This window comes from Sporosarcina sp. NCCP-2331, assembly GCF_023707945.1.
In the GTDB taxonomy this organism is placed as follows: Bacteria; Bacillota; Bacilli; order Bacillales_A; family Planococcaceae; genus Sporosarcina; species Sporosarcina cascadiensis.
This window is the reverse complement of sequence record NZ_BRCD01000017.1, coordinates 1-88,731: the sequence shown is the minus strand read 5'-3', so window position 1 is coordinate 88,731 and position 88,731 is coordinate 1. Positions and strand designations below refer to the sequence as shown.

Annotated in this window: 71 protein-coding genes, 1 pseudogene and 1 riboswitch; of the genes and pseudogenes, 50 read left to right on the top strand and 22 right to left on the bottom strand. The window is 45.3% G+C overall.

The window, feature by feature from the left end; genetic code table 11:
• The first annotated feature begins 23 nt into the window (after positions 1-23).
• Together NCCP2331_RS11300 and NCCP2331_RS11295 are read left to right on the top strand one after the other, a co-directional pair.
• Positions 24-770, top strand: a complete 747-nt coding sequence (locus NCCP2331_RS11300) for a 2-phosphosulfolactate phosphatase (RefSeq protein WP_251670752.1) — start codon at positions 24-26, stop codon at positions 768-770.
• Between the two features lie 12 nt (positions 771-782).
• Positions 783-2,432: a long-chain-fatty-acid--CoA ligase gene (locus tag NCCP2331_RS11295; protein WP_251670750.1), complete on the top strand. Its 1,650-nt coding sequence runs from the start codon at positions 783-785 to the stop codon at positions 2,430-2,432.
• Positions 2,433-2,489: 57 nt separating this feature from the next.
• Here NCCP2331_RS11295 and NCCP2331_RS11290 read toward each other — a convergent pair whose 3' ends face one another.
• Positions 2,490-4,175, bottom strand: coding sequence for a methyl-accepting chemotaxis protein (locus NCCP2331_RS11290; protein WP_251670748.1), 1,686 nt, complete (start codon positions 4,173-4,175; stop codon positions 2,490-2,492).
• A 290-nt stretch (positions 4,176-4,465) separates the two neighbouring features.
• Between NCCP2331_RS11290 and NCCP2331_RS11285 the strand changes: the two genes are divergently transcribed.
• On the top strand, positions 4,466-4,906 hold the full coding sequence (locus NCCP2331_RS11285) for an SRPBCC family protein (RefSeq protein WP_153721977.1): 441 nt from the start codon (positions 4,466-4,468) through the stop codon (positions 4,904-4,906).
• Between the two features lie 342 nt (positions 4,907-5,248).
• Positions 5,249-5,455: pseudogene (locus NCCP2331_RS11280) on the top strand (2Fe-2S iron-sulfur cluster-binding protein); the annotation flags it as partial.
• An 88-nt stretch (positions 5,456-5,543) separates the two neighbouring features.
• Here the strand turns inward: NCCP2331_RS11280 and NCCP2331_RS11275 are convergent.
• The 5 genes from NCCP2331_RS11275 to NCCP2331_RS11255 are packed head-to-tail and all read right to left on the bottom strand — an operon-like array spanning position 5,544 to position 10,507.
• On the bottom strand, positions 5,544-6,299 hold the full coding sequence (locus NCCP2331_RS11275; protein WP_153721979.1) for a glycerophosphodiester phosphodiesterase: 756 nt from the start codon (positions 6,297-6,299) through the stop codon (positions 5,544-5,546).
• Between the two features lie 25 nt (positions 6,300-6,324).
• The gene (locus NCCP2331_RS11270) at positions 6,325-7,662 is read right to left on the bottom strand and encodes an ABC transporter substrate-binding protein (RefSeq protein ID WP_153721980.1); all 1,338 of its coding nucleotides are present in this window, start codon (positions 7,660-7,662) and stop codon (positions 6,325-6,327) included.
• Between the two features lie 21 nt (positions 7,663-7,683).
• Entirely contained in the window at positions 7,684-8,496 is an 813-nt protein-coding gene (locus NCCP2331_RS11265) for a carbohydrate ABC transporter permease (RefSeq protein WP_153721981.1), read from the bottom strand.
• Positions 8,493-9,410, bottom strand: a complete 918-nt coding sequence (locus NCCP2331_RS11260) for a carbohydrate ABC transporter permease (protein WP_153721982.1) — start codon at positions 9,408-9,410, stop codon at positions 8,493-8,495. Before NCCP2331_RS11260 ends, NCCP2331_RS11265 begins: the two co-directional genes overlap by 4 nt.
• Positions 9,407-10,507 (bottom strand): ABC transporter ATP-binding protein, encoded by a 1,101-nt coding sequence (locus tag NCCP2331_RS11255; protein ID WP_251670746.1) that lies wholly within the window; start codon positions 10,505-10,507, stop codon positions 9,407-9,409. Before NCCP2331_RS11255 ends, NCCP2331_RS11260 begins: the two co-directional genes overlap by 4 nt.
• 299 nt (positions 10,508-10,806) lie before the next feature.
• On the opposite strand from NCCP2331_RS11255, the gene NCCP2331_RS11250 reads away from it, so the two are divergent.
• The 3 genes from NCCP2331_RS11250 to NCCP2331_RS11240 are packed head-to-tail and all read left to right on the top strand — an operon-like array spanning position 10,807 to position 14,361.
• Complete coding sequence (locus tag NCCP2331_RS11250) at positions 10,807-11,184, top strand: MerR family transcriptional regulator (RefSeq protein ID WP_228551061.1); 378 nt, start codon at positions 10,807-10,809, stop codon at positions 11,182-11,184.
• Between the two features lie 4 nt (positions 11,185-11,188).
• Positions 11,189-12,694: a class I adenylate-forming enzyme family protein gene (locus tag NCCP2331_RS11245; protein ID WP_251670744.1), complete on the top strand. Its 1,506-nt coding sequence runs from the start codon at positions 11,189-11,191 to the stop codon at positions 12,692-12,694.
• Positions 12,691-14,361: an acyl-CoA dehydrogenase family protein gene (locus tag NCCP2331_RS11240; protein ID WP_251670742.1), complete on the top strand. Its 1,671-nt coding sequence runs from the start codon at positions 12,691-12,693 to the stop codon at positions 14,359-14,361. The genes NCCP2331_RS11245 and NCCP2331_RS11240 overlap by 4 nt, the downstream gene beginning before the upstream one ends.
• A 58-nt stretch (positions 14,362-14,419) precedes the next feature.
• Here NCCP2331_RS11240 and NCCP2331_RS11235 read toward each other — a convergent pair whose 3' ends face one another.
• The 5 genes from NCCP2331_RS11235 to NCCP2331_RS11215 all read right to left on the bottom strand — a co-directional run bounded on the left by NCCP2331_RS11235 (position 14,420) and on the right by NCCP2331_RS11215 (position 20,094).
• Positions 14,420-14,704 (bottom strand): hypothetical protein, encoded by a 285-nt coding sequence (locus NCCP2331_RS11235; protein ID WP_153721986.1) that lies wholly within the window; start codon positions 14,702-14,704, stop codon positions 14,420-14,422.
• Positions 14,705-15,249: 545 nt separating this feature from the next.
• The gene (locus NCCP2331_RS11230; RefSeq protein WP_251670756.1) at positions 15,250-16,014 is read right to left on the bottom strand and encodes a 3-oxoacyl-ACP reductase; all 765 of its coding nucleotides are present in this window, start codon (positions 16,012-16,014) and stop codon (positions 15,250-15,252) included.
• 58 nt (positions 16,015-16,072) lie between these two features.
• Positions 16,073-16,171, bottom strand: a riboswitch (TPP riboswitch).
• A 59-nt stretch (positions 16,172-16,230) separates the two neighbouring features.
• Positions 16,231-17,547 carry a CitMHS family transporter gene (locus tag NCCP2331_RS11225; RefSeq protein WP_251670740.1) on the bottom strand — a complete coding sequence of 439 codons (1,317 nt, stop codon included), beginning with the start codon at positions 17,545-17,547 and terminating at the stop codon, positions 16,231-16,233.
• A 188-nt stretch (positions 17,548-17,735) separates the two neighbouring features.
• Entirely contained in the window at positions 17,736-18,437 is a 702-nt protein-coding gene (locus NCCP2331_RS11220; protein WP_251670738.1) for a response regulator, read from the bottom strand.
• Positions 18,438-18,450: 13 nt separating this feature from the next.
• Positions 18,451-20,094 (bottom strand): ATP-binding protein, encoded by a 1,644-nt coding sequence (locus NCCP2331_RS11215; RefSeq protein ID WP_251670736.1) that lies wholly within the window; start codon positions 20,092-20,094, stop codon positions 18,451-18,453.
• 130 nt (positions 20,095-20,224) lie between these two features.
• Here NCCP2331_RS11215 and NCCP2331_RS11210 point away from each other — a divergent pair, with 130 nt between their 5' ends.
• From NCCP2331_RS11210 to NCCP2331_RS11125, 18 genes are all read left to right on the top strand, one after another.
• The gene (locus NCCP2331_RS11210) at positions 20,225-20,929 is read left to right on the top strand and encodes a CoA transferase subunit A (RefSeq protein WP_251670734.1); all 705 of its coding nucleotides are present in this window, start codon (positions 20,225-20,227) and stop codon (positions 20,927-20,929) included.
• Positions 20,926-21,585, top strand: coding sequence for a 3-oxoacid CoA-transferase subunit B (locus NCCP2331_RS11205; protein WP_251670732.1), 660 nt, complete (start codon positions 20,926-20,928; stop codon positions 21,583-21,585). Before NCCP2331_RS11210 ends, NCCP2331_RS11205 begins: the two co-directional genes overlap by 4 nt.
• Before the next feature lie 280 nt (positions 21,586-21,865).
• Positions 21,866-23,236: a trypsin-like peptidase domain-containing protein gene (locus tag NCCP2331_RS11200; protein ID WP_251670730.1), complete on the top strand. Its 1,371-nt coding sequence runs from the start codon at positions 21,866-21,868 to the stop codon at positions 23,234-23,236.
• Positions 23,237-23,351: 115 nt separating this feature from the next.
• Positions 23,352-24,782, top strand: coding sequence for a helix-turn-helix transcriptional regulator (locus tag NCCP2331_RS11195; protein WP_153721992.1), 1,431 nt, complete (start codon positions 23,352-23,354; stop codon positions 24,780-24,782).
• 169 nt (positions 24,783-24,951) lie between these two features.
• Entirely contained in the window at positions 24,952-26,634 is a 1,683-nt protein-coding gene (gene hutU / locus NCCP2331_RS11190) for a urocanate hydratase (protein ID WP_153721993.1), read from the top strand.
• A complete protein-coding gene (gene hutI, locus NCCP2331_RS11185) occupies positions 26,635-27,888 on the top strand; it encodes an imidazolonepropionase (RefSeq protein ID WP_251670727.1) in 1,254 nt (417 codons plus the stop codon).
• A gap of 91 nt (positions 27,889-27,979) precedes the next feature.
• Positions 27,980-29,299, top strand: coding sequence for a YjiH family protein (locus NCCP2331_RS11180; protein ID WP_153721995.1), 1,320 nt, complete (start codon positions 27,980-27,982; stop codon positions 29,297-29,299).
• A gap of 310 nt (positions 29,300-29,609) precedes the next feature.
• On the top strand, positions 29,610-31,292 hold the full coding sequence (locus tag NCCP2331_RS11175) for a hypothetical protein (RefSeq protein WP_251670725.1): 1,683 nt from the start codon (positions 29,610-29,612) through the stop codon (positions 31,290-31,292).
• A gap of 24 nt (positions 31,293-31,316) precedes the next feature.
• Positions 31,317-33,995 carry a hypothetical protein gene (locus NCCP2331_RS11170; RefSeq protein ID WP_251670724.1) on the top strand — a complete coding sequence of 893 codons (2,679 nt, stop codon included), beginning with the start codon at positions 31,317-31,319 and terminating at the stop codon, positions 33,993-33,995.
• Positions 33,988-34,608, top strand: a complete 621-nt coding sequence (locus NCCP2331_RS11165) for a class D sortase (protein WP_251670722.1) — start codon at positions 33,988-33,990, stop codon at positions 34,606-34,608. Before NCCP2331_RS11170 ends, NCCP2331_RS11165 begins: the two co-directional genes overlap by 8 nt.
• 147 nt (positions 34,609-34,755) lie before the next feature.
• A complete protein-coding gene (locus NCCP2331_RS11160; protein ID WP_251670721.1) occupies positions 34,756-35,457 on the top strand; it encodes a CBS domain-containing protein in 702 nt (233 codons plus the stop codon).
• 19 nt (positions 35,458-35,476) lie between these two features.
• Positions 35,477-36,220: an ABC transporter ATP-binding protein gene (locus tag NCCP2331_RS11155; protein WP_251670709.1), complete on the top strand. Its 744-nt coding sequence runs from the start codon at positions 35,477-35,479 to the stop codon at positions 36,218-36,220.
• A complete protein-coding gene (locus NCCP2331_RS11150; protein ID WP_153722001.1) occupies positions 36,220-36,984 on the top strand; it encodes an ABC transporter permease in 765 nt (254 codons plus the stop codon). Before NCCP2331_RS11155 ends, NCCP2331_RS11150 begins: the two co-directional genes overlap by 1 nt.
• A 364-nt stretch (positions 36,985-37,348) precedes the next feature.
• Positions 37,349-38,320 carry an ABC transporter substrate-binding protein gene (locus NCCP2331_RS11145; RefSeq protein WP_251670707.1) on the top strand — a complete coding sequence of 324 codons (972 nt, stop codon included), beginning with the start codon at positions 37,349-37,351 and terminating at the stop codon, positions 38,318-38,320.
• 1 nt (position 38,321) lies between these two features.
• Complete coding sequence (locus tag NCCP2331_RS11140; RefSeq protein ID WP_251670705.1) at positions 38,322-39,356, top strand: FecCD family ABC transporter permease; 1,035 nt, start codon at positions 38,322-38,324, stop codon at positions 39,354-39,356.
• Positions 39,343-40,134, top strand: coding sequence for an ABC transporter ATP-binding protein (locus tag NCCP2331_RS11135; protein WP_153722004.1), 792 nt, complete (start codon positions 39,343-39,345; stop codon positions 40,132-40,134). The genes NCCP2331_RS11140 and NCCP2331_RS11135 overlap by 14 nt, the downstream gene beginning before the upstream one ends.
• Positions 40,124-40,543: an ankyrin repeat domain-containing protein gene (locus NCCP2331_RS11130; protein WP_153722005.1), complete on the top strand. Its 420-nt coding sequence runs from the start codon at positions 40,124-40,126 to the stop codon at positions 40,541-40,543. The genes NCCP2331_RS11135 and NCCP2331_RS11130 overlap by 11 nt, the downstream gene beginning before the upstream one ends.
• Positions 40,543-40,884 carry an antibiotic biosynthesis monooxygenase gene (locus NCCP2331_RS11125; protein WP_228551062.1) on the top strand — a complete coding sequence of 114 codons (342 nt, stop codon included), beginning with the start codon at positions 40,543-40,545 and terminating at the stop codon, positions 40,882-40,884. Before NCCP2331_RS11130 ends, NCCP2331_RS11125 begins: the two co-directional genes overlap by 1 nt.
• A 277-nt stretch (positions 40,885-41,161) precedes the next feature.
• Here the strand turns inward: NCCP2331_RS11125 and NCCP2331_RS11120 are convergent, their stop codons facing one another.
• Positions 41,162-42,532 (bottom strand): YjiH family protein, encoded by a 1,371-nt coding sequence (locus NCCP2331_RS11120; RefSeq protein WP_153722007.1) that lies wholly within the window; start codon positions 42,530-42,532, stop codon positions 41,162-41,164.
• 178 nt (positions 42,533-42,710) lie between these two features.
• On the opposite strand from NCCP2331_RS11120, the gene rbsK reads away from it, so the two are divergent.
• The 5 genes from rbsK (at position 42,711) to NCCP2331_RS11095 (ending at position 49,793) form a co-directional block, all read left to right on the top strand.
• Positions 42,711-43,607: a ribokinase gene (gene rbsK / locus NCCP2331_RS11115; RefSeq protein ID WP_153722008.1), complete on the top strand. Its 897-nt coding sequence runs from the start codon at positions 42,711-42,713 to the stop codon at positions 43,605-43,607.
• Between the two features lie 287 nt (positions 43,608-43,894).
• Positions 43,895-45,505, top strand: coding sequence for an MFS transporter (locus tag NCCP2331_RS11110; protein ID WP_153722009.1), 1,611 nt, complete (start codon positions 43,895-43,897; stop codon positions 45,503-45,505).
• Positions 45,506-45,696: 191 nt separating this feature from the next.
• Positions 45,697-46,227: a DinB family protein gene (locus NCCP2331_RS11105; protein WP_228551063.1), complete on the top strand. Its 531-nt coding sequence runs from the start codon at positions 45,697-45,699 to the stop codon at positions 46,225-46,227.
• Between the two features lie 553 nt (positions 46,228-46,780).
• A complete protein-coding gene (locus tag NCCP2331_RS11100) occupies positions 46,781-48,655 on the top strand; it encodes an ABC-F family ATP-binding cassette domain-containing protein (protein ID WP_251670703.1) in 1,875 nt (624 codons plus the stop codon).
• A 19-nt stretch (positions 48,656-48,674) separates the two neighbouring features.
• Positions 48,675-49,793 carry a virulence factor gene (locus tag NCCP2331_RS11095; protein WP_251670702.1) on the top strand — a complete coding sequence of 373 codons (1,119 nt, stop codon included), beginning with the start codon at positions 48,675-48,677 and terminating at the stop codon, positions 49,791-49,793.
• Positions 49,794-49,838: 45 nt separating this feature from the next.
• Here the strand turns inward: NCCP2331_RS11095 and NCCP2331_RS11090 are convergent, their stop codons facing one another.
• Positions 49,839-50,198, bottom strand: a complete 360-nt coding sequence (locus NCCP2331_RS11090; RefSeq protein WP_251670700.1) for a hypothetical protein — start codon at positions 50,196-50,198, stop codon at positions 49,839-49,841.
• Between the two features lie 111 nt (positions 50,199-50,309).
• Here NCCP2331_RS11090 and NCCP2331_RS11085 point away from each other — a divergent pair, with 111 nt between their 5' ends.
• The 3 genes from NCCP2331_RS11085 to NCCP2331_RS11075 all read left to right on the top strand — a co-directional run bounded on the left by NCCP2331_RS11085 (position 50,310) and on the right by NCCP2331_RS11075 (position 55,833).
• Positions 50,310-52,412, top strand: coding sequence for a methyl-accepting chemotaxis protein (locus tag NCCP2331_RS11085; protein ID WP_251670698.1), 2,103 nt, complete (start codon positions 50,310-50,312; stop codon positions 52,410-52,412).
• 140 nt (positions 52,413-52,552) lie between these two features.
• Positions 52,553-53,860 (top strand): globin-coupled sensor protein, encoded by a 1,308-nt coding sequence (locus tag NCCP2331_RS11080; protein WP_194841115.1) that lies wholly within the window; start codon positions 52,553-52,555, stop codon positions 53,858-53,860.
• A gap of 155 nt (positions 53,861-54,015) precedes the next feature.
• Complete coding sequence (locus NCCP2331_RS11075) at positions 54,016-55,833, top strand: cation:proton antiporter (protein ID WP_153722016.1); 1,818 nt, start codon at positions 54,016-54,018, stop codon at positions 55,831-55,833.
• Between the two features lie 15 nt (positions 55,834-55,848).
• Here NCCP2331_RS11075 and NCCP2331_RS11070 read toward each other — a convergent pair whose 3' ends face one another.
• On the bottom strand, positions 55,849-56,772 hold the full coding sequence (locus tag NCCP2331_RS11070) for a LysR family transcriptional regulator (RefSeq protein WP_251670754.1): 924 nt from the start codon (positions 56,770-56,772) through the stop codon (positions 55,849-55,851).
• Positions 56,773-56,882: 110 nt separating this feature from the next.
• Here NCCP2331_RS11070 and NCCP2331_RS11065 point away from each other — a divergent pair, with 110 nt between their 5' ends.
• The 3 genes from NCCP2331_RS11065 to NCCP2331_RS11055 all read left to right on the top strand — a co-directional run bounded on the left by NCCP2331_RS11065 (position 56,883) and on the right by NCCP2331_RS11055 (position 62,000).
• Entirely contained in the window at positions 56,883-57,920 is a 1,038-nt protein-coding gene (locus tag NCCP2331_RS11065; protein ID WP_251670696.1) for a YeiH family protein, read from the top strand.
• A gap of 984 nt (positions 57,921-58,904) precedes the next feature.
• Positions 58,905-59,351: a MarR family winged helix-turn-helix transcriptional regulator gene (locus NCCP2331_RS11060; protein WP_251670694.1), complete on the top strand. Its 447-nt coding sequence runs from the start codon at positions 58,905-58,907 to the stop codon at positions 59,349-59,351.
• Between the two features lie 3 nt (positions 59,352-59,354).
• Complete coding sequence (locus NCCP2331_RS11055; RefSeq protein WP_251670692.1) at positions 59,355-62,000, top strand: MMPL family transporter; 2,646 nt, start codon at positions 59,355-59,357, stop codon at positions 61,998-62,000.
• A gap of 52 nt (positions 62,001-62,052) precedes the next feature.
• Here NCCP2331_RS11055 and ku read toward each other — a convergent pair whose 3' ends face one another.
• Positions 62,053-62,874: a non-homologous end joining protein Ku gene (ku, locus tag NCCP2331_RS11050; protein ID WP_251670690.1), complete on the bottom strand. Its 822-nt coding sequence runs from the start codon at positions 62,872-62,874 to the stop codon at positions 62,053-62,055.
• A 91-nt stretch (positions 62,875-62,965) separates the two neighbouring features.
• On the opposite strand from ku, the gene NCCP2331_RS11045 reads away from it, so the two are divergent.
• The 9 genes from NCCP2331_RS11045 (at position 62,966) to NCCP2331_RS11005 (ending at position 73,575) form a co-directional block, all read left to right on the top strand.
• The gene (locus NCCP2331_RS11045; protein ID WP_309296370.1) at positions 62,966-64,795 is read left to right on the top strand and encodes a DNA ligase D; all 1,830 of its coding nucleotides are present in this window, start codon (positions 62,966-62,968) and stop codon (positions 64,793-64,795) included.
• 177 nt (positions 64,796-64,972) lie between these two features.
• Positions 64,973-66,172 carry an NAD(P)/FAD-dependent oxidoreductase gene (locus tag NCCP2331_RS11040; RefSeq protein WP_251670686.1) on the top strand — a complete coding sequence of 400 codons (1,200 nt, stop codon included), beginning with the start codon at positions 64,973-64,975 and terminating at the stop codon, positions 66,170-66,172.
• Positions 66,173-66,464: 292 nt separating this feature from the next.
• Positions 66,465-68,042, top strand: coding sequence for an ATP-binding protein (locus tag NCCP2331_RS11035; protein ID WP_251670684.1), 1,578 nt, complete (start codon positions 66,465-66,467; stop codon positions 68,040-68,042).
• Positions 68,035-68,703 (top strand): response regulator, encoded by a 669-nt coding sequence (locus NCCP2331_RS11030; RefSeq protein WP_251670682.1) that lies wholly within the window; start codon positions 68,035-68,037, stop codon positions 68,701-68,703. Before NCCP2331_RS11035 ends, NCCP2331_RS11030 begins: the two co-directional genes overlap by 8 nt.
• A 134-nt stretch (positions 68,704-68,837) precedes the next feature.
• Entirely contained in the window at positions 68,838-69,887 is a 1,050-nt protein-coding gene (locus NCCP2331_RS11025) for a DctP family TRAP transporter solute-binding subunit (RefSeq protein ID WP_251670680.1), read from the top strand.
• Positions 69,884-70,927, top strand: a complete 1,044-nt coding sequence (locus NCCP2331_RS11020; RefSeq protein WP_251670678.1) for a DctP family TRAP transporter solute-binding subunit — start codon at positions 69,884-69,886, stop codon at positions 70,925-70,927. Before NCCP2331_RS11025 ends, NCCP2331_RS11020 begins: the two co-directional genes overlap by 4 nt.
• Before the next feature lie 221 nt (positions 70,928-71,148).
• Entirely contained in the window at positions 71,149-71,646 is a 498-nt protein-coding gene (locus NCCP2331_RS11015) for a TRAP transporter small permease (RefSeq protein ID WP_251670676.1), read from the top strand.
• Positions 71,627-72,898: a TRAP transporter large permease gene (locus NCCP2331_RS11010; RefSeq protein WP_251670662.1), complete on the top strand. Its 1,272-nt coding sequence runs from the start codon at positions 71,627-71,629 to the stop codon at positions 72,896-72,898. Before NCCP2331_RS11015 ends, NCCP2331_RS11010 begins: the two co-directional genes overlap by 20 nt.
• 107 nt (positions 72,899-73,005) lie before the next feature.
• Positions 73,006-73,575 (top strand): DUF488 domain-containing protein, encoded by a 570-nt coding sequence (locus NCCP2331_RS11005; RefSeq protein ID WP_251670660.1) that lies wholly within the window; start codon positions 73,006-73,008, stop codon positions 73,573-73,575.
• A 455-nt stretch (positions 73,576-74,030) separates the two neighbouring features.
• Here NCCP2331_RS11005 and NCCP2331_RS11000 read toward each other — a convergent pair whose 3' ends face one another.
• On the bottom strand, positions 74,031-75,716 hold the full coding sequence (locus NCCP2331_RS11000) for a M14 family metallopeptidase (RefSeq protein ID WP_251670658.1): 1,686 nt from the start codon (positions 75,714-75,716) through the stop codon (positions 74,031-74,033).
• Between the two features lie 563 nt (positions 75,717-76,279).
• Between NCCP2331_RS11000 and NCCP2331_RS10995 the strand changes: the two genes are divergently transcribed.
• Complete coding sequence (locus tag NCCP2331_RS10995) at positions 76,280-76,489, top strand: hypothetical protein (protein WP_251670656.1); 210 nt, start codon at positions 76,280-76,282, stop codon at positions 76,487-76,489.
• Between the two features lie 23 nt (positions 76,490-76,512).
• Here the strand turns inward: NCCP2331_RS10995 and NCCP2331_RS10990 are convergent, their stop codons facing one another.
• The gene (locus NCCP2331_RS10990) at positions 76,513-76,878 is read right to left on the bottom strand and encodes a DUF2188 domain-containing protein (protein ID WP_153722049.1); all 366 of its coding nucleotides are present in this window, start codon (positions 76,876-76,878) and stop codon (positions 76,513-76,515) included.
• Between the two features lie 218 nt (positions 76,879-77,096).
• Here NCCP2331_RS10990 and NCCP2331_RS10985 point away from each other — a divergent pair, with 218 nt between their 5' ends.
• Entirely contained in the window at positions 77,097-77,312 is a 216-nt protein-coding gene (locus tag NCCP2331_RS10985) for a hypothetical protein (protein ID WP_228551067.1), read from the top strand.
• Positions 77,305-78,723: an amidase gene (locus tag NCCP2331_RS10980; RefSeq protein WP_251670654.1), complete on the top strand. Its 1,419-nt coding sequence runs from the start codon at positions 77,305-77,307 to the stop codon at positions 78,721-78,723. The genes NCCP2331_RS10985 and NCCP2331_RS10980 overlap by 8 nt, the downstream gene beginning before the upstream one ends.
• Before the next feature lie 389 nt (positions 78,724-79,112).
• On the opposite strand, the gene mgtE is transcribed toward NCCP2331_RS10980, so the two are convergent.
• Together mgtE and NCCP2331_RS10970 are read right to left on the bottom strand one after the other, a co-directional pair.
• The gene (mgtE, locus tag NCCP2331_RS10975; RefSeq protein WP_251670652.1) at positions 79,113-80,471 is read right to left on the bottom strand and encodes a magnesium transporter; all 1,359 of its coding nucleotides are present in this window, start codon (positions 80,469-80,471) and stop codon (positions 79,113-79,115) included.
• 145 nt (positions 80,472-80,616) lie between these two features.
• Positions 80,617-81,201 (bottom strand): general stress protein, encoded by a 585-nt coding sequence (locus tag NCCP2331_RS10970; RefSeq protein ID WP_251670650.1) that lies wholly within the window; start codon positions 81,199-81,201, stop codon positions 80,617-80,619.
• Between the two features lie 284 nt (positions 81,202-81,485).
• Here NCCP2331_RS10970 and NCCP2331_RS10965 point away from each other — a divergent pair, with 284 nt between their 5' ends.
• Positions 81,486-82,061 (top strand): 3D domain-containing protein, encoded by a 576-nt coding sequence (locus tag NCCP2331_RS10965; protein ID WP_153722053.1) that lies wholly within the window; start codon positions 81,486-81,488, stop codon positions 82,059-82,061.
• A gap of 936 nt (positions 82,062-82,997) precedes the next feature.
• Here the strand turns inward: NCCP2331_RS10965 and NCCP2331_RS10960 are convergent.
• From NCCP2331_RS10960 to NCCP2331_RS10950, 3 genes are all read right to left on the bottom strand, one after another.
• Entirely contained in the window at positions 82,998-84,410 is a 1,413-nt protein-coding gene (locus NCCP2331_RS10960) for a GGDEF domain-containing protein (protein ID WP_153722054.1), read from the bottom strand.
• A gap of 239 nt (positions 84,411-84,649) precedes the next feature.
• A complete protein-coding gene (locus NCCP2331_RS10955) occupies positions 84,650-84,949 on the bottom strand; it encodes a hypothetical protein (RefSeq protein WP_251670648.1) in 300 nt (99 codons plus the stop codon).
• 68 nt (positions 84,950-85,017) lie between these two features.
• Positions 85,018-85,494, bottom strand: a complete 477-nt coding sequence (locus NCCP2331_RS10950; protein ID WP_251670645.1) for a VanZ family protein — start codon at positions 85,492-85,494, stop codon at positions 85,018-85,020.
• Between the two features lie 570 nt (positions 85,495-86,064).
• On the opposite strand from NCCP2331_RS10950, the gene NCCP2331_RS10945 reads away from it, so the two are divergent.
• Complete coding sequence (locus NCCP2331_RS10945) at positions 86,065-88,590, top strand: S-layer homology domain-containing protein (protein WP_251670643.1); 2,526 nt, start codon at positions 86,065-86,067, stop codon at positions 88,588-88,590.
• The last annotated feature ends 141 nt before the right edge of the window (positions 88,591-88,731 follow it).

Here is an 88,731-nt window from a genome sequence, read left to right as displayed (position 1 = left end):
CCAGGAAGTAGAGGGGTGTCAGGATGAAAATTCACTTGCTTTTCAAGAAAGAAGAGCTGGATGAGACGAAGCTCGATGATTCCAAAACCGTCGTGATCTTTGATATTTTATTGGCCACTTCCACGATTTCCGCCTGTCTTTCTTTCGGAGCGCGTGCAGTGATTCCGACGGCGAATGAAGACGAAGCACGCGAGGCAGCGAAGAGCTGGCCGGCAGAAGAAATTTGTGTGGCAGGTGAATGGAACGGTCTGCCGATTGATGACTTTTCCTATCCGCTTCCTCTTTCACTTAAACAGGAAGTTGCGAATAAAACACTGATACTCTCGACGACAAACGGCACCGTGGCGATTCGTAAAGCCGCGGCAGCCCGTAAAGTTTGGATTGCTTCATTGCTAAACGGTCCCGCAGTTGCCGGGAAAGTGCATGCAGAATATGAAGATGAGACGATTTTGCTCGTCTGTGCCGGGTCGGCGAATCAATTCTGTCTGGAAGATTTTTATGGCGCCGGCTATTTCCTTTCCGAGCTGATCCGGCAGGCGGGGAAGGTTCAATTAACGGACAGTGCACTCAGCGCCAAGCTGTTCTACGAGAGTCAGGCAGACCGCAGCGAAATTTTATTGGCGGGCACAAAAGTGGGCGGTTCTCTGCTGGAGTTTGGCCTTGGTGAAGATCTTTATTTCGTCAGTCAGAAAAATCAGCTGGAAACAGCCCCGTATCTGTCGGGAAATCAAATCATCTGCGATAGAAATGTAAGCGTATACAACACGTGAGGAGTGAATCGAATGAAACATACGGCACATTTTGAATTTTGGCCGCCGCGGATTGCAAAAACGCTGAAGGTGCCTGAAACAACAATCTATGATAATTTAGCGATTACTGTGAAGAAATATCCGAATAAAACGGCGTATGAATTTTACGGTGGATCGGCAACGTACGCTGAATTGCTGAATGAAACGGAAAAAATGGCAGGCTATCTCGAGCAGGAAGGCCGGGTGGAAAAAGGGGATCGTGTATTGCTGCTCATGCAGAACTCTCCGCAATTCCTCGTCAGTTTATTTGCCATCTTACGGGTCCGTGCGGTTGCTGTTGCGATCAATCCAATGAGCACAATGGATGATCTGCAATTTTTTCTGGAAGACGGCGATATTAAAATGGCATTTACCGGGCAGGAATTGTATCCAAAACTGGAGCCGCTGATCGGCACGACGACATTGGAAACAGTGATTGCCGCAGCCTATTCCGATTGCATTGATGAAGGAAAAGCGCTGGGTGCGATACCTGAAGAAGTGAAGGCTCTGGCGCAAGTACTGCCGAAGACGGTTTCCTGGTCAAAAGCATTGAATGCGAATAAAACTCCATCCGTCTACACAGGGGAAAGTGATGATATGGCAATGATTCCCTATACATCCGGGACAACCGGCGCGCCGAAGGGATGCATCCATACAAACCGGACCATTCAGGCAAATACGACAGGCTCATACCACTGGATGTCAATGAGCCCGGATACTGTGACGCTGACAAGTCTGCCGTTATTTCATGTGACGGGACTGACGCACAGCGCGCTGAATCCGGTTTTGGCCGGCAGTACGATGATTATCCTGACGAGATGGGACCGCGACTACGCAATTAAAGCGATCGAGCATTTTAGAGTCAGTCACTGGATCAATATCAGCACGATGCTGATTGATTTTCTGGCCAATCCGAAGCTCGCGGATTACGACATTTCTTCTCTTGTAGTCGTCGGCGGCGGAGGAGCTACACTTCCTGTTGCTGTCGGTGAGAAGCTGCGTCAGTGGACAGGACTTGATTATGTGGAAGGATACGGCTTATCTGAGACGATGTCACATACCCACTTTAATCCGCCGAACCGTCCGAAACTGCAGTGTCTGGGCATTCCGGCGTTTAACGTCGATGCACGCATTATTGATCCGGCGACCGGCGAGGAACTAGGTGCGGATGAAGAAGGAGAGCTGGTCGTCGACGCGCCACAGATGTTCAAAGAGTATTATAATCAGGAAGAAGAGACGAAAGCGAGCAAGATTAGGATTGACGGCAAGGAGTTTTTTCGCACAGGCGATATCGTACGTATGGATAATGAAGGCTACTTCTTTATCGTGGACCGCGTGAAGCGGATGATCAATGCCGCGGGCTATAAAGTGTGGCCGACGGAAGTGGAGTCGATTCTCTATAAGCATCCGGCAATTCAGCAGGCGTGTGTTGTCCGGCATCCTGATGAAGTGCGCGGGGAGACAGTGAAGGCGCTCATTATTCTGAATGACGACTATAAAGGAAAAGTAACCGGCGATGAGATTATCGAATGGTCGAAGGATCAGATGGCGAGTTATAAGTATCCGAGGATTGTAGAGTTTCGCGACAGTTTCCCTGTCACGAGCAGCGGCAAGATTTTGTGGCGGCAGCTGCAGGATGGCTAAATATTTGAGAAATAAAAAAAGAGGATGCGGGCAATATCCCGAATCCTCTTTTTGCTGTTATATCTTAAATTCCTGAATAACTTGCTGCAGCTCAATTGCCTGATCGCTTAGATTACGAGCGACTGTATCGATTTCTTCGATCGTGGCCATTTGTTCTTGCACAGCACCGGAGTTCTGCTCGGTTTGGGCAGAGGCCTCGTCCGCTTGGGAAGCAATCTCCTGAACGGAAGCAGACACTTCTTCTGCACTTGCGGAAATTTGCTCCGTAGCGGCAGAAATATCTTCAATCTGACCGCCCATTGCCTGTATAGCTGTAACAATTGCCGAGAACGCTTTGCCGGCGTCATCAATGACATGCACGCCCTGCTCGGCATTTTTCAAGCTGTCTGCTACAGAAGCTTCGACGTTCTTCGTATCCGACTGAATATCCGCAGTCAATTTGACGATCTGGCTGGCGGAGTTTTTGGATTGCTCTGCGAGATTTCGCACTTCATTCGCAACAACAGCGAAGCCTTTACCTTGCTCGCCGGCTCTTGCTGCTTCGATGGCAGCGTTGAGTGCGAGGAGATTCGTCTGCTCGGTAATATCTGTGATAACTTTTGTGATGTTCTCAATTTCGATAGTTTGCTTGCTGAGACGCTGTATCAATTCGCTTGTCAGATGAGAGGAATCGTAAATGATGCCCATCTGATCTTTTGCAAGCTGTACGGACTGTTCGCTGTCGCCGGCCAGTTTTGCTGTTTCATCTGCGCTTGTGTTCAGACGCAATGCAGATTCTGCGATACGCTGCACACCGATTGCTGTTTCTTCCATTGCCAATGAACTTTCTTTGGCAGATGCAGCAGATGTTTGAGCGCCGGATGAAATCAGATCCATATTGCGGCTCACTTCCTGCGATGCTTTCGTAACTTCCTGCGTACTTGCAGATAATTCTTCTGCGGAGGCAGTGACGTGCAAGGTATTGTCATTGATTGTGCTAATAACATTCCGCAGATTATGCTTCATCGTATTGAAGGAATTCGCCAGGTCGCGAAGTTCGTCTTTCGCTTTTACGTGGACATCTTCCTGTGTTAAATCACCGCTTGCTAGGACTGCGGAAGCAGCGGACAGACGATTGATCGGTCTTGAGATTGTCCGATGAATGAAAAAGGCAATTAAGATTGCGAGAATTGTATCGGAAATCGTAGAAGTCGTAAGGGCACGTTTTGATTTGGCGGCGCCTGCCTGTGCTTCGGAACGTTTTTTGTCGAGTTCTTCGTTCTGATAAGCAGCCATTTCTTCAGCAGCGGCTTCAATACCCATGCTTGCCTGGCTGCCTTCTTCCACCATGATCTTTTCAGCTAAATCATAATTTTTTGCTTGGACGGCAGCAACGATTTTATTGGCGCTTGCATCGAAAATCGCAATGTTATCGTTTGCCTGCTGAACAAGTCCTTTCATTTGTTCTGACTGTACGACATCAGCTAAATGGCTGACTTCATCTTTCAGTGTCTGCTGGTGTTCCCGCAGCAGCTCCAGCGCAATATCCGAACGCTCGCTCATATAAGCACGGATATAAAGTCCTTGCATGGCCATTTCCTTCAAAATATTATTTGCTGTATCTGCACGGTCAACTTGTGTGTCCAGCATGCCTTCATAGTCCTCTGTAACCTTCGCCAGCTGTGAAATACTGAAGAAAGCAAACATCAGCAGGACAGCGAGCATAACACCAAACCCTCCGAAAATCTTTTTTCCAATGGTCATAAGATAACCCCTTTCGTGACTAAAAACCTATTTCAAACTCTCTTTACTGAAACTTGATAATAATTTTCTCGAAACTTATCAAAAAAATCTTTTGCTCATACTAAAGTATGACACAATATACCTGTATATCGGTAGTATTTTTGAAAAATTAATAAATTAGTCACATAAAATAATATGCGCATTTTAAATTAAATAGGCCGGCAGTGTTTTATTCAGAATAGTTTGTTCGTGTTCTGTTTCTATGGTACTATAATGAATAGATTACTGATAATAGAAACGGAGGAATTATGATGCCGAACGGTACGCAGGAAATACATATTTCAAAGCGGAAAGAAGAGGTCTGGAAATTTTTGCAGGATATTAATAACTGGGCGCCTCTCATCACGGGATACATTGAACATGAAGTCATCAGCGAAGAGCAGTTTACTTGGAAGTTTCGTGCTGATTTAGGAATGCTGCAGAAGAATATCGTATTGCAGGTAGATATAACAGAGAGAACAGAACCTTCCAAGATTACGTTTAATTTAGAAGGACTGAATGAAAGTTTAGACGGCAATGGATTTTTTGAAATGCATGAGGCAGCTGATCAGACAACCGATCTGACGGGCTATCTCGATATTAAAGGGAAGGGCATGATGGGTTCCATGATCAACACGATGATGAAAAACTATGTGCCGCAGACAGTTGAGGAATTGACGAAGAAAGTTGGAGAGCAATCTGAATATTACTAGAGATTGTTTGAGTAACTGATTAATAATTTGTAGGTAAAATTATTAATCAGTTTATTAAATCGTGTAATTGGGCCCGTATTTACTATAAAGTCGTAGATTGGCGCTTCAAATTGAGGAGCTTTCTGCGGGCGGTCTCAGCTGTTTCCCTCGCTTCGTTCGGTTCAGGTTTTTCGGCTCATGCTGTTCTCGCAGGAGAAGGTCTTATTCCGCTCCAATTCTACCGATAACCCTTAGTAAATTAATGATTCTTTTAATCAGCGTCATCGGGATGGTCAAAAAGAACAAAACCCGTTATTTCGTAGATCATTTTGGGATGGATATAGTTTCTAGTGCGGGTACTGTCTTCCAGGCATGCTGTTTTCATCAATCGATTTAATAGAGAATAACGCAGAACCGAATGAACATGAAATTCGTCAAGCGCTTAACGGGAATCTATGCAGATGTACGGGATATCAGAAAACGGTCAAAGCAGTGGCAGCCGTCGCAAAAGAAATGTCTGGCGCACCTGTAGAGAAACTACTCAATAAAGAATTGGTTAAAGAGAGCTGACTGTGTAACAGTGGCAAAAGAAAAGCCTATGAGTCGAGTAGTACAAAAAGCCTTCTGACCCGAGTCAGAAGGCTTCTCTACTTATACATCACCGAATCAGAGACCGAGCACCTGTATTATAGGAATAACTAAAACTCCCCGGCTCATCCGTCATAACAGTATCAATTCCGACTTCCATCAAGCCTTCCAGTTCTTCCATACGATTGACGGTATAGACACGCAGCGGGAAACCTGCTTTTTTTGCTTCATCCGCATAGGAGGACAGTGCGTATACCGGTTGGCAGTGAATAGCGTTGGCGCCTATTTCATTTGCGATCCATACAGCATTATCAGGTTTGCCCGCTATTAAGTAACCTGTTTCAATTGTCGGATGCAGCATGCGTACACGCTGCAGACTGAGGGCATTGAAAGAGGAAAGGATGATCCGTTCTTCTAAATGGTAAGCTTCTATAAGAGCCAGCACTTTTTCTTCCAGTCCTTTGTAATGGATTACGTTATTTTTCAATTCGATGTTGACCTGAAGGCTGTTGCCGTCTTTCTTCATCCATTGAAACACTTCTTCCAAAGTAGGAATCGATTCATGTTGAAAGGAAGGGGAGAACCAGCTCCCTGCATCCAGTTTCTTGATTTGCTGTAAAGTGAGATCTTGGACATAACCTGTTCCGTCGGTAGTGCGCTGCAGTGTTTCATCATGGATGATGACCACTTGGCCGTCTTTTGTCAATTGGACATCCAATTCAATGCCTGCCGCTCCGACTTTCCGCGCTTCCTCGAATGCAGGCAGTGTATTTTCAGGGAATTGCCCGCTGGCTCCCCGATGTGCAAAGATCATTGGCTGTTTCATTTCTTTTACTTCCTTTCCTGAACGGCTATTTTTTCCGATTGGCCATTTTAAGTGCCTCATTCGTTTCTTCAGCAGCTTGGTTCAATGCTTCGATTGGATCGGTCCCCTGGTACAGGCTTTCCATCGCGTTGACCACTTTTTGACGTGCTTCCGGGAATACCGAAATCAATGCTCCTTGCGTGGCAAGAGAAGTTTTCGTGTCACCTAACTGATCGACCGTGACTTTTAATTGAGGGTATTTTTCCCACTCGGATTGTACGATCTGTTGCTCATAAGCCTCAGTATTAATTGCAAAATAGCCGGTATTTACATGCCATTTCGCCTGTATTTCGGGTGAAGTCAAATACTTCATGAACTCCCATGCCGCCTGCTGCTGTGACTCTTCGATCCCGTTCGCCATCCACAAAGATGCGCCGCCGATGATTACGCCTTCCCGATCGGCAGCTTCCGGCACCGGCAAGTAGCCCGCACCCACTTCAAATGAAGATTGCTCCACGATATCCCGGACTCCTGCGGATGAATCTAAATACATGGCGATTTTCCCTGACTGAAATGCGGCCCGGATATCATCCCAATTTTGTCCCGTATTATAGAACGTCCCGTCTTCGTACATGTCGCTGATTAATTGGAAGACTTTTTGTCCTTCTTCACCGTTGAATACTGCTTCAGTTGCATCGCCTTTACGCCCGTTGTCTTCATTGACGAATAAACCACCTTGTGCAGCGATCAACTCTTCTATGAACCAGCCATAGTTTAATATGGAAAATCCATACTGTTCTCCGGTTGTCAGTGCTTTTGCCGCTTCTTCCAGCTCTTCATACGTAGTTGGCGGATTTTCGGGATCTAGTCCCGCTTCCTTGAAAGCATCTTTGTTATACATGAGGATTGGGGTGGAAGAGTTGAAAGGCATCGAATACTGTTCGCCGTCCACCGCATAATAATTCGTGATATTTTGCTCCCATTTACTCGTATCGTAGTTTTCTGCATCAATGAATTTCTGGACCGGCTCTATTTTTCCTGAATCCATCATATATTTCGTACCGACTTCAAACACCTGCATGATGGTCGGGGCATCTTTCGTTCCGGCTACTGTATTGAATTTGGTGATGGATTCTTCATAGGTACCCTGAAATACAGCCTTCACATTAATATCATCCTGCTGTTCATTGAAATCAGCGACAAGCTGGTCGACGACTTCTTCCAGCTTACCGCTCATCGCATGCCAGAATACGACTTCTGTTTTCTCTTTTGGTTGATCCGCCTGCACGGCACCTCCGTTAGTTGGCTCTTCTTCTCCAGTGCAGGCAGCCAATAATAAAGCCATCAATGTCAGCAGCGTAACAAGAATATTGGATTTTTTCATTTGTCAATTCCCCCGGTTCGATTATTTAATAGCGCCTCGTGTAAGGCCTTCCTGCAATCGTTTCTGTCCCAGAAATAATAGGATGAGTGTTGGTAAAATAACGAGCACAGCTCCAGCCATCACAACGCCCCATTCTGTGGAAACTTCCTGGGACTGCATTTGCTTCAGGCCGATTTGTACAGTACGCATCTGTTCATCATTCGTTACCAGCAATGGCCATAAATACATATTCCAAGCAGTAAGAAAACTGTAAATTGCCAGTGTCACTAATGTCGTCTTGGAAACAGGCAAGACCACTTTCCATAAAAACTGAAATCTGCTGACGCCTGCCACTTGGGTTGCTTCGTACATTTCATGCGGTATCGTCTTGAATTGCTGACGAAGCAAAAATGTTCCGAATGCCATGGCGAAGAACGGAACGGACAGGCCGAAATACGTATCGGTCAGGCCGAGGGAACGTATCGTCTGAAAGTTCGGCACCATGGTGGCTTCCCAGGGGATCATCATGGTGGAAATGAAAATCAGGAAGAGTATATTACGTCCTTTGAAAGGAATGAACGTAAACGAAAAGGCGGCGAGACAGCAAAATATGACTTGTCCGGCCATGATCAGTGATGCGACGACGAAACTATTGAATAAATACCGCAGCAGCGGCACTTTTTGCATAGCCGCACTGTAGTTGGTGAAGGAAAAATCACTCGGTATAATGCGGCCCTTCAGCACTTCTCCACCTTGCATGAAGCTGATCAAAAAAGCATACAGAATAGGGAAGAACATCAGAAACGCTGAAACGGTCAACAGTGTATACAAAATGACTTTCTTTTTCATCGTCATTGGTAATGCACCTTCTTTTCGCCCCATTTGAATTGTAAAATCGTGACGGCTAAAATAAAGGTGAATAAAATCACTGCCTGCGCACTGGCCGAGCCGATATTGAAATTGACGAATGCGTCTTTAAAAATGGAATAGACAATGACGTTCGTTGATTCCATCGGTCCGCCTTTTGTTAAAATATCAATTTGTCCGAATGTCTGGAAAGAATTGATCAATGAGACGGTAACGATGAATAATAACGTCGGCGACAACAATGGCAGGGTGATCTTACGCAAGGAATAAAAATCACCGACACCTGCAATCTTTCCGCTTTCATACAAACTAGAATCGATATTGTGCAAGCCGCCAAGCAAAATCAGGAAGCTGAATCCCGTATTCATCCATATAGTCGGAAGTGCCACAGACAAGAGGGCGGTATCCGGGTTGAGCAGCCATTGCATTTCTGTCATTCCAAATGTTTTGATGATCGTATTGGCGATTCCTATCGTCGGGTTATAGATGAATAACCAGATAACGGAGGAAGCGGCGACGCTCATTCCCATCGTGGAAGAAAAAATGGTGCGGAAAAATCCGATGCCCTTCAACTTTTGATTCGCCAGCAATGCCAGGCCGAGTGCCAATAACACACCAGCGGGCACAGTATATAGGACGAATAAAACAGTCGCTTTCAAACTGGATAGAAAAGAAGTCGACTGAAATAATTGAATGTAATGCTCCAGACCGACAAAAGTTTGGGTATTGCCCTGTGCATCTGTCAAAAATAAGCTTAAATAAATCGTTTTGAACATCGGATAAAACAAGAACACTGCGAAAAGTAAAATGGACGGCAGCAAATAGAGCAGCCCTTCTAATAAGGTGGAAAAACGTCTTTTACTTTTTGGTCTGACGCGGATCTGGTCTTTCACCGCAATCATAATGCGGCCTCCATATACATTTCGTCCGCCGGCAGCACTCTTTTGTCGATACGACGGCCGGTGCCGGGTTGGAAGAAATGAATATGCTCTTCGTCTACTTTCAGTGGAATCTCCTCGCCTTCCTGAAAATCCCATTGTCCCGGCCACTTTGCGATCCACAGCTCTCCGTTCATCCGGAACATCAGCAATGTTTCTGTCCCAAGGATTTCAATATGCTCGACGGCAGCAGTGAATGTAGGCGGCTCCTCTGCTGCATATGTAAGATGTTCCGGGCGTACACCTGCGCATACATCACCTTCTTCCCAGCCCGAAGCAGCCACTTGCCACCCGTCGGTCAGTTGTATATGCTGGCCGTTCAGTGTGGCCTTCGTCATATTCATAGGAGGCGAGCCAATGAATGTCGCGACGAATTGATTTTGTGGATAGTTGTACACATCGAGCGGCCGGCCGATTTGCTGGATGCTTCCTTCGTTCAGCACCATGATCCGATCCGCCATCGTCATCGCTTCCACCTGATCATGTGTCACGTAAATCATCGACATCCCCAGCCGTCGCTGAATTTGACGAACTTCTGCGCGCATTTTCGACCGAAGTTTCGCATCTAAGTTGGATAGAGGTTCATCCATCAGACAAATCGGAGCTTCAGAAGCAATTGCACGTCCCAATGCAACACGCTGCCTTTGACCGCCGGACAGCTCACGCGGTTTGCGATCCAGCAACTGTTCTAAACCTAATAATCGAGCCGCTTCCAAACAGCGCTGTTTCTGCTGTTGTTTTGAAATCTTCTTGACATGCAGACCGAACACGATATTTTCGGCGACGGTCATATGAGGAAAGAGTGCATAGTTTTGAAAGACCATTGAAATTTGCCGTTCATTCGGCCGGCTATTGACCACATCCTCGCCGTTCATGTAAAGTGTGCCGGCTGATACATTTTCTAAACCGGCAATGATCCGCAGAAGAGTACTTTTGCCGCACCCTGACGGACCAACGATGGCGAAAAACTCACCCTCCTGTACTTCAAAACTAACGTCTTCAAGTACCATGGCTTCTCCATGATAGGCTTTGTTTATGTTCCTGACGTCGATTGCCTTCATTTATATCAACCTCCTATGGATATGATATTGATCATACTAGGTTCATATTGAGAGGCTATAAATTGGCTGTGAGGATATTGTAAAGAAACGGTAAATATAAAAAAATATACTGACCAAGAATGTTACTCGTTTGTCTTGGACAGGAGATTATCAATACAGTAGTTGTTTGAATTTACATAGTTTGAAGTTTAAGAGGAATTTTTCAAACTGGCAGCAGAAAGGAAATCTAAATTACCGGCTTGACCTTTACGTTAACGTCAATGCTATCATTATGGAAAGAGAAGAAAGGAGAATGCGAGGTGAAAACGATTCGGGAGACTGCGGAATTGTTCGAAGTGTCAACTAGGACAATCCGCTATTATGAGGAAATTGGTTTGTTATCACCTGTCCGTACAGAAGGCAATCAAAGACTTTACACTTCATCTGAATTGGCCAAATTAAAACTGATTGTACGCGGCAAGAAATATGGGTTTTCATTGGATGAGATTAAAGAAATGATTCTGCTGTTCGATAAGGATCGCACGGGGCGAAAACAGCTTGAGCGAACGATTGAATACGGCGAACGGCGGATTGAAGAAATCGATCTGAAAATTAGTGAGCTGCAGCAAATGAAGTCTGAAATGCGGCAGCTGCAAAGGATGTTCCAGCAAAAGCTTGAGAATTCGAAGGGGGAATGAATAGATGAACAGTTCAAAGTTATTGTCTCGTAATGCCAGGAAGTATCCAAACACTGAAGCAGTGATCAGTATGGGAAAACGGACTACGTATAAAGAGCTGGATCAGCAGGTGAATCAATTTGGCAATGCGCTTCGAAGCCAAGGTGTCAAAGCGGGAGCAAAAGTCGCGTTATTCTTACCGAATGTTGACGAGTTTGTCATCTCCTATTTTGCTGCGCAGCGAATTGGTGCGATTGTTGTACCGATCAATGTGAAGCTGACTGCAAAAGAGCTGGAATTTATTTTGGAGCATACGGACGCTGAGGTGCTGATCGCGCATGAATTGGTGTTCGAAGCGGCTCAAAAAATGAAAGCGCCTTCATTAAAAATTAAGACGGGGCAAGTGGCTGACGGCTGGCTGGATTTCCATGAATTATTGAAGCAGGGCGACAAGACGCCGATAGTTTGTGAGTTGAAAGAAGATGATGAATCTACTATTTTATATACGTCCGGGACGACAGGGAGCCCTAAAGGAGTGCTCTTCAGCTATCGTAATATCCTGACAGTCGCTTCCATGATTTCTGTGGAAATGGAGATGAAGCCGGAAAGCCGCATTTTGCTGATGATGCCGCTCAGCCATTCGGCGCCGCTTCATTTGTTTCTGATGGCGGGGGTGTATGTGGGCGCGACGCTGGTGCTGACACCAACTTTTACGCCGGATTTGTTCATCGATACAGTCGAGAAGGAGAAGACGACACATTTCTTCGGCGCGCCGGTTGCCTATCTGCTGTCTGCAGGAAATCCGAGACTGCAGGAAGCAGATCTATCCTCGATGAAATGGTGGGTTTATGGTGGAGCGCCGTTGTCTGCTGATGAGGTGAAGAAGGTGAAAGCTGCGTTCCGTACGGATCATTTGGTTTGTGTGTATGGACTAACGGAAGCAGGTCCGAGCGGTTCGCTGTTGATGGCAGATGAGCATGAGACGAAAGCGGGAAGTATCGGAAGGCGTGCACCTCTGCACACGGAACTTCGTATTGTTGATGAAACGGGACAAGACGCTGCAGCGGGAGAAGTTGGGGAGATCGTGTTGCTGGGTGAAGGAAATATGCTAGGCTACTATAAAAATGAAGAAGCGACGAAAGAAGCTTATTACGGCGGCTGGCTGCGTACCGGCGATCTGGCACTGGAAGATGAAGACGGGTTTTATTGGATTGTCGGCCGCAAGAAAGATGTGATTGTATCCGGAGGCGTCAATATTTATCCACAGGAAATCGAAGAGTTGATTGTGCAGTTCCCGGGCGTGACGGAAGTTGCCGTCGTCGGTGTGCCGCATACCGAATGGGGAGAGACGGTGAAGGCGGTCTTTGCGGCTTCGGGTGAAATCGATGCAGGTAATCTGCAGGCTTATCTGAAGGAGAATTTGGCTTCATTCAAAATACCGCGCATTTATGAGCAAGTGGAAGCACTGCCGCGAAATGCTTCGGGGAAAATTCTCAAACAGCCATTGCGGGAAGGAGAATTTGCACGATGAAAGTGTTACAGAATACTGATCATTATGAAACGGGAAACTTTTTCAGGGGCGCCGAAACGCTGGAATTGATTTTGCGGGAGCGGCTGCAAGGGCCGTTTCTTGATTATGCATTACGGGAACTTGACGAGTTTGGAAGGGCTTGCGCCAATGAAATTGACGAGCGTGCAGCGTATACCGACCGGGAAGGTGAGCCGCGTTTGCTTCGCTATAATAAATTCGGTGAAGAGGTTTCTGAAGTATGGGTCAATGAAGGCTATAAGAAAACCGTACAGGAAACGTACGATACAGGAATTGTCGGCTATGTCCATAAAGAGATTCCAGGCCTCGGCCATAAGGGGAATTACACATATAGCTTTGCACAGGGGTATCTCCTGTCGCATGCGGAACCGGGTTTTTACTGTCCGGTCACGCTGACGATGGCGACAGCGTATTTGCTGGATCATTTTGCTGATGATGAAGTGAAAGAGCGCTTCCTGCCGCATGTCTGCGCGACGGGTGATATGCCTTTATTCGAAGGGGCGACGTTTTTGACAGAGCGCCAGGGCGGATCAGATGTCGGCGCAAATATTGTGCGCGCGGTGGAAGAAGACGGCGGATATCGTCTGTACGGAGAAAAATATTTTGCTTCGAATGCGGGGATGGCGGGCGTGGCAATGGTGCTGGCGAGGATGGAAGGTGCCCCGGAAGGATCGAGGGGTCTGACGTTGTTCGCGGTTCCGTGGCGCAATGAAGACGGGGAGCTGAACCATCTTCGTGTACGCCGTCTGAAAGATAAGCTTGGCGTGCGCGCAGTGCCTTCGGGCGAGGTGGAGTTTGAGGGAGCTGTCGCGTACGTCGTGGGAGATCCGGCAAGAGGGCTTGCTTATATGCTCGAAGCACTGAATCTGTCGCGTATTTGCAATGCCGTCGCTTCACTGGGCATCATGCGCAGAGCTTTACTTGAGTCCAATGCATATGCCAGCCGCAGAAACGCATTCGGACGGCGATTGACGGATTATCCGATGGTGCGCGATTCGCTTGGCAGGCTCCGTGCGAAACTGCATGCAGAAACGGTAACGGTATTTGATTTTATTAAGCTGTATGAGAATGTCACGAATGGCAAGGCGAGTGAGCGCGAACAGGTGCTGAACCGGCTTTTCATTGCGCTGATTAAGAAAGAAACGGCTGAGCAGTCGATTCATTTTTCGCATGAAGCGATTGAGATGCATGGAGGCAATGGTTATATCGAAGACTTTGTGACACCGCGTCTGTTGCGGGATGCACAGGTATTGACGGTATGGGAAGGCACGGCGAATATTCTGGCGCTGGAGCTGATTCGTTTAGTTTCGAAATATAACGTGCATGAATTATTTATTGAAGAAATGAAATCCCGTATTACGACGCTTGCCGACAATGAATGGAAGCAGGTGCTGGCGGCAGAGCTCGCTGATCAGCAAGAAGGACTCACGGCATTTGCAGGTTATGATCAGGCACTGCAGACGTTCGAAGCGAAAAATTGGATGAAACGGATGTCTGATCTGTATGAAAGTGTTGTGACGCTGGAGTGGGCGGATAAATACGGCGGGAAGTATGAAAAGCTGGCGGAAATATTTATGGAAAATACATGGAACTTGCGGAAGTCTGGCGGACCGATGAAAACGGTGGAGTATTTTGATGAAATGATGTGAAAAAAGACAGCAGGGCAGTCTGATGCTCTGCTGTCTTTTCCTGTATTCATCACGAGGGTCAGGTCCGATATTTCATCGTACAAATTTCGGACAACGGGATTTCATTAACAGTGGTATCTCCGGCGGGCTGGAAATGAACGGTTCGTGTGCTGCGGTTGAAATCTAAATAATAGCCGGTTCGTTTCGTATCTTTTGAATCAATCAGTGTGAGTATTACAGGCGTGCCCATCAGGAAATCGGTGATGATATGGACCAAATGCCGTTCTTCGTAACATTTCTTTTCTGGCCGGGAAACAGAGGGAGAGTCACAGCCGCTGCAAGGTCTGAATTTTCTGGATGCCATAAAAGTATGCACCTCCTTCATTTCTAGCTTATGTTGATATTTGAAGGAGAGCTGTGCCGTTTTGGCAGGGAAATTGCGTGCTATGAGCATTTGCGGAGGCTTCATGATCACTTGGCAGGGGAATATGATCACGTGCGGGGGCGCTATGAGCGCTTGGCGCATTGCTATGATCACGCGGCCGGATCCATGAGCGTTTGAAGGGTGTCCATGAGCATCGCTGAACTATTCGGGTTAAAATGACGGCAGTTTTATTTACGCATCGTGTGTGCTGAGGAAATTAGATATTTGCCTTGCACGCAGCATAACCAACCGCACCAAAAAAGCCGTTTGCCGCACCAAAACGCTCCTGAAGCGCGCCAAAAACAGTGACTGCCGCACATTTACGCCTTTGCGCCGCTCCAAACCGCCGTCCGAACGCGCCAAACAGGCCGACCACCGCACCATTGCCAAAAAGTCACTCCAAAAATTCCGCCAATGAAAAAGGCTGTCCTGGAAGAGCCAGACGATCATGACTCTTCCGGAACAGCCGGGTAATACTTTTACTTTTAATCCATCACCAATCCTCCATCGACCACAAGGTTCTGTCCTGTGATCGCACGGCTTGCGGGGGAAGCGAAGAATACTACGACGTCCGCCACTTCTTCGGGAGTCACAACGCGGTCGATCGGTGTGCTGGCTTTAATGATGTCGAAAACCGCATCCGGCGTGGCGGCGCTTGCGTCTGTTTTCAATAATAACCCGCCGGATACCATGTTGACCGTGATGCCGTCCGGTCCGAGTTCTTTTGCCATACTTCGTGTCATACCGAGGAGTGCTGCTTTGCTTGTGTTGTAATCGTGATAGGGAACTACCGGGTTTTGTACGAGATTTGTTCCGATGTTGATGATGCGTCCGAATTTCTGCTCATTCATTCCGTCCCTGACCGCCTGAAGCGTATGTAATGTTGCGCCGACAGAGCCTTCGAGCTGCTTCAAGTAATCCTGCCAGTCGATTGTATCGAGCTTTTCACGGTCATCTCCGTTGAATGAAAAGTCGATCAATGCATTGTTGACAACTGTTGTAATCGGCTTTCCGAAATGCGCCTTTGCCTCTTCGGCGAGCGACTGCAGTTCCTCTGGATTCCGTACATCCGCTTTCAGTGCGATCGCGCGGTCTGCACCGATTTCATTGACGACCTTCTGAGCTTTCTCTTCACTTTGGAAATAGTTCACTACAACTTTGGCTCCCGCTGCGCCGAATGCTTTCACGGTGGCCGCGCCCAAACCTCTGCTTGCTCCTGTTACTAATACGACCTGATCTTTTAATTCCAATGAATACAGCTCCCTTTTACATAACTTCATAGAAAAAGACCCCTGGGAGTCAGAGGCCGTTTAGAAAACGCCACTTCCCTCCGCCGGTGTTAACCGAATCAGGTTCAAAGGGTCGGAATAAATTCCTCTCAGCCAATCGGCGCCCCTAGTGATCTTTATATATATGTGTCTAGTAAGTATAGCATAATGGTAATATTCTGTGTTTAGCCGACTCTCTTAAAATGTAATTACACCAAGAGCCATCGTGATGAGGAACAAAACAATGCTGAATCCCCACATAATCAGGAATGAGTAACGAATATGTTTCCCCATCTCAAGACCCGCCAGCCCAAGTGCAAGCCAAAGGGCCGGAGAGAACGGGCTGACGAATGTTCCGATGATGTTTCCGACGATCAGCGCATAAGCAGCGGAAATCGAAGGGACACCAAATCCGGAAACAACTTGTTCCACGATTGGCAATAAAGCGAAATAATAAGCATCGGTACTCAACAATAAATCGAATGGAACGCCGAAGAATCCGATGATGATGTGTAAATAGGGCACGATGAATGCCGGTAGAATTTTTACTAGATCAGTAGCGATGGAATCCAGCATGTTGGCGCCGTTCAAGATACCTAAGAATGATCCGGCAGCCAAGATGATTGCAGCCATCAGCAAGGCATTCGGCGCATGTGCTTTGATCCGCTCCATCTGCTCAGTTACAGACCGGTAGTTCAAAGGCAGTGCAATACTGAAACCTATCATGAAGATAAAGCCGGCGGGAACTTTCCCCCAGACGAGCAGTCCGATGACTGTTACGGCAATAATGACGTTCAGCCACAGCATTTTCGGACGCTGCAGAGAATTAACAGTTTGTAGGGATTCCTCCTCGACATCGTCTTCTGTGAAATCCTCTTCTGCTCCATTGGCGAGGCGTTTCGCGATTCGGCGGTTTTCGCGCATACCTAGGACAAAAGCAACCGCGACTAACAGCAATAGACCGATGACCTGAATTTTAATCAGCGGGCGCCAGAGCTCCGTTACATCGACACCCAGTACAGCTGCCGCACGGCCAAGCGGACCGCCCCATGGCACCATATTGACAATACTTGCGGATGTACCCACGAGCAGCAGAAGTAAATAGGGACTCATTTTCAAACGTTTATAAAGTGGGAGCAATGCCGGAATCGTAATCAAGAACGTTGAGGCGCCTGAACCGTCCAGCTGCGCGATTGCTGCGATCACAACAGTTGCCATTGAAACTGCAATAACATTTCCTCGCGAAATAAAGATCATTGTATTGATTAGCGGATCGAAAACGCCGGCATCCTGCATGATTCCAAAAAACAGAATAGCGAAGATGAACATAATGACGACACTAGTGACCGAGTCGATTCCGCTTCCGAAGAACTCTCCAATTTCTTTAAAGTTATATCCGGCAAAGAAAGCACCGAAGATCGGCACGATGACCAGTCCGACAATCGGTGTGATCCGGCCGCTGATTAGCAAAGCGACAATAATAAAGATGGTTAATAATCCAATAATACTTAACATAGCGTTTCCTCCTTATAAGAACAAGTTTATAAAAGAAGTATGTAAGCGGATACATTAAGCGTATCCAATGATTCCTTCTTAAGTTGTTCATACTGTAACACGGAAGAAAGGGGCTAAAAAGATTATGATTATAAGACCAATAGAGTTTATTCTATGCATTTTGTTCATTCTGCTCACGGCTGGAGCAGTCAGATTTTCAAATAGGTGCGCTCAGGTCTTCCGACGTCGCCGTAATGAAGCTGCGCTTTTGCCTTTTCGGCAGAAACCAGAAATTCCAAATAGCGTCTGGCGGTGGAACGGCTGACCCCGGCTGCCTGTCCGACGTCAATCGCATTCATGCCGTCTGCTGAACTGCTCGTCAGAACATCTTCAATTCGTTCCAAAGTTAACTGATCAATCCCTTTAGGCAAACCATCAGGTGCGGCGGCTGTTGAAGGACTGACATCGATTCCGTATAACAGGCGGTCCAGATCTTCCTGATTGACCTCCTCTTTTGAAGCCAATAAAATTTTGCGTGCCCGGTAGCGTGTAAATGTTTTATGAAATCGGTCAAAGTCGACAGGTTTCAGTAAATAATCGACCACGCCGCCATGCAGAGCTTCTTCCACAGTCGCTGTCTCTTTTGCCGCAGTCACAAATACGATATCAATAGCAGGGAAGTCGCTGCGGAGACGCCGAAATAATTCAAGCCCCGGACTGTCCGGAATATACACATCCAATAAAATCAGATCAGGCAACTGCTCTGTCTGCTGTAAAAAAGTGAGGCTTTCTTCTGCAGTTTTCATTTCCGCGAGTACTTGAAAACCGGTGATCTGTTCAATAAGCTGCCGATTAATTTGCGCCACCCGAAAATCATCCTCAACAATCAGTACTCGAATTGTCTTTATCATATCAAACCATCCTTTATTCAGTAATTTTTGGAATAGTCACGACAAAACAAGTGCCTCCAAGTTCGCTCGGTTCAATAGACAGCTGACCGTTTACTGCATCGACAGCCTGTTTTGTCAGTGCGAGGCCGAAACCTCTGCCAGAGCCAGTTTTTGTTGAAGTTCCTTTTTTGAAAACATCATCCAGCAACGAACTTGCAATACCGGGTCCGGCATCGTCTATTTCGAACAGTATATCCTGTCCAATATCCGTAAAAAAGACAGATATTTCCCGGGAAATTGCTTTTTCATCATATACCGCGTCAAACGCATTATCCAGTAAATTTCCGACAGCAGTCAGCAAGGCCTGCCGGGTGCGGTCGGATAAAGGGGAATGCAAGCGGCTGCCAGGCTGTATCGTTACGTGAATTTGTATTTCGCTTGCCTGGTTTAATTTCCCGACAAGCAAACCGCTGACATAGGGGTCTTCCACTTCATTCAGCAAGGCATCCATCCATTCCTGCTGAATATTCATTTCCTCCTGAATGAAATCCAACACTTCTTCTTTCTTGCCTAAGCGCGTCAGTCCCATGATCGTATAGAGCTTGTTGGAGAACTCGTGAGTCTGTGAACGAAGCGCATCCGCATACTGCTGGATATGCGTCAGTTTCTTTGTCAGATTTTCGATTTCAGTTTTATTCCGGAAAGTGGCAACCGCACCCCAAACGTTGTTTTCATAGAAAATTGGCACACTGTTGACATAGACGCTGTGTGTACCCAGGATTTTTTCCTGATCAAAAATAGCCTGTTCGGTTTCGAGAACATAAGGCAAATCTGAAGTGGGAAAACTATCTTGAATCGACTTGCCAATCCACTTTTCTGTCCGAAGTTCATCGTTTGTCAGCAGCTTTAAAGCGGCAGAGTTGATCATAGTAATCTGTCCTTCTTTATTGATCGCGATGATTCCTTCGTGAATGGAATGAAGGATCGTTTCTTTCTGGAATAATAAATGAGAGATTTCCTCAGGTTCGAGGCCGAATAAAGATTTTTTAATATAGTTTGCGATAAATACAGCGCCTATAATGGCAGCGATACTGATCGCGAGCAGAACAAACCATATTTCTTTACTGTAATCCCAAATTACTGTATTAATGGCCTCTGCCAAAAAGCCGACTGATACGACACCGACAATTTCCCCTTCTGCATAAATTGGAACTTTCGCGCGCAGGGAACTGCCGAGAGTTCCTGTTGATTTGGAGATATATGATTCTCCTGAAATAAGTGCGCGCTCATTGTCTTCTCCGACCATCTTTTCCCCAATGCGTTCAGGGTCCGGATGGGCATAACGAACTTCATTGCGATTACCGACAACGATAAACTCTGCATCTGTGCGGTCCTGTATACTCTGTACAATCGGCTGGATAATAGAGGAAGGATCGTCCGAATTGAATGCGCGGGAAACTTCCGGAATCAAAGAAACGCTCGTTGCCACGCTGAGCGCCCGTTCCCCTATCTGTGTCTCCAGCGTATCCGTTACAAAAAAACTCATGAATCCGCCGATTAATAAAGTAATTGTCAGGACAAGTGCTCCAATCAAACCGACCATTTTCATATGCAGGTTGAGGAAGGGTTTTGCTTTTATATAATGGACTGGCAAATCTTGTTTTTTAATACGAATCATGAGATGACATCTCCTTCACTAGCGCTGTGTTCAGCATACCATGTGCATGGAAAGAAAACTTTTTTGCATACATTGATAGGGAAGGTTATGATTATTGTAAGTATTCAAAATAGACGAGGAGGAGATACGTATGAAAACGATCTACTCAACAGGTGCAGAAGCAATCGCCGATATTCAAGACGGTGCCACATTGATGGTCGGCGGCTTCGGTCTGGTCGGCATACCCGAGCAGCTGATTATGGCGCTTGCTGAAAAAGGTGTGAAAGAGTTGACGGTCATTTCGAATAACTGCGGAGTGGATGACTGGGGACTCGGGTTATTATTGAAGGAAAAACAAATCAAAAAGATGATTGGTTCGTATGTCGGGGAGAATAAAGAGTTTGAACGGCAAGTATTGTCAGGTGAATTGGAAGTTGAACTGACGCCTCAAGGTACACTGGCTGAAAAGATCCGTGCCGGAGGGGCAGGGATTCCGGCTTTTTATACACCTGCAGGAGTAGGAACACAGATTGCGGAAGGCAAAGAAACACGTATTTTTGACGGCAAAGAATATTTATTGGAGCATGCTCTGCGTGCGGACTTTGCGCTGATCAGAGCATACAAAGCAGATCAGTTTGGAAATGTAATTTATAATAAAACAGCGCAAAACTTTAATCCGATGATGGCGGCGGCCGCTTCTGTGACAATTGTGGAAGCAGAAGAAATCGTCGAAGCTGGCATGTTGGACCCTGCGATAATTCATACACCAAGTATTTATGTACAGGGGCTGCTGCAGGCAAAGCAGGAAAAACGAATTGAGCGCCTGACTGTGCGTACGAAGGAGGATGCTCAATGAAACCGAACCAATACAGAGAACAGATAGCTAAACGGGCTGAGCGGGAAATCCGGGACGGCGATTACGTCAATTTGGGAATCGGCATGCCGACACTGGTGGCGAATTATATTTCACCGGACAAAACAGTGATTCTGCAGTCGGAGAATGGTTTATTGGGAATTGGTCCTTATCCTTTGGAAGAGGAAGTTGATCCGGACCTAATTAATGCGGGGAAAGAAACCGTAACGACCATTCCGGGATCGTCGTTTTTCTCAAGTGCGGAGTCATTCGCCATGATCCGCGGAGGACATATTGACGTGGCCATTCTCGGTGCGATGGAAGTGTCGGAAACAGGTGACTTGGCGAACTGGATGATTCCTGGAAAGGTCATTAAGGGCATGGGCGGGGCGATGGATTTGGTTCACGGCGCGAAAAAAGTCATTGTCATCATGGATCATGTTTCGAAAAATGGGGAGCCGAAAATTAAAAAACAATGCACGCTGCCGTTGACGGGCATGGGTGTAGTGAATAAAATTATTACAGAACGTGCATTGATTGAAGTCACACCGCAGGGTCTGGTGCTGATGGAAGTGTTTGACGGTTTTACAGCAGAAGATGTGATCGGTTCTACGGAAGCGGATTTGGCTATTTCTGCTGAAATGAAGAGTAGTAAATGAGTGAAACCATCTAAAAAGTCATGTTCATCTGACTTTTTGGATGGTTTTTTACTTGTTTGAATTTGCCGGATGTATGGAAAGGTGCGGTAAGGGGACGTTTTGGTTCGCTGTCAAGACACTTTGGCGTGGCAAAGCGTTTCTGCAAAACCAGATTTCACGAGAAACGAAGACTTTTTAAAATAATTCATGTCTTTTGTAATGGTTCATATGGTATAATTCCCGGTATATAGTTTCATGAAATTAACAGTATCAGCCACTTGGATGAAAAGGAGTGAAGGCGATGTTTTGTTCGAAATGCGGTCATGAAAATAGCAAAGACGCCAAGTTCTGTGCCGGTTGCGGTGCTGAAATGGGACAGCCTGTCAAAAGTAAATGGATTCCGGCTATTTTTCTCACATGCCTCATTGTCTTAGCAGGGACAGGGGCAGGATACGGTTATGCTACGGACTGGAGTTTTAAATTTCCAAAGAAAACAATCGCTTCTCCTGAAACCGAAGAATTGGCAGTTAATGATGAAGATAATATTAAAATTAAAACAACCCCAGCTGTCGCGAAGCAGTCTGAGCAACAAACAAAAGATAAAACTGTGCTGATTAAAGAATCACTGCCCAGCGTTTTCACGATTGTCACGAGTTCAGGCACGGGATCTGGTTTTCTGTATAAAACAGGCGGTTATATTGTCACAAACGCTCATGTGGTAGCAGGCTTCACCGACGTCATCGTCCGAAATTTCAAAGGAGAAGATATGGCCGGCAGAGTGGTCGGAATATCCGATAAGTATGATGTGGCGCTGATTCAATCCGAGGCAAATAAAAATGTCCGCGCATTCGTGACGGAGCAGAAAGAAACGCCTATCGGTACGGAAGTCATTGCAATTGGAAGTCCGAAAGGTTTTGAAAACACGGCTTCCATCGGTTATCTGACTGGATTGAACCGCGATGTCCAAAAAGACTTTACCTACGAAAAGATTTATCAGATTGATGCACAAATTGACCATGGCAGCAGCGGGGGACCGCTTTTGGATGCGAATACCGGAAAAGTCATTGGCATCAACTCCCTTCTATATAAGCAAAATACCGTATTCGGTTTTTCCATTCCGATGTACAGCATGCAGGCCCTGGTCGACAAATGGATCAATCAGCCGATGAGCGGCAAGCAGGTTGCTTCGTTATTCCGGGTCTACGAAGATTACGTTCCGGAACGCTATTATAGTAATGAAGAAGATTATAACTACGATGATTATGACAGTTATTATGATGACGGCGAAGAAGAATATTATTCCGATGAAACAGAAGTTTACGATGACGATGTTGCGAACTTCATTCAGGAGTTTAGAAGTCAGTATGAAGCAGCGCTTGCCAATGAAGACTATGCCTATATTGAAGATTATGTAGCAGGCGGCAGTTCGGCGTCCAATGAATTATGGAGTTATTTAGAGGAGATGGCTGGCCAGAATGTCTATTTTGATTTCGTAGAGAACACCTTAACCGACGTGGTGTACTATGATTCTTCACTTGAAGCGTATACGTACGAAACATTCAACTTCACAGATATCAGCGGGAATCATGATTTTATCGAGAAAAGAAAGATTTACACCATTGTTATTGATGAAAATGGAAACTACCAAATCACGAAAATAATAAATCAATAATGAAAGAAGCTGCCAGGAAAATGACTTTCCGTGCAGCTTCTTTTCGTTACGTGGTTTCAAGTTATCGGGTCAAGTGCTACAATACAGTACAACTACAGCGCGAGGTGAATGAACCGTGAATATACTGCTCCTTATCAAAGACCCGCTCGAAGCGCAAGGTTTAAAATGGCTGCTGACTTCCCAGTGGAACGACATCACAGTCGAAGTCAGGGACCGTCCCGAAACGCTTCGGACCATTCAAGATGCCTATCTGTACATTGTCGATATGGATTTCATTATGAAGGAAGAAGTGGAGCTTCCTTCGCACGCAGTCTGGTTGGGTGTTTCTTCTGAACGGACGTTTCAGACAGTTTACAAAGCGCTTTCTCTTAAAGCGGAGGACGTATTGTTCCGGCCTTTTCCACCAGAGCGTCTGCTGAAACAAGTACAGCAGATCCGTTTTCATTGGCGCAACGAGAACCCGGCCTTGGCTGAACCTTCCTCGCAGCAAAAGAATCCGATTTCTTATGAGGATCTGCTCATTCGGGAGACAATACCAGAGCGGCCTGTGGTCATGAGTCTTCTGGCGATTTCTGATCTGGAAGTGCTGGATGTTCTTGTGGAAAAACTGAAAAGTTACGATTTTCCGGGAGTGTTTCAGGTGTTCCCGTTTTCAGACCATGTGCTCGTCATTCATCAGCTAGAAGATATGCAGCTGCTGAACGAAGCCTATCGTATGTTTTTTTCGCAGTGGAAGCTGCATTATGAGACGCTGCTGACGATTTATCTTTATGCGGCGGAAGAACAATTGAGCTTCCGCGAGTTCTATAAAAAAATGAGATTGTTCCATGAACGGATTTTTTATGATGGGTATGATATTCTCACACAAGTGGAAGAAGACTTTCAATGGAAGGAACTTGATCCGTTTCTGTCGCCGATCGATCAGCAAAAGTGGATTGAAATGCTCGAGAAACAGCAGTTGGTCAAGATTCGTGAATGGCTGGAGTACGACTTCTTGACGCTTGAGCCGCCATTTCCGAATCCCGAGATGGTGCGTGTCAGACTGACGAGTATACTGGCGCAGATCCGGCGTTATATGACGGCGAACTCATTGCAGTCAAATAAACTGGAGCAGGCCTACCATGCGCTGTTCTATAAAACAGTCCGGGAACCTGTGGTCTATGACATTGTTCAGTCATTCATTGCATTCAGCGGCGAATTAATCCGTACTTCGAAAGATTTATCCACTTCTCAGTACTTTGCAGAAAAAGTGAAGGAACGCATGCTGATGAATTATTGGGACTCTGCCTGGAATCTGGCGGACTGTGCAGATGAAATGAAGCTACATAAGAGTACACTGAGCCGTAAGTATGCAAAAGAAGCAGGAGAACCTTTCAGTGAGACATTGCTTGGAATCCGCATTGAACAGGCCAAACGTTTATTGAAGGAAACCGATTTATCTATAGCGGAAGTGGCGGAGACATCTGGATTCTCGCATCCTGCCTATTTCAGCAAACGTTTTAAAGAAACAACTGAGCGGACTCCATATGAATATAGGCAATCGTAAGAATAGACATATTTGATTGATAATACACATAAATTGGTGGCAACATAGTATAATTGAAAACGTTTTCCTTTAATTAATGTAAATATAATATAAAACAAACAATAAATTATAAAGATGCAAGCGGTTTCTTCATAGTATACTAAGACTAACTTATGAGGAGGTTTTTTATATGACAAATACATCGACTAATATTGCAGCGGAAAAAGTAATCCACTATACAGGTACAGAGCTTCATACAAAAGGCTGGCAGCAGGAAGCAGCACTTCGTATGCTCATGAATAACTTACACCCTGACGTTGCAGAGCATCCGGATAAATTGGTTGTATACGGAGGAATCGGTAAAGCAGCTCGTAACTGGGAAAGCTTTGATGCGATTGTCCGTTCATTGAAAGAATTAGAAAATGACGAGACATTGCTTGTACAGTCAGGGAAACCTGTTGTTGTATTCAAAACTCATGAAAATGCACCTCGCGTATTGATCGCTAACTCAAATATCGTGCCGGCGTATGCAAACTGGGATACGTTCCACGAGCTGGATAAAAAAGGTTTGATGATGTACGGTCAGATGACAGCAGGAAGCTGGATCTACATCGGTTCTCAAGGGATCGTGCAAGGAACTTATGAAACATTTGCAGAGCTTGCAAACCAGCACTTCGGCGGCTCATTAAAAGGAACTATCACAGTAACAGCAGGCCTCGGCGGAATGGGCGGCGCTCAGCCACTATCCGTAACAATGGCTGGCGGTGTTTGTATCGGAATCGACGTAGATGAGACACGTATCGACCGTCGTATAGAAACTCGCTATACAGACGTTAAGACTAATTCATTGGACGAAGCAATTCGTATTGCAGAAGAAGCAAAAGCAGAAGGCAAAGCGTTGTCTATCGGTCTAGTAGGAAATGCGGCTGATATTCTTCCTGAAATGATCGAAAAAGGATTTATCCCGGATGTATTGACTGACCAGACATCTGCCCACGATCCATTAAACGGCTACCTACCGTCTAAGATGACAATGGAAGAAGGAGCGAAACTTCGCGAATCAAATCCTGAAGAATATGTTGCTCTGGCTAAGAAATCTATGGCGCAGCACGTATCGGCAATGGTGGAAATGATGGATAAAGGCGCAATTACATTCGACTACGGAAACAATATTCGTCAAGTTGCATTGGATGAAGGCGTAAAGCGTGCATTTGATTTCCCTGGATTTGTTCCTGCATATATCCGTCCTCAGTTCTGTGAAGGTAAAGGACCTTTCCGCTGGGTAGCTCTTTCAGGAGATCCGGAAGATATCCGCAAAACTGATGAAGTGATCCTTCGTGAATTCAGCTATAACACACATCTTTGCAACTGGATCAAAATGGCGCAAGAAAAAATTCAATTCCAAGGCCTGCCTGCCCGTATTTGCTGGTTAGGCTATGGCGAACGCGCACGTTTCGGTAAAATCATCAATGATATGGTAGCAAGCGGCGAATTGAGCGCACCGATTGTCATCGGACGCGACCACTTGGATTCAGGATCTGTTTCTTCACCAAACCGTGAAACAGAATCCATGAAAGACGGTTCAGACGTAGTATCTGACTGGCCGATCCTGAACGCAATGATCAACGCAGTCGGCGGAGCAACTTGGGTTTCTCTTCACCACGGCGGCGGCGTAGGCATGGGGTATTCCCAGCACGCAGGTATGGTTATTGTCGCAGACGGAACGAAAGAAGCAGAAGCACGCCTGGAGCGCGTATTGACAACAGATCCGGGTATGGGTGTTGTCCGTCACGCGGATGCAGGCTATGATATTGCAATTCAAACAGCAAAGGAAAAAGGAATTAAAATGCCGATGTTGGAAGGTGGAAAATAATTGAAACCTGTATGGATTAAACACGCAAAAGAACTGGCAACGATTGCCGGAGTAAATGGACCGCGTAAAGGCAAGGACATGTCGGACTTGGCAATTATTGAGGACGGCAGTGTCTGGATCGAAGACGGTAAAATTGCTGCGGTAGGCACTACGGCAGAATTGGAAGCGCAATATGCCGACCGTGCAAATGAAGCAGATGTAGTGGACGCGACAGGACGCCTGGTAACACCGGGCCTTGTCGATCCTCACACGCATATTGTCTACGGGGGCAGCCGCGAGCGCGAGTTTGAAATGCGCCTCGAAGGTTCCACGTATATGGACATCATGAATGCGGGCGGCGGAATTCACGCAACGTCCCGCATGACACGTGAAGCAACGGAAGACGAATTGGTGGAGCAGGCCGGACGACGTTTGGATTCATTTGCAAAACACGGTGTCACGACAGTAGAAGGCAAGAGTGGCTACGGTCTTGATTTGGAGACGGAGCTGAAGCAATTGCGTGCTGCAAAGCGTTTGAATGAACAGCATGCTGTTGAAATTGTCCCTACATTCATGGGAGCTCATGCAGTACCGATGGATTATAAAGGTAAAGAAGATGAATTCGTTGACCTGGTAGTAAACGAAATGCTGCCGGTAGTAGCAAAAGAAAAACTGGCCATCTTCAATGATGTGTTCTGTGAACTGGATGTATTCACACCTGAACAGTCTGAGCGCATTTTGGAAGCGGGGAAAAAGCTTGGCTTGATACCGAAAATCCATGCGGATGAAATTGCTTCATACGGTGGTGCTGAGCTGGCTGCTAAAGTGGGCGCCATTTCAGCAGAACACTTATTGAAAGCATCTGAACAAGGCATTAAAGATATGGCGGAAGCCGGCGTAATTGCCTGCCTATTGCCTGCAACTGCACTGTATTTACGTGAAGAAGCAGCAAAAGGACGTCATATGATTGATTCAGGTATGGCAGTGGCAATTTCCACTGACTGTAACCCGGGTTCTTCTCCGACAACTTCCATGCCGCTTGTAATGAATTTGGCTTGCATTTCGATGCGCATGACGCCTGCAGAAGCGTTAGTTGCCGCAACGATCAACGCAGCCAGCGCGATTAAAGTAGAAGACCGCGCAGGTTCATTGGAAGTAGGCAAGCAAGGAGATGTCGTGATGTGGGACATCGGCAGCTATCAGGAATTGCAGTATCTGTTCGGTGTCAATCATGTAGACAAGGTTTGGAAAGAAGGCCGCAAGATTGTAGGCTGATTCAGAAAATACTGTGGAGACATGCCGCGTCATGTCTTCACAGTATTTTTCCCAATTAGTTAATAGTTAATAGATCAGAGGGGGAATAGATATGCAACAGGTGAAAGAGAAGACAACGAGTAAGACGACCCCGGGCATGTGGAAGTTTTTCTTATACAGCGCAATTGGCGGATTTATGTTTTTTGTTCCGGTGACTATCGGAGGGAAGAATTCAATTATGCTGGATCATATAGTCAGCTTTATTCAAGAGAATGTAAGCGCTGTCCTGCCGTACTATGCGTTAGTGCTTTTATTGGCGGGGGCAGTTTATCCATTTGTTTCAGGAACATGGAAAAAATCTTCGGTGGATATAATCTTCTCGTTCTTTAAAGTAATTGGACTGGGTGTCGGTATACTTCTCATTTTCAACATCGGACCCGCGTGGCTGTTCGATCCCGATATGGGACCGTTTTTGCTCAATAAGTTAGTAATTCCAGTCGGCCTTCTGGTTCCGATCGGTGCGATATTCTTGGCGCTGCTCGTCAGCTACGGTTTATTGGAATTCATCGGTGTGCTGATGCAGCCCGTTATGCGTCCGTTGTGGAAGACTCCGGGACGTTCAGCGGTTGATGCCGTTGCTTCATTTGTCGGCTCCTATTCTTTAGGACTCCTGATCACAAATCGCGTCTATAAAGAAGGGAAATATACAGCGAAAGAAGCAGCGATCATTGCAACAGGCTTCTCCACTGTGTCTGCAACATTCATGGTAGTCGTTGCAAAAACATTGGATATCATGAGCATGTGGAATCTGTACTTCTGGATTACATTGGTGGTTACGTTCATTGTAACGGGTATTACAGTACGCATCTGGCCGCTGGCTTCTATGAAAGATGAGTATTATGAAGGGTCTACACCCCAGCCAGAAATGAAACCGGAGGGCAGCCGTTTTGCTGCTGCATGGAGTGAAGCGATGGAAACGGTTTCAGGAGCTCCGGGGATTGCGAAAAATATTTGGATTAACCTGAAAGACGGATTGTTGATGACGATGGCTATTTTGCCGTCGATTCTGTCTATTGGCTTACTTGGACTGGTGCTGGCAGAATTTACGCCGGTATTTGATTGGATTGGTTATATCTTCTATCCGTTCACGTATTTAATGCAGGTGCCTGAACCGATGCTGGTAGCGAAAGCAAGTGCACTCGGCATCGCTGAAATGTTCTTGCCTGCTTTGCTTGTTGCTAAATCTGCATTGATTTCGAAGTTCATCGTTGCAGTGGTTTCAGTATCGGGTATCATTTTCTTCTCTGCGCTCGTTCCTTGTATCGTCGCGACAGAGATTCCGGTTTCTATCCCTAAGTTAATCGTCATTTGGGTCCAACGTGTGATTTTGACAATTATTATTGTGACACCGATTGCGTTTTTGGTGCTGTAAAATAGATAAGTTCTTGCGAAAGCTCATTAAACTTTCGCAAGGGCTTTTTTTGTCTGTAATTCAATATACCTATCGTTTGCTGTCTACTATACTGTTATTAAATAAATAGCAAGCAGTATTTTACTGCATTTCAAAAGACGAATGAAGTTTCCTGTATGAATACCGAAAATTTCTTTTACTCTATTAATACTATTGCTGCAAAGTTGTTGGATATACAGGTTAAATTACGTGTTTACTATTTTGTCTAATGGGTAGTTCGAAGTTAAGGGGCATAATTCCCTTCTATTTTACGTAGGAAGGAGGTGTAGGTTTGAGGAATGGAAAAATAATCTTTTGGACTATACTATTTGTCTGTGCTTTACCTGCTGTTATGCATGGTCAGGAGACAGAGGAAGTAGAGCAGAAGGCAGATCAAAGACATACCGGGATCATCTCAGGACTTGTCAACACGGTAACAAAAACGGTTGACAATACTGGAGAAGTAGTCAAACAAACAGTAGAAGCGACAAGCAAGACACTTCAGCAGACTGCAGACTTTGCAGGGGAAACTGTTAAAACGATTGCCGGGCCGCCTTCGGAGAAGCCAGTAACCGAGGCGGTTGGGCGAACAGCAGACTTTGTCCGGGAAACCGTTGAAGCGGTTCAGCCGGCTGTCAACAAGACCACTGAAACTGTTCAGCAGACTGTGAAAGACACAGCAGGAGTTACAAAAGAACTGCCTGAAATTCCAGTTGTCACGCCTGTGGTAGAAGAAACGGTACAAGCCGTAAGTGAAACGGTGGGGAATACTGCTGATTATGTGGATCAAACAACAGATGTAGTGAATTCATTTGATGAAAAAACCGTGCAGCAAGTGCTGAAAAATACAGGCGGGCTGGTGAGTGACACGGTGGAGACTGCGGTTCCTGTAGTTGAAACGACTACAAATACTGTAGAATCTGTATCAAATACAGTGACAGAAGCGGTCAATGAAGTTCCTGTCGTTTCAAATACTGCGCCAGTCATCGAAGAAACTGTTTCGTTTACAGCAGACACGCTGAACCGCACAGCTGCGACGGTCAATAAGGCGGTGCAGAATGTGACGATACCGACTGAAGAGCCGATTCGGCAGACGGTGAAGGATGCGGCAGTTTTTATTAGTGAAACCCTAAGCGGTACGGTGCCTGTTGTCGAGAAAACGACAGATCTGGTGAAAGACACGCTGCTCGAAGTTACACAGACAACAGAGAGGTTACCGGAAATCCCTGTAGTCACTCCTGTTGTCGGCCAAGTGACTGAACACCTGAACGGCCGGGGCGAACAAGTGAAAGATGTCACGGATCAAATAGTTACGGAGACAGTTGGGCAAACGAATGAAATCATTCAGCCGGCAGTCGGTAATCCGCAGTATAAACCATCAGAAAAACCGTCATCAGCAATTCAGCCCGTTAAGCCTGCAGATCAGGTGAAGCCAGCTGAAAAAGCTGAACAGATACCAATGGTTCCTTTACAACAATCAACTGTTCATTCACAACAGGATACGGAGAAACTTGTAAATGAATCATCTGAAAAACTGGTGAAGGAAGAAATTGAAAAGAAAGCGGCCGGTAAAAATGTATTGCAGCGGCTAGAAGCATTCGAGCTGTTCACAGAACAACAGGAACGCGCGCCTGTTTTTTCTGGCTCTTCATTTGGAGTGGAACTGCCTGAAACGAATGCGGAAGACCGTCAAAATCAAGTTACCGGTCAGCTGATTCCGCCGATGAAAGAAAACCAAGCGTCAGCAGCTGAAACACCGGCAATTGTTGTCACGTCGAGTTCATCGACTGCGGTATCTGCAGCAAACGGCTCACATATCGATGTGAGTGCCGGATTGTGGAGTGAACAATTGCAGGCGGTTCGGACAATCAGTACACGATGGTATGCAGAACACATACTGGGCAAGCTCCAGTGGACTCATCCGCCTCCTGGACAGCCGCCCAAGGCAACTCCTTTTTTATACGTTAGTATCTAACTAATAAAAAAGGAGAGAACAAACATGAAAATAAACTGGATGAAAAAAGTCGGAATCACATTTGCTGCAGGAGTCTCGATTTATGCGCTCCCGGCAATCGCTCAAGCCAATGAGGAAGCTGAAACTATTTCAGATGTCAATGAAGTTCAGGAAGCAAAGCCAATTGTCGATATACAGTTGAAAGATCTTCCTGTAGTAGGTGATGTCAATGTTCAAGTGCCTTCCCCTGAGAGAAAGAATCAGGAGACCGGCAAGAAGGGAAAGTCTGCAGTCAAGGTGCAAGTGAGCGAGGGTATCATTGACAATTTGGAAGTGGATGTGGCACCTGTTGAAAAGACTGAACAGCAGGAAAAGAAAGCAATCGCGAATGTAAAAATGTCTTCACAGATTACGAATGATGTCGAAGTGAACGCAGTGGCGAAGGAGACGAAACAGCATGGAACTGCAGCTGAAACATCTTCAAGCCTGGCGAAAGTGAATGCAGAAGATTTGCCTGTTGTCGGTCAGACGGAAGCAGGTGTTGCAGAGCAGAAGCAGACAACTTCTGAAGACGGCGCTTCATATGACGGCGGTGTGGTGGAAGTAAATATCGAGAAAGTGCCGGTTGCGGAAGAAACGCATGTCGGCGTACTCGACAAGCATGTGAAGAAGACCAATGATTCCTATACAGCAAAAGGAGGAGCATTGCAAGCAGATCTGGAAGCTCCAAGTCTGCTGGATGACACGCATATCGGCGTCTTGGATTCCACTGTCAAAGAAGATGAAACAGGTTCTTCATATGACGGCGGTGTAGTAGAGGCAACGATTGAAAAAGCGCCGATATTGAATGAGACGCATGTCGGAGTCTTGGATTCCACTGTCAAAGAAGACGAAACAGGCTCTTCATATGACGGTGGAGTAGTAGAGGCGACGATTGAAAAAGTACCGATCTTGGATGAGACGCATGTCGGTGTTCTTGATCGGCATGTGAGCGAGACAGATGACAGCTATACGAGCAACGGCGGTGTTGTGCAAGCAGATGCAGCAGCTCCCGGTTTGCTTGACGATACGCATGTCGGCGTCTTGGATTCCACTGTCAAAGAAGATGAAACAGGTTCTTCATATGACGGCGGTGTAGTAGAGGCAACGATTGAAAAAGCACCGATATTGGATGAGACGCATGTCGGAGTTCTTGACCGGCATGTGAGCGAGACAGATGACAGCTATACGAGCAACAGCGGTGTTGTGCAAGCAGATGCAGCAGCTCCCGGTTTGCTTGACGATACGCATATCGGAGTCTTGGATTCCACTGTCGAAGAAGACGAAACAGGCTCTTCATATGACGGCGGAGTAGTAGAGGCGACGATTGAAAAAGCACCGATCTTGGATGAGACACATGTCGGTGTTCTTGACCGGCATGTGAGCGAGACGAAGGGCAGCTATACTAGCAACGGCGGTGTTGTGCAGGTCGATGCAGCAGCTCCCGGTTTGCTTGACGATACGCATGTCGGCGTCTTGGATTCGACTGTCAAAGAAGACGAAACAGGCTCTTCATATGACGGCGGAGTAGTAGAGGCAACGATTGAAAAAGCGCCGATATTGGATGAGACGCATGTCGGTATTCTTGACCGACATGTGAAGGAGACAGACGACAGCTATACGAGCAACGGCGGAGTAGTGGAAGTGGATACGGCAGCTCCCGGTTTACTCGATGATGCACATGTCGGAGTGCTGGATTCTCACGTGAAAAAGGATGAGAATTCATTTGCGCTTGATGAAGGCGTTGTGAATTCAATGATCAAAAATTTACCGGTCATCGGCGACTTATCACTCGGCGTGCTGGACCGCCATGAAAGAGAAAACGGAAACGATTCATCTCTTTCAACCGGTGTCGCTCAAATTCTTTTAAACGGAACACTTCTTGAAGACGGTACAATAAACATTTTACGGAAAACTGAACAAACGACTGATGAAGGAACTCACATCAAGCAAGGCGTTGCAATTGTGGATTTGACGCTGCCTGTCATTGGCGATATAAAGGCAGATATTCTGACCAATGAAACATTCAAACCGACAGCAGCTTTTCCACCGGTAACACCGCCGGTAACGCCACCGGTAATTGTGCCTGGCGGGCCGTCTGTTCCTGATACAGATGTTGAAGAAGAACCCGGCAATAATGGGAACAATCCCAATGTGCCAGATGCAAACGATGGAACTACGGAAATTCCCGGAATTGAAATCAATCCCATTCCAACAGTTCCAAATGAGGAAGACAGCGGCACTCCCTCTGAAGATGGAGATGGCAACACTTCAAATCCAAATGATCAGTCTGAAGGGAATGAAAATTCCGGAGATGCGAATGTAGTTCCAGGCATACCGAATGACAACGGAGACTCTGATTCGAATGTGGAAACAGGGAACCCAGGGCAAGATGGAACCGATGGATTACCCGGCGCATCAGACGATAACTCGTCAGACAGTCAGCGAGTGCAGGGGAATTCAAATGAATGGATTGCGCTGTCACCGGATCAATCAGGCAATAACTCTGCAATGAAAAACAGTTTGTCTGACCGTTCGACAGGGCAGCCGTTCGCCGCGGATTCGGCAGATAGATTACCGACTACTGGAGGATTTCTGGATCCGATGCTGATGTCGATCCTTGCTGCATTGTTCTTACTCGGCGGAATTACTGCACGAAAATGGGCGCTGAGTAAATATGCTTAAAAAACACATCGTCGGCAAATGGATCGGCAATGTCTTGATGGCGACAGGAGCAGCAGTACTGCTGCTTCTCGCCTTCGGATTTAATTCGAATCAGTCAAAGCAGTCTGAGCATCTGGATGCGTTTGCTGCCATGAAGGCGGATGCGGCTGATCAGGATAAAGAATCAGTAAAAGCGACACAAAATCCCGAGAAAACAGGAAAGAATTCTTCATTTGATCAAATAGAAGGGGTACTCGATATGCCCGAAATCGATCTCCATTCACCCGTGCTGCTCGGAGCAGATGACCAAACGCTTGCAGCAGGCCTCGGAGCAATTGAAAATATGGATTCACCGGGCGAAACAGGTGGCAGTTACGCCATTGCCGGTCACCAGTCTTATGTATTCGGCCACTATTTTAACCGTCTGCATGAAGTGGAGACAGGACAGGAATTCACGTTTGAAACTGTGGAAGGTATTCAGCAGTATGAAGTGTTTGATATTCAAATTGTGAAACCGGAGCAAGTAGAAGTTCTGAACCGTCAGGATGGACTTGCCTTACTGTCGTTAATCACCTGTTATCCCGAACGTTCAAATGAATTCCGGCTGGTTGTGCAGGCCAAACGGATAAATTGATTTAGAAAGAGGCTGTCATTGAAAGTTGAATCTGACTTTCAGGACAGCCTCTTTTTTATGAAATAATATAGATAACAGACTATCGATAGACTTAGAATAATGCTGAATTATGATATACTCTGCCTATATAAGAAGGGTGGAATGAAAATGGCACCGAAAAATTCAGATCGTTTTATCGTGGCTTATAATCGAATTGATAAAATACTGGCAAAGATGACGGATTTGCCGCCTCACTTTTCATTCTCGAGACGAGTAGATAAAGCAAAAGATAAAAATGCGCTGATCAGTCATTATGAAGAGGAACTGCGGGAATTCGGCAGTTTGAGAAATGCGATTGTACATAATAAAACGGGATTGGATTATGCCATTGCAGAACCCCATGATATCATCGTCGAAATGATTGAATCGATCGAGGAGAAATTATCGAATCCTCAGACGGTAAAAGATCTCTTTCAAGGAAAAGTGCATACATTGCAGGCGAATGAATCTTTGGCAACAGGTTTGAAATTGATCAGGGAAAAGAAGTTTAATCAGCTGCCGATTTATCATAAGAAGAGATTCATAGGATTAATCACGGCAAACGGTATTATGAACTGGCTGGCGGATCAGAATAAAGACGACATTTCCCGGGAAATACCGACATTATTTGACGTTTATAATCATGAAAAACGTAAAAATACCTACCGTTTTATCAAAAGCACATTATCTGTTTATGAAGCAGAAGAATATTACAAGAGGTCCATTCTGAAGGGGAACCGACTGGAAGCTTTGCTCATAACAGAGCAGGGAGGGAAGGACGAAAAACTGATTGGCATCGTAACACCACTGGATTTATTGAAAATTGATTGAGAAAGAAAAGGTGAACAGAATGAATGGGGAGATACATACTTCAATATATGAACCGGCAATTCATCTGCAGCGGGTTTCATTTGAAACAGCAAATATGAAAATTATTGATGAAGTGACGGGTTCGTTTCCGAAACAGCAGATTACCGTTTTGGTCGGTCCTTCGGGGGCGGGAAAAACGACATTGCTGAAGATGTGCAATGGCTTGCTGAATCCGACGGGAGGAGAAATATATTTGGACGGCAAACCGATTAAGGAGATGGTGCCTACCGAATTGCGCCGGCGGGCAGGGATGGTTTTGCAGCAGACACCAATGATTGAGGGAACTGTCTATGACAACTTAGCCCTTACTCTGCGTCTGCAGGGGAAAGAACTCCATCAGGAAGAAGCGTGTGAAGTACTGGATCAAGTAGGGCTTGAACATCACTATCTGCAGCACGACAGCAACAGTCTTTCGGGAGGTCAGCGTCAAAAGGTGTCGATTGCACGGACACTGCTGAATAAATCCGATATTTTATTGCTGGATGAAATCACTTCAGCTCTAGATCCTTCTTCATTGCATGAAGTGGAAGAATTAATTCGGAGTTTGCATGAAATCCATGGGATCACTGTTGTTTGGATTACACATAATCTGGAACAAGCGAAGCGGATGGGGCATTATGTCTGGATTATGATGAATGGAAAAGTGAAGGAGACGGGAGAAATCTCCGTCCTGAATCATTCTGAAAACCCCGAAGTCCAAAGCTTTTTGAGAGGGGATTTCTGATGACGGCCACTGCTTTGCTTTTGACGCTTGTTTTTGTCTTTATCCCGATTATGTTGTCGAAAACGCTGGGGCTGCAGCTTGAAAAGGATACGATCGTGGCGGCTGTCCGTTCCACTGTCCAGCTTCTGCTCGTAGGCTTCGTACTCAAATTTGTCTTTGATTCGGAAAGTTATCTGTTCATCTTTCTGATGGTCGCTCTGATGATTGCGGCCGCTGTTCAGAATGCCCGAAAAAAAGGTCAGCAGATCAGAGGAATCACATGGAAACTGGCTGTGACCTTCATTTTCCTGGAAGTGTTGACGCAGGGGATTTTACTCGGCTTTGCTATTGTTCCTGCAACGGCGCAGTACATCATTTCATTGACAGGTATGGTGATTGGGAACTCCATGGTATTGGCCATTCTGTTTCTCAACCGTTTTATTGCCGAAGTGGAAACACACCGTCCTGAAAGTGAGCTGATTCTGTCTTTAGGAGGCACACCGAAACAAGCTATTCACCGTCAGCTGATCCGTTCCATACAGGCAAGCATGATTCCTACGATAGAAAGTCAAAAAACGATTGGTCTTGTCCAGCTGCCCGGAATGATGAGTGGACAGATTATTGCAGGCGCAGATCCCTTGGAAGCCGTACAGTTTCAGCTGCTGGTGGTATTTCTTTTATTGACTACCGCCGCTTTAACAAGTGTGTGTTTAGGTTTGCTGTCGTATCCGGCTTTGTTCAATGAACGCATGCAGATGATTCAAAAAGAACGTCTCAGTGACTGAAGAACTGCTGACTATAGTCTGTAAGGAAATGTAGTGATCCAATTCAATAAACAGAAATCACTTGTCTAGAGCACTCCGAGAATCGCGGTGTGCTTTTTTGTGTGCAAGCGAAAAAGCAAAAGGCTGAGGTGAAAAGAGAGTGGATGAAATATAACATAAAAAATTTATAAGGAATTTTCTGCAAACGCAATGCATGAACGGTATCCAGTGCGTATTTTTCATAATAAAAAGCCAACTGAAGTTAATTTTCAGACTAGTCTAAAGGAATCATAATGCAAATACTAGTTGACAATGATTCTCATTATCACTTATGATGATTTTTAATGAGAAGCGTTCTCATTAAAACAAGGGGGTACGGTGAAAAATGAAAAAGTTTATAAGTGTATTCAGTATACTCATGCTGCTGTTCGTTTTAAGCGCATGCGGTACAGAGAATGAAAAAGCGGAGGATAAAGCAGCCGTTGCTGCAGTAAAAGCAGAAGAACCTGTTGCAAATGAAACGGCAGTAGAAGTAACAGATATGACCGGTCAGACTTTGGCATTTGAGGAAGCGCCTTCTTCTGTTGCTGCTTTGAGCTCAGGTGACCTTGATATGCTCCTCGCGCTCGGCATAGAAGTTGCCGGACGTCCAAAAGTGCAAGGTCCGCCCATTAAAGAACTGGAAGGAATTCCGGAGATTGGCAATCCGCATCAGCCGAATTTCGAGAAAATTGCAGAGATTAATCCGCAAGTATTAATTGCAGCGCCCAGTTTTAAACAGCATGAAGAGAACATGAAGCGTCAAGGTACAGAAGTTGTCTACACAGCAGCCAATTCGGTTGCAGATATTCAACAAACGATTGAGTTATTCGGACAGATTTTTGATAAAGAAAAAGAAGCAAAAGCTATTCAAGATAATATTACAAACGAAATAGAGAAAAATACAGAACAAAAAGCGGAAGCTGTGAAAACACTGCTTGTGTACGGTGCGCCGGGAACTTATCTGGCTGCGCTGCCGAACTCGCTGTCAGGTAATTTATTAGAATTGGCAGGAGGAGAAAATATCGCAAGTGATTTCCCGAATGAAGAAAAGTATCCACAGTATGCAAGCTTAAGTGTCGAGAAAATCATTGAGCGCAATCCCGAGATGGTAATGTTGATTACACATGGTGAACCGGAAGCAGTGAAAGCGGCTTTTGAAGAGGAAATGCTGAAAAACCCAGCGTGGAAAAACCTGGATGCAGTAAAGGCGGGCAATGTCGTCGTTCTGCCATCTCATTTATTCGGCACAAACCCAGGCACAAAAGTAACGGAAGCACTTACTGTCATGAAGGAAAGTTTAGGACAGGTTAAATAAGATGATTGCTGTTCCTGAAAAAACGCAGACAGAACGCCATCCTCTTGCCAGGAAACGCATGATTGTACTTGTGGCATGCAGCAGTTTGCTGGTGATCGCAGCGGCAGTCAGTTTAATGGTCGGTCCTGTGTCGTTCACCATGCAGGAAATCTGGAATGGTATTTTTCAGGCGAACGACACGATGGAGCGGCGGATTGTCTGGGAGCTGCGCTTTCCGCGTGTATTGGTCGGTATGATCGTCGGAATCAGCCTGGCAGTGTCGGGCGCCATTCTTCAGGGAATTATGCGAAATCCGCTGGCTGATCCGGGAATCATCGGTGTCTCGTCCGGTGCGGGGCTTTCGGCTACTGTCATCATGATCATGTTTCCGGCATACATCATGTTCCTGCCGCTCGCTGCGTTTTTAGGTGCGCTGATCACGGCGCTGGTCGTTTACGCTCTGTCATGGAAAGGCGGTGCTTCACCTTTGCGGATTATTCTTGTAGGGGTCGCTATCAATGCCGTCATCGGTGCATTCATGAGTGCGCTGATGCTGCTGTACAGCGACCGGGTGCAGTCCGTTCTGCCGTGGCTCGCTGGGGGGATAGCCGGCGTCGGCTGGGTGCAATTTGAAATGATCATTTATTATGCCATGGCGGCATTTGTACTTGCGGTCTTTTCGGTCCGGCATATCCGAATTTTACGGCTCGGCGATGAAGTGGCCAAGCTGCTCGGGCATAATGTGGAACGCAGCCGGTTCTTTCTGATTGTGCTGAGTACGCTGCTTGCAGGCATGGCGGTCAGTGTCTCGGGTCTGATCGGCTTTGTAGGACTTGTTGTTCCGCATATTATGCGGTCGATCGTCGGAGGAGATTACCGATTTCTTCTGCCTGCCTCTGCGCTCGGCGGAGGATTGCTCGTCGTTGTGGCGGACACCATTGCCCGTACAGCTTTCAATCCGATTGAACTGCCTGTCGGTATCCTGCTGTCTTTCCTCGGCGGACCGTTCTTCTTATATTTAATTCAAAGACGGAGGGATTCATTTGCTGATAACTAAGGAACTTTCCTATCGACATTCCACTTCGTTTGAATTGTCGTCGATTGATCTTCATATCAGGCAGGGAGAAATCGTCAGTTTGCTGGGTCCGAATGGTTCAGGAAAGTCCACATTCCTACGGCTGATTTCCAGACTAATTACACCAGGAAGCGGCGACGTCCTGCTGAACGGCGGACAATTGAAGCGAATGAAATCTCAGGAAGTGGCCAGGAATTTAGCGATGCTTCCACAGATGCAGGATCATCAGCTGGATGTTACGGTAGGCGAGCTTGTGGAATTCGGCAGACATCCGCATCGTTCAGGATACGGCAGAATCAGTCAGGAAGATCAGGATATTATCGACTGGGCGATCGATGTAACGAAACTGGGTGACTATAAGAACCGTATGCTGCAGTCGCTGTCAGGCGGCGAGCGTCAGCGGGCATGGATTGCGATGGCGATTGCCCAGCGTCCGAAAATTTTATTGCTGGATGAACCGACAACGTATCTGGATATTTCGCATCAGCTGGAAGTGATGGAGCTGGTGACGGAGCTGAATGAAACGCACGGCATGACGGTTGTGATGGTGCTGCATGATATCAATCAGGCAGCGAGCTACAGCAATCGGCTGATTGTGCTGAAAGACGGAAGTGTCCGCTTTGACGGAATACCGCAATGCGTGCTGTGCAAGGAAATGTTTCATTCGATATTTGAAATTGATGCGGAGATTTTCATGAAGAACGGCAAATGCTTTTTTACACCGAGTAGACTGCGAAAGGGAGAATGTTATGAGAACTGAGGGAGAAAAGAAACAGCCGATTGATCAAACGCTTGTCAGACAATACTTGATGGCAGCACACGGCAATTTTGAGGAAGTGCAAAAGTTGGTCGAACAGGAACCGGACTTGATACATGCGGTGATGAATTGGGGCGGCGATGACTGGGAGAGCGGTCTGGGGGCAGCTGCACATACAGGAAACCGGGATATTGCGGAATTTTTATTGGCACGGGGGGCGCGTATGGATATTTTTGCGGCAGCGATGCTCGGTGAAGCGGAAATCGTCCGGTCGATGCTGAAGTGGTATCCGGACTGGAATGAATTAAAAGGACCGCACGGCATTCCGCTAATGCGTCATGCTGCAGCAGGCGGCGAGCAGGCAGAACCTGTTCTGGAATTATTACAAACATGGAAAATGGAGGTTGTATGATGCAGAAGATGACAGCGATTAATACGATTTTTGTGGAAAAAGGCAAGGGAGAAGAAATAACATCCCGTTTCTTAAAAGCGAAGGCTGTGCATACATTTGAGGGCTTCATCCGCATGGAAGTGCTGTTAGGTGAAGAAGTGGAAGACCGTGACGAAGTAAAAGTCTGCACGACATGGGAAGACAGAAAGTATTTCGACAGCTGGCTGCACAGCCGAGAGAATGCCAAATCGCATGACGCGAAAGCACCTTCAGCGGAGAAGAGTCCAATTCTGGGCAATGAATTGACGATATTCGATGTGAAAGTGCAGCATCTTCCGGCAGAAACAGAAAGAGCGAAGTAAGTGTTTCTGCAGCAGGTCCGTCATGTGCGGATCTGCTGTCTTATAAGTTTCCGAATGTGATCTATGCATCTTAGTGGATGTATAGATGGCTTTCGGAATTTGAAGGCATCCCGGTATATCGTGTAACAGTTGAAAGTTTAGAAATCTGCTCATCGCAACCCTCCCAAACTTGCGGACGTTCTTTAGATTTCAAAACTTTCACGCTGTTCTTTTGGCTGCTTTTCTTTATTAGAAAAGCAGTTTTTCTACGTAAAAAAACTGCAGCAACCAGAAAAGGTTACGGCAGTCCGACGATTTTGAACAATAAATGTGCAGCACCTGCAACGATCGGCAGGGCAATAATTGTACGTAATAGGAAGATAATGAGCAAATGGAAAATATTCAATGGAATCTTGGTTCCGAGAATTAATCCGCCGACTTCCGACATGTAGATCAACTGGATCACGGAAATCGCTGCAATTGTAAACAATGTCACCGGTGAAGTGATGACGCCTTCTGCCAGGATGACCGGCAGGAACATATCAGCGAAACCGACAACCATCGTTTGAGCCGCATCCGCAGCTTCGGGAATCTGCAGGATATTCAGAACGTATTCAAACGGCTTGCCGAGTATACGGAAGATGCTGGTGAATTCTGCAAGCATCAGCGCAACGGTACCGAATGCCATAACAACTGGGGTCACGCCCACCCACATATCGAGTACATTCTGCATCCCTGAGCGGAATGTCTTGCCGACTGATTTCTGCTTGGAAGCGGTATTCAGCGCATTGGACAGGCCGAATGCAAACACATTCGTTCCGGCGGGAAGCTTTTCATCATCAGCTGAATACTCTCTGTCGTCAATATAGGTATTTTTAATTGAGCGTAAAGGAAAAATTCTCGGCATGATCAAAGCCAGGATCAGTCCTGTCACTATGACGGTAGCGTAAAATGGCAGGAAGTAATCCCCGAGTCCAACGTAGTCAATGATGACCAATGAAAACGTGATGGACACCACAGAGAATGTCGTAGCAATAATGGCTGCTTCACGCTGGGTATAATGTCCTTCTTCATACTGCTTGCTGGTCAATAAAACTCCAATCGTTCCGTCGCCGATCCAGGAAGCGAGCGCATCGATGGAAGAACGGCCCGGCAGATTGAACAGCGGACGCATGATTTTGACCATCAGCGAACCGAAAAATTCAAGCAGCCCGAAGTTTAATAATAAAGGAAGCAGAAGTCCTGCGAATAAGAAAATACTGAATAAGAATGAAACGAGTCCGTCACTTGCAAGAAGCAGGCCGCCGGTGTCTTCGCTCCAAATTGCTTCAGGTCCCAGTTTATAGATGACCATGATGGCAAATACCGCACCGACGATACGAGTAACTGTCCAAAACGGCGTCACTTTAAATAAACTGACGAGGAAAGACGGACGATTTGGGTCTTTTTTTACAAACAGAAATAAAATCGAACCGAGTGCAGAAAGTGTAATCAGCACCATCATCAGCTGAGGAATGATCGGTTCAAGTGAGCCGGCCAGGATATCAGCGAGTTTGGCAATCGGCACTTTCCAGCCGCCTGCGAACGGCAGGGGAATCATGAATAGAATAATCCCGAGCAATGATGGGATCAGAAATATGGACCATGTACTAGCAGTATGTTTTTTCAAGGTGTGTCTCTCCCTGTTAATAATCATTTAGTTGTATATTTATACATTATACTGTGTATTCGCCAATTGTAAATACCTAAATTCAAAGTGCAACTTTTCAGTCAGGGAATAGTCTATACTTCTATATAAATAATACAGAAGCAGCAGTCAAAATGAATGAAGGATAGGGAGGAAGCTGATGATAACAGTAATCGGAAGCGCCAATATCGATGTGATCGCAGAAGCTGAAAACTTTCCGGTTCAAGGGGAAACAGTCAGAGGCAGAAACTTTCAGACAGCGCCGGGCGGAAAAGGTGCCAATCAGGCGGTGGCCTGTGCGCGGCTGGGCGAAGAAGTACAGCTGATCGGTTCAGTCGGTTCGGATGAATACGGCAGTCTGATTATGCAGAATCTGCATAATCAAAACGTCGGCATAAAGTATGTACAGCAAATTGACGGTCCATCCGGCGTGGCAGTTATTTTGCTGACTGACGGAGATAACCGGATTATTTCCATTCCGGGAGCCAATCATGCGCTGATACCGGAACGGATCGGCCTATTACGCGATGTGATACGCGACAGCGATCTCATCATGATGCAGCTGGAAATCCCAATCGCAGTCGTCTGGCGTGTATTGATATTATGCAAAGAGCTTCAAGTTCCTGTCATGATGGATCCTGCGCCGTCCAGCAGTTTTCATTTGAAGTTCATGCCGTACTTGACTTATGTGACGCCGAATGAAACGGAATGCTTTGCGCTGTTTGGCACTTCTATAGAAGAAGCTGCAGCTAGGTATCCAAACCAATTGCTGGTCACGCTCGGCAGCAGGGGCGTTTGTTATCATGACGGCAAACAGCTGATTCATGTGGACGCCATTCCTGCAAAGATTGTTGATACGACTGGAGCAGGAGATACATTCAACGGGGCGCTTGCCAGCCAGCTTGCTTGCGGACATGATTTACAGCAGGCCATCCAGTTTGCCAATGCGGCCGCCTCGTTATCTATTGAAAAGTTCGGAGCGCAGGGCGGGATGCCGGATCGGCCGGAAGTATTCGCGAGGCTTGGCGGAAAGGCCGAGGAAGATAGAAAAGCGTAAAAAACTGCATGTATGCTGATTGTCTGAGCTAAGAAAAAAAGAAATGGTGCGGTAAATAGCCGGTTTGGTGCGTGCGGTCGGTAGTTTCGCGCGGCTTGGCCTGATAAATGTTCGGTTCAAGCAGTTTTTGGTTCGTTTCGAGAGGCTTTTGGTGCGGTCAGCTGATTTTTTGGTGCGCGGAGTCTGGCTGTTCAGGCAAAATTATATTTCCTCGGCCCGTTATTCAGTTCACATTAAGTTCATCTGCCTATATTATAATTGTATGAAATTCCCATGGAGGTGCTCAGATGACAGAAAGTAAAAAGCGTTCAGGAGGCAAAAATATAGGCTTTGCGATACTGCTGATCGGCGTATTCATGGCAGCGCTCGATAACGGAATTATCAGTGCTGCTTTAACTACAATTAACTCTTCATTCGATGTGTCAGCTACCTCAGGATCATGGGGGATTACGCTGTATACGCTAGGGCTCGCAGTCGCTACGCCGATTGTCGGAAAACTGGCAGACCGCTACGGGCGGAAAAAGCTTTTTCTTATTGAAGTAGCCATTTTTACAATCGGTTCACTCGGTGTTGCGCTGAGTCCGAACTTTGAACTCTTTCTGGCTGCCCGTTTATTTCAATCATTTGGCGGCGGCGGTATTTTCATTATCGCGAGTTCCCATATTTTAAGTACATTCTCGAAAGAAACTCAAGGAAGCAAGCTGGGACTGCTCGGCGGAATGAATGGGATTGCATCGGTGATCGGGCCGAATATCGGGAGTTTCCTGATTGATGTGACGGGAAACTGGCATTGGCTGTTCCTGATTAATTTGCCGATCGGCGTACTGCTCGTTGTTTTCGGATGGATTACACTGCAGGAAACCAAAACAGAAGTCCTTTCCAAAATCGACTTCTTGGGGATTTCTTTGCTGTCATTCTCGATACTCAGTGTCATGTTTGCGGTTAATAATATGGGGGAAGGAAATTTGCTCGACAGTCTGCTCGGCTGGAGTACGCTCGGTCTGTTATTGCTCGGTGTCGTGATATTCGCAGTGCTGATTTTTGTAGAGAAACGACATGAGAAATCGCAGACGACGGATCCGATCTTACCATATCATCTTTTGCGGAAGCCCACGTATGCGGTGACGATGGTCATGGGTCTGCTGTCAGGTATTTTCATTGGCTCCATCATCTTTATCCCGTCGTATGTCGAACAGATTCTGGGGATTTCTGCGGCGAAGTCCGGATATTGGATGACGCCTCTTGCCATTGCTTCAGGAATCGGGGCGGCTGGCGGAGGATTCTTCGTTGATAAGCAGGGGCCGGTTAAAACGCTGATTTATTCGGGGATCATTTCGATCATCGGCTTCGGCGGGCTGGGGATGTTCGTAGATTCCAAAACGACTTTCATCATATTTTCTGTCATTGCGGGAATTGGTTTCGGTTTTGTACTCGGTGCGCCGTTAACCGTCTTAACTTCCAATGCGGCGGGTGAGCAGAAAGGTTCTGCTATCGGAACTTTATCGGTCGCGCGGCAGGTCGGCTTGACTATTTCACCGACTATATTCGCAGCTTTCATTCAGCAGGGTTTTGGCAAGCTCAGCATGTTGATCCCGCAAAAGATACAGGAGCATGGAATTGATCCGAGTCAGATGCCAGGGGGTGCGATGGAGCAAATTAGCGGAAGCGGCTATGCAAATATCCAGGAGTCGATTGCGAAAATTCCAGATCCCGAAGTGCAAAGCGCTTTGCATGAAGCATTCCAAAGTGCTGTTCGTTCGGCATATGAGCCAATCTATCTTACCACAGCAGGCGCAGCTGTTCTGCTGATCATTCTTGTCAGCGTCTTCAGTAAAAAGTTTGCGGAAGATGCCAGAGAAGATAAAGATGCAGGTCAGACAGCTGACAATAAAGAGTAGAAGGAGCGGCCCGGATATGAAGTTTATTTCCGGGCCGCTTGTTGATTTGGTTTCATTTAGTCAGAGGAAATCTTCTTCGATTCCCATTTAATAATAAGAATATATGAAATTCAAACTTACCCCTTTAAATTTCAAATGAAAGAGCGTATGCTATTCCAATAGTAAAGACTATGAGGAAGAAATGGAGGAGGATGTTGGTGGTTTTTGGAGAAAACATCAAAGTCCGTAAACGCATCTTACAGTTGATTGAAGGCCTGACAGATGAGGAATTTAACGGAACACCATCATGCGGCGGCTGGTCTCCTAAGCAGATTGTAGAGCACTTAGCGCTAATGGAATGCCGGATTGCCACAAACATCGCCAAAGAATTGAAAAACCCCGACAGTCCGCGGGTTTTCAAAAAGCCGATCAGTGTGTCGGCGAGTCCTCTGCTCAAAGCATATTTTCTGGAATTTACCATGCCGACCGATACGTATCTGTCGATTTCAGAAACGAAAGAACGTCTGCACCAGTCCAGAAACTATCTATTGGATATTTACGAATCTGCCACGGTAGAAGAACTGCGGGCAAAATCGTTTAAACACCCGGTGTTCGGCAATGTGCCGCTGATCCAATGGTTCCGTTTTGTCGGATTTCACGAAAAACGTCATCTAAAGCAGCTGAAAAGAGCCGTAGAGTTAATCAAAACCGACTCAGGCACGGTTTATCAGTCATCTAAATAATATAGAAAAGGACTCGGCCGCTACATGACGGCCGAAGTCCTTTTTATGTTGTGTAAATAAATTGCAGCAGTTGAAAAGAGTATGTATTTTACTGTACCTCCCCGACGCGCCGTCCGCTGCACCTTAGATTCTTGTGATCGATGCATTTCCAAACTCGAGATGCGGAGCAAGACATGCTAATTCATACTCTGCAAAAAAATCAGTACATTGTACTTTCTCCAACACCAGCGTAGGCGCAACTGCTGGCACGTCCTTCGCCAGTAGGCTCATAGCGTAAGGCAATCCCCCAGCGCCGAAGCGGGTTTAAACTACAAACTCACACTTCAATTAGAACCCCTACAAAGTCGAGAAACGAATCCAGCATATTGCCAACATGCACATGACATGTTGTCCAGCACATGTTTTTGTGAAGAGCCTAAAAATAAGTAATGGATCTATTTTATAATTCCAATTCACTGCTGCAGGGGACATACTTCCTTTTCTTCATCATTTTCAACTTTTCAAGTTTTCAGCTATACTAAGGACAGCAGTTAGAAGATAGGATGTGCGATAAATGAGTCATTTGGCAATTGAGAAATTAACGAAGACAGTGGGCGATAAAACACTGTTCAAAGATATAGAGTTTACGATTACAAGCGGAGAAAAGACAGGTTTAATTGGAATTAACGGTACGGGCAAATCTACGTTGCTGTCGATTATTTCAGGAAAGGAAGAAGCCGATTTCATTTCAGTTGATCATCCGAATAAATTCAGAATTGCGTTTCTGCCTCAGGAGCCTGAAGTAAACCCGGAATTAACCGTGATGGAGACAGTCTTCGAGAGTGATGCGCCGATCATCCGGCTGAATCTGGAGTATGAACATGCGTTGCAGGAACTTTCGTCCAATTCTGCAGATCCGGACTATCAGGAGCGTTTTACACGTCTGCAGAATGAAATGGATTCGACAGGGGGATGGGATCTGAATGCGCAGGCCCGGACGATCCTGATGAAACTTGGAATTGATATGTTTGATAAAAAAATGGGGGAGCTGTCGGGCGGTCAGAAAAAGCGGGTGGCACTGGCAAAAGTACTTATTGAACCGGCCGACCTGTTATTGCTAGACGAGCCGACGAACCATTTAGACGTCGAATCTATTCAATGGCTGCAGGATTTCCTGCAAAACGTAACAGGCGCCGTTCTGTTCATTACACATGACCGGTATTTTTTAGATCAAGTGGCGACGCATATTTATGAATTGGCGAATCAGACACTGTATTCGCATACCGGGAACTATGGCGATTATCTGGAATCCAAGGCACTGCGCGAAGAAATGGCTGCGGCTTCTGAGCAGAAAGACCGCAATCGCTACCGCAATGAATTAAAATGGATACGTCGCGGTGCAAAAGCACGCTCTACGAAACAAAAGGCGCGAATCGGCCGTTTTGAAGATCTGGAAGAAAAGGTCAAGCAGACAGACGGTTCGTTGGATCTGGAAATGGACCTGCAGACATCGCGTCTCGGCAAGAAAGTGCTGGAGGTCAATGGCATTACGAAAAGTTTTGGCGATCAGGTCATTTTGCACCCGTTTTCTGCTATCTTGCAGGCGAAGGACCGGATTGCGATTGTTGGACCGAACGGCGTAGGGAAGACAACGCTTCTGCAAATGCTTGACGGCTCGATGACTCCGGATTCAGGAGAAATTGATCGGGGAGCAACAGTGAAAATCGCACACTTTCATCAGCATTTACCTGCCATGCCTGAAAATCAGCGCATTATCGAATACATCAGGGAGACGTCAAATGATGTGGAAGACGGCTCGGGTGCCCGGCTTTCTGCAACGCAAATGCTGGAACGGTTTTTATTCCCGGCATCTGCACACGGGACGCCGATCGGCAAACTGTCGGGCGGCGAGCGAAAACGTCTTTATCTGTTGAAGTTATTGATGGAGCAGCCGAATGTACTGCTGCTTGATGAGCCGACGAATGATCTGGACCTCGAGACTCTTTCTGTATTGGAATCTTTTATTGATACATTCACCGGAGTGGTCGTGACGATTTCTCACGACCGTTTCTTCCTCGACCGCATATCGCGCAAATTGTGGGTGCTGGACGGATCGGGTGATGTAAACGTCTGGCTCGGATTATATTCCGACTTTTTGGAAGAAGTGCCGGCGAAAGAAGGGAAAGCAGCACCGAAAGCGGAAACCGAGCCGCAAGAACAGCCGAAGCAGAAGAAAAAAATGACGTATGCTGAGAAAAAACAATGGGAAACCATTGAGCAGGACATAGAAGTACTGGAACAGAAAATTACAGAGACGGAAGCCGAAATGGCGGGAACGGGCTCTGATTACGACCAGCTGCGGCTGCTTGACGGAAAGCTGTCAGAGCTGAATGAGCAGTACGAAGAGCTGATCGAGCGCTGGTCTTATTTACAGGAATTAGCCGACTAATCAAATGGAGGAGATTTTCTTGAAAATAAAAACGATAGAACCGACACCGAGTCCGAACTCGATGAAAATTGTAATGGACACGCCGCTGCCTGAAGGGACAAGTCATAATTATAAAAAGAAGGATGAAGCACAGGCGCCTGAGCCGATTCGTTCATTGCTTGGTATTCAAGGGGTAAAAGGGATTTATCACGTGCTGGATTTCATGGCGGTCGAACGAATCGGCAATGTACCGTGGGAAACAATTCTGGCGGAAGTGCGTGCGATACTAAATGAAGAAGGCGACACAGCAGAGCAGTCGGAGGAAGTGGAAATCGATGAGCATTACGGCGAAGTATATGTTCATGTCCAGACCTATAAAGAGATTCCGCTGCAGGTGAAAGTCTTCAATAGTGATGAAGAAGCCCGCTTCGGTTTAAGTGAGCGTTTCATCAACGCAATGGAAACCGTGCATCACTCCGAAGTGGATAATTATATTTTATTGCGCAAATGGGCTGATTACGGAATTCGTTACGGCGAATTGCAGGAAGTCGGAGAGCAGGTTGTTCTTGAACTGGATGCGGCCTATCCCGATTCGCGTCTGCGGGATTTAGTGGCGAAAGCTGAACAGACAGACAATGAAACGAAAGTACGCGGCCAGAAAGTGACGCTTGCAGAGTTTACGGTGCCTGAATGGGAGAAGCGTTTTCAGCTGCTTGATCAAATGCCGGATCCTGATGCATCAGACTATCCCGTCCTGACAATTGCTCTGGAAGATGAGAAAATGTCAATTCGAAGACTGGCTACTGTTTATTTAGGGATGATTGAAGATGAGTCGGTCATTCCATTTATCGAGAAAGCATTAGAGGATAAGAGCTGGGCAGTCCGCCGCACAGCAGCAGACTGCATGAGTGACCTCGGCTATGTCGGATTTGAACCAGCTGCCATCCGTTTGTTGCAGGATAAAAACAAGCTGGTCCGCTGGCGCGCTGCGATGTTCCTTTATGAAACGGGGACGGAATATGCACTGCCGGCTCTGCACGAAGCGGAGAATGACCCCGAATTCGAAGTGAAGCTGCAGGTCCGCATGGCGATTGCCCGTATTGAAGAAGGTGAAGAAGCTAAAGGTTCGATCTGGCGTCAAATGACGGAGAGGGCTTAATAATAGGTAATCGGAAAGCTGTTCGTGAAATCATCTGATGTGATTTCATGGACGGCTTTTTTTGCCGGATGAAATTTTTGCTGGATGATCATACGGAGGCCCCGGGTGATCATGGAACTCTGTGATCTGCTCATATCGGACCGTCTGCCGCTCAATCGGGCCTGTCAGGTGATCATTGCTGCCGACATTATGCTCATACAGCCACTTCAGATGATCATAGGCAGTGCATGGACTGCTGAATTCCAGCTGCCGGCGTCCGGCTAACGCACCAAAAACTGCCTTCAGACCGCGCCAAACTGCGAATGAAGCGAACCAATAAGATCCGCGAACGCGCCAAACTAAAGCCCAGCCGCACCAAAACATGCGTTGAACAAGCCAACCCAGCCTCTCACCGCACCTTGCCATCAGTTTGAAACCTACGTGAAAAAACATTTCGAAATTAAACACTTTCTTTTAAACAGGTCTAAAGGTATACTGGGATATTAAGTCTATTATACCTTAGGAGGTCCTATCAACTTGAAAAAGTCCAGAAGTATTGCGATGCGTTTATCCGGTTTAATTATCGCTTTATTTTTACTATTGTTTCTTGTTTATTCCATTGTCACGAGTGTCATGTTACATAAGCAAAGTATTGCCGACGCAGAAGAGTTCGCTCTTGAAAGCGCGAATAAAAATTCATTGCAGCTCAGTACTAAACTAAACGAAACGAATGAAATGCTTATGACTACCCGCCACGTATTGGAAACGATGCAGGCTGAGGGGAAATTGGATTCGGTGGAAATCATCCGGATCATTAAAAATAATCTCTCTCACAATGAAGAGGCGACCGGGATGGCGGCTGTCATAAACCAGTCCTCTTTTGCGGAAGATGCAAAATTCCCTCAAGGCATGCTGGATAAAGATAAGCAATTTATCCCCTATGTTTTCAAAGACGAGGGAACGGTCGGGGTTGAGCCGTTAAGCGGAATGGATGACCCGAGTGCCAACTCCTGGTACACAATTCCGAAATCAGAGGCCCGTTCTGTTCTAACTGAGCCTTATGACTATGAAACGAATGGCCAGACGATTTTAATGACGACAATTTCTGTGCCTCTGCTGGATTCGTCCGGTGCCTATTTCGGACTATTGACGACAGACTTGTCTATTGATTTCCTGACAGATCTAGTGAATGACATCAGTCCAGAAGGCGGCTATGCATCGATTATTACCGATGCTGGTTTCATTACTGCCAATAGCCTGAAGCCTGAGCTTAATGAAACGAATATGGCAGATGCGATTGATTGGCAGGATGTCAAAGAGACGTTGAATAAAGGGCAGCTTTCGAACTTGTATGTTGATTCGAAAGGGCTGGGTGAACAAGCGTTTAATGCGTTTGCTCCTATTAATCTGAAAAGTATTGATGAGAAGTGGACAGTGCAGACTGTTACACCGAAGTCTAAGATTCTCGAAACTTTCAATTCAATTCTATGGATTACCATTATATCAGCTGTTGTCATTGTACTTCTCATGGCAGTTGCATCGACAATCTTCATCTACCGTCAACTGAGACCGCTGCAGTCACTGCGGCATTCAATGGAAACGGCGGCTTCCGGAGATTTAACGATGCTGGTTGATGAAAATTCTATCCGCCGTGATGAAATCGGTGTGGTTTCATTGGCGTATAACGACATGCTCCAGCGTACAAATGCTGCGCTGCATACAGTCCGGGAATCATCCACACTGCTCAGCGATTCATCTTCTCAAGTCACGCATGCGTTTGAAGAGCTGGTGGCGGCGAATCAGGAAGTGTCTGTCGCAACAGATGAAATCGCGCAGGGAGCATCAAAACAGTCTGAAGATACAGAGGAGACGAGTCAGCGTATTTCCGATTTGGCTGACCGTATGGATCATCTGAACAGGATGTTTATCACAATGAATAATTTATCTGCGGAGTCTGCAAGTTCCGCAAAAGACGGAATGGACGAAGTAGAGAAACTACGGAATCATAATACATCTGCCAATGAGATGAACCGCAGAGTGCAGATGCAGATCGAAACGTTGTCAAATAAAATTTCATCCATCAACCAGGTCATCGAAACGTTGCATGGAATTACAGCGAGCACGAATTTATTGGCGCTGAATGCAAGCATTGAAGCTGCAAGAGCCGGGGAAAGCGGAAAAGGATTTGCCGTTGTGGCAGATGAAGTCCGCAAGTTGGCAGAGCAGTCACGTGTTGAAACAGAAGTTATTCAGGGAACGGTACAAGAAATTTTATTGGAATCTGAACAGACAGTTGAAGTAATTGACCAGAACATGAAGCAGATGGAAGGCCAGAATCAATCGGTATCCGACACGGAAGAATCATTCGTGCGAAATGCAAAAATTACCGATCAGATCCGCGAGTCGATTGCACAGCTGTCGGAAGAGCTGGCAGAAATGATGGAGCACAAGGACCAGGCGATTCTGTCGATCCAGAATGTCTCCGCCATTTCGGAACAGACAGCCGCATCTTCAGAGGAAGTAAGCGCCTCTTCGGCTGCACAGCAAAATGAATTGGTGCAGGTGGCTGATTCAACGAACCAAATGAATAAGATTGCTGAAGAACTCCAAGATGTCGTAGGACGTTTCAAGCTATCATGAACGGGCAGGGACGGGTGTATAACCGTCCCTGTTTTTATATGAAATAAATGGTAGCCTCTGAATTTGATATATGATACGATTAAGCACTTAATAGTCAATTGTGCACAGAGATGTATATTGATACAGGAGAGAGAAAAGACATGTTCAGTTTTCGGAAGAATGATATGAATAAGACGGAAGTATCAAACGATTTACTTGGTGTTGAAAAAATGAAAGGCAGCATTCAGCTGGAACGTCATCCGTCTGTAAAAAAGCAATTGGCGATGATTCATCTGACGGAAGAAGATCTGGGATATCTCATGCAAATTCAACATTCTATCAAATCGACAATTCCCGTCATGGTGGATGCGTTTTATAAAGCTATGGAAGCGGAGCCTGATTTAGGACGTATTATAAATGAACACAGCAGTATGGAACGGTTAAAAGTATCGCTGACTAAGCATCTGCAGTCCATGTTCGATGGGGTAATAGATGATCGATATTTGGAACAGCGAAAAACAATTGCGAAGATCCATGTCTATATAGGATTGGAATCGAAATGGTATCTGGCTGCATTTGAAACGATACAGGATGAATTTTTACAATTCATTGAGCAGTCAAGTATAGAAAAGGATTTGCAGTTCAGGATGCTGCGGGCCTTTCTCCGTGTGCTGAATCTGGAACAGCAATTGGTATTGGAAGCCTATGAAGATGTAAGCGAAGGCAAGCGGCTGGAAGTAGAACAGGCAAAAGTAGCCGTCAGGGAAAAGATCGGCTCTACGGCACAAGAGCTTGCGGCGATCAGTGAACAGACGAGTGCTTCCACAGAAGAACTTTCGGCTAAGTCATCCGTTCTGGAACAAATGACGGCTGATAATCTATCTTTCATTACCGAGACAGAACGCAATTCATTCCACAATAAAGAGTTAGTGGTCCGTCAGGCGAAACAGTTTGCGGAGATGGTCAATCATATGAAAGAACTAATGAAGCGCATGGATGAATTGTATTCTTCTTCTGATCAAATACGTGAAGTCGTGACATTGATCACATCGATTGCGGATCAGACGAATTTACTGTCGCTGAACGCGGCAATTGAAGCAGCGAGAGCCGGACAGCACGGGAAGGGATTTGCTGTAGTGGCAACAGAAGTCCGTAATTTGTCAGTCGAAACAAAAAAAGCGATCAGCCATGTCAGCAGCATGACGGAAAAAACGAATGCGACGATACGCGATATGGCAAACTTCGTAAAGCTGATGGAACAGCTGATTCAGGCAAGCGCGAACGGAAATGAGCAAGTAACGAGTTCCTATAATGAAATTGTCCAGGCTGTTTCCGGTATGAAAGAACAAAGCGAACATTCGAAGACTTCGATTGAAAATACGGTGAAGATCTTGCAGGAAATTAACCAGGCGGTAGAATCCATCGCTCATTCATCAGACGGTTTAATGCAGCTTTCTGAGGATTTGTAGAATTGCCGACCTAATTAGTTTGGAGAGAAGCTGTTCAGGGCCTCGTCTATAATGACGCGCTGGACAGCTTTTTACCGCATTCTGTTAGTCAACCTATCTGCGATTTGTTACACTGAACAAATAACTAAATCCGTGAATGAAGGGCAGGTGTGGGAATGCAGGAAATAGCATTAATCAGCGTGGTTTCGATATTGGCGCTTGGAATATTTTCGCAATGGCTTGCGTGGAAGGTTCAGTGGCCTTCTATTTTTATCATGTCCATTGCAGGTCTATTGATCGGTCCGCTGCTTGGCCTTGTCAATCCCGAAGCAGCACTGGGCGAGCTGTACAGTCCGCTGATTTCACTCGCCGTAGCTATTATTTTATTTGAAGGCAGTTCGAACCTGGATGTCCGCGAAATTAAAGATATTTCAAAATCGGTCTTCCGGGTGGTAACACTGGGTGCATTCCTAGCGTGGATTTTTGGCTCGCTCACGGCGCATTTCATCGCAGGTCTGACATGGGAAGTGTCATTCATTATCGGAGGTCTCTTCGTTGTTACAGGGCCGACCGTCATTATCCCGCTGCTGCGGAATGCGAAATTAAAACCCCGGACTGCTGCCGTGCTGAAGTGGGAAGGCATCATTGTGGATCCGGCGGGCCCGCTGCTCGCGCTGTTTGCCTATGAAGTCATCAAAGTTTTGACGAATGAGCATTTATCCATGAATTACTTGCTGAACTTCTTCGGCGGCGCGGCACTTGCTGTCCTGCTCGGTGCGGCAATGGGAATGATGATCAGTATCATGGCCAATAAAGGCCAATTTCCCGAGTATCTCAAATCACCTGTAATTTTGGCATTTGTGCTGCTGTGCTTTACGATGGCAGAGGTCATTATGCACGAGACGGGGATGCTTGCTGTGACAGTTATGGGACTTGTTCTTGGACGCACCAAGCGTTATGTTTCATCAATTGGAAATGTCGGTCACTTTGTCGAAAACGTGTCAGTTATGCTGACTTCAACAGTCTTTATCTTATTGACGGCTTCACTCGCGAGAGAGACGATTGCACAGATTTTCACCTTGCCGATTATTGGTTTCGTACTCGTCATGCTGTTTGCTGTCAGACCTTTATCCATCTGGCTGTCCACGATAGGAACTGAACTGGTGTGGCGGGAGAAATTGCTGATCGGATGGATCGCTCCGCGCGGAATCGTCGCTTTGACCGTTGCCGGTTACTTTGCGGCGACACTTGCGGAAGACGGCTATGAAGAGGCTTCGCTGCTTACTGCGCTGACTTTTGCGCTCGTGTTCATCACCGTCTGTGCACATGGTTTCACGCTCGGTCCGCTTGCGAAGAAATTACATTTAGCGAGCAATGAACCACCGGGTGTGCTGATAGTAGGGGCCAGCAGTTTTTCCATCGCTCTGGCCAGGCAGTTACAGGAAATGAAAATTCCCGTGCTGATTGTCGATCCTTCAAAAGGCCGTCTGCGTCCCGCGTTGGAACAGGGTATCGATACATTTGAAGGACAGATTTTGTCTGAACGCTCCCGTTTCTCAATTGATCTGGCGCCGTATGATACGATTCTGTCGATGACAGGAGATGCTTCCTACAATGCGCTGATCACACAGTCGTTTGCTCCAGAGTTCGGTTACAACAATACCTTCTCGTTGACAGCGGCGCCGAGTCATCAGATGGGTAAATCGGAACTCCCGGTTTCTCTGAAGGCGCACTTGCTGTTTCAGGGGGATGCGACTTTCCCGGAATTAAACCGTAAAATTAACACCGATTATGAAATCGGACGGTTCAGCTGGGAAGGTGCGGATACGGATCTGGTGTTTAAAGAGATTCTGCCGGAAACCGCAACCCCTTTATTCGTTAAGAAAAAGAATGAAACGCTTGTCTTTGCCACACTGCAAAAGAAAATATCATTGGATCCTGGCGATGAGCTGGTTATTCTGAAGTTAAAGCCGGACGTTCCTGCGAATATATGATCAAATAACACCGCCTCACAGCTTGCTGGCGGTGTTTTTTTGCGTTAAATCTGTCAGCTCGTCACTGTTCTTCAGCAATTCAATGAAAACTTGCAGTGCTTTTGTCTGAAACGGGGAATTGGTGACGATGGAAAAATGTCGTTTGAAAGGGGTGCCTTTGACTGGCAGAGTCTGCAGTTCCCGGTGCTGCAGTTCTTTTTGGATCGCCCACTGCGACAGCAGACTGATGCCGAGTCCTGCTTCGACGGACTCTTTAATTGGCTGCGTACTGCTGAACTGCATGATGCGCGAAGGCCTGAATCCTGACTGGGCAAAGAACTTTTCCGCCGCTTCCCGTGTGCCGGAGCCTTCTTCCCGCAGAAGCCACAGTTCATTTGCCAGTTCGTCAATGGAAATTCGTTTGTCCTGACTGACGAGCGGATGATTTGGGGGCACGACAACATACATCAGGTCTTCTGCAAAGCTTTCATTTTGCAATGGAACGGCTTCTTTAAAATGACCTTCGATTAATCCGACATCCAGCTGATGGTTAATGACCAGTTCTGCAATTTCAGCGGTATTGCCGATTGTTACTTTGGGCTCAATTGAAGGATAGTCTGCAGCCAGTTTGGACAGGATATGAGGTAGAACGTATTCACCGAAAGTATAGCTCGCACCGATCGCCAATGGACCGCTGGCTTTATTCACCAAGTCATCGACCAGATTCTGCATTTTCGAATAAAGGCCGGTAATTTCTTTTGCGTGATGGTAGACGATTTCGCCCGCCTGATTCAGACGTACATATTTATTGGTGCGTTCAAGCAGTCTGACCCCGATGGATTCCTCGAATGAACGGATGTACTGGCTGACTGCAGGCTGTGTCATGTGCAGTTCTTCGGCAGCCCTCGAGAAATTTTTGCGTTCGGCTACTGCAATAAACACTTGTAATTGCTGGTCGATAAAAATTCACTCCCTTCATGTATATTGATTTACTTATCATCCCTATTATATATAGTTATTTTTCTTATAGCGAGGATTTTCGTATACTAAAAGCAGGAGGTGTTGTCATCATGACTTCTACAAACGTGACTCCACAACAGCAAACACCAAGGCAGCCGTCTAAAATTGTTGCTTTTATAGGCGGAATCGCTTTTACATTTTTTATTGCACTTTTAGGGTTTTTATTAGCAAAGGTCCCTGGTTTTGACCATATCGGACAACTGGCATGCGCGATTATTATTGCTGTGGCGTACCGGCAGTTTTTCGGCTATCCGGAAGTGATTCGTTCAGGGATCGCGTTTTCATCCAAACGACTGCTCCGCGCGGCCATCATTTTATACGGTTTAAAATTGAACATTGATACGGTATTAAGCGATGGACTGGGTTTATTGGCAAGAGACGTCGGCGTCATTATTTTCGCGATTTTCATGACGATCTGGCTGGCGAAAGTTTTCAAGGCGGATAAAAACATTTCCCTGCTGCTCGGCGTCGGGACAGGCATTTGCGGTGCCGCTGCAATCGCTGCAGTTGCGCCGATTGTCAAAGCAAAAGACGAAGACACAGCGATCGGTGTCGGCATCATCGCCCTGATGGGAACCATTTTTGCGATCGGCTATACGATTTTACGTCCGATCCTGTCGCTTGATTCGATTCAGTATGGCATGTGGGCGGGCATCAGTCTCCATGAAGTCGCGCATGTCGCGCTGGCAGGTGCTCCGGCTGGAGAAGACGGGCTGGCAATCGCCCTGCTTGCAAAACTAGGTCGTGTATTTCTGTTAGTGCCGGTATGTTTCATCTTTATTTATCTGATGAAACGTAAGAATAAGGGGACGGATGAATCAGAGGCGAAGATTGAATTTCCGTGGTTCTTGGTCGGTTTTATTATTCTCAGTGTTCTTGGCAGTTATGTCTTTGGTCATTCCATACCGGTTTCAGACGGCGTGATGGAAGGTGTCTTCACGTTAACAACCTGGCTACTGACTGCAGCGATGGTAGGTTTAGGCCTGAACGTCAGCCTGCGCGATTTGCGTGACCGCGCGATGCGTCCGCTGGCTGCGATGACCGTCACTTCTATTCTGCTGTCTGTGATTGTGTATTTTATTGTGTAAAGAGAAAAATTAAGAGCAGGTGAGTGGAGAGAGACCGTTCCCCTGCGTTCCAGGCGGACGCTTCGGGAGCGCCCTCGGTGAGCCAAGCGAACAGCGAAGGGTTCGCTTGGCCGTATTTCTGTAGTCTTTGCAGAAATTAAGGCACCTATCGGCGTACTTAGGTTGCCTGCAACGAAGGTACACTGGCTTGTGTTTCAGAACTTTTTATGTGGGTGACCGCATGAGCATACTATTTGAAATTATTATAATATGTATGATATTCATACAATACTTATCATTCAAAAAGGACTCTGATACTTGGGATCAATACGCTTGCAAAGTCGAGTAATGAAAACCATACCAACTAAATGCGAACTCTGCAAAAAAGCAGCATGTCATACATTCTCCACACCAACGTAAAGCAATCCCCCAGCGCAGTAGCGAGTTTAAACAACAACCACAAACTCCGTTCAAACCACACGCAAAGACGAGCGACGAAAACACACCAAGTAAACTTGCACTCTGCAAAATAGCAGTATGACATACTTCTTTAAGCCAGCGAAGGCGCAACTGCGGGGTTAGCCGTTGCGGGGAGACAACTGGCGTGGTCTTTGCCAGCTGGCTCACAGCGTAAGGCAATCCCCCAGCGCCGAAGCGGATTTAAACTGCAAACACAAACTCCGTTCAAACCACACGTAAAGTCGAGCGACGAAAACACACCAAGTAAACTTGCACTCTGCAAAATAGCAGTATGACATACTTCCACTAATACCAGCGAAGGCGCAACTGCGGGGTAGGCCGTGGCTGCTGGCATGCTCTTCGCCAGTAGGCTCATAGCGTAAGGCAATCCCCCAGCGCCGAAGCGGATTTAAACTGCAAAAACAAACTCCATTCAAATCACGAGCAAAGCCGTTCTATAGAATACTACTAAAACCCGGATTTTTAAGTTGACTTTATTTAGTCCACCCCCTAAACTAATACTATTGGTTTAGGGGGTGGACTATTTTGAAAGAGCAGCTGCAAGAGGCAGTGGATTTATTTGAGGAAGTGATCATTTACGGCACAGAACATGTGGTCAAGAACCTCAATGTACCGATATGGAAAGAATATTCACCGGAACAAATACAAGTTCTGAAAATTCTCTCAGCTTATGGCAATCTATCAAGCGGCAAGCTGGCGGAAATACAGGGCGTGCATAAAAGTGCCATTTCCACACGGCTGAAAAAACTGGCGGACAAAGAGCTGGTGCAATCGGAAAAAGATCCGAACGACCAGCGCAGCAACCGGATTTCATTGACGGCAAAGGGGCGTGAAGTTCTTACAACCTCTAACGAAGCCATCTATGAAAATATTGAAAGCATATTCAAAGACCGTATTGATGAGCAGGAGCTGGAACAATTCATCGAGACATTCCGCAAGCTCAAAACGATTTTATTAATGAAGGAGATGTAACGTTTGAAAACCGTCTTGAAATTAAAGTGGCCGATCGCAATCGGTTTGATCGTATTAACAGCTGTGCTATTTTTGCTCGCGCCTGATCTGGCGAAGCAGGCCGAGGATGCAGGCTCGTTCCAGCTGCTGGACTCAGCGGATTCCCAAAAAGCAGCAAAAATGCTGGAAGAAGCAGGGGAAGCTGAAGAAACCATATCTCTCGTCTATCCGCTGGAAAAAGCGGCGGACGAGGCAAAGCAGAAAGAAATTTCCGCAACGGCAAAAGAAATAAAAGAGCTCAGCGGAATTGTCACGGATGTTCTCGATCCGTTTGAGAGTGAAGAAATGCAAAACCAGCTGGTCTCTGAGGATAAAAAAACAGTGCTGCTGCCGATTACAGTTGACGGCACGCAGGATGAGATTATAGCACTGGCAAAACAAATTAAAAAAGAAGTGCTGCCTCAGGATGAAACCATTTACATGACTGGTGAAGCAATCATCAATGATGACGTCAATGAAAGTGCGCAAGAAGGACTGAAAAAGACCGAAGTCATTACAGTCGTATTGATTTTTGCTTTATTGCTGATTGTCTTCCGTTCGATTGTCACACCTTTCGTTCCGTTGCTCGCAGTCGGAATCACGTATTTGCTCAGTCAGTCACTTGTGGCATTTTTCATTGACTGGTTCGGATTCCCGGTGTCGAATTACACCCAGATTTTTCTTGTGGCGATATTATTCGGATTAGGAACGGATTACTGTATTTTGCTGTTAAGCCGTTATAAAGAAGAATTGCTTGCAGGGCATGAAGTGGAAGAAGCGATCATTAACACATACAAAACTGCCGGACGCACGCTGTTCATCAGTGCGCTTGCCGTCTTTATCGGTTTTGCCGCAATCGGATTTGCGGATTTCCCGATCTTTAAATCTGCGGTAGCAGTTGCTGTGGGGATTGCGGTCCTGATGCTGATTCTCTACACCATCGTTCCGCTGTTGATGGCGCTGCTGAAAGATAAATTGTTCTGGCCGTCTAAAGGAGCCGCATCGCATAAAGACAGCAAGCTGTGGATTTCATTCAGTAAAGTTTCGGTCATGCGTCCGCTCGTTTCGATGCTGATCGTTGCGGTGATTACGATTCCGCTGTTATTGACATATGACAATGATCTGTCGTTCAATACGGTGGATGAAATCGACAGCAGCAAGGAATCGGTGAAAGGATTGAACCTCATTTCCGATGCATTCGGTGAAGGGGATTCATTGCCGGTTCAAGTATTGCTGAAGAAAGATTCACCAATCGTCAAAGAAGGCGATGTTACGTATCTGGAAGCCATCGCACGTGACCTGGAAAAAGTGGAAGGCGTCAAAAGTGTCCGCACAGTCACACGTCCGACCGGCGAATTGCTTGAAGATCTCTATGTGGATCATCAAATCGCACTAATGGCAGACGGTCTTGATGAAGCGACTGACGGACTGGGTGAAATCGGCAAAGGTCTGGGCAGTGTGGAAAATGGTTTGAATCAAATCACCGGACAGCTGCCAGCCGGCTCTGCGGGCGGGGACGGACTGCGCCAGGCGTCAAACGGCATTAAGCAGATTAACGGCCAGCTTGCGCAAATTGCAGGAGGACTGCAGCAAGGCATGCCGGCAGCACAGGCAGCCGGTGGACTGAACGCACTCAGCGCCGAACTCGGCAAAGTGGGCAATGGCATTGCAGGCGCTGCTTCGCAGATCGACCAGAGCGGTTCGCAGCTCGGAGCGCTCAGCGGCGGTCTGAAGGAACTGGCGGGCGGCGTCAAAGCAGCCAATGAAGGATTGACTGAAGTCGGCGACGGCTTAAACGAATTATCTGCGATGCTGAATGATATGGGCGATACGAAAAGTGTCCGCGACACAGGATTATTTATTCCTGCAGGCACGCTTGAAAATGAAGAGTTCAAGCCGGTGATCGACCGCTATACATTCGACGGTGAAAAAGGTATTTTGATGGAAGTTATCTTGAAGGAAAATCCGTATTCCCGTGAAGCAATTTCCACGGTGCATGATATTAAAGAACAAGTTAAACGTTCTGTCATAGACACGCCGTTTGAGGATGCGGAACTTGCATTCAGCGGGATCTCCAGCATGAACTCCGACTTGAATGATATTTCATCTGCGGATTTTACACGCACAGTTACGATTATGCTGGTCGGTTTGTTCATTGTGCTGTTTGTTTTATTCCGTTCAGCGATCATGCCGCTGTATATGATCGGATCACTGCTGCTGACATATTATACAGCTGTTTCGATCACCGAGCTGATTTTCGTCAATGGCCTCGGCTATGACGGCATCAGCTGGGCCGTTCCGTTCTTCGGATTCATCATGCTCATCGCGCTCGGCGTCGATTATTCGATCTTCCTGCTCGACCGATTCCGTGAAGAGAGCATCGGCGGCTTGAAAGTCAAAGAGGCTTTGATTCATTCGATGGCGAAAATGGGTACGGTCATTATTACAGCTGCTGTAATTCTGGCGGGTACATTCGGGGCAATGATGCCTTCAGGCGTACTTAGTCTGGTTCAGATTGCAACCATTGTTATTTCTGGATTATTGCTGTACGGGCTGATTATTCTGCCGTTGCTAATCCCTGCCATAACGGTTTCATTCGGCCGGGGTGTCTGGTGGCCGTTTAGAGGGTAATAAAATAAAGAATAAATCAGGCCGTCCGGAAAAATACCGGGCGGCCTGTTTGTTATGCTCTTTTCTTCGCGGGAGTTCGTTTCCGGGGAGCCGGTTTTTTCTGTGTTCTATCCAGTGAAGCCTGTAAAGCCGACATCAAATCTGTGACGTTTGAAGGCGCCGCCGGTTTTTCGCTAGCAGAAACGGTGTCTTTCCCCGACTTCTTTGCTTCAATGAGTTCCATTAAGGCTGTCCGGTAATCATCTGTATATTTAGCAGGTTCAAATGTCGTTGTCAGCTGGTCCACCAGCAATAAAGCCGTATCCAGTTCTTTTTTTACGACTAGATCCTCACCGGGAATATTAGGTATATCCCCGATACTCCGGACCTCATCGGGAAAATGAATCGTTTCCATCAGCAGTGAATCCTGATAGACACGTACGACTGCCAATTGTTCTTTGGATCGGATGATAATTTTAGCGACGCCGATCTTCCCGGATTCTTTCAATGCTTTTCTAAGCAGGGCATAGGCTTTTCCTCCATTAGCATCGGGTGCCATGAAATAGCTCTTTTCGAAATAAATGGGATCGATTTCTTCCAGCTTGACGAAGTCTACGATTTCCACCGCTTTATCTTCATTTTCCTTCTTTAGTTTTTCAAGCTCTTCTTCATCCAAGACAACAAATTTATTCTTTGAGTACTCATACGCCTTGACCAATTCCTCCCCTTTAACTTCTTTTCCACAGATGGGGCATACTTTTTTATAGTTTATGGGAGAGTGGCATTCTTTATGCAGCTGGCGCAGTTTGATGTCGTTATTTTCGGTGGCGGCATGCAATTTAATCGGGATATTGACCAAACCGAAGCTGATGCTGCCTTTCCAAATGGTGTGCATGACGATAACCTCCTTCAAATGAAATCTTTCCGGGTAGTATGCGAAATTCAGTTCATCCTATACATGAATGGAGTGAGTGGATTTGAAGCCTATGCTGATGACAGAGATCACAGAATTACCCGAAGACGGCGATTGGTCGTTTGAAGTGAAATATGACGGATTCCGCTGCCTTCTTTATTGGACGGAGACAGAAATCTTTTTATACAGTCGAAATGAACGGCTGCTGAATGACCGCTTTCCCGAGATCATAGAGTTTTGTGAGGCGAAACATGAACATGTCTCCGTTCATTTGCCGCTGCTCCTTGATGGGGAGATTGTTCATTTGCTGAATGATTACAGAAGTGAATTTCGCGCAGTGCAAACGAGAGGAAGAATGCGCAGCGAGAAAGTGATCCAGCAGCATGTCCAAACATTTCCCTGTAAGTATATTGCGTTCGATTTACTGAAGCATGCAGGAAAAGAGATAACGGGGAAAACATATGAACAGCGTAAAGAGAGGCTGAAACAACTTTTTACGCAGCTGGAACTCCCGGTGAAAGTGAAATACAGGCATCCTGCAAAGGTGCAGGCGGTTGAGGTGTTTGAAGAGGCGGCACCATGTTGGAACCGGGTACTTTTGGCGAATGGAGAAGGTGTAATTGCGAAAAAAAGAAGCAGTGAATGGCTGGAAGGAAAACGTACGGAACACTGGCTGAAGTATAAAAATTGGCGGAAAGTTCATGTGGTGCTCACTTCGTTTGATAAGGAAAACGGTTTTTTTACCGGCTCAGTTTATCGTGAAAATCAGCTGGCCGAAGTGGTCACATTCCGACACGGTTTATCGGGGGACGAAGAGGGTATTCTCCAAACCTTTTTTTATGAGAATGGAAAAAGAATGAGCGGAAGTTCCCGGTGGATAGTGAAGCCTTCTGTCTGTGCAGTCATCCATTGCATCGATTTTGACGGAAAACATCTGCGAGAGCCCCGTTTTGATTCCTTCGCTTTGGATGTGCATGCGGAACAGTGTACATGGCAGCGAATGTACCGTGAGCTCTATCCGCTGCCGCCTAATATCGAAGTGACGCATCCTGAAAAGTGTCTATGGAAGAAACCGGGGATAAAAAAAGAAGATTACTTATTGTATCTTCAGCTGGCTGCGCCGTATCTTCTGCCGTTTTTACAAGACCGGCTGCTGACTGTCATTCGATATCCGCATGGAACGGTTTCGGAAGAGCGTTTCTTTCAGAAGAATGCTCCGGATTACACTCCGGCGTTTGTCCGTACAGTTCAGAATGAAGGGATTGATTACATTGTATGCGACACGATCGAGACATTGCTGTGGCTCGGCAATCAGCTGGCTTTGGAATTTCATATCCCGTTCCAGTCTGTCCGGACCGCGCATCCGACAGAAATCGTTTTTGATTTAGACCCGCCTTCGGTTGACTACTTTTCATTGGCAGTGGAAGCGGCAGTGCAGATGAAGGCTATTTTCGACCAATTTCAATTACAAGCATTTGTCAAAACTTCGGGAAATAAAGGGCTCCAGCTGTATATTCCCTTACCGTATGATCAGTTCAGCTATGAGGATACACGTGTATTTACGAAATTCGTTTGTGATTTTTTATGTGAACAGGAGCCCGAATGGTTCACGACAGAACGGCTTAAAAAGAACAGAGGGAAGAAATTGTATTTAGATTATGTGCAGCATCAGGAAGGCAAAACGATTATCGCACCTTACTCACCGCGCGGAAATACGGACGCATTGGTTGCGACCCCACTGGATTGGAGCGAAGTCACTCAGTGGCTGCAGCCAAGTATGTTTTCCATATACTCTGTATTGGAGCGGCTGGAGACAACTGGAGATTTGTTCAGGAATTTCAGTGAGGCGGGGGAAAAGCAGCCGTTTCAAGACGTGTTAAACAAACTAAAAGGGTTGATGTGAAGAGGGATTCTGCAAAATGAAAGGGGACTGACGGGAAACTTGCCGGACAGTTCCTTCTTTATTCGGCGGTGATCATAAAACATCCGCTTATGCTTATAGACGCTTTTCCTGCCTGTATGTTTTCTATCATTCGGCAAAGGGTAGATAACTAATAAACAAATAGGCAGGGGACAATGAATGATGAAACTGCATACGGGGTCTTTATATTGGGAGTCGACATTTGAACGCACAGACTATGAAAACAATGAAAAAAAAGAAGTGTACGATGTAGCAATCATCGGAGGCGGCATGTCAGGAGCTCTTTGTTCCTATGTGCTGTCGCAAGAAGAGTATTCGATAGTTTTATTGGAACAGGAAAGGATCGGATCCGGCAGCACCGCGGCAAATACCGGTTTGCTGCAATTTTCCAATGATATTATGCTCCATGAATTGATCGGGCAGATTGGAGAAGAACAGGCTGTGGAGTTTTACCGGTCATGTAAACGTGCGCTTGAACAGCTGCAGAGTACGGCGGAGCATATGCCGTTTGATGTGCCGTTCCACACGCGTCAAAGTCTCTATTATGCCAGTACGGAAGCAGACGTACCGAAATTGCGCCGGGAATATGAGGCGCTCAGGAAGCATGGTTTTCCAGTCGAGTTTTGGGAGCGGGAAGATATTGAAGCTCATTTTTCATTCTCCAAGCCGGCTGCTATTGTGACGAAAGGTGATGCGGAAGTAAACCCTCTCCGTTTATGTGCGGGAGCTGTCCAGTATGCTTATGAAAAAGGCATGCATGTCTGGGAACAGACAGAAGTTTTAGAGATTCAGGAAGCGGATGAAAACGCAATCGTGAAAACCACTGCGGGAGATTTTTATGCGCATACAGTTGTCGTCACCACAGGATATGCACCGGCGCCGGAAATGAAGATCGAACAAAAAGATTTGAAAGTTACCTATGCTGTGGCAACCGAACCTTTTGAAGATCTTTCATTCTGGAAGGACCGCATGATGATCTGGGAAACTGAGCGTCCTTATTTATATATGCGGCTGACAGATGACCAGCGCATTGTGGCGGGAGGGCTCGATAAGGACACCGATCAGCTGCCGAAAACAGAGGAGCAGACAGCAGAAAAATTTAATGAATTAAGGCAGGAGCTGGAGAAACTTTTCCCTGATCATCCAATCAGGCTGGAGTATGAATGGACCGCATTATTCGGTGAATCGACCGATGAACTCCCGGTTGTCGGACATCATCCGGAAGAGCCACATGTTTATTATTTAATAGGCTTGGGGGGCAATGGGACGGTTTACAGTATGCTGGGCGCCCATTTAATCCGTGATGAAATGAAAGGGAAACAAAATCCAAATGAACCTATATTGGAGCTGGAACGCTGAAAAAAGCAGGCCATGATGAATGTCATCATGGCCTGCTTTTTTTTCACAGACTAGTAGAATTGTTATTTAATTACAACATTACTCCGATTGTCGGGCAACATCAATATATATAGTCCAGTTACTCTAGATAATTATATCTTTTTGTCGAATTATATAAGTATATTGTAGGAGGGTGAAATCAATATAACGACACCTGCGTTTCAACGAGGATACAATTTTGCTTATACAGCCTTCACAATGTTCTGTTAAAATAAAAGAAGATCAAAGCACACTGTGAGAGGAAGATCATCAAATGAGCCGAATATCACTGCGAATGAAAATGTTCATTTTTTCATTTATTCTTGTGTTCTTCTCCGTTGTGACGAGTGGAGTAATCATGATTCACAATATATCCGGGGCGTTTGAGAAAGAACTGGGGTCACGTGCTATTGCAATTGCACGCACTGTTGCTCAGCTGCCTGACATTAAGCAGGATATCGGAAAAGCGGACGGTGCATCCAGCATCCAGCCGATTGCTGAGCGTGTGAGACTGGCGACAGATGTCGATTATATAGTGGTATTTGACATGGATCGCATTCGTTATTCACATCCGTCCGAAAGCAAACTGGGTACCGTTTTTGAAGGCGGTGACGAGCAGGCTTCACTGTCAGAACATGAGTATGTCTCCAAAGCCCAAGGAGTAATGGGGTTTGCGATTCGTGCTTTTGTTCCTGTCATGGATCAAGAAGGGGTAAAACAGATCGGGGTGGTCTCAGTAGGGATACTTTCACCGACCTGGCAGAGTCTGTTGAATGATTATAAGAATGATATTTTATTTTCATTGATGAGCGGACTGCTGATCGGCCTGATTGGCTCTCTGTTCATTGCCAACCATCTGAAAAAGCAGACATTAAATATGGAGCCATATGAAATTTCACGCTTGGTGGAAGAGCGGTCGGCTATGATGCAGTCGATGGACATCGGTATACTGGCAACGGATGAACAGGAAAGGATTGTCTTTTTGAACCGGCTGGCACAGGAATACACCGGTCTGGAGAATGAAATGATTGCTGTCGAGGAGGCATTCCCAAATACATGGCTGACGAAGGATGCTTTGCGTAAAGAGGAAGAAGTCGCATATCGTCCGTTACTGCTGCATGGAAAGATGATGCTTGTGAGAATTTTTCCGATTATCGTCAATGACAGGCGTGCAGGTTCGTTAATTATGATGACTGGTCAGAAAGAAGCGCATTCATTGGCGGAGGAACTGACCGGAATCAAGTCACTCGTAGATTCCCTGCGCTCGCAAAACCACGAGTATATGAACAAACTGCACAGTATCGCAGGATTGATCCAGCTGGACCGTTCTCAGGAAGCGCTAAAGCTGATCATTGATGAGACGTCTGATGAGCAGGAAGTGATGCAGTTTTTGAAGGAACGGATTGCAGACTATTCCATTCTGGGGATACTCATCGGCAAGCGTTCCCGTGCAAAAGAGCTGGGGGTTTTATTTACCATTGATGACGAATCCTATTTATCGGAAGTGATGACCGGATTTTCAAGCGGGGATCTCGTGACGATACTCGGGAATTTAATCGATAACGCGATGGAAGCCTGCCTGCTGGAAGAGGAAAAGAACATTACTATTTTGATAGAGGGAGATCGGGATTTCCTGTTTATTGAGATAGAAGACAGCGGCTGCGGATTGCCGGCTGAAGCGGAAAAGATGTTCGACTACGGATTCAGTATGAAAGGAAAAGAAGGCAGGGGAATCGGTTTGGCTTTAGTGAAACAAATCATGGATTCCAATAAAGGAACGATTTCTGCGCGTTCACAATCTGTTGCAGGATCGATCATTACGTTGAAAGCGGGTGAACAAAATCATGTCTGAATTGGCTGTATACATCGTAGAAGATGACCCAATGGTGCTGGAAGTGAATAAGGGTTTTTTGCAGAAGCTGAACGGTTTTAAATTAATTGGAGAGTCAATGGAAGGAAAGCCGGCGATCGAACAGATTCGCGAGCTGCAGCCTGATTTGATATTACTGGATATGTATTTGCCGGATATGACAGGAATGGAACTGCTGAAACTGATTCGGGCGGAAAATGTCGCGAGCGATGTGATCATGATTACGGCAGCACGGGATGCCATTACTATTCGGGAAGCGCTCCGGTTTGGTGCCGTTGATTATTTAGTGAAGCCCTTCCGTTTCGAGCGGTTTCAGGAAGCGCTGTTGAAATTCAGTAAAAATTATTGGAAATTTCATTCGGTTGATAAATTGAAGCAGGAAGATATCGATGTATGGATGGGCAGTACAGGGAAAATTTCTGATCTGCCCAAAGGACTAAATGAATTTACAATGGAGCAGGTTTACTCAGGACTGAAAAGTGAAGGAGTGCCGCTCACTGCTGAACAGCTGGCTCAAAAAGTGGGAATGGCAAGGGTGACTGTGCGAAAGTATTTAGAATTTCTTTCGATTGATGGAAAAGTGCATATTGAGCTTCAGTATGGAAATATAGGACGTCCGACACGGTATTATTCCTCTAAATAGGATGTAAGGACACAATAGGGAAATACCATAAAGACCATAATGTCCATTAACTTCTTAATATTGTATTTTGTCTAAAATTACTTAAAATAAAAATTATCAGATTACTGGTGATTGGGGAAGGAGCATGAGTTTCGATGTATGCTCTGAAAAGAACTTTTTTCATTGTCATGAGTTCGCTTGGAATAATCGTAATGCTTGCAGGCTGTCAGCAGACTCGGTATCCTGTCGATCATGAACAATTAAGTGGGGAAGAGCGGCTGGTTATTCGCTTTTCACATGTAGTGGGCGAAGATACCCCGAAAGGTCTGGCAGCCAGAAGATTCGCCAGTCTGATGAAAGAGCGCAGTGATGGATATATCGAGGTGCAAGTCTTTCCGAACAGTATGTTGTACAAAGACGGCGAGGAAATGGAAGCGCTTTCGGATAATGATATCCAAATGATTGCACCTGCCACATCGAAAGTGACATCGATTGTACCGGAATGGTCTGTAATGGACCTGCCTTTTGCCTTTGACAGCTATGAAGAAGTCCATGCTTATATAAAGGGCAAGACCGGACAGGAACTGATCAGTAAGCTGGATCAGCAAGGTTTAGTTATGCTGGGAATGTGGGATAACGGTTTCAAACAACTGACAAATCGTGATTTTCCAATTAACACTCCGATAGATATTAAAGGCTTGAATATGCGGATCATGCCGAGTGATATCATCGAGCAGCAATTTAATCTGTTCGGAGCCTCCGCTGTGAAATTGGACTTTGATAATGTGTTTCAGTCATTGGATGAGGGTTTGATCGATGCACAGGAAAATACGATGTCCAATATTACGAGTAAGAGTCTGCACTACAGGCAGGAGTATATGACTGTCAGCAATCATGGGTACTTGGGATATGTGCTGCTGATGAACAAGGAATTCTGGGAAGATCTTCCCGATGAAGTGCGTTCATTGATTGAAGAAACACTGTCCGAAGTGAGTGAATGGCAGCAGGAAATTGCCCATAAGTTAAATGATCAGGAACTCTCCAAATTGGAAGAATGTAATTGCATTGAGATTACTCATCTCTCCGATGAAGAGAAACAACAGTGGGAAGAAGCTTTCAGCCCGGTTTACGATTTTTATCGGGGGCGGTTTGGGGCTAAAAATATAAATTCACTTCCGAAAATAAAAGGGGGAAATAAAGAATGAAAAAGTTTCTATTACTGGCGATAATCAGTATGTTTGCTATCGTAGCGGCAGCTTGTTCATCTGACAAAGAGTCTTCATCAGGTTCAGGCGACGGCGAAAAAGATACATCTTCTGATAAGCCGATCATCATCAAGTTTTCACACGTTACAGCAATTGACAGTGTGAAGGGGAAAGCAGCTGACCGCTTTGCTGAGTTAGTAGCAGAAAAGACTGACGGGAAAGCGAAAGTAGAAGTATATCCGTCATCACAGCTTTATGGGGATGCGGATGAGCTGGATGCATTGGTTTCCGGCAACGTTCATATGATCGCGCCGTCTGTTACAAAAATGGTGAAATTGGACCCTCGCTGGCAGTATGTTGATATGCCTTTCTTGTTTAAAGATCAAGATCACGCTCGCAAATTTTTCGAGAGTGACGTAGCACAAACGATTTTAAACAGTGATCAGCTGAACAGCAATGACATTATGGGATTAGCATTCTGGGAGAATGGCTTCAAACACTTCTCTAATAATAAGCACGAAATGAAAACACCTGAAGATCTTAAAGGATTGAAGTTCCGTGCACAGGCAGGAAAAGTACTTGAGTCTCAGTTCAACGCACTGAAAGCAGGAAGTGCAACGATTTCATTCGGTGAAACGTATGCAGCTCTTCAGCAGGGAACTGTTGACGGACAGGAAAATACATTCAACAACTTTGATACGCAGAAATATTCTGAAGTACAGAAGTATTTGACAGTAAGTGAGCACGGCCGTTTGGACTATGCAATATTCGTTAACAAATCATTCTGGGACGGTATGCCGGAAGATATCCGCGGACAAGTGGAAGAAGCTTTGAAAGAAGCAACAGAGCTTGAGTGGCAGCTGGCTGATGAAGAAAACGCAGCAAGCTTCGAAAACATCAAGAACTCTGGAAAAGTGGAAGTTACGGAGTTGTCTGAAGAAGAGCGTCAGAAATTTGTTGATGCATTGCAGCCGGTATACGATGAGTTTTCAGATGACATCACGCCTGAATTGCTTGATGGGATCCGTGACTTAAAATAAGAAGTATGAACATCTTTGTGGGAAAGCGGAGATCATAATGCCTGTTATAAACAGGAATATGCATGCCGATCTGATAACCGGATCGGCATTTCTCTTTTCATTGGCACAGTGCATTACTTGTCGTCTTTTGAATGTGTTTTCCAAACGGGAGTTAAATTTGGAGGGACGACCAGTACTGCACTTGCAATTGTTTACTAGGTAAAGAAGGGGTGTGCTAGATATTGAAAACATTTCACAGGATTTGGAGAGGCATTGAAGAAATTTCAGCAGGAACATTTTTCTTTGGCGGCATCACACTCATTTTTTACGGTGTCATCATGCGTTATGGCTTCAACTCGCCTAAAGCATGGGTGGAAGAAGTGGTGCGTTATGTAATTATCTGGGGTGTGTTTTTAGGGTTTTCGATTGCGTTGCGGCATAATCAGCATATTCAAGTAGATCTGCTATATGATAAGCTGCCTGCGAAAATACAGAAAGTCGTTGATATATTTGCGACAAGCGTCAGTATTTTCTTCTGTCTGGCGTACACATACTACGGATACGTACTGGTAGAATCCCGTTTTCATTCGGGTATGGTATCGCTTGATGTAGGAATTCCAATGTGGATCATCTACTTGATTCTGCCGATTTCCGGTCTATTATTCACGTTGCGTTTCATTGAGAGACTTGTTCATCAGATACGCGGAAAGGATGTAAAATATGATAATCCTCTTACTTAGTATTTTCTTTATTTTGCTCCTTCTGCGCGTTCCGATTGCGATCAGTCTGGCTTTATCGACGATGGTCGTGCTGTGGCAGATCGACTTTAATATGACCATGGTGCCTCAGCGCATCTTTACCGCGCTTGACTCATTCCCGATGATGGCAATTCCGGGATTTGTGCTTGCGGGAGTATTGCTTGCGCGAGGCGGGATTTCAAAGTATTTAATTGAGGCTTTGAAAACATGGGTTGGACACTTGCCGGGAGGCCTTTCGGTCGTAACCATTCTGGCTTGTATGATTTTCGCTGCAATTTCAGGATCAAGCCCTGCAACTGCCGCCGCTATTGGTTCCATCATGATTCCTGCGATGGTGAATGCAGGGTATGATAAAAAATATTCTATGGGACTCATCGCAGCTGCCGGTACGCTGGGCATCTTGATACCGCCAAGTATTCCATTGATCATCTATGGGATTACCGCAGAGGTTTCTATTGGTAAATTATTTATGGCCGGCATTATCCCGGGCATCCTTTTAGGAGGAGTCCTGATCGTTTCTGCTATTTTCTATGCTAAGAAAAACGGCTATAAGAGTGAGAATAAAGCGACTTGGGAAGAGAGAAGAAAGAGCTCGCTTAAAGCAATTTGGGGAGCATTCCTTCCATTCTTGATCTTGGGAAGTATTTACAGCGGAGTCGTAACACCGACAGAGTCTGCTGTTATTGCAGTATTTTACGGTATTGTAGTTTCCGCATTTATTTACCGTGAACTTCATTTCCGGGATATTCGCCCGATTATTATTGAATCGATCAATATAACTGCGATGATTTTCTTGATTATCGGTGCGGCAAGTCTGTTTGGCCTGTATTTGACAAATGCACAGATACCGCATCATATCGGTTCCTGGATTGCAGAAAGTGATATGAATAAATGGGTATTTATTTTAATCGTCAACTTGCTGCTGTTCGTGCTCGGTATGTTCTTGGAAGCTGTATCCATTATTTTGATCACGCTGCCGATCTTGCTGCCGATGCTGGTGCACTTCGATATCAACTTGCTGCACTTCGCGATCATTATGACAATCAACATGGAGCTGGGTATGATTACACCGCCGGTTGGTCTGAATTTATTTGTAGTGAGCGGGATAGCAAAGGAAAAACTCGGGGATGTTGTCCGGGGAGTCATTCCATTCATTTTCCTGATGATTCTCGTATTGGTGCTCGTCGTACTATTCCCGCAGCTTTCGTTGTGGCTGACAGAGCAAATGGATTAAAAAGCAGGTCCTTCAGTGCAGTTTATACTGGAGGGCTTTTTTGAATGCAGAAAAAGTTTAGTCATACAGTCAGGAAGGGAACAGTAAGGGCAGAGGAGTGACAAGAGATGGAGATCTATACGGTTGGACATTCTACACACACAAAGGAAGAGTTTTTGAAGCTTCTGGATGATGCAGGCATAGAAAAACTAGTCGATGTGCGGGCCTTTCCCGGCAGCCGGAAATTTCCTCATTTTCACGAGGATCGAATGAAAGAATGGCTTCCTGAACATCAGATTGCGTATGAACATTTCGGCAAGCTTGGCGGACGCAGGAGAAAGTCGAAAACAGTTGATCCGGAAATAAATGACGGCTGGAATAACCAATCATTTCATAACTATGCGGACTATACGCTGTCGGACGAATTTCTAGAAGGAATCGATCAGTTAATGAAAGAAGCGAATGATGACAGGATTGCAATTTGCTGTTCTGAACGTCACCCGGCCAGGTGTCACCGGATGGTCATCAGTAATTGGCTTGCAGAACATGGCTGGAAGGTGAAACATATTATCGATGGTCCGAAAGAAAAAACCCTTATTGAAGACCACGAAATCGGAAAGTGGGGACCCCATGATGTTGTGCTGGAAAAGGATGGCTCCGTTACGTATCCTGCAGAGCCGGATGAGGAAAAGGAATGATTCATAACTGTCGGGATGAATGTCCGGGCAGTTTTTTGCGTCGTGAGTTTGGCGAAGTACGGAGGGGGCGGGCGCGCGCCAAAAACACGCCGGGCCGCGCGAAAGTCATCGCTGAGCGAGCGAAACGACGCCGGACCCGCGCGTAACTTGGGATTTCGCGCACCAAAACACTTTTGCCACGCTCCAAACTCCGTGTTTGCCGCACCAATCGCGCTATCAGACGGAAACTCATCGCGTCATAGGACATTATAAAATTGTCGTGCTGCCGTAGACGTTGCACAAAGAACAGCCCTGTTCGATTATTCATACAGCGTTTATCTGTCTTAAAAACAGATAGAATGCCGTCATGTTACATATATGGCAGAAACTCCGTGCTTACCGCGAGCACAGAGTTTCTGGACACTCATTTATCTTTTTTATATATTCAGATGAACTAGAAAATGTCTTACTGGCGATTATTCAAGTACTAGTTCCAGCTCCAGTTCTTTCATATATCGGTAAACAGGCACTTCATCTTTCACATTTACAGGAATAAAGTTGAATGCAACATAGCTGTCTACTGATTCAGGTTCTAGTGAGAGTGCCACGAGATTTGCAGTTGGTTGAGCCATGCTGATTACGTAACTGCCTGCTGGGAAAAAGATTGTTTTCTTGGATAGTTCAGCATCCACATTTGCAAGCATATGACCTTCATATAGGTTAGTATCTACTTTTTTATCTGTAATGACATAGCGTTCAACCTCAAGCCTTTGAGCATTTTTTGTTTTAGCTACAGTTGCCCCCTGCAGTGTAAGCTTGTCCGCAATATGATGGTAAGCGGGCGGTAAAATATAAGCGGTAGGACGGATTCTTTCTAAAGTTGGTACTCCATTCGTTGCGCTATTATAGCTGACAGGTATTTCTTTTACGGTTCCTGTAGCGACATCTACAACTTCAAGTGTTTGATTTTTAACTTCTGTTCGGTCGCTTCGTAAAATAACTGTATCTTGGTCAGAGACTGACTTTCCTTTAGTAACGATTTCATCACGGGCGTCTTGTATCATCTTCTTAACGTCCTGTGCATTTTTTGCAGTTGTCTTTAAAATACTTGAATGTGTTTCAACTTGCGAAGCGACTCGTCGAACAAAGTTTTCTTTGCCAATACCAATACCACGGCTTTCAACTAGGAAAGAAAAGCTGGGCTGTAAACCATTTGCATTACGTCCGATTCTAGCTTCGGCACCGCCTTCATTTAACGTAACATGGCCATTCTTAGAGCCGTCAGTAAAGTATTCTCTGTTTGAATAACCTTTTTTATCAAGTGCTTCAAAGACATTTTTACCGAATAAATCATCGGATTTGTCCCGTATTTGCTTAGGAATATTTAAGTTTTTACCTGATAATAATAAAATATCATGGTACTTGATAGAACCTTTTTCTCCGAAGCTCTTGAAAACTGATTCACTTAATCCATATTCATGTGCGTCAACAATGACTTCGGGGTTAATCTGGTTGATTGCTTTATGAAGAGCCTGTGTTTCAGGAAGTTCTAATTTCACGTGGTCTCGGTTCGCATCTAAGCGCAGAGCCGTTTGCCGCTGGAAGTATTGGGCGCCATCTGGGTTAATACGTGGATAAATAATGACGTTTATATCATCGAGTACTTCATTTCCGAGATTACCATTGGCTAACTCATTGGCCATAACGAGCATCGATTCACCGCCTGCCGGCTCATTTCCATGTACATGTCCTTGCAGCCAAACAGTTGGCTTTGCCTTAAACTCTTCTGTATCTTTGCTGCCGGCAGTTGTGAAGATCAACATAGGCAACTCTTCGCCTTCAAGAGAGTGACCTGCAATTTCCATCGTGACATTTGGATTTGCTTCCGCAATATCTTGTAAATAACGCATCATATCCGGATTGTTTGTCATCCACTTGTCTTTTTTCATACCTGGCGTTACTAATTCCATTTCAGGTTCCTTATACAACTCTAAGATCTCAGAAGACTGTGCATAAAAAGTGCTTGGCGCATAAGGTGTATACGGGAACGTTTGGCCGGCGGCTGGAGGAATGGAAGACTCGGTGGTTGCAGCAGATGAATATACAGGTGCTGCGACAAGAGTTGCTATGAGTGCTGGTAGTAATAGTTTTTTCTTTAACATGAAAATCCCCCTTAGTTAGTTAATTAGCTGGTAAGCGCTTACAAATTCAATTTATATTAGAAGCATCATGGATTCAATATAAGATACTTATATTCGAAAAATTTCGTCCAATTAGTCTAGATTATTAAAATACCATACTACTCTTATCTCATAGTATTTAATTATTTCGAGTGTGGAGTAATAATTGTATAACTTTAGTAATATTTGAATGAAAAGTAATTGGTGCACGAGTTAAATGGGAAACCAGTAATCCGAACGGTAAACCATAAAGTTACTAACAACTCAGGTATGACTTAAGGAGCGGTTTCTACCCTTTATTCAAAAAGTGTGGCAGTGAGCAGTGGCCTTATCTTCCATAGTCTGCTATATGAAATGGAATAGGGAGGAGTTTGAAATATCGACGGAAAAATTTACAAGGGGAAAGGAAGGAAATCTTAATACGAACTTAACTAGCGCGTAACTAAGGCTTCCGAACACCAAAACACCTCTTTGGCGCTCAAAGCTCCGTATTTGCCATACCAATCGCACTGTCAGACGGAAGCTCATCGCGTAATTTCGGCTGCATGATCATACCACATTCATTCCTGATCATAGATGTCATCTGCGTGCTCATACTGTCGGGCGAACTGCTCATTCAGCACCCGTTCGCGCTCATGCCGTCCTCCCACTTGATCATACATACCTTTCGCGTGATCATAGGGCATTATAAAATTGTCGCGCTGCCGAAAAAGCTGGACAAAGAACAGGGCTGTCTTGGAAATCAGACGGAATGATTTCCAAGACAGCCCCTGCTTGATTATTCATACAGCGTTTTTTCATGTGTTCCATCTGTCTTAAAAACAGATAGAATGCCGTCATGTTCATTTACATATTTTTTCGCTTTATCCAACAGCTCCGTTTTAGTGTCACCTTTGTAAATCACGTGGTCACTATTCGGTTTTTTGAATACCCATTCGTCATCGCGCGGCTTTACTTCATAATGGGGACGGCTGTCACTTTTACCTTCTACGTATTCATGTGCTTGGGCAGTAGCAATCGAGATGGCACGGCCTTCTTCATAGTTTTCCCTCAACAAAGCATTGGCAATTTCAATGGCTTTATTACGCACATCGGAATCCAAGTTTTTCATGGACGGCGGATAATCATTTTTACTCCATGGCATGAATCGTCACCTCCTCCCATACAAATTCCCTTTTTCAGTAGAATGTAAACGCGTAATATGAACGACAAGCAGCTCTCTAACCGCACTATAATTTCTCGAAAAATAGAAAAACTATAGTAATTAGTTATCGACCTATTCAAATTAGTTTGATAACTAACGAGTTAAATGATAGAATCTATTTGATAACTAAGTAAGTTTGATCTCACTAGGGTATTCCTATGAAGATAAATAAAACAAAAGGAGTGAATGCATTGTCTCTATCCGTTAAGCAACTACTAGAGAACAAGGGGATTCAGGCTAAGCCGGAACATTTGGAGATCTTGGAAAGTCGCTGGAAGGGTATGCAAGAATTAAGAGGGACATTAGAAAATATGAATATCGAGGACGCTGACATAGGGCTTCGTAATATTCCTGGAGGTGATCATATTGGCTAAAGAATTGATTCGGAAATCTGTAGAAGAATTGGCCCCGTTATTGCAAAACGGCTCATTGTCACCGGTTGAACTGACTGCGGCGGTTTTGGATCATGCAGAAGAGACACAGGATACGATCAATGCCTATATGACATTTTACCGGGAAGAAGCAGAGCAATCAGCACGTGAAGCAGAAAAAGAAATTAAAGACGGCAACTATCGAGGCATGTACCATGGAATTCCAATGGCCTTGAAGGACAATCTGTATTTTAAAAATAAAGTGACTACGATGTCATCCAAGATTCATAAAGATTTTGTTCCGGATGATGACGCGACGGTCGTCAGCAAGCTGCGTGAAGCAGGAGTGATTTTTACCGGTAAGCTGAGTATGCATGAATACGCTTGGGGAATCACGAACAATAACCCTCATTACGGGGCGGTCCGCAACCCGTGGGATACGGATAAGATTCCAGGCGGTTCGAGCGGAGGATCCGGAGCGGCGGTTGCGATCGGTTCAAGTGTTGCATCGCTGGGAACGGATACTGCTGGATCCATCAGAATTCCGTCTTCCATTTGTGGAATTGTCGGATTGAAGCCGACACATGGACGAGTCAGTAAATACGGCTGTTATCCGCTTGCCTGGACATTAGATCATATTGGTCCGATGACAAAGACAATCAAAGATGCGGCAGGAATGATGGATATTATTTCTGGTTACGATCAAAAGGATCCTACTTCGGCTGATGTGCCGGTCGACCAGTATTTACAGAAGATTCAAGGGAATGTGAAGGATTTAGTGATCGGTGTAAATGAAGAGTATTTCTTTAAAGAAGTGGACAATGAAGTAGACCAGATCGTGCGCGGAAATATTCAAGCACTCGTGGATCAGGGAGCTAAAGTAGAGGTTGTGAAAATTCCTTCCTTAAAGTACGCAGAATGGGCGGAATTAGTCACATCACTTTCAGAAGCTTCTACGATTCATCATGAAGATATGCTAAAGCGACCTCAGGACTTTGGCGATGATATCCGCATGCTGTTTGAACTGGGTGAACTGCCGTCGGCTGTAGATTATCTGCAGGCTCAGCAAGTCCGCCGTCAGCTGAAACAGGAATTCCAGCAGGCTTTCCAGAAAGTTGATGTGCTGATCGCACCGACATTGCCAGTAGTGGCGAGCACCATTGGAGATGATACAGTAGACTTGAACGGTAAGCAAGTGGATCTGATTGATAATATCATCCGCTTCACAGGACCAAGTAACTTGACAGGATTGCCTGCGTTGTCGGTGCCCGGTGGACTGAAAGGTAATCTGCCGGTAGGTGTTCAGATTATTGGGCCTGCATTTTCCGAAGCACTTCTGCTGGATGTCGGATACGCGATCGAACAGACGAATCCAATGAAAGGCAGAACGGCGCCGTTATTATCAAGAGCATAAGATTATGTAGATTCCAGTTGCGATAAGGAAAGACACTTTGCAATACAAATAAACCAAAAACTCCGCGATCAACCCAAGATCGTGGAGTTTTTGGTATGTATCCGCTCTTCGACTAAGCGGTACAATTGTATTCGACGTATTAGTTTCTTCGCTATCACAAACCCAGCTGCACCAAACTTCAACCCAAATCCGTTTGTGCAATTGGTGTTACTAGTAGTATAGCCTGTGAGGAACAGAATAAACGTAAAACTTCGAACTGTGAAGAATGTCATGTGACTGTAGTCTTTGGCATGAAAATGAGATAAATTACAGGAACCTTACAGCTACCTTTCATTACGTTAAGATATGAAAAACCTCCTAACTTTATGCATAAAAGTTAGGAGGTTTTCTTACATTAATTTTGAAATAAACATCGTCGCAATTCCGAAATAGATTAACAAAGATAGAATGTCGTTAATCGTAGTAATGAGGGGACCGGACGCAACTGCCGGGTCCACTTTGAATTTATTTAGGATCAGCGGGATGACAGTTCCCGCAATGGTACCGATGATCAGCGTAGCGACCAATGATGAACCTACTACCAGTCCCAGTGTAAAACTGCCTTGCCAGACATAGGCGATAACGGAAATCACAGCACCGCAGACAACACCCAGAATAACACCAACAATTAATTCGCGGGATATTAGGTGAAGCGACTTTTTCATTGTCATATCTTCGGAAACCAAACCGCGGACGACAACAGCGAGTGATTGCGTACCCGTATTACCGGTCATACCTGCAATCATCGGCATAAAGAAGGCGAGTGCTACAACAGCTTCCAGTGTTTCTTCAAAACGGGAAATAATACTTCCTGAGACCAGTCCAATGAACAGCAGCAAAATGAGCCAAGGCAACCGGCGATAAGCAGCGGTCAGGGCAGGGGTGTGAAAGTCGATTGATTTTCCGGAAGCAAACAGCATCTCGATGTCTTTATCTGCTTCCCGGACAACGATATCCAGTACTTCGTCCGCTCTAATGATCCCTACTAAGATGTTATTTTCATTGACGACAGGAAGTGAGACAAAATCGAAACGTCCGATTAACTTGGCGACCTCTCCCTGATCGGTCGTGTCGTGTACTTTGGCGATGGACATTTCCATAATATCCTTCACGCAGATATCTTCCTCTGCGAGCAATAAATCTCTGTAAGATAAGACGCCGACGAGTTGTTTATCGTCATTAATAATATAAATATAATTCAGGTAATGGGCGAATGCTTCATAATGTTTTAATTTTTCCACAGCCTTGCCGACTGAGTAGGATTGATGTACCCACACATATCTCGTTGTCATAATACGGCCTGCAGAGTTTTTTGGGAATTTTCTCTGCTGCCGGATATTTCGTTTTTCTTCCTGGCGCATTTCGGCAATCAATTTTTCTACTTGCTTATCAGGAAGATCTGACAGTAAATAAGATAAGTCCTCGCTCTTCATTTTATCGAGTAATTCTGTCGCACGGGCAGGTCCGACAAGTTCCAGAGCGCGCAATTGTTCATTTCTAGTTAAGAACCCGAGCATTTGAATTAACGTATCGGTTTCCAGTATTTCTAAAAATAATGTATGACGCTTTCTGGGAAGACGCCGATATTGAGCTGCCACTTCAGCAGGCTCCAGTTCATGAACCGCTTTTTTCAGGGACTCCATATTCCCGTCTTTGATCAGCTTGATCATCGCTCTTGAAATATCATCTCGATTATTTGTCAATGGCATGTTCTGCACCCCGTTTACATGTATATAGTAGTTATCTATTTAGTTATCCCCCAAACAACTAGAAAAGAAACAAGAAATAACCGACGGCTGACAAAATGCCATAAAAAAAGAGCCTCCGTTTAAGGGAAGCTCCTTCGTAATTCTATCAGATTAATGGTCCTCTGCCCCGTGGTTTAGGATCAGTCAAAGGATCGCGAGTTTCATTTCGATTGACCATCGGATTAGGATCGATTAACGGGCTGCGTTCTGTATCGGCATACGTACCTGTACGATCTGTTCCTGTTAATGGATCATAAAGCTCTGAATCAACTAGAACTAAAATCTTGCCGTGTTCGAAATGTTCATTATAGCGGTGTGCTTCTTCGTCAGGGATTCCCATTCCGATTAAAGCTCCTGCTAAGCCGCCTACACCGGCACCGGCTGCTGCGCCGGTAATACCTGCAATAATCGGTCCGGCGGCGATGATCGGTCCGACTCCGGGAATTGCCAATGCGCCTAATCCGGTTAATACACCGCCGAGTCCACCGAGCAAGCCTCCTGTGGCAGCGCCCGTAGCAGCGCCTTCGCCTGCATGAGTATCTGTTTCTTCTACTACATGATCTACCTCGGCTGCATCCTTACTGATGACGGAAATTTCATCTGCCGTGTACCCTTGACGTTTCAAGCTCTCAATCGCTGCAATCGCTTCTCTGTCTGTTTCATAAGTTCCTACTACATGTCGTTTTACCATAATCTAGTTCCTCCTCTAATTTTTCGCTGCCTATTTTCTTGCTACTAAAAAACTACCCTGTTTTCAATAACGTAAAACGTATTGGGGAAATTGGAGATTCGACAGGAAAGGGGGGAGTACGAGAAAAGCTCGACAGAATATCCTTATTAGATACAATTTTCTTTCTTCAGGACATGCTTGTAACATAAGTCTTTTCTTTGTAATGCACTCGACTGATAACTGTAATGAAACTGTAACAAAGGGTTGGTAAGCTGTACCTAATCAAAAAAATTAGGGGTGGCATATTGAAGAAGGTTTTATTTTCGTTAGCAGTAGCCATGATGATGACAATCTTCACGAGCGGAATGAACGAGACATCCGCGGCAGCTTCTGTACACACAGTTAAAAAAGGTGATACATTATATAAAATTTCGCAGATGCACAAAGTGTCTGTTACCAATATAAAGAAATGGAATAACTTAAAATCCTCAGTGATTAAGCCGAATCAAAAGCTTCGCTTAGTGAAATCATCAAAAGTGGCTTCCAGCACATCTTCGGCAAAATTACCTTCACGCAATGATGATCAGGCAGTGAAGGAGTTCACGGTGAGTGCAACAGCGTACACAGCACACTGTAACGGCTGCACAGGCTTAACTAAAACAGGATTGAACTTACGTAAGAATCCGGATTTAAAAGTCATTGCCGTCGATCCGAATGTGATTAAATTAGGAACGAAAGTACATGTCGAAGGGTATGGCTATGCAGTAGCCGGCGATATTGGCAGTGCGATCAAAGGCAATAAGATTGATGTATTTATTCCAAATAAAACACGTGCGTACCAATGGGGCCGCAAAAACGTTACAATAAAGATTCTTGATTAATTTAAAAAAACTGGACCGGCTATATAAGGCGGGTCCAGTTTTTTGTTTTGAATAGGAATATGGAGTCTGCACCAAAATGTATGCTTGACAGGCTATTTCATGAGCAGTTTGAGACTGAACTGTGATTGCGCAATATAGGGTAAGTGGGAAGAGACCGTTTCCCTGCGTTCCAGGCGGACGCGTGTCTTGCGGGCCCGCGGTGAGCCAAGCGAACAGCGAAGGGTTCGCTTTGCCGTATTTCTGCGCTCTTTGCAGAAATTAAGGCAATACAGAGTTCCTTCTGCACGCTATTTTCGCTTCGCTCCCGCAAGTTGTCTCACCTGTCGGGCTGATCCTCCCAGAGTCGCCTAAAACCAGTGCTCCTAACGCTGCGCTTTTACTCGCAAAAGCCGTTCTTCGTGACGGCTTTCACTCCGGTACACTGGCTGGTGTTTCAATTTTTTGTGTGAGTGGCATGTATGAGCATACTATTTGAGACTGTCATAATAGGTATGGTGTTCATGCGATGCTTAGTATACTGCAAAGGCTTAGATTTTGGTGATCAATGCGTTTGCAGAGTCGAGTAACGAAAACTATAGCAACGAAATACGCACTCTGCAAAAAAGCAGCATGTCATACATTCTACACACCAGCGAAGGCGCAACTGCGGGGTCGGCCGTTGCTATGAGACTGCTGGCACGTTCTTCGCCAGTAGGCTCATAGCGTAAGGCAATCCCCCAGCGCCGAAGCGGGTTTAAACTGCAAACTCACACTTCAATTAAAATCCCTACAAAGTTGAGAAACGAAACCCGCATATATTAAATCCACACACTACCAAAATGCAGCAGGATTTTCGCAATACGCAGGTGACAGGTTGTCAAGAACAGATTTTGGCGTAGACTCGGAATATGAATTAAAAAAACATGAATCTTTCTAATGAAAGAATTCATGTTTTGATTATACAAATGAAACTACTTGATTTTTTCCATTACGTTTTGCTCTGTACAAGGCTAAATCCGCTAAATGAAATAAATCCTTAAAACTTCTCACATCGCGCTTCTGATTATCAGCCAGACCCATACTAATGGTAATTTGATCGGAAATATCCGGGAGTTCCAATGAGAGCGCTTCCACCTTATTTGCGATATCCAATGCTTTTTTCGTGGCATCCTCCAGAGTGATGCCTTTCATGACTAAAACAAATTCATCTCCGCCGAAGCGTCCCAGCACATCATCTTTCCGTATTGCAGAAGAGCAGATCCTTGCCACTAATTTAATGGCTTCATCACCAGCCAGATGGCCGTATGAATCATTAATAACTTTCAAGTTATCCAGGTCAAATGCAATACATACAATCGTATTTTTGGTGACAGCAGAATCTGTTAGCCATCTATCAGTAGTTTCTTCCAGATACTTACGATTATATACACCTGTCAAAAAATCGATATGTTCGTACTTCTGTACTGTAGAATTTTGTAAACGAAGTTTTAATTCCAGTGAAGTTTTAACCCAATTTTGATTTTCGAGTTCGTGCAGTAAATCAATGTATTCTTTTTGAATGAGTGCCAATTCATCAAAGCTGCATAGTTTTTCTGCCAGAGCAATCCTCTTTTGCTGGATTACCTTTAATAGTACATAGTCATGAAGCAGCTCCTCTTTCTCCTTCGCGAGAGTGTAGAATTGAAATGCCTCGGCAGGGTGTTCAAGCATCTCATGAAGACGGCCTTTTAAGATTGTCAGGAATGCTTTCTCACGCGGGAAATCGTCCAGCTCAGATAGTTGGTTCAAACAGTTTATGCTTGTCAGCGCCACGTCGCTGCGTTCCAGATTGAGAGAGGATTCAATTAATTGCAAATGAGCACGGATAGAAAGAATCAATCGGTCTTTTGCATACAAATTAGCAAATTTCACGGCTTTCTGCGCTGCTTTCATTGCTTCAGGAAACTTTTTCAGTTTGTTCAGCGCATTGCTGAGGTTGCTGTAAGCGATACTCGCATAGATAAAGTCCTCGGTTTCCAGAGCAATCGACAGAACGTCTTCTATCAATTTTCTGCCATGTTCATAGTCGGCAGCAAATGCACTTACAAAATATTGTAAGTAGTAGGAACGCATCCAATCCGATTTTGTTCCATATGACAGGCAGCCTTCATGATGCGCTTCAATATGAAAGAGTACTTTTTCGAAGTTGCCTGTATAGTAATAGGCCAATGCACTGCTATAATGCGCCGATAAAATCGCTTCAGCATCAGAAAAACGAATTCCTTTTTTCAATAACTCCTCAGCAGCTTCAGCTACTTTGTCATAATGTCCTTCGTTTCTATATTGACTAATCGAGCGCTGCAGAGAGCTGATCTCATCTTCAAAAAGCATATTAGTCCCTCCCTCATTATCTATTTATTGTAATTAAGGACTAAAGTTTTAAAAGGTGCATGTCTTATTTGCTATCATTATAACACATCTTACCATAAATAGAGTGGAGAAATAGAGTTATTTAAGAATAGTTAGACTTATTTAACAGCCTTCTAGTTTTTTGTACCCCACTCCGATAATAGATAAACGTCCTATTTTAGAAATGAGAGAATTATTGTTTTTAGTAGGAAGGTTCTATTTTACTTATGCTGAATAGTTTTAAAGTGCCGGATGAACAGCTCAGGTTCATCAATTATTTCGAAAGTGAATACTCCCTCGTGTGTATGAAGGTAAAAGAGCCCTGTTTGACCGGAAAAGGGGCGATAAGACAAGTCGAAAACATCCTTGAGAGGAAAAGTGCGGTGGGAAGTAGTGATGCGATCCTGAAATAAACTAATGGAATGAAACGATTTATGGTAGGTCTGTTCCAAACGGTCAACGACTCGCTGGATAGAAATGTAGGAAAGAGATTGAATTAGCTGTTCTGAAGAATGACTCATATGAAAACCTCCTGTTCGCAGTATCATGGTAAGGATCAACTAGTGTAAACGACAATTCTGCTGCAGAACTAAGTGCGCCGAATGGAATGAATAAGCTGTGCTGCACCCGCAAACAGAAGGAAAACAATAGCTCCTGTCATATCTAAGTAAACATCTTGTATAGTAGCAGTGCGGCCGCCTGTAAATGATTGATGCAATTCATCCGCACAGGCTAAAATCAAGGTGATAAGGGCGGCTCCAACTAAGCGTCCTTTGCGTTTGGGGAGCAGCCAGTAAATGATGAGAGCTAAAAAGCCGAATGTTAGAAAATGAGCGGACTTTCGAATTAAGAATTCCACAAAATGATAGTAACCGCGCTCTTCAACTGTAATAGGACGGTCCCAATAAGAAAACTCCAATTTAGCAAGCAGGTTTTTCCCAGGCTCACCGGGAAGGAATTGTTCAAGAGTGGTCACAAGGGATTGCTGTTCATACGTCTGGCTTGATGAAACAGCTAACCCGATTAACAGGGAAAGCAGCAGTAGAAAGACGAGTAATTTTTTCATACTTGAATTGTATCATAAAAACTTTCATGGATAAATTTTTTAGGAAGAGAAGGTATTCAGTTAAAATATGCAACTGAAGACCTTTATATTAGTCTATTTCGGATTGGTTCATTCTATTGACAACGTATGTCTTTCAGTCTTCAGGCTATCGTTTCGCTTCCATTCCGCGAGACTTTCAAATGAATTTAAAAGAAGGATAAGGAGATGGTATACATAGTTGTTTCAACGTGGAACTGTTCTTACAACAATCTATCAAATTGTTTTCCTTCTATATAATAGACTAATTGCAAGAGGGTATGCAGACCAATATTTTTATAGAGTAGTAGATACCATTTAAAGACAACTGAAACCTTAAATTTCCATTACCAATTATGAAAGTATATGCTAGGATTTAACTCGGGTGGTTAAAAACTTCGACTTTTAAACTTCTTCCTGTTAGTAATTATTTTTGGGACAAAGTGAATGATTAGTAAATTGTGAAGAGGGTATAAGAGTGGAAGAGCGTTTTTATTTAAACCGCTCCATGTGTCATCAACCAACAGTAAAAGCATTAAAGGAGGAAATTATTTAATGAAAGTTCAATCGAAAAAATACTCTAAATACTTAACAGGTGTAGCGTCAGCAGCACTAGTCGCATCAGCGGTGGCACCAGTTGTCAGTGCAGCAGACTTTAACGACGTGGCCGATACAAACTCGCACAAAGCGGCAATTGACGCATTATCCAATGCAAAAGTAATCTCAGGATATCCTGACGGTTCTTTCAAGCCAAATAAAACTTTGAGCCGTTCTGACGTTGTCAAATTGATGGGTAAATGGCTTGTATCTATGGGATATGAAATTCCGAAAGACTATAAAACGAATCCAAGATTTACAGACTTAACGTCTAAATCAAACGATGAACTATTGCAATCTGCAGCTATTGTCAGAGACAATAATGTATTTAAAGGCTATGAAGACGGTTCTCTTAAAGCAGCAGGTTCCATTACTCGTGAAAATATGGCGATCGTCTTGGTGCGTGCGTATGATGCTGTGAATAAAACAGACCTTATCTCATATGTAAAAGAACAAAAGTTTGATAAAGATGTTGTAGATTTAGCAAAAGCGAAAGCTGAAGCGCGTACTGCAATCGACGTACTCGATTACTTCGACATTACAAATCCAGCTGCACCGAACTTCCGCCCGAAAGAAACAACAACACGTGCGCAGTTCGCTTCATTCCTATATAAGACCAGCCAAGTAGAAAAGCCGGGTGAAGAAACACCTGAAGCTCCTGCAGTGGCGGAAGTTACTTCTGTTGAAGCAGTTGGCGAGAAGGAACTGACAATCAAAGGAAAAGATCTTGGTAACCTGAAGGCAGAACAGCTGACAATCGAAGGAAATGAAGTTGCTTCATTCACAGCTAATGCTAACGGCACTCAAGGAACAGTGGAATTGAAGAATCCACTGACATCCGGCAAAGAAATGACTCTAAATTACACAGTGAAAACTGAAGGAGAGCCGGATCAAGTCACACCGTTTAAGTTTACTTATACGTATGAAGTAGCAAAAGTTGTTGCTACGACTACACAAGTGAACGCAGGAACTGAAGGTCAAGTATTGGGCTTCAATGTGAACGGAGCGCCTGCTGACATGAAAAAGCTGAAAGAAGCCGGCTATACGGTGGAATTCCAAGCTACGAAGGACGTATTCGCTAATAAAGCAACGGGAGAATTGAATAAGGATAAGTTAGTAAATGATACTTCATTCTCTTATAAAGTTACAGTTTCAAAAGATGGCAAGCCTATGGAATCTGAATTAGTAGAAGTTAAAGTAGTAGAATACGGCTCTTATGTTTCTTCTATTGATGAAGTGACAGTTACACAAGATGGAGTTACTGTGAAGAACGGCAAGTTGGCTCTTGGCACTACTGCAACAGTAAAAGCTACAAAAGCAACTACGGTAAACGGCACGATGGTAACTGATCTTGCAAATGCTACTTATTCATCATCGAAGCCGAGCGTAGCGACTGTAACATCTACTGGAACGGTTACGCCGATCAGTACAGGTGATGTGAATATTATTGTTAAAGTCGGAGATGTGACTAAAGAAGTTCCATTATCCGTTGTAGCCGGCAGCAGAACACCTGCGAAAGTAGAAGCAGCTGCTTCAAATGTTCTGGAAGGTAAAACACAGGATATGAATCTGACAATAACTGACCAGTATGGTGATATGTTTAAAGGTGATGTAACTTTAGAATCTAAAGACAACACTGTTGCAACAGTATTACCAAGTGCGCAAACTGTTACTGATGGTAAAACAACAATTAAGGTGACAGGCGTTAAAGCAGGCACAACAGAGATCCAAGTTAAATTCGGCGGCAATGTAGTCGGTACAGTTCCTGTTACAGTATCTGACGATGCTCAAGCTGCAAATACTAAACTTGAGCCAGCAACTGCGGGCAAAGATTTAACACTTGATATTATGAAAGGTTCCCAGGATAGTACAGTAGACTTGGTTTGGAACAAATACAATCAGAATGGCACATTGGTTGGGCAGGATCCAATTAAGGTGGATACGTACACGATTGTATCATCTGATCCGTCAGTAGCTAAAGTTGGTCCAAAAACAGCTGCTGGTGTCGTAATGATCGAAGGCGTTAAAGCAGGCACTGCAACTATCCAAATTAAAGAAGGCGACATCGTTCGCGCTTCTGCAACAATTACAGTCAAAAATTCTACACCGACTATCTCTGCTGTGAACTTTGAAAATACGCAGACGGTAAATACAACAGCTTTGGATGTAAAAGTTCTAAAAGAAGCGGGTATCTCTCTTACTTCAACAGAGCATAAAGCTAAAATAGACGGCAATAACATCTATATTGACCTTGGTGGTACAACAGGTAAATATGATGAGAACACTGATATTAAAATTGGTGAAATCAATACTTCTTTCTCAGGAGCATCTGATGCGATCACCGATATTGTCATTGAAGACGGTTCTATTAAAGGTAAGGTTAAAGCGGGTACTGAAGGTACTCTAGTCGTCAGCGTGACAAATGCTGAAGATAGCAGTAAAGTAGCAACGAAAGATGTCTCTGTAAAAGTTCCTGTTCAATAAGACATTTAAAACTATTAACCCATTCCCCAATTCGTTTAGGGGAATGGGTTTTTTACGTTTACCAAGCCGCTTACCAAGGGTACAGATAAAGTAGAGCAGGTAAGCTTTAGAGAGGAGTGGGAGTATGAGTTGGTTAGAAGG

What these genes read in the sequence shown, in the direction of transcription:
- NCCP2331_RS11300 (WP_251670752.1), top strand. Translation starts at nt 24, where the DNA reads ATGAAAATTCACTTGCTTTTCAAGAAAGAAGAGCTGGATGAGACGAAG.
- NCCP2331_RS11295 (WP_251670750.1), top strand. Translation starts at nt 783, where the DNA reads ATGAAACATACGGCACATTTTGAATTTTGGCCGCCGCGGATTGCAAAA.
- NCCP2331_RS11290 (WP_251670748.1), bottom strand. Translation starts at nt 4,175, where the DNA reads ATGACCATTGGAAAAAAGATTTTCGGAGGGTTTGGTGTTATGCTCGCT.
- NCCP2331_RS11285 (WP_153721977.1), top strand. Translation starts at nt 4,466, where the DNA reads ATGCCGAACGGTACGCAGGAAATACATATTTCAAAGCGGAAAGAAGAG.
- NCCP2331_RS11275 (WP_153721979.1), bottom strand. Translation starts at nt 6,299, where the DNA reads ATGAAACAGCCAATGATCTTTGCACATCGGGGAGCCAGCGGGCAATTC.
- NCCP2331_RS11270 (WP_153721980.1), bottom strand. Translation starts at nt 7,662, where the DNA reads ATGAAAAAATCCAATATTCTTGTTACGCTGCTGACATTGATGGCTTTA.
- NCCP2331_RS11265 (WP_153721981.1), bottom strand. Translation starts at nt 8,496, where the DNA reads ATGACGATGAAAAAGAAAGTCATTTTGTATACACTGTTGACCGTTTCA.
- NCCP2331_RS11260 (WP_153721982.1), bottom strand. Translation starts at nt 9,410, where the DNA reads ATGATTGCGGTGAAAGACCAGATCCGCGTCAGACCAAAAAGTAAAAGA.
- NCCP2331_RS11255 (WP_251670746.1), bottom strand. Translation starts at nt 10,507, where the DNA reads ATGAAGGCAATCGACGTCAGGAACATAAACAAAGCCTATCATGGAGAA.
- NCCP2331_RS11245 (WP_251670744.1), top strand. Translation starts at nt 11,189, where the DNA reads ATGAACAGTTCAAAGTTATTGTCTCGTAATGCCAGGAAGTATCCAAAC.
- NCCP2331_RS11240 (WP_251670742.1), top strand. Translation starts at nt 12,691, where the DNA reads ATGAAAGTGTTACAGAATACTGATCATTATGAAACGGGAAACTTTTTC.
- NCCP2331_RS11235 (WP_153721986.1), bottom strand. Translation starts at nt 14,704, where the DNA reads ATGGCATCCAGAAAATTCAGACCTTGCAGCGGCTGTGACTCTCCCTCT.
- NCCP2331_RS11225 (WP_251670740.1), bottom strand. Translation starts at nt 17,547, where the DNA reads ATGTTAAGTATTATTGGATTATTAACCATCTTTATTATTGTCGCTTTG.
- NCCP2331_RS11220 (WP_251670738.1), bottom strand. Translation starts at nt 18,437, where the DNA reads ATGATAAAGACAATTCGAGTACTGATTGTTGAGGATGATTTTCGGGTG.
- NCCP2331_RS11215 (WP_251670736.1), bottom strand. Translation starts at nt 20,094, where the DNA reads ATGATTCGTATTAAAAAACAAGATTTGCCAGTCCATTATATAAAAGCA.
- NCCP2331_RS11210 (WP_251670734.1), top strand. Translation starts at nt 20,225, where the DNA reads ATGAAAACGATCTACTCAACAGGTGCAGAAGCAATCGCCGATATTCAA.
- NCCP2331_RS11205 (WP_251670732.1), top strand. Translation starts at nt 20,926, where the DNA reads ATGAAACCGAACCAATACAGAGAACAGATAGCTAAACGGGCTGAGCGG.
- NCCP2331_RS11200 (WP_251670730.1), top strand. Translation starts at nt 21,866, where the DNA reads ATGTTTTGTTCGAAATGCGGTCATGAAAATAGCAAAGACGCCAAGTTC.
- hutU (WP_153721993.1), top strand. Translation starts at nt 24,952, where the DNA reads ATGACAAATACATCGACTAATATTGCAGCGGAAAAAGTAATCCACTAT.
- NCCP2331_RS11180 (WP_153721995.1), top strand. Translation starts at nt 27,980, where the DNA reads ATGCAACAGGTGAAAGAGAAGACAACGAGTAAGACGACCCCGGGCATG.
- NCCP2331_RS11170 (WP_251670724.1), top strand. Translation starts at nt 31,317, where the DNA reads ATGAAAATAAACTGGATGAAAAAAGTCGGAATCACATTTGCTGCAGGA.
- NCCP2331_RS11165 (WP_251670722.1), top strand. Translation starts at nt 33,988, where the DNA reads ATGCTTAAAAAACACATCGTCGGCAAATGGATCGGCAATGTCTTGATG.
- NCCP2331_RS11160 (WP_251670721.1), top strand. Translation starts at nt 34,756, where the DNA reads ATGGCACCGAAAAATTCAGATCGTTTTATCGTGGCTTATAATCGAATT.
- NCCP2331_RS11155 (WP_251670709.1), top strand. Translation starts at nt 35,477, where the DNA reads ATGAATGGGGAGATACATACTTCAATATATGAACCGGCAATTCATCTG.
- NCCP2331_RS11150 (WP_153722001.1), top strand. Translation starts at nt 36,220, where the DNA reads ATGACGGCCACTGCTTTGCTTTTGACGCTTGTTTTTGTCTTTATCCCG.
- NCCP2331_RS11145 (WP_251670707.1), top strand. Translation starts at nt 37,349, where the DNA reads ATGAAAAAGTTTATAAGTGTATTCAGTATACTCATGCTGCTGTTCGTT.
- NCCP2331_RS11140 (WP_251670705.1), top strand. Translation starts at nt 38,322, where the DNA reads ATGATTGCTGTTCCTGAAAAAACGCAGACAGAACGCCATCCTCTTGCC.
- NCCP2331_RS11130 (WP_153722005.1), top strand. Translation starts at nt 40,124, where the DNA reads ATGAGAACTGAGGGAGAAAAGAAACAGCCGATTGATCAAACGCTTGTC.
- NCCP2331_RS11125 (WP_228551062.1), top strand. Translation starts at nt 40,543, where the DNA reads ATGCAGAAGATGACAGCGATTAATACGATTTTTGTGGAAAAAGGCAAG.
- rbsK (WP_153722008.1), top strand. Translation starts at nt 42,711, where the DNA reads ATGATAACAGTAATCGGAAGCGCCAATATCGATGTGATCGCAGAAGCT.
- NCCP2331_RS11110 (WP_153722009.1), top strand. Translation starts at nt 43,895, where the DNA reads ATGACAGAAAGTAAAAAGCGTTCAGGAGGCAAAAATATAGGCTTTGCG.
- NCCP2331_RS11105 (WP_228551063.1), top strand. Translation starts at nt 45,697, where the DNA reads ATGTTGGTGGTTTTTGGAGAAAACATCAAAGTCCGTAAACGCATCTTA.
- NCCP2331_RS11100 (WP_251670703.1), top strand. Translation starts at nt 46,781, where the DNA reads ATGAGTCATTTGGCAATTGAGAAATTAACGAAGACAGTGGGCGATAAA.
- NCCP2331_RS11090 (WP_251670700.1), bottom strand. Translation starts at nt 50,198, where the DNA reads ATGGCAAGGTGCGGTGAGAGGCTGGGTTGGCTTGTTCAACGCATGTTT.
- NCCP2331_RS11080 (WP_194841115.1), top strand. Translation starts at nt 52,553, where the DNA reads ATGTTCAGTTTTCGGAAGAATGATATGAATAAGACGGAAGTATCAAAC.
- NCCP2331_RS11075 (WP_153722016.1), top strand. Translation starts at nt 54,016, where the DNA reads ATGCAGGAAATAGCATTAATCAGCGTGGTTTCGATATTGGCGCTTGGA.
- NCCP2331_RS11065 (WP_251670696.1), top strand. Translation starts at nt 56,883, where the DNA reads ATGACTTCTACAAACGTGACTCCACAACAGCAAACACCAAGGCAGCCG.
- ku (WP_251670690.1), bottom strand. Translation starts at nt 62,874, where the DNA reads ATGCACACCATTTGGAAAGGCAGCATCAGCTTCGGTTTGGTCAATATC.
- NCCP2331_RS11045 (WP_309296370.1), top strand. Translation starts at nt 62,966, where the DNA reads ATGCTGATGACAGAGATCACAGAATTACCCGAAGACGGCGATTGGTCG.
- NCCP2331_RS11040 (WP_251670686.1), top strand. Translation starts at nt 64,973, where the DNA reads ATGATGAAACTGCATACGGGGTCTTTATATTGGGAGTCGACATTTGAA.
- NCCP2331_RS11035 (WP_251670684.1), top strand. Translation starts at nt 66,465, where the DNA reads ATGAGCCGAATATCACTGCGAATGAAAATGTTCATTTTTTCATTTATT.
- NCCP2331_RS11030 (WP_251670682.1), top strand. Translation starts at nt 68,035, where the DNA reads ATGTCTGAATTGGCTGTATACATCGTAGAAGATGACCCAATGGTGCTG.
- NCCP2331_RS11025 (WP_251670680.1), top strand. Translation starts at nt 68,838, where the DNA reads ATGTATGCTCTGAAAAGAACTTTTTTCATTGTCATGAGTTCGCTTGGA.
- NCCP2331_RS11020 (WP_251670678.1), top strand. Translation starts at nt 69,884, where the DNA reads ATGAAAAAGTTTCTATTACTGGCGATAATCAGTATGTTTGCTATCGTA.
- NCCP2331_RS11010 (WP_251670662.1), top strand. Translation starts at nt 71,627, where the DNA reads ATGATAATCCTCTTACTTAGTATTTTCTTTATTTTGCTCCTTCTGCGC.
- NCCP2331_RS11005 (WP_251670660.1), top strand. Translation starts at nt 73,006, where the DNA reads ATGGAGATCTATACGGTTGGACATTCTACACACACAAAGGAAGAGTTT.
- NCCP2331_RS11000 (WP_251670658.1), bottom strand. Translation starts at nt 75,716, where the DNA reads ATGTTAAAGAAAAAACTATTACTACCAGCACTCATAGCAACTCTTGTC.
- NCCP2331_RS10995 (WP_251670656.1), top strand. Translation starts at nt 76,280, where the DNA reads ATGATCATACCACATTCATTCCTGATCATAGATGTCATCTGCGTGCTC.
- NCCP2331_RS10990 (WP_153722049.1), bottom strand. Translation starts at nt 76,878, where the DNA reads ATGCCATGGAGTAAAAATGATTATCCGCCGTCCATGAAAAACTTGGAT.
- NCCP2331_RS10985 (WP_228551067.1), top strand. Translation starts at nt 77,097, where the DNA reads ATGAAGATAAATAAAACAAAAGGAGTGAATGCATTGTCTCTATCCGTT.
- mgtE (WP_251670652.1), bottom strand. Translation starts at nt 80,471, where the DNA reads ATGCCATTGACAAATAATCGAGATGATATTTCAAGAGCGATGATCAAG.
- NCCP2331_RS10970 (WP_251670650.1), bottom strand. Translation starts at nt 81,201, where the DNA reads ATGGTAAAACGACATGTAGTAGGAACTTATGAAACAGACAGAGAAGCG.
- NCCP2331_RS10960 (WP_153722054.1), bottom strand. Translation starts at nt 84,410, where the DNA reads ATGCTTTTTGAAGATGAGATCAGCTCTCTGCAGCGCTCGATTAGTCAA.
- NCCP2331_RS10955 (WP_251670648.1), bottom strand. Translation starts at nt 84,949, where the DNA reads ATGAGTCATTCTTCAGAACAGCTAATTCAATCTCTTTCCTACATTTCT.
- NCCP2331_RS10950 (WP_251670645.1), bottom strand. Translation starts at nt 85,494, where the DNA reads ATGAAAAAATTACTCGTCTTTCTACTGCTGCTTTCCCTGTTAATCGGG.
- NCCP2331_RS10945 (WP_251670643.1), top strand. Translation starts at nt 86,065, where the DNA reads ATGAAAGTTCAATCGAAAAAATACTCTAAATACTTAACAGGTGTAGCG.